Here is a 114,517-nt window from a genome sequence, read left to right as displayed (position 1 = left end):
GTTCTTTGCCTGCGCGTTGTTCGGCTTTTCGGTTGGAAATCTGATCACGCTGCCGGCGCTGATCGTGCAGCGCGAATTTGCCGCACGCTCGTTCGGGGTGCTGGTTAGCCTGATCACGGCGGCGACGCAGGTCACTTACGCTTTCGGTCCGGGCATCGTCGGCTGGCTGCGCGATCTCTCGGGCAGTTACGCCGTGCCGTTTTATGTCTGCATGGCGTTGCAGGTGGCCGCGGCAGTGTTGATCATGGTGCGGGGGCGGAAGAGCAAAGCTCTAACCTCATGGTGAGGAGGCGCGTAGCGCCGTTTCGAACTATGAGCTGCTTGGCACATCCTTCGAGACGCCGCGCGAAGGGGCGCGGCTCCTCAGGATGAGGACTGAGTTTATGTCTGCCGCTGCTTCAGCAGCTCCTCAACATCCAGCCGCCTGGTAAACATCGCAATCCCGCCATCGCCATTCCGTGGCCACTCCGCCTCCGGCCGATCCCAATACAGTTCGACGCCGTTCTGGTCGGGGTCGCGCAGATACAGCGCCTCGCTGACGCCGTGGTCGCTGGCGCCGTCAAGCTGTATGCCGGCCGAGAGCAGGCGGTGCAACGCGTCGGCCAATGCGGCGCGGGTGGGATACAGGATCGCGGTATGGAAAAGACCTGTCGTGCCGGGCGCCGGCGGCTGGCCGCCTTTGCTCTCCCAGGTGTTCAGGCCGATGTGGTGATGGTAATCGCCGGCGGCGATGAAGACAGCCTGATCGCCATAGCGCTGCTTGACCTGGAAGCCGAGCACATCGCGGTAAAAACCGAGCGCGCGATCCAGATCGGCAACCTTCAGATGAACATGCCCGATCCGCGTGCCTGCGGGGATTGGCGGGGTTGGGTCGGGCATGTGGGAGCTCCTGAGTTGCGTGATGCTCAAGACGATCTAGTCACGGGATCGAAGGATCGGTAGAGCGTCTTCGCGAAACCCATCGTTTCCGGGAATTGGATTGATGGGTCTCGCGGCGCTTTACCCATAGGGGCATCGCCTACGCAAGTTCCGAGACCAGCCCGTCTGGCAGGCCGAACTCGTAGGTGTTCAGCGTCATCGAGACCATGGTGTAGTAGCCGCACAGGCCGATGATCTCGACGAGGCCCTGGGGGCCCAGCGTCTCGGTGGCTTCGTCATAGAGCGGCTTGGACAGGCCCTGCGCCTCGTGCAGCGACCGGGCGACGTCATAGATCACCCGCGCCTTCTTCTCGCTGAAACTAGGCGTGCGACGGTTCTTGATGTCTTCGATGATGGCGGGATCGAGGCCGCCATCGAGTGCCATCTTCTTGTGCGCATACCATTCGAAATGCGCGGTCCAGTGCCGCGCGGTGACGAGGATCGCCAGCTCGGCATGCGCGGGTGTCAGCGTGGTGTCGTAGCGCAGAAACGCGCCGAGGCGGGTCGCGTGCCGGGCCATGTTCGGGCTGGCGAGCCAGGCCATCATCGGCTCCGGCGGGCGTCCGCGCTTGCTGGCGATCGACTCGTCATAGATGGACTTCTGGTCGGGAGACATTTCGCCAGGCGAAAGCCACTTGAGACGCATGTTGTTTCCTCGTGTGTTTTTGCTCGTTGTTCTCTGGCGATACACCGGAATGGCGAGCCTGACTACTTCCGCTTTGCAGCAGGCCATTGAATTCCACGAAGTGGCGAGTAAGCTTCGCCCAACAACATTGCGGATGCTCGGCATCCCGCGCACAAAATGGATGGAAACGTTGATGTCGGATCTCGATCAATTTCGCGGCGAGACGCGCGCCTGGCTCGAGGCCAATTGCCCGCCGGAGATGCGCAAGCCGATGAGCTCGGACGAGGATACGTTCTGGGGCGGTCGCAATGCGAAGTACTCATCCGAGCCGCAGCGGATCTGGTTCGAACGGATGCGCGACAAGGGCTGGACCGTGCCGCATTGGCCAAAGGAATATGGCGGCGGCGGCCTCGACGGCGAACAGACGAAGATTCTGCGCCAGGAAATGGCTGCGATCTCGGCCCGTCTGCCGCTGGTGTCGTTCGGCATTTCCATGCTCGGGCCGGCGCTGCTGAAATATGGCACCGACGCCCAGAAGCAGGAGCATCTGCCGAAGATCGCCGCGGGCCTGATCCGCTGGTGCCAGGGCTATTCCGAGCCCAATGCCGGCTCCGATCTGGCCTCGTTGCAGACCCGCGCCGAGAGCGACGGCGATGACTATCTCATCACCGGCCAGAAGATCTGGACGTCTTATGCGAACTACGCCGACTGGATCTTCTGTCTGGTACGCACTGATGCGTCCGGCAAGAAGCATGATGGCATCAGCTTCATCCTGTTCGATATGACGTCGAAGGGTGTCTCCACCAAGCCGATCCTTTTGATCTCCGGCAAGTCGCCGTTCTGCGAGACCTTCTTCGACAATGTCCGCGTGCCGAAGTCGCATGTGCTCGGCACCGTCGATCGCGGCTGGGACGTGGCAAAATACCTGTTGCAGCACGAGCGCGCGATGATCTCCGGCATGGGCGAGCGCGGTGCTGGCCGGCCGCTTGGCCAGGTCGCTGCCGACTCCATCGGGGCGGACGAACAGGGCCGCCTCGACGATGCGATGCTGCGCGGGCAGATCGCAAGTTTCGAAGTCGACGAGGCCGCATTGGCCTGTGCGGCAGAGCGCGCGGTCGATCTGGCGAAAGCCGGTCAGGCGCATCCGGCGTTTTCGTCGGCGATGAAATATTACGGCACCGAACTCAACAAGCGCCGCCATGAAATCCTGATGTCATCGGGCGGCATCGATGCACTGGAATGGGAAAGCCAGCGCTCGCAAGAAGGCGCACGTCCGCGTGCGTGGCTGCGCACCAAGGCGAATTCGATCGAAGGCGGCACCAGCGAGGTGATGCTGGGGATCGTTGCCAAACGCATTCTGGATTTGCCGGGGGCGTGAATTTCACTCTGCCCTCATCCTGAGGAGTGGCCGAAGGCCGCGTCTCGAAGGATGGTGGTGCACTCCATCTCATGGTTCGAGACGGCGCTTCGCGCCTCCTCACCATGAAGACTGAGCTAGGATCAATTTGGTCGCCAGGCCGCCTCATCATTGGATCACACCCATGCCTCTCCTCCTCAACGAAGAACAGACCATGCTGCGCGACAGCGCCCGCGGCTTTATCGGCGACAAGGCGCCGGTCAGTCATTTCCGGCAGCTGCGCGATGCCAAGGATGCGACCGGCTTCTCGCGCGACTACTGGCGCGCGTTTTCCGAGATGGGATTTGCCGGATTGCTGGTGCCGGACGCGTTCGGCGGCAGCGGGCTCGGCGCCGTCGAAGCCGGCGTGGTGATGGAGGAGATTGGCCGCACACTGATGCCGTCGCCATTCTTCTCCACGGCTGTGCTGGGCGTCTCGGCGCTGAATCGGGGCAGCGACGCGCAGAAGTCGGAATATCTGCCGAAGATCGCCAGTGGCGCGCTGCTGGCGGCGCTGGCCATCGATGAAGGCGCGAAGCATCGCCCGCTGCAAACGGCGATGAAGGCCGCGCGCTCCGGCAATGGCTTCAAGCTGAATGGCGCGAAGGCCTTTGTCGTCGATGGCCACACCGCCGATCTCCTGATCGTCGCAGCGCGCAGTGCAGGTGCGCCGGGTGAGCGGGATGGCCTCACGCTGTTTCTGGTTGATCCAAAGGCCAAGGGCATCGCGCTTGAGCGCACCGCGATGGTGGATTCGCACAATGCAGCGCGGATCACGTTCGACAATGTCGAGGTCACGGCCGACAGCGTGCTCGGCGATGTCGATCAGGGCGGGGCATTGCTGGATAGCGTGCTGAATATCGGCCGCGGTGCCGTTGCCGCCGAAATGGTCGGCCTGTCAGACGAAGTGTTCGGCCGCACCGTGACCTATCTCAAGGAGCGCAAGCAGTTCGGCAAACTGATCGGTGAATTCCAGGCGCTGCAGCATCGCGCCGCGCATCTCTATACCGAGATCGAAGTCACCCGCGCGGCCGTGCTGAAGGCGCTGCAACTGATCGACGACGGCGCATCGACGGCGCCGGCCGCTATTGCCGTCGCCAAGGCCAAGGCCGGCACCACGGCGACGCTGGCTGTGCAGGAAGGCGTGCAGATGCATGGCGGCATGGGCATGACCGACCAGTTCGACATCGGCTTCTTCATGAAGCGCGCGCGGGTCTGCCAGGAATTGCTGGGGGACAGCAATTATCACGCGGACCAGCTGGCGCGGCTGAAGAATTATTGAGGCGGGCGCTCTTAACCTCTCCCCGCGCTTTGCGGGGAGAGGTCGCCGCGTCTTCGCGGCGGGTGAGGGGCATGGCAGGCGCGCGCCTCATCGGCAGTTCATCGGATCGCTCCGATGATGGGCGCCGAAGCTTCCCGTGGAATTCTTTGCTTAGAGAGTGTGAGATTGGCGCTGGCCCTGTGCCATGCCCCTCACCCGCCCCGGCGTCGCTGTGCTCTGCCGGGTCGACCTCTCCCCGCGCAAGATGCGAGGAGAGGTTAAGTACCTACCTGATCGGCGGGGCGTACTGAATGCCGCCGGCGCTCCAGATCTGGTTCAACCCGCGCGGAATCTTCAGCTTCGAGCCTTCGCCGATATTGCGGTCATAGACTTCGCCGTAATTGCCGACATGGCGGATGATGCGGGCAGCCCAGTCCTTGGAGAGGCTGAGGTCTTCGCCATAGGCGCCTTCGGTGCCGACCAGACGCATCACGTCGGGCTTCTTGGACTTCAGGGCTTCGTCGATGTTCTTCGAGGTGATGCCGAGCTCCTCGGCATTGATCATGGCATAGAGCGTCCACTTTACGATCATCATCCAGTCGTCGTCACGCTGGCGCACCACGGGGGCCAGCGGCTCCTTGGAGATGACGTCGGGCAGGATCAAGTGATCGTCGGGCTTGCTCATGGTCAGGCGCAGCGCATAGAGCTGCGAGGCATCCGCCGTGAAGGTGTCGCACTGGCCGGAATTATAGGCCTTCAGGACTTCGTCCAGCTTTGGAAACTTCACTTCGGTATATTTGATGTTGTTGCTGCGGAAGTAGTCCGCGAGGTTCAGCACCGTCGTGGTGCCGTCCTGGACGCAGACCTTGCTGCCATCGAGTTCCAATGCGGAATCGATCTTGCGAGACTTCGGCACCATGAAGCCCTGGCCGTCATAATAGGATACGGCCGGGAAATAGAGATCGTAATTGGTTTCGCGCGACATGCTCCAGGTGGAGTTGCGCGACAGGATATCGACCTTGCGGCTCTGCAGCTCCTTGAAGCGGTCCGACGCGTCGAGCGGAACGAAGGTCACCTTCTTCGGATCGTTGAAGATCGCGGCGGCAACGGCGCGGCAGAAGTCGACATCGAAGCCGGTCCAGGTGCCCTGCGCATCCGGCGACGAGAAGCCGGGCAGGCCGGTATTGACGCCGCAGAGTACAGCATCACGTTTGACGGTGCGCTTCAGCGTCTTGGTGTCGTAGCGCTCATAGGTGATCGCAGCCGCAGCCACTGCAGTGGCAACCACCAGGCCGATGGCCAGCCCGGTCGTGAAAGTCCGCTTCATCCCCATGCGAAGTCCGCCCCGTCGTCAGAGAAAGAGATATGTCAGAGAAAAAATGGATCGAAGAGCTGCACGGTGAGGCGCAGATCAGATTTCAGGCTTCTGGCGCACGATGACCTTGGTGCCTACCGGAATCCTCTCATAGAGGTCGGCGACATCGGCATTGACCAGCCGGAAGCAGCCGGACGATACGGCGGTGCCGATGGTGTCGGGCCGGTTGGTGCCGTGGATGCGATAGACGGTGGCGCCGAGATAGAGCGCGCGGGCGCCGAGCGGATTGCCGGGGCCGCCCGCCATGAAGCGAGGAAGGTAAGGCTGGCGCGCGATCATTTCCGGCGGCGGCGTCCAGTCCGGCCATTCCGCCTTGCGCGAGATTTTCAAGAGGCCCTGCCACTGGAAGCCGTCGCGGCCGACGCCGATGCCGTAACGCAGCGCGCGACCATTGCCTTGCACCACATAGAGATGGCGCTCCGAGGTCGCGATGATGATGGTGCCCGGTGCCTCGGTGGTGCGGTACAGCACCATCTGCTTCTGGAATTCCGGTTCAAGCTGAACGGAGTCGTCGGCAATCAGCCCGGGCTCGTCGCCGACATCCGGGCGCGGTTGCTGGGCGAGGCCTTGCGTGATCGACAACATCAGGCTGGCTGCGGCGACGAGCTGAAAGCCAAGCAGGCGGCGGATGTTGATCATCGCAGGCATCTCCGGTTTCGCGTCCGATATTCTGTATCATCCCAGCCAAATCACGGGAACCATGAAATCAGCGGGCATGGCGACGGTCCGCGCGCGGACGTCGTGAGTCGCCGGCATATTTGCCGTCTGCGGGTGACGATTTGATTAAAGGTCACCGCGTCTATTTCGGTGCAATCCACAGTCGCAGCACGTAGCTGACGAGGGTCACACTGGCGACGCCGCCCAGCCACAGCGCAACAAACCACAACAGGCGCTGCATCAGCGGGCGCTTGTCTGAAGGGGCGGGTTTTTGCTGCGATGCAGGTGTCATCAGTGATAGCCCGCGCCGGCGCGAACTTTGCCGCGAAACACGTAATAGGCCCAGGCGGTGTAGCCGAGGATGATGGGAACCAGCACGGCGACACCATAGCTCATGAAATGCAGGCTGTTGTCGGGGGACGCGGCCTGCCAGATGGTGATGCTGCGCGGCACGATATAGGGCCACATGCTGATGCCCAATCCGGCATAGGACAATGCGAACAGCGCCAGCGACAGGAAGAACGGCCGGTAATCCTGTTTGGCCGCGAGGCTTCGCATCAAGAGCGCCGTGATGGCAGCAACCGCAATCGGCACCGGCGCCGTCAGGATGATGTTGGGCCAGGCGAACCAGCGCCGCGCATATTCGGCATCCAGAAATGGCGTCGCGATGCTGACGAGACCGATGGCGGCGAGCATGGCGAATAGCAGCCACCAGCTCAGCCGATAGGCCTGATCGCGCAACGCGCCTTCGGTCTTCAACACCAGCCAGGTGGCACCGAGCAGGCCGTAGCCGGCCATCAGTGCGAGGCCGGTCAGGACGCTGAACGGTGTCAGCCAGTCCCACCAGCCGCCGCCATAGTGGCGACCATTGACGACGATGCCTTGCAGGATCGCGCCGAGCGCCACGCCCTGCGCCAGTGTGGCCATCAGCGATCCGCCGGCGAAAGCGATGTCCCACAGATTGCGCTCGCGCGTGGTGCGCCAGCGGAATTCGAAAGCGACGCCGCGAAACACGAGGCCGAGCAGCATCACAATCATCGGCGTATAGAGCGCCGGCATCAGCACCGCATAGGCCAGCGGAAACGCTGCCATCAGCCCTCCGCCGCCGAGCACCAGCCAGGTCTCGTTGCCGTCCCAGACCGGGGCGACCGAGTTCATCATGACATCACGGTCTTCCTTCTTCGGGAACAGCGGAAACAGCATGCCGAGGCCGAGATCGAAGCCGTCCATCACGACATAGACGAACACGGCAAAGGCGATGATGAAGGCCCAGACGACCGCGATATCGATCATGACGCGTGCCCCGATGCGGTTGCACCCACAGCCGGGGTAATGCCCGCCGCACGACTCGGGACGTCGCCGGCCGGGCCTTGCTCATCATGATGGGGCGGCGCGGCCATGAGCCGGAGCAGATAGATCGTGCCCGCGGCGAAGACCAGGAAATAGACGATGGCGAAGGCGATCAGCGACGACGCAACGGCTGGCGCCGCCAGCGGCGAGACCGAGTCGCTGGTCCGCAGCAGGCCGAACACCGTGAACGGTTGCCGCCCCGTTTCGGTCGTCACCCAGCCGGCCAGCACGGCGATGAAGCCGGCCGGTCCCATCGCCAGCGCAAAGCTGTGAAGCAAACGCGACTCATAGAACTTGCCGCGGAAGCGCATGAAGAGGCTCAGCAGTCCCAGCCCCAGCATCAGGAATCCGATGCCGACCATGATGCGGAACGACCAGAAGGTCACCGGCACCGGCGGCCAGTTTTCGCGCGGAACAGTATCGAGCCCGGCCATCGGCGCATTGAGGTCGTGCTTCAGGATCAGCGATCCGAGCTTGGGGATCTCGATGGCGTAGTTCACTTTGCCTTCGGCCTGGCTCGGGATGCCGAACAGGATTAGCGGTGCGCCATGGGGATGGCTTTCGAAATGGCCTTCCATGGCCATGATCTTGGTTGGCTGGTGCTCGAGCGTGTTGAGGCCGTGCTGATCGCCGGCAAGAATCTGCAGCGGCGCGACCAGCGTGGCCATCCACATCGCCATGGAGAACATCACGCGCGGGCCGGGCAGGCGCGTATCCTTGAGGAGATGCCAGGCGCCGACAGCGCCCACCACGAAAGCCGTGGTGAGATAGGCTGCCAGCACCATATGCACGAGACGATAGGGGAAGGACGGATTGAAGATCACCTTCCACCAGTCGGCCGCAACGAACTGTCCGGCAGCGTTGATGCTGTAGCCGGCCGGCGTCTGCATCCAGGAATTCGCCGAGAGAATCCAGAACGCCGAAAACAACGTGCCGATCGCGACCATCAACGTAGCGAAGAAATGCAGCCTTGGACCGACGCGCTTGAGTCCGAACAGCATGACGCCGAGAAAACCTGCTTCGAGAAAGAAGGCGGTGAGGACTTCATAGGCCATCAGCGGGCCGATGATCGGTCCTGCCTTGTCGGAGAAGGCCGACCAGTTGGTACCGAACTGGTAGGACATCACGATGCCCGAGACCACGCCCATACCGAAGGCAACGGCGAAGATCTTGAGCCAGTAATTGAACAGGTTGAGGAAGACGTCGCGCCCGGTCCACAACCAGAGCGCTTCGAGCACGGCGAGATAGCTCGCTAGCCCGATCGAGAACGCGGGAAAGATGATGTGAAATGACATCGTGAACGCAAATTGCGCTCGGGCTAGTATGACAGGGTCAAAGCCTTCGAACATCTGCATCCGTCCATGTGTAGTCTGGACATGTTCTATCATGCAGAGCGCGCGGGCGAAACTGCGCGAGGTCTTTGTTAGTTGGCCGCCCGGATTCGGCAACGTCTTGAAAAGGCTGTCCATCTGCCCACATTGGCGTTCGCCGTTGGACTCGTAGACAATTTGTCCAATTTTGTCAGATGTATTGCGCAGGTCGATGCGGAAGTTCGTGCGTCCGCCGACGATGACAAAGCCGTAGCTCCAAACAGAATACGACCCGGAAGGGGGCATCCCGTCCGGGTCGCTGGAGGTGGGGAGGTTTACGCGAACTGACGTCTGGAACGTTGGAGCAAAAGGAACGCGGCAGATTACGCTGCGATACTGTCGATGCCGGCGGTCTTCAGGAGATCGGCGAGCTGCTTGCGGGCGTAGAACATGCGGGTCTTCACCGTCGACGCGGGGATACCGATCAGGCCGGCGACCTCTTCCACTGACTTCTCATGATAGTAGACGAGGTTGACGATCTCGCGATGCGCCGGCGACAGCTTGGCGACACAGGCGCGAAGAATGGCGCTGGTGCGGCTGCGATCAAGCGACGCCTCAGGTGTATCGGCCTGGTCGGCGATTTCCATGACATCGTCCTGGTCGATGTCTTCATATTTACGCTGGCGCAGCGCGGTCAGTGCCTTGAAGCGTGCGATCGACAACAGCCAGGTGGAGACCTGCGAGCGGCCTTCGAATTGGCTGGCGGTCCGCCACACGTCGAGGAATACCTGACTGACCAGATCTTCCGCCGCCGACGTGTCGCGCAGCATGCGGAGAACGAAGCGATAGACCCGCACATTGTGTCGGGCATAAAGCGTGTGCATCGCTGTGCGGTCGCCGCTGGCGATATTCTCCAGCAGCATCTCATCCGAGGTGGCGCGGGCCGTAATGATACCCTGCTGACCGGCGGCATTGAGGGCGATGACGTTCTGCATGACTAACTCCCGTAAGAGACCGCGTTGCGGCTTCGTTGGGAGGATTGTTAAGGAGCCCCGGTTTCAGGGCGTCTGCTTCAAAAGCGGAAAATGGTTTCATGGAACCGGAGAATTGTTTCATCGCAGGGTTTGCGACGAAACATTCAGAGGTGAAATGCGTGTAAATTGAATGAGATAGATTCCAAAAGGGGTGCTCAGGCCTTGTCGCCCACCGGGGAGAACAAATAGCCCCCGCCGCGAATTGTACGGATCACGGCGGGTTTCGTCGGATCGGGCTCGATCTTGCGGCGGATTCGCATGATCCGCAGGTCAACCGCCCGGTCGAAAGCCTCTGCATCGCGGGCATTGGCCAGTTCGAGCAGCCGTTCGCGCGAGAGCACGCGCTTCGGATTCGCGGCGAATACCTTGAGCAGGCCAAATTCAGAGGCTGTCAGCGGATGTTCGTTGCCTTCGTCGTCACGCAAGGCCTGCGCTTCCAGATCGAGCCATTTCGTGCCGAAGCGCACGAGATGGTCCTTGTTCTCCTTGGCAGGCGTTGCATCTGCTGCTGCGCCTTTCACCGGCGTGCTTCGGCGCAAGACCGAGCGGATGCGCGCCATCAATTCGCGGAGTTCGCAGGGCTTGGCGATGTAATCGTCGGCGCCGAGTTCGAGGCCGACGACACGGTCGATCGGGCTCGCGGTGGCAGTGAGCATGATCACCGGCACATTGATGCGGCTCTTGAGGTCGCGGATGATCGAGAGCCCGTCTTCCTCGGGCATGTTGAGGTCGAGCACCACGAGATCCGGCACCTTGGTCTCGATCTCGCTGCGCAGGCTCTTGCCGCCGTCGCACAGGGTCACGGCAAAGCCGTGCATCTTGAGATAGTCGCCCACCATCTCGCGGGCGGGTGCTTCGTCGTCGACGATGACGATATGCGGGCTCTGGCTCATGACAGGCCCTCACTGGTGGCTGGCAGCAGGATGGTGAAGGTGGCGCCCTGGCCGGGGCTATGTGCATTCACCTCGCCGCCATGCATGTCGATGATGCGTTTGACGATCGACAGGCCGAGGCCGGTTGAACTTTCACCACCGGTCGGCTTGGCTGAAAGCCGCTGGAAACGACCAAACAGGCGGTCGAGATCCTCCGGCGACAGGCCGGGACCTTCGTCGCTGATGCTGATGCGGACATAATCGGCATCGCCTGTGATGAGCAGCGCGATCTTGCCGCCGATCGGGCTGTATTTGATGGCGTTGCTGACGAGATTGTCGATCGCTTCGCGCATCCGGTCGGCATCGCACATGGTGAGATCGTGGTGATCCGGCGCCGAGACGGAGAGGTCCTGCTGCTTGTTCACCGCAGACGGCCGGTTCGCTTCAGCGACGTCCCGGACCAGCGTCGCCAGATCGACCGGCTCACGGCGGATGGTGATATCGAAGGCGTCCGCCATGGCGTCGGAGATCAGGTGATCGACCATCGAGGTCAGTCGCTTGGTGGCGTCACGAATGTGATCGACCTGCGCGGAGATGTTTTCCTTCGGCGATCCCGCGGATATCAGCTCGGTCAGCATCTCGGTGCGGCCGAGGATCACGCCGAGTGGATTCTTCAGGTCATGGGCGACGGTACCCAGAATCTCGTTCTTGAAGCCGTTGGCGCGCTGCAGCCGCAGCCACTGCGCGGAAAGCCGGCGATTGGCCTGCATCAGGGCGCGGGTACGCTGCGCCACGCGGTCTTCCAACTGCGTATTGGCCTCGTGCAGTTGCTGATAGAGGATCACGTTGTCGAAGGCGATCGACAGCCGGCTGCCGAAGATCTCAACCAGAGAACGATCTGTCTCCGACAATTGCCGCTCCGCCTGCAGCAGCACGACAACCTCACGGCCGCTGCCGGTGCGAATATAGAGCGCCGTCCGATGGTCGGCGAAGTCGTGCTTGCGGCGCTTGAAGGCATCTTCGACCATCTGGCGCAGGTCCGGATCGAGCGATTGTGCGGTGGCGGTACCCATGAAGCGGCTGTAGCAGCCTGATCCGGCGAGGACGGCATAGTCGTCGCCGACAACGCCGCCATCGCGCAGCACCAGAATGCCGGCGCAATCGACATTCAGCAGCGAGGCGATCTGCGTCAGCACGCCTTCGGCAAGCCGCTGCATCGACTTGAAATCATAGAGCGTCGAGGCGGCGTCGATGATGATTTCGAGGCCGCGCCGTGTCTGCACCATGCGTTCGAGTTGCTGATAGCTGCGCAGCGCGGCCGTCAGCGAGGTGAACAGCTTGTCGGCGGTCAGTTCGGTCTTCGCCTTGTAATCGTTGATGTCATAGTCGACGATGACGCGGCGCTCCGGCGCCTGGCCGGGCTGGCCGGTACGCAGGATGATGCGGACGGTTTCGTTGTGCAGCTCGTTGCGGATGAACTCGACCAGTTCGAGGCCGGCCGCATCCGTCTCCATGATGACGTCGAGCAGTACGGCTGCGATATCCGTATGCTCGCGCATCAGGGCCTGGCCTTCGGCAGCGGAATAGGCCGACAGGATTTCCAGCGACTGGCCGTTCAGGGTGTAATCGCTCAGCGCGAAGCGCGTGCCCTCATGCACGGCCTGGTCATCGTCGATGACCGCGATCTTCCATTTTCGGTTATTGGATTCTTCCGGGACATCACCGGAGTCTTCAATCAGGTAGAGGACATCGTCCTGGTCGGCCATTGCGTAGTCCCGTCAAATGATCCAGCGGCGCCAGTGGCGGCCCGCGGCATGATAATGCGAAATGTCGTGCCTTGTCCCAATCTTGACTCCAGCATCATCCGGCCACCCAGCTGCTGGGTCACCAGATTGTACACGATGTGGAGGCCGAGGCCGGTGCCGCCTTCGTTGCGGCGCGTGGTGAAAAACGGGTCGAAAGCCTGTCGCTGGACGTCCGGGCTCATGCCGGCGCCGTTGTCGGAGAAGCTGATCTCGATATCGTCGGTGCCGCGCGGCTTGGCGGTGATAGCGATGGCGCCGGGTTTGCCGTCCGGAAATGCGTGATTGGCCGCATTCAGGAACAGATTGGTCAGGATCTGGCCGTAGGACCCGGGATAGCCATCGATCATCAGCCCGTCCGGCACGTCGACCGTCAGTGTGATCGGAGCCTTCTTAAGGACGGGGCGCAGACTGGCGATGATCTGATCGGTGGCCTCGGACAGGCTGAACTGCCGCCGTTCGGCGTGGGAACGATCGACGGCGACCTGTTTGAAGGACTGAATAAGCTCGCCGGCGCGATGCAGGTTGGCGACCAGTTGCTGTGCCGCATCGCGTGACGTCTTGACGAATTCTTCCAGTTGCGAGCGCCGCAGCGGGGCATTGGAGCGCAGCTCGGCCTCGAACATTTCCGAGCGCCGCGCGAAGCTTGATGCCACGGTGAGGCTGATGCCGATCGGATTATTGACCTCGTGGGCCACGCCGGCGACCAGACCGCCAAGTGCGGCCAGCCGTTCGGCGTCAATCAAATTCTGCTGTGCGGCATTTAGTTCGAGCAAGGCGCTCTCGGCCTTCTCTTTCGATGCACGCAGCTCGTTCTCGGCTTCGCGCTTGGCGACGGCGTTCTCACGGAACACCTCGACTGCGCGGGCCATGGCGCCAACCTCGTCCTTGGCGGCCGTGCCTTGGACCTTGCGATCATAGTCGCCTGAGGTGATCGCCCGCATCGAGGCCATGATCTGCTGCAGCGGCAGGCGGATGCTTAGCGCGATGATGATGCCTGCGGTGATGATCAGCCCAAGAAAGGCCGCCGCGATGACCATGACATTGCGGGAGATCGCCGTCAGCGTACGGTCGAAAGTGGCCTGCGCGGACTGCTCGCGCTGGCGCATCTTGACGGACAGGCCATCGATCGCAGCAATCGTGTCGGCCTGGCTGGCATCGATCGAATTGCGCAGCAGGTCCGTGCGGCTGGAGAGTTGTTCGGACAGTTTTGCGAGCCCCTGGCGGAGGGCAACTGAGCGTCCCTTGAGCCGCTGCAACGCAATACGCTGCAGATCATTGTCGGCGAGGTCGGTCATGACCGGGATAGTACGCTCGATCGTCTCGGTGTTGCGGCGTGCATCTTCGGCCGAGGCGGATGCCAGCGACAGATAATAGGCGTTGGCGGCGACCAGCATCGCGGTGAATGCCTCACGCGACTTGCCGAGTGCCGGCCAGATCAGCGCGTCGCGCTGGCCGGTGGCGCCCTCGATGATGGAGTACAGTCCCGCCATGTCCTTGGCAGGCCCAAGCACCTGTTCTTCGTAGGTCTTGGCAATGGTGGTTTGAAGCGTCCGCAATTCACCGAAGCCGCTAAGGAAGCGCTCGGTGACGCGTTCTAGCTCGGCGACCGAGCCAGACAGCATGGGGTCGGTCGAGGCACGGGTATTCAGTGTCCCAAGCACAGCCTCGCGCAGCAGCAGGATTTCGGCGAACAGTTCGGGGCTGGGCTGATTGATATAACGATGGATCAGGTTCTGCAGCCGGCCGGTCTCGCTCTCGAGCAGGGCCAGAACCTGATCGGACTGCCGGACCTGGCGCACGTCGTCCCAGGCGGAGGACAACACCCGCGAGCCGCTCCAGATCAATCCCGCCAGGACGAGGACGACCGCCGAGTTCAGGGCTGCGATGGACAAAATGCGCCAGCGGATCGGAATCGCACGGACAGCCGCGACGAGGCCGGTCCGGCCTCGCGCCGCCAGCTCGTCCTGTCCTTCAGAAACTCCGTTGTGCGGGCTCGTCACCACAGGTGTGTCATTCGGCCTTGCGAAAGGTTCAATCGGTGAGACAGCCGTGCGTCGCAACCCGGCAATTCGTTTTTTCTAGTCTGAAAGAGTTTCGTTGAGGTTGCGAGACAGTTCAATGTAGCAAATACAGGCGGTGCTGGCTATTAACCCGCAACAACTGGTTGAACTGGCGCAGTCCCGATTGAACCGAACGCCGCGAAGTCGCAACAGAGTGCTGCGGCAGATCGTGTCCGGTGAACGCCACCGTGCGGGGCAATTTCGATCAAAACTATAATGGAATCATTATTTTATTGGGCGGCGGAAGCTTTGGCCTCCCAACAAGAATGATTAGCACAGCAGGCCGGCAGCCGACGGCGTTGTAAGGGCAGAATGAAATGAAGTTGAAGGCGGCGCTCGGATATCTCGCGCTCGTGGTGACAGTCAGCCAGACGGCGACGCCCGCACGCGCCACCGACATTCAGTGGTGGCATGCGATGTCCGGAGAACTCGGCCGGCACGTCGAAAAGCTGGCCGCGGATTTCAACGCCACACAGACGGGCTATCGCATCGTTCCGGTCTACAAGGGCAACTATACCGAAACCGTCACGGCGGCGATCTTTGCCTTCCGGTCCCGGAGCCAGCCGGCCATCGTCCAGGTCAACGAAATCGCGACGGCCACCATGATGGCCGCCAAAGGCGCAACCTATCCCGTCTACGAACTGATGCGCGACCAGGCGGAGGCGTTCAATCCGTCAGCCTATCTGCCAGCCATTACGGGCTACTACACTGACATGGCCGGCAACATGCTGTCCTTCCCGTTCAATGCGTCGACGCCGATCCTTTACTACAACAAGGATCTGTTCCGTGCCGCCGGGCTCAATCCGGACGAGCCGCCGCGGACATGGCCCGAACTCGGCGCCGCTGCCAAGCGATTGCGGACGGCAGGCGCGGTTTGCGGCTTCACCACGGCCTGGCCGTCATGGATCAATGTCGAGAACTTCTCGGCATTCCACAACATTCCGGTGGCGACCAAGTCCAACGGCCTTGGTGGATTGGACGCCGTGCTCACCTTCAACAATCCGCTGATGGTGAGGCATATTACGCAACTTGCCGAATGGCAGAAGACCAAGGTCTTCGACTACAGCGGCCGTGCGACAGCGGCTGAGCCACGCTTTCAGAAGAGCGAATGCGGGATTTTTCTGGGCTCGTCAGGCACCCGCGCCGACATTCTCGCCAATGCGAAATTCGAGGTCGGCTATGGCATGATGCCGTATTGGCCGGATGTCACGGCGGCGCCACAGAATTCGATCATCGGCGGCGCAACGCTCTGGGTGCTGCGCGATCGCCCGCGCGAAGAATATAAGGGCGTCGCGAAGTTCTTTGCGTTTCTTTCGCAGCCTGAAGTGCAGGCGACCTGGCATCAGAAGACGGGTTACCTGCCGATCACACGCGCCGCTTATGAACTCACGCGCCAGCAGGGTTTTTACGACCGCAACCCCGGCACCGTGAAATCCATCGAACAGATCACGCTCAAGGCGCCGACGGAAAATTCGAAGGGATTGCGCCTCGGCTCGTTCACGCTGATCCGCGACGCCATCGAGGATGAGTTGGAACAGGCCTTCAGCGGCAAGAAACCTGCGCAGGAGGCCCTCGATGCTGCAGCAGAGCGCGGCAACAAATTGCTGCGCCAGTTCGAACGCGCCAATCCCGTGCAGTGATATCTGCCCGGTCGCGGCGCATCATGATCTTCGTTAGTTGCTAACGAAGATCATATCTCAGTGGAACGTTGAACGCTTCCGTACCGCCGGTCTTCTCCGGCGGAAATGCCGGGAATGGTTGCGCGCGGCGAACCATGGCGAGTGTTTCGGCATCGAGCGCTTGATTTCCCGACGATCCCAGGAGGCGAGAAGACAGCACGTGACCGCTGCGATCGAGTGTAAAGGCGATCCTGACGACTGCCGTGCCTGACTGACCGGTGCGTGCACTCTGGGGAAATTGCTTGAAGCGCTGCAAGTGTGATTGAACGAGCTGATTGTAAGACGCTGACGCTGCCCTCGAGGCACCGGCGGCCGCCGCCGATGCCGCAGGCGCGATGCGTTCTGCGCGCGGTGCTGCAGTGGTCTGCGGCGCTGCCGGCGTATCGTTCGGCTTCTTCTTGACCTCGGCGCGTATCGGCTTCGGCTTGGGCTTTTCCGGTGCCGGCTTCGGCGGATCGGGAATGATCTTGGCGGGCTCGGGCGGGGGAGGCGTCGGCTCGGTCTTCTGCTCGGGCGGCGCTTCGACGACCGGCTTCTCCATCAATGGCGTCGGCGGGATCTGTTCTTCCACCTGCTTCTGCTGAACCGGTTCGGGCGTCGGCTCGGACGGCGCTTCCGCTTGCTGCATCTCGGGGCCGGGCGCGATATCCAGCGGCTGCGTTTGGGGCGCAGCGGTGGCCGGCGCCATGTCGATCATGATGGTGGGCATCGTAACGCCCGGCGGGTTTGGCTGATGGTACCACCAGATTCCTATGGCGATCAGGCCGGCATGGATCGCGACGATAGCGATCGCCGACCCGGTCCAGCGAAGACCGACGTTGTCGGTCGGCGCATGTAGCGCAAAGACGTTCATGGCGTGGAGGTTCGTCCGTCGAGGCCGACCAGCGCGATCTTGAGATAGCCTGCGTTGCGCAGCAGGTTCATCACTTCCATCAGATCGCCATAGCTCACGACCTTATCCGCGCGCAGGAAGATGCGCTCGTCCTTGTTATTCTTGGTCGCAGCATCCAGCGTGCCGCTCAGCGTATCGCGCGGGATGATGTCTTCGCCGACGGCGATCGTCAGGTCAGGCTTGACGGTGACGAAGACCGGCTTGTCAGGACGCGGTTGTGGTTCGACGGCGCTTGCCGGCAGGTCGACACCGAGATCGACCGTTGCAAGCGGCGCTGCCACCATGAAGATGATCAGCAGAACCAGCATCACGTCGATGAAAGGCGTCACATTGATTTCGTGGTTGACTTCGAGGTCGTCACCGCCGCCTGAGCGTCCACCTAATCTTGCAGCCATGGTCTATTCCGCCGCCCGCGAGATTGGCATGCCGCGACGGCCGTGATCGCGGCTCATCAGCAGCATGACCTGCGCGGAGGCATCGCCGAGCAGCGCACGGTAAGTCGTGATGTTACGAACGAGCTGGTTATAGATCACCACGGCCGGAATGGCTGCGACGAGACCAAGTGCTGTCGCGAGCAAGGCTTCGGCGATGCCCGGCGCGACGACGGCGAGGTTGGTGGTCTTGGTTTCCGAAATGCCGATGAAGGCGTTCATGATGCCCCAGACGGTTCCGAACAGGCCGACAAAGGGCGCAGTCGCACCAATCGTCGCGACGACGCCGATGCCGCGGGAGATCCGGCGCGACATTGCCTGTTCGACGCGCTCAAGCCGGAGTGCAATGCGCTCCTTAAAGCCGTCATCGAACAGTCCATGGGAGAGGGCAGTCTCGCGCACTGCCGAATGAATGAGTTGGGCCACGGGATCGCGGGCGTTGGCGCTGTCGCGCTCGACCTGGGCCAGCGTCGTGTCGCTTTCCAGTATATCGAGCCGCCGTTTGGCGGACCGTGTTTCGCGGTTGAGTTCGATGGTCTTTGCGAGCCAGACCGTCCAGGTCACTAGCGAGGCGATGGCCAGACCGATCATCACGGCCTTCACCACGATGTCGGCGTTCATGAACATGCCCCATGGGGACAGATTATGCGGCAGCAACGCTTCCGTGGTCGCGGCGACAGCAAACTGCGGAACCGCCGCCGTTCCGCTAACCGCCACCAATACAGTCGTGATGGGAGACCAGGATCTTGTCATAGGGGCTGCATTCCGTCGGTCGAAGTTTGCAATGGGAGATGATGGCGAAGAATAGCTTCGCATGTGAACGATGTCGCCCTCTGGAGGCCGAGTTGAGGCCCAAACTGGAGCGATTCCAAGGTCATTGGGCTCAAAATCTCATACTCGTGAAGAGCCGCACGCCGCGTCCGGGCTGCAACACCTCCGCCTTCTTGAAGGAGATGTGGTTGCGGACCTGTTCATCGAGCAGATTGTCTCCGGTGACGCCGAAGGTGATGTCGCGCAGGCCGCCGTCGACCTTCGCGAATGTGTGGGTATAGCTTACCTCGGCCTTCAGCAGATTGTAGCCGGCCGTCGACGTTTCATTGAGTGCAATATCGTTCTGTGTGAACGCGTGGAGCACGCCCAGGCGTGCATACCATTCGGCGCTGCGCCACCAGACGCCGCCGCCCACGCGCATCGGTGCGATGCGCGGAACATTGCTGCCATCGGCGAAGGTTGCGCGAACCACGTCGAATTGGGTGTCGATTCCGAGCATTCCGTCGCTGAGCGGAGTCACGTCGAGTTGTGCCATCAGCTCGGCGCCGCGGAAATTCGCATCGCGTTGGCCATAGGCCACTTGCAGCAGTGGGCCGGTCGCGCCGCAGCTTGCGAAAGTATCGGTGCAGAAGTTGCCGGTCACCTGCTTGAAGATGAAATCAAGATAGCGCGTGTAGTAGAGGCTGGCCTCGAAACGAAGCTGGCCGCTGCTGCGTTTCAGGCCGACTTCGACCGACTCTGCGGTTTCGATTTTCAGATCCGGATTGCCGATGACGAAAGTGCCGGATGCGCCGTCAGAGCCGCGCGAATAAAGCTCGGGCGCGGCAGGCGCGCGCTGTGCACGCTGTACGCTCAGATTGGCAACCATATCCCAGGGCAGTGATTTCAGCAGTCCGAAGCTGAAGCTCTTCGGGGTGAAATCGCGCGTCGCTGCTGTCTCGGAGAATGTGTCGGGTGGTGGCAGGAAATTGCTGGGGAAGATCGGCGCCATGCCGGAGACCGACAGGCTCTCGATACGGCCGGCCGCCTGGAATTTGAGTGTGTCCGAGAGCTGCAATTGCTCGAACACGAAGCCTGCGACTGTGTCCGTATTGGTGGGAGCGAGCAGCCCGCCGAGCAGGCCCGCGGTGCCGAGCTTGCGGTTGCTGGCCTGTACGCCCCAGCTTCCGGTCAATGCGCCGAGCGGTGTTGCGACCGCGGCGTGGTCCAGTTCGAAACGGCCTTCGATTTCCTTGTTGGTGATGGTGTTCTGCAGGCCATCGACACCATTGCTGCCGATGCCGAGCTCGCCATGCTTGTAGTCGCTGACGCCGAACGTATAGCGGATCGCGGCGATGCCGTCGGTGGGCGCGCGCCATTCGCCCTTGCTGGTCACCTTGGTCTGTTCGAGGTCGATGCGGGTTCTTGCAGCTGACTCGGCGATGCCGGGGATATGATACAGGCTAGTGATGTGCTGGATCGCGGTGCCGATATAGCCGCCATCGAAGATGTAGGAGCCGCCGACCGACTGGCCTTCCGAGCGCAGTCTCGTATTGGCCTGTACGCCGCCGCCGGGAATTCTGTAATCGCCGGCGCTGCGGCCGAAGGCATCGACGTGAATGGCGACATTGTTGCCTGACGCATCGATGCTGGCCGCGCCGTCGATGCTGCTATCCACCGAGGAGCCGCCACCCTTGATGCGCGCGCTGAAATTGTCCGGCACGAGATTTTCCGGAATGCGATTGTTGCTGGCATTGACGACGCCGCCGATGGCCTGATTGCCATAGCGCAGCGTTGCGGGACCGCGGATCACCTCGATCTTGTCGGCGGAGAGCGGATCGACCGGGACCTGATGATCCTGGCTGAAATCCGAGGCGTCCTGGCTGCCGATGCCGTTCTCCTGGATGCGGACGCGATAGTCGTCGAGGCCGCGGATATTCGGCCGGCTCGCGCCCGGCGCAAAGGTCGATGCGGCAACGCCCGGCTGGGTCGCTAGCAAGTCGGCGATGGAGGCGGAGGTGGTGCGTTGGAGGGCGTCGCCGGTCAGCAGGGTAGTGGACTGGAAGGCGTCAGCTTCCTTCTGCCGCTCGGCGCTGACCACGATTTCCGACAGCGTTTGCCCCTCCTGGGCCTTCGCCTCTCCAATCCAGATTGATGAGAGGCACGCCGCCCCCGTGATCGACGCCCACAACCTCAAACTCACGCCATTCCCCAAGGTTCTTGATCTGATGCAAATGCTAATGCGAATTATTCGCAATAAGAAGCGGGAGCCGATGTATGTCAAGCCAGAAACAGGCGATCAATGACCGAGCAACGCCTGCACATCAGTCTAAATTATGTGCATCTCAATATCTTTGTATGCAATACAGTCGGGTCTCTGGTTATGCCGGCCGCCGGGCTCGTTGCAAAATGCGAGATTTATCAGATGCCTAGGCGCGCATTAGGTGTTCGTTAAGCTCTGGCACGAAGTTTGCGATGTCTGTTCCCAAGCCGATCCACTCGCGCCCTTGGGGAGAGCCAGAATGAAGCGTCGTGATTTTCTGAAAACCGCCACAGGCGCCGCCGCTGGCGCCATGGTCTCCGGCCCGGCGATCTTTTCGTCCGCCAAGGCAGACGCCCGATCCGAAACCCTGCTGATCGTCTCCGAAAGCGGCCCCAACAACCTCGATATCCATGGCGTGGGCACCAATGTGCCCGGCTATGAAGTGTCCTGGAATTGCTACGACCGCCTGATCGGCCACGAGATGAAGGCCGGCCCCGGCGGCGTGCCCTATTACGACCGCGACAAGTTCAAGCCCGAACTCGCCGAGGACATGACCATCAGCGACATGTCGGCGACCTTCAAGCTGCGCAAGAACGCGAAGTTTCACGACGGCACGCCGGTCACGGCGAAGGACGTCAAGTGGTCGCTGGATCGTTCGGTCAGCGTCGGCGGTTTTCCGACCTTCCAGATGAGCGCCGGATCGCTGAAGAAGCCCGAGCAGTTCGTCGTTGTCGACGATCACACCGTGCGCGTCGATTTCGCCACCAAGGATCGCCTGACGATTCCGGATCTCGCGGTCATCGTGCCCTGCGTGATCAATTCCGAGCTGGTGAAGAAGAATGCCACCGAGAAGGATCCGTGGGGGCTCGAATACACCAAGATGCAGACGGCAGGTGGCGGAGCCTACAAGGTGACCAAGTGGACGGCAGGCACCGAAGTCATCCTCGAGCGCAATGATGATTGGGTCTCCGGCCCGATGCCGAAGATCAAGCGCGTGATCTGGCGCATGGTGCCGCAGGCCGGCAACCGGCGCGCGCTGCTCGAGCGCGGCGATGCCGACATGTCCTATGAACTGCCCTACAAGGATTTCCAGGAGATCAAGGCCAACGGCAAGCTTGACGTGGTGTCGCTGCCGTTCTCCAACGGCATCCAGTATATCGGCATGAATGTCACCAAGCCGCCCTTCGACAATCCGAAGGTGCGTCAGGCCGTGGCCTATGCGCTGCCCTATCAGAAGATCGTCGATGCCGTGCTGTTCGGTCTCGCCAATCCGATGTACGGCGCATCAGCCGACAAGCCCACCGAAGTCGCGTGGCCGCAGCCGCATAAATACAATACAGACATGGTAAAGGCGAAGGCGCTGCTGGCCGAGGCCGGCTATCCCAACGGCTTCGAGACCACGATCTCATTCGATCTCGGCTTTGCCGTCGTCAACGAGCCGCTGTGTGTGCTGGTGCAGGAAAGCCTCGGCCAGATCGGCATCAAGACGACCATCAACAAGATCCCCGGCGCCAATTGGCGCACCGAGCTGAACAAGAAGGAGATGCCGCTCTACACCAACGTATTCTCCGGCTGGCTCGATTACCCCGAATACTTCTTCTACTGGTGCTATCACGGCGACAATTCGGTGTTCAACACCATGAGCTACAAGTCGCCCGAGATGGACAAGTTCATCAACGGCGCGCGCACCGCCGCCGCAACCGGCGACAAGGCCGCCTATGATGCCGACGTGAAGGGTTTCGTCGATCTCGCTTTCACTGATGTGCCGCGCATCCCGCTCTATCAGCCCTATGTCAACGTGGCGATGCAGAAGAACATCTCGGGCTACCAATACTGGTTCCACCGTCGGCTCGACTATCGCGCGCTCGTGAAGGCGTGATGTGATGATCGCCGCGAAGCGCGGGCACTTTCTTCCCCTCTCCCCAACCCTCTCCCGCCTAGCGAAGCTTCGCTTCGCGTGGGGGAGAGGGAGCGCTGCGAGTTCGCGTTCGCATCCGTCGATGAACACGAGGTATGCATCATGCTCGCTTTGATCGGCAAACGACTGATGTTCGCGATCCCGAGTTTGATCGGGGTCGTGATCGTGACGTTCCTGCTGACGCGCGCGCTGCCCGGCGATCCCGCGGCTTATTTCGCGGGACCGTCGGCGGACAAGCAGGCGATCGAGGAGATCCGCAAGAAGCTCGGTCTCGACAAGCCGCTGATCGAGCAGTTCTTCCGCTATACGGCGGATCTGGCCAAGGGTGATTTCGGCAACTCGCTAACGACCGGCCAACCGGTGGCGACGGAGCTTCGCAATCGCCTGCCAGCCTCGGCGGAGCTGACGCTGCTGGGTCTGTTGGTCTCGGTCATGATCGCCATTCCGCTCGGCATTCTCGCCGCCACCCGGCCGGGCTCGTGGATCGATCAACTCTGCCGGGTGACGACGACGGCCGGCGTATCGCTGCCGGTGTTCTTCACCGGACTGGTGCTGGTCTATGTTTTCTATTTCAGGCTCGGCTGGTCGCCGGCGCCGCTCGGGCGACTGGATGTGTTCGCATCGACGCCGCCCAATGTGACCGGCTTCTATCTGATCGACAGTCTCATCGCACGTGACTGGGAGGCCTTCAGATCCGCCTTCAACCAATTGATCCTGCCGACGGCGACGCTGGCGATCTTTTCTCTGGCGCCGATCGCGCGCATGACTCGCGCATCCATGCTGGCGATCCTGTCCTCCGACTTCGTGCGCACGGCGCGCGCCAGCGGCCTGTCGCCCCGCGCGGTGATCGTCACCTATGCATTCCGCAACGCCATGCTGCCGGTGATCACGACGCTGTCGATGACCTTCTCGTTTCTGCTGGGCGCCAATGTGCTGGTCGAGAAGGTCTTTGCCTGGCCGGGCATCGGCTCTTATGCAGTGGAAGCGCTGATCTCGTCGGATTTCGCGCCGGTGCAGGGCTTCGTTCTGACGATGGCCGTCATGTATGTGCTGATCAATCTGATCATCGACATTCTCTACGGCGTGATTGATCCACGCGTGCGGCTGGAAGGGTGAGGGGGAAACCATGAGCGCTGTCACGCCTGTCGATTCCGAAACCGTTCCTGCGCCGAAGCCCGTGCCGGCAAAACGCACCTCCGGCTTCGCCGCGACGCTGCAGCACACGCGTTACATTCTTGGCGAAAACCGCGTCACGGCGTTTGCCTTCGGGCTGCTGGTGCTGATCGTGTTCGCAGCGCTGTTCGGTCCCTATGTCGTGCCTTACGACCCGCTCGCCAGCGACACCGCGCAGGCATTGAAGGCGCCATCTGCGGCGCACTGGTTCGGCACCGACCAGCTCGGCCGCGACATTTTCAGCCGCGTCATTGTCGCGACCCGGCTCGACTTCTTCATCGCGATTGCCTCGGTGGCGCTCGTCTTCGCTATGGGCGGCCTCGCCGGGATTGCCTCCGGCTATTTCGGCGGTTGGACCGATCGCATTGTCGGCCGCATCGCTGATACGATCATGGCGTTTCCGCTGTTCGTGCTGGCCATGGGTATCGTCGCAGCACTCGGTAACACCGTGCAGAACATCATCATTGCCACGGCCATTGTAAACTTCCCGCTCTATGCGCGCGTCGCGCGCGCCGAAGCCAACGTTCGCCGCGAAGCGGGCTTCGTGCAGGCGGCGCGGCTGTCGGGCAATAGCGAGATGCGCATCCTGCTGGTGCATATCCTGCCCAACATCATGCCGATCATGATCGTCCAGATGTCGCTGACCATGGGTTACGCGATTCTCAATGCCGCGGGGCTCTCTTTCATCGGTCTTGGTGTCCGCCCGCCGACCGCGGAATGGGGCATCATGGTCGCCGAAGGCGCGTCCTTCATGGTGTCCGGCGAATGGTGGATCGCACTATTTCCCGGTCTCGCGCTGATGATCGCGGTGTTCTGCTTCAACCTGCTGGGCGATGGTCTGCGCGACATCGTCGATCCGCAGCGACGCACCTGAGGGCCCGGACATGACCGCTCAACCGCTTCTCGACGTCAGCGATCTCACGGTCGAATTCGCCACACGGCGCGGCATCGTCAAGGCCGTGCAGCACGTCAATATTTCTGTGGCCAAGGGCGAGACGCTGGGCATCGTCGGCGAGTCCGGCTCGGGCAAGTCGGTGACGTCCTATGCGGTGATGCGCATTCTCGACCGCGCCGGCAAGATCGCCGAAGGCTCGGTGATGTTCTCCGGCGTCGACGTGAAGGCGGCGACCGAAAACCAGATGCGCGATCTGCGCGGCCGCGAAATCTCGATGATCTTCCAGAACCCGCGGGCGGCGCTCAACCCAATTCGCAAGGTCGGCGATCAGATCGAGGACGTGTTGCGCCAGCATGCGCAGGCCGGCAGCGCCGATCGTGCCGAGAAAGCCATCGAGGCGCTCGAGCAAGTCAAGATCGCACGCCCGCGCGAGCGTTATCACGCCTATCCGTTCGAACTCTCCGGCGGCATGTGCCAGCGCGTGGTCATCGCATTGGCGCTGGCCTGTAATCCGCAGCTCCTGATAGCTGACGAGCCGACCACCGGCCTCGATGTCACGACCCAGAAAGCCGTGATGGATCTGGTCGTCGAGCTCACCAAGAGCCGCGGCATGTCGACCATCCTGATCACTCATGATCTCGGCCTTGCCGCTGCCTATTGCGACCGTGTCGTGGTGATGGAAAAGGGCAGGGTGGTCGAGACGGCGCTGTCGGCCGATATCTTCGCCAATCCGAAGCACGCCTATACGAAGAAGCTGATGCAGGCGACGCCGCGGCTCGGTGTCTCGCTGCGTGATCTCCTGCCGGCCGAAGAACGCGCTGCAATGCCGGTGCAGCCGACGATTGCCGATAGCGCCGGCGCGCCCGCCGAGGCAAAGCCGCTGCTGGTGGTCGACAATCTCGTCAAGGAATATGCCCGTCAGGGTGCGACAGCCTCTCTGGCAAAACTGTTCTCGCGCAAGCCGCCAACCGAGCCCGATAAGTTCCGCGCAGTCGACGGGATCAGCTTTACCGTTGGTCATGGCGAGAGCGTCGGCCTTGTCGGCGAATCCGGCTGCGGCAAGTCGACGACGTCGATGATGGTGATGCGGCTGATCGACAAGACCTCGGGCCGTATCTCCTTCGATGGCGACGAGATCGGCGAGATGGCGCCGAATTCCTTTGCGCGGCTGCCGCTGCGCAAGAGCATCCAGATGGTGTTTCAGGATCCCACCGACAGCCTCAACCCGCGTTTCACGGCGGCGCGGGCCATTGCGGATCCGATCATGCAGCTTGGCGACATCAAGGGCTCTGATGCATTACGTGCAAAATGCGAGGACCTCGCGCGACAGGTGGGGCTGCCGCTCGAATTGCTCGATCGCTTTCCGCACCAGATGTCCGGCGGCCAGAAGGCGCGTGTCGGTATTGCCCGCGCCATCGCGCTGCAGCCGAAGTTGATCATCCTGGACGAGCCGACCGCCGCGCTCGACGTCTCCGTCCAGGCGGTGGTGCTGAACCTGTTGCAGGACCTGAAACAGTCGATGGGGATGAGCTATTTGTTTGTGTCGCACGATTTGAATGTGGTGCGTTTGCTGTGCGATCGTGTCATCGTGATGCGCACCGGGCGGATCGTCGAGCAGGGCCTGACAGAGACCGTGCTGGATGCGCCGCAAGATGCTTACACGAAGGAACTGTTGTCGGCGATCCCGCATCCGCCGTTGCCGGTTCATTGAGACGACAGATCGAGAGAGGGACCGTGGCCGAACCACTTGATGACTATATCGACGCCGTCGCAAAGGCGCTGGAATTGCCAATCGACGACGCGTGGAAGCCGTCCGTCCGTGCCAATCTCGCGGTGACGCTGAAAATGGCTAAAATGGTCGACGAGTTTTCGCTGCCAGATGAAATCGAACCGGCGAGCATCTATGCAGCTTGATCCCGTCATCACACCCGAAGGCGATTGGCGTCCGGCGTCCGACATCGCGCAGGCGGTTGCCGCGAAGAAGATCTCTGCGCTCGCTGTCACCGAAATAGCGCTCGCGCGGATCACACTGCACAATCCGGTCCTGAACGCATTCACCGATGTCACTGCCGATCGCGCGCGCGCGACGGCGAAGGCGCTGGATGCCGCGATTGCCGCCGGTCAAAGCGTTGGCCCGCTTGCGGGCGTGCCCTTCGCGGTGAAGAACCTGTTCGATGTCACCGGTCTGCCGACCCGCGCCGGATCGAAGATCAATCGCGATCGTCCGGCTTCAACCCGCGATGCGACGCTGGTCGAGCGCATGGAAGCCGCGGGCGCCGTCTTGGTCGGCGCGCTCAATATGGGCGAATACGCCTATGATTTTACGGGCGAGAATATTCACGACGGGTCGTCGCGGAATCCGCATGACGTGACCCGGATGACCGGCGGCTCATCGGGCGGTTCCGGCGGCGCAGTCGGCGGCAGTCTCGTGCCGATTGCCTTGGGGTCGGACACCAACGGTTCAATCCGCGTGCCGTCGTCGTTTTGCGGCATCTTCGGCTTGAAACCGACTTACGGCCGGTTGTCGCGCGCGCGCTCGTTTCCGTTTGTCGCGAGTTTCGATCATCTCGGCCCATTCGCACGATCGGTCGAGGACCTCGCGCTGTCCTACGACGCCATGCAGGGACCCGATGCCGAGGATGCCGCGTGTTCGACCCGCGCCATCGAGTCTGTGACGGCGCTGCTCGGACAGGATATCGGCTCTCTCCGCATCGCTGCGGCCGGCGGATACTTCCGCAAGAACCTGTTTCCGGAGGCCCAGGAGGCGGTTGCGCGTGTCACGAAGGCGCTCGGTGTTACACGCGATATCGAGCTGCCCGAGGTCGCCCGCGCGCGCTCGGCGGCCTATGTCATCTCGACCGTCGAGGGTGCATCGCTGCATCTGGATCGCCTGCGCACACGGCCGAATGACTTCGACCCGGCGGTGCGAGACCGCTTGCTGGCCGGCGCCATGGTGCCGGCGCCGCTGGTCGATCGCGCGCAGAAATTCCGTCGCTGGTACCGCGCCAAGGTGCTTGAACTGTTCAAGGACGTCGATGTGATCATCGCGCCGGCGACGCCTTGCATCGCGCCGAAACTGGGGCAGGCGACTTTCGTGCTCGACGGCGTAGAACTGCCCGTGCGCGCCAATATCGGCATCCACACCCAGCCGATTTCCTTCATCGGCTTGCCCGTCGTCGCCGTGCCGGTGCCGGTCGATCCGATGCCGGTCGGTGTGCAGATCATTGCGGCGCCGTGGCGGGAAGACATCGCGCTGCGCGTCGCCTATGCTTTGGAGCGGGCCGGCGTGGTTGCTGCGCCCCGCGCAAAAGGGTTCTGACATGGACATTGATCTGCCGGACGTCATCGCCGAAGTGGGCGCCGCTTTCGCACGTTATGAGAAGGCGCTGACGACCAATGACACCGCGGTGCTTGGCGAGCTGTTTCGCAACGATCCGCGGACGCTTCGCTATGGGATGGGCGAAAACCTTTACGGTTATGACGAGATCCAGGCCTTTCGCGGTGCACGCTCGCCGGTCGGATTGATGCGCCGCACTGCGCGCACGGTGATTTCCTCCTATGGCCGCGACACTGCGGTGGCCTCGACGCTATTTTATCGCGACACGGCTCCGGGTAAGGTCGGTCGACAGATGCAGACGTGGATCCGCTTTCCGGAAGGCTGGCGAATCGTGGCGGCGTCTGTCAGCCTGATCGACGAACCGCAGGGCGCCAAGGGATGAGTTTCGACGACATGCTGATCCAGCCGGGGAAGCCGCGCCGCAAGGCGGGCATCGCCGGGCCGGTCAGCCGGGTTGACCGAGCCGGCACACCCACCGGCAAGCTGACACGTGCTGAAGAGCTTCGTCTGCAACTCGCCGACGAGATCGTGCGCGGCGTACTGGCGCCCGGCACCTCGCTCGACGAAACCGATCTGGCGCAACGTTTCAATGTTTCGCGTACGCCGGTCCGCGAAGCGCTGCGTCAGCTCACGGCCAGCGGCCTCGTGGACTCGCGCGCGCATCGCGGCGCCGTCGTGGCGCAGCCATCCGTCGATCGCCTCACCGGGATGTTCGAGGCTATGGCGGAGCTCGAAGCGATATGTGCCGGTCTCGCCGCCGAACGGATGCCGGCCGTACAGCGTCACGCGCTGGAGGCCATCCACGAAGAGTTGCGGGTGCTGAGCTATGACGGCAATCCGGATCGCTTCCACGAAGTGAACGAGCGTTTTCACAACGCGATCTATGCCGGTTCGCAGAACGAATATATCGCCGAGATCACGCTCGCGACCCGGGTGCGCGTGCAACCGTTCCGGCGCGCGCAGTTTCGCAATCTCGGCCGTCTCGCCAAGTCGCAGGCCGAGCATGACCGCGTCGTCGTCGCCATCATGCGCGGCGATCGCAACGGCGCCGCCGCGGCGATGCGCGCCCATATCGAACTGGTGCGCGGCGAATACGAGCATTACGCCGTTTCGCTCTAGGTCCCAATTCCCCTGCATAAAATGGGAACCAACGCGTTCTTCGTGGGTTGTTTTACGGAGAATGTAACCCTCTGGCGCTGAATGACCCGTCACCGCAAGGTTTCGGGCTTTTCGCGTTGATGTCGATTTTTCGCTTGTCCATGGGGGTAGCAAACAAATGCTCAGGAGCAAGGCGGCATGGCTTATCTGAGCAGCGCGGATATCGCGGCTTCGCCGATGCCGAGCCAGACGTCAGCTTCCGACTCGGATCGTATCATCGAAACCGATATTCCCGCGCGTCTGGATGCGCTGCGCTGGAGTGGCTTTCACACACGGGTTGTTCTGGCGCTCGGTATTACATGGATACTCGACGGCCTTGAGGTGACCCTGGCGGGGGCGCTATCCGGCGCGCTGAAGGAAGATCCGGCGTTGAAGTTTTCGAACCTCGATGTCGGCTTTGCCAACAGCGCTTATCTTGCAGGCGCTGTGATCGGCGCGCTGGGCTTCGGCTGGCTGACGGACCGCATCGGTCGGAAGAAGCTGTTCTTCATTACGCTTGCGCTTTATCTCACGGCGACTGCCGCCACTGCGCTGTCATGGAATCTTGCCAGCTATGCCCTGTTTCGATTCCTGACGGGCGCCGGCATTGGCGGGGAATATACCGCGATCAATTCGACGATTCAGGAGCTTGTCCCGGCGCGTTATCGCGGCTGGACCGATCTGGTGATCAACGGCAGCTTCTGGCTGGGAGCGGCTATGGGCGCCGTTTGTGCCATTGTCCTGCTGGACCCCGCAGTGATTTCGCAAGCCTATGGCTGGCGGCTGGCCTATTTCACCGGTGCTATTCTGGGTCTCATCGTGCTGTTCATGCGGATGTGGATTCCGGAAAGCCCGCGATGGCTGATGATCCATGGTCAGCCGCAGCGCGCCGAAGAGATCGTGGCTGAGATCGAAATCTCCGCGCATCAGAAGGCCAAGCCGTCGGTTCTGGCCGCGCTGCCGAAGATCAGGCTGACGATGCGCGATCATACGCCGCTGAAGGAAGTCGCGCAGACACTGTTCGTGCTGTATCGGCAGCGGTCGCTGGTCGGACTCGTGCTGATGGCGTCGCAGGCGTTTTTCTACAACGCGATCTTCTTCACCTATGCGCTGGTACTGACGGATTTCTTCGGTATCCCGTCCAACCATGTCGGCTGGTATATCCTGCCGTTTGCCGCAGGCAATTTTCTTGGACCGCTGCTGCTCGGCCGGCTGTTCGATACACTCGGGCGTCGCGTCATGATTGCGGTGACCTACGGCATGTCGAGCATCTTGCTTGCGATCTCCGGCTATCTGTTCTCGATCGATGTGTTGAGTGCACAGACCCAGACCATCGCCTGGATGATCATCTTCTTCTTTGCGTCGCCGGCGGCGAGTGCGGCCTATCTCACCGTCAGTGAGACGTTCCCGATCGAGGTGCGCGCATTGGCGATCGCTGTCTTCTACGCGATCGGCACCGGGATCGGCGGCGTTGCCGGCCCGGCGCTGTTTGGCGTGCTGATCGATACCGGGTCGCGCAATAGCGTGTTTGCCGGCTACCTGTTTGGCGCTGTTCTGATGATCGTGGCTGCGATTGTCGGCTGGCGCTATGCCGTCGCGGCGGAACGCCAGCCGCTTGAATCAGTTGCACGGCCGCTGGCCGTGGTGGAGTAACTTAATGAACATGTCTCAGAAAATTATCGAAATTCATGTCGACGATGCGCCGCACTCCGAAGAGGTACTGTATCCGGGTGCGGAATTGCCGCGGCTTAGCGAATGTGCGCTGCTGCTCGATATCGACGGTACGCTGCTCGATCTGGCGCCGACGCCGCGTGAAGTATGGGTGCCGCCGGATCTGGCGACGTCCATGGGCAAGCTGCTGCAGCGCACGAATGGCGCTATGGCGCTCGTTTCGGGCCGCTCGATCAACGATATCGATCTGATCTTTGCGCCGATGCAGTTTCCTGCCGTCGGCGGTCATGGCGCCGAAATGCGATTGTCAGGCGACAATGAATCGGTAGCGTCAGGCGCGCCGCCGATGGACAAGGAATTAAAGCGTCGCCTTGCTGCCATTGCGAAGTTGAGCCCGGGCATTCTGCTCGAGGACAAGGGCTATGCGCTCGCGCTGCATTATCGCCTCGCGCCGCATGCGGAGAAGGCGATCTATGATGCGGTCTCCGCGATCCGTGCCGATCTGCCGAATGCGCCGATCGAAGTGCTGCCCGGCAAGGCTGTCTGCGAGATCAAGCCGGCTGGTGTGACCAAGGCGACGGGCGTGATCGAATTGATGACGCATGAGCCGTTCAGCGGGCGCCGTCCGATCTTCATCGGCGATGATGTCACCGATGAATCGGTATTTGCGATCATGCCCGGCATGAATGGTCTCGCATTCTCCGTCGGTCGCCGTGCGCAAGGCGTATCGGGTCACTTCGACGAGCCGCGCGATGTGCGCGCATGGCTCGCGCGCTTGCTGATCGACGATGCGGCGAAATCGAAGTGATTCAGCTCATGTCTTGATACCGATGCAGATGGAACTCACTGAAAGGTGAGTTCCATCGTCGCGTGCCCGAATTTGGTTTCAATTGGGTCGAATGGTGACGAGGAACCATATTGATGAACGGACGTTTATCAATGTGTGCAATCAGGAGGGGACCCTGTGAATCTCGTCGTAGTCTCAAACCGAGTATCGCGCGCTTCGGCGAATGAGCCGATGACCGGCGGTCTGGCAGCAGCCTTGCTGCCCGTGGTGGAGAAATCTGGCGCGATTTGGGTGGGTTCCAGCGGCCGCGTGCGTGATGGCGCGCAGAAGGAACCGTTTGCCGAAATCGAGGCGCTTGGTGCCGGTGCGCTGGCAATGCTCGATCTGCCTGCCGCGCATTACGGTGGCTATTACGAAGGCTTCGCCAATTCGGCGCTTTGGCCTGCACTGCATTCCCGTACCGACCTGATTTGCACGTCGCACGATGATTATCAGTCGTATCGCGAAGTGAATTCGTTCTTCGCGCGCGCGCTGCTGCGGTTCCGCAAGCCCGATACCGCGTTCTGGATTCAGGATTACCATTTCCTTGCGCTCGGCGCAGAATTGCGCGCGCTTGGCGTGACGCATCCGCTCGGCTTTTTCCTGCATACGCCGTGGCCGGCACGCGATATTTTTGGCGGCGTACCGCATCATCGCGAACTGGTCGAGGCAATGCTCGCTTACGATCTGATCGGCTTCCAGACCGAAGGTGATCGCGACAACTTCCTGTCTTATGTCGATGGCGAGCTCGGCCTGGACACGACGGGTGGTGTGGTGATGTCGCGGTACGGCGTGTCGCGCTGTGCGGTATTTCCGATCGGCATCGATCCCGCGAAGTTTGCTGCGCATGCCGCCAAGGCGGCGTCGCATCCAGATGTGTCGCGGCTGCGCCGCAGCCTGAACGGCGAGAAACTCGCGATCGGCGTCGATCGCGTCGATTACTCCAAGGGCCTCGTCAATCGTCTCGATGCATTCGATCGCATGCTGACGCGGCAGCCGCAGCTCAAGCGCTCGGTCTCGTTGTTGCAGATCGCGACGCTGTCGCGCGGCACGATCGAGGCCTATGGCGATCTGCAGAACCAGCTTGCGAAGCTGGTGAGCGATATTAACGGGCGTCACGGCGAAGTTGACTGGACGCCGATCCGCTATCTCAACAAGGGCTTCAGCCAGACCGTGCTCGCTGGCCTCTATCGCACCGCGCAGGTCGGCCTGGTGACGCCGCTGCATGACGGCATGAATCTGGTCGCCAAGGAATATGTCGCTGCGCAGAACCCGGTCGATCCCGGTGTGCTGGTGCTGTCGAAATATGCCGGCGCCGCCAACGAGCTCGATACGGCCCTGCTGGTCAATCCGCATGATGTGGACGGCATGGCGCGCACCATCGCGACCGCATTTTCGATGCCGTTGCTGGAGCGCCGCATGCGCTGGGAAGCCATGATGGCGAAGCTGCGCGCCGGCACCATTCAGGACTGGTTCGCCGATTTCGTCGAGGCGCTTCAGCAGGCCCATGTCGCCAATGACAAGACGCCGGTGGAAACGCTGCCGGTTGAGCCGGCCGTACTCTGGCCGGTCCAATCGCTGGGTGCTGGGGTCGGTAGCCGGTTCCACTGAGCCGCGGCGCCAGCCAGGCGAAATGGGGGGGGCCGCGGCGCGCTGGCGCGGGGATTGCTGTGCCGACGCATCGCAAGCCGATTCGCCGTTCGCCAGGGCGAGCAGGTGGCGCCAAGGCTCATCCGAATTCCCTATATCCTTCAATAATTTGAGAAAAACCGCCGGGCCGGGCCGGCGGTCCCTTGCAAATCTCGCTCCGGCCCGTCATGAGAAGGCGCGCCGGAGAGATGGCCGAGTGGCTTAAGGCGCACGCTTGGAAAGCGTGTGTGCGGGAAACCGTACCGTGGGTTCGAATCCCACTCTCTCCGCCAGCACCCCCTCCTAACCATCTGATCCATTTGCAAGCCGGCCGTCGTCCTTCCGCGCCCCGCGCGCGGTAACAGGATGACGTCTGCCTCGATGGCTGGGTTTTTAGCGAGCCTGTTAGGCAGGCTGGATTGGAAAAGGAATCTCTCGCTCTGGGAGACGGACCTTCCAGAGTGGCGCAAAGTCTGGCAAGGCCAAAATGGCCTAATACGTCAGGCTCGTTGGCTTGATTTGAGCCTGAATCATTGGGTAGCCTTTTTGCGTCGTGTCCGGGGCATCAATTGCGTAGATCTCGAATTGTGATCGCTGCTGCGTCTGTCGGAGCCCTCGCTGCGGCTTTGATGCTATGCGCGTATGTTCGAGAGCCTCAGAATGTACTGAGCTTCTTTAAGGCCAAAAATCCAAGTAGTCCCCAGCTCGGCGACGCCTCGTTCGTTCAGCGTTTTCCGCAAGCATTTGATTTTGAAGTGTCGGCTTCTAATGTCGAATTAGAAGTTCAGCGGGCTAAGTTGCAGCTCGCGCAAGCAATGCGATCGCAGCCAGTACTTCCCGCCGACAGCTCGCTCGGAATCTCGGCGGTGAATGGAAAAGTGCCGCTACCGAGAGTCCGACCGTCAGCGGCCAATTTGATTGCTGTGTCTCTGCCCGATCAAGCGTCAACACCGTCTGATCCTTTGTCCAACGTAAGCGCAGCACTTAAAAAAGTCTTTGCGATGCTACAGCCGTCTGAAACTGTTTTGGCATCTGCGTCACCCGAGGGCGGAATCTCCGGCGACGGAAAGGACAGTGCACCTCCAACGTTGGCGGAAACGCGGACGGCGCTTTACGACATTTCCGCGCGCATCGTTTACATGCCTGACGGAACGCGGCTCGAGGCTCACTCCGGACTTGGCGAACTGATGGACGATCCAACGCAAGTCCACGTCCATGATCGAGGTGCGACGCCACCGCAGATATATGAGCTGAGCAAGCGAGAGAAGCCGTTTCACGGCGTTGAAGCATTGAGAATGAAGCCGGTGGGTCAAGGTGATCTGTTTGGCCGCGCCGGATTGCTTACGCACAGCTACCTGATGGGACCAAAGGGAGATTCGAACGGTTGCGTATCGTTCAAGGACTACGCAACGTTCTTGCAGGCCTACAAAGCAGGCGCCGTGAAGCGATTGATCGTCGTACCGAGCCTGGCGGATCCGACTGTCATGGTGGCACAGAAAACGTCGATGTAGTCGTGTCTGTGAATACTCAGATATCGCACCGGCTTAAGATTGATCTTCAGAACTAATTTTCGCCCAGATTTAGATTGGTAGTAGGCCAACGCCGAATCGGGGGATTCGCATATGACACCCAGTGACTACGCGCGAATGGCGAAAAGTTGCGCTGAGAGAGCTGACGCCTTGGAGCCCGGCCCGAAGAGAGACGAGTTGCTTAAGAAAGCACAACAGTTCCGTTTTTACGCGAAGGTCGAAAATTGGGTGGCATCACCGGGGCTGCAACCTCCGGATTGAATCTTGCGCATTCAAAGCGGCAAACGACGCAGTGCCTGGAAGACGGGACGCAGATAGTCCAGCATCTTTGGCGGGTTCTCCGTCATCGGAAAATGCCCGAGCTCCGGCATCTCGGTCACCACGGCACCCTCGATCCATTCGGCAAGCGCGTAGGCATCGCTCACGGTGGCAGAGAAGTCGTAGTGACCGATCAGGAGATGGACGGGGATCTTGTGGCCGTCGATGAGCTTGGCGGTCTGTTCGCCGTCGAACTCGTCCGAATAGAAAGCCAGATCGCCGTCATAGATGCCCGGCGCACCCTGCGAATAGATCCAGGCAGCGCGTCGGCGATCCTCAGTGGGGCTGGACGGGCTCATCAATCCGCGCACATAGGCTGCCGAATGCCAGCCGCCATTGACGCCTGCATGCGTGAGATAGTCGTTACGACGGCCGCGTGGGCGCAAGGGCGCTTCGAGCGCGATCACGGCTTTCACGAGATCAGGTCGCTCTGCGGCGAGCGCCATGGCGATGCCGGCGCCCATTGAGCAGCCCATCACCACAACGGGTTCGCCGATCGCCTGTTCGATGAAGCTCGCGCACCAGTCCAGATAGGTTGGCTGATCGAGCTGATAGATGCTGCCGTCCCAACCGATAGGTGGCATGGAGCGGCCATGATGCGGCATGTCGAAGCCGATCAGGCGCCAGTCGCGCCCGAGTTCGGGATCGCACATCACGCCGTGAAACTGCCGCGTATCCGCTCCGGCCGTGTGGAGGCACAGCACTGGCCTGCCGGTGCCCGTGGCCTCTGAATAGATTTCGGCAATCTGCCCGCCGGCGCTGTGCACGCGGTGATAGCGGCCCTCAAGGCGCGTGAGATCGACTTCGACCGCATGCGCGGCCGGCACCGTCAGATTCGCAAACACGGCTTCTAGAAATGCGCGGGCCTGCGCAATGACCAGCGCATCGCCGCTCACGGTGAAGCTGGTGTTGCGCAGCTGGATCGATGAAAATGAATGATAGGTCGGCGGCGGGCAGGGCGCCAGCACCTTCAGCCATGCTGTGGCTGGTCCAGATAGCGCGATATCCGGCGCATTGCTGGGTATGCTGACAACCGGCTGGTTGTTGCGACAAGCGATCGCGACGGCGGCCTCATCGATCCCAAACTGAATTTCAAGATCCAGTCCGCGCGCAAAAGACTGCACCTCCGGCGCGGCAATCGCGACCGCAAGTCGATTGCGAAGCTCGTCGATCAGGCCTATGCCCAACGTTACCTACTTCCTGGCAGTGAGATAGCGGCCAATCTCGACATGGTCGGCCGACGGTCCGAGTTTCTCCAGTGCAGCATCCCACAATGCAGCGACTTCGTCTGCCAGCGGCGCGCTGACGCCGATCTGGTGTGCGAGCTCGTCGGCGGTGCGGATATCTTTCGCCATCAAGGCCAGCCCAAATCCCGATGTGTATTTCTCGGGAATGATGAACTGCTTGAGCTTGTTTTCGGTCGAATTGTTGCGCCCGGTGGAGGCATTCAACACGTCGACGAGGACATTCGGATCGATGCCGAACTTTCCACCGATGGCAACGGCTTCGGCGGCAGCGGCGAGGCCTGCTGCCGAGACGTAGTTGTTCAGCGCCTTGGCGGCGTGACCGGAGCCGAGTGGTCCGGTGCGGAACACCGACTTGCTCATGGTATTCAACACGGGATCGGCGCGATCGATGGTCTTGCCGTCGCCGCCGGCCATGATCGCCAGCGTGCCGTCGATGGCGCGCTTCACGCCGCCCGATACCGGCGCGTCGATGAAAGCGAGACCCGCTGCGATCAGTTCTTCGCCGAGCGCGCGCGTGCCCATCGGAGCGGAGGAGCTCATGTCGATCACCACGGTGCCCGGTACGAGCTTCGTCTTGAAGCCTTCGACGGCGGCGCGCACGATCTTGCCATCCGGCAGCAGCGTAATGACGGCGGCTGCGTCCTTCACGGCTTCATCGACGGTCGCCGCCGACGTCCCACCAGCCTCGGCATGTTTGGCGCGCGCTTCGGCGAATGTATCGAAGCCAACCACCTGATAGCCCGCGCGCGCAATGCATGCGGCCATGGGGCGTCCCATATTGCCGAGGCCGATGACGGCGATCTTGGCGGGCGGATTGATGGTGGCTGAATTCGACACGGGCGTTCCTCTTCAAGTTCTTATTTTATTCGATATCTGGCGCGGCAGGTGATCGCGCTGGTCAGGGATTATCGCGCCGCAACGCTTCCAGCGCTATCGCGGCGGCATTCTTGATGTGCTGGACGCAAGCCTGCTCGGCGCCATCTTCGTCGCCGGCCTCGATCGCCACAAGGATGGTCTCGATTTCGGCAAGACTGCGGCCGATGCGATTGGACTGGGTCATCGATGTCATGCGCAGTACCGTGACGCGGTTCAGCAGCATCTTCAGAAAGCGTTCGACGAAAACATTGCCGCAGCCTTCGAGCAGCGCAGCATAGAATTCAGTCTTGGCGGCCAACAGGTCGCTGCGGTCTTCCTGACCGGCAACGGCGCCCATCTGGACGAACTGTTTGCGTAGCCGTCCGATAATCTCCGGATCGCGCAGCCGCGCACATTCACGGCCGGCATAACCCTCCAGCAGCGCGCGCAGATCGTAGAGCTGCTCGGCTTCCTCGACGCTGATGGTGCTGACGATCGGGCCGCGATGCGGGATCGTGGTGACAAGGCCCTCTGCCTCCAGTTGTCGGAGCGCCTCGCGGATCGAGGTGCGGCCGACGCCGACCTGCTCGCAAAGCTCGCGCTCGATCAGCCGCTGGCCAGGCTTGAACAGCCCGCTACCGATTGCAGAGCGTAGTCGATTTTCAACCAACAGTCGCAGGCTGGTCGATTCCCGCGAGACATTCAGTTCCGATTCGATCTTTGCCATGCGTCAAGTTGACCGCCGATCAGACAATCTGTCAAGCAGCTTGACCGCTCGTCTGTTTTATGTCGAATTGGCGATGAAGCCGCAAAGGCCGTTCTGCATTCGGAGAAAACGCCCATGTCCAAGACAACCTCCCATCGTGGTGGCCTGAGCCGACGTTCGCTGCTCACCGGAACCGCGTCTCTGCTGGCCAGCCCGATGGTGCTGTCGCCCGCCCGTGCGCAGGCGAAGCCGGTCAATATCGGCGTGATCATGCCGCTGTCGGGCGCCAATGCGCAGTTCGGCATCAATTCGCGCAACGGCATCGAGCTGGTCGCCGACGAGATCAACGCAGCCGGCGGCATCAAGGCGCTCGGCGGTGCCAAGATCAATTTGATCGTGGCGGACGCGACCTCGACACCGACCACCGCGGGCACCGTTGCGCAGCGCCTCATCACCCAGAACGAAGTGACGGCGATCCTCGGCGCATTCGCGTCGTCGCTGACCATCGCGATTTCGGAAGTTACAGAGCGCCGCGACATTCCGCTGCTCACCATGTCCTTCGCCGACCAGATCACCGGTCGCGGCTTCAAGAACATCTTCCAGATCGTCGCCAAGGCCTCCGCACTCGGAAAAGCACAGCTCGACTATACGCTGGCGATTGCGCAGGCATCCGGCGCCAAGATCGACAAGATCGCGATCATGTATGAAGACACCGCTTATGGCACTGCGCAGGCGGCCGGCCTTCGTGCCGCTGCCAAGGCAGCCAATATCGACATAGCGATGGACGATGCCTATCCGCTGGGGATCACCGACACCACGCCGTTGATCAACAAGCTGCGTGCGTCCGGTGCCCAGGCCGTCTTCCCGGTGTCCTATCTCAATGACAGCCTGCTGCTGATCCGCACAATGCGCCAGCAGCGCATCACGATCCCGGCCATCGGTGGTGCTGCCGGTTATGTCATTCCGGATTTCGAGAAGGGTCTCGGCGAATTCGCGGAGAACGTGCTCTCGATCGCGCCAGCCAACTACGATCTCGCGCCGGATCTCACCGAGCGTTTCCGCAAGCGCTTCGGTTACTTCATGGTGCATGAGGCGCTGGAACATGCCGTCGCGCTCGACGTGCTGGTGCAGGCGATCGAGAAGGCGAAGTCGGCCAAGGCCGAGGATGTCACCATGGCGCTGCGCGGTGCGAAGTTCACCGGTGGCTGGACCAAGGCGATGACCGGCGGCGCCGTCGAATTCGACAGCACCGGCCTCAATACCCTGTCCGTTCCCGTCATGGCGCAATGGCGCAACAAGGAGCTCGTCACGGTCTGGCCGAAGGACGTCGCCAAGGGCACCGCGGTCTGGAAGTCCTGACGAACTGAAGAAAGATCGCAGTGTCATTTCTACAAGCAATAATCGACGGGCTGCTGGTGGGTGGCGTCTACGCCGTCATCTCCATCGGCCTGACGCTGGTCTATGGCGTGATGGGCATCGTGAATTTCGCGCAGGCGGAATTCCTGATGATCGGCATGTTCGTGTCGTGGTTCGCTTGGGCTTATCTCGGCCTTGATCCGGTGCTGGCTGCGCCGCTGTCCTTTGCGGTGGCATTCGGCATTGGCTGGCTGGTGCAGGGGCAGTTGATCGCACGCGTGCTGAAGGCGCCCTCGGTGGCGCAGATCTTCCTCACCGTCGGACTCTTGATCGTCATCGAGAACGGATCGCTGTTGCTGTTCGGCTCGCAGTTTCGTTCGGTGACCACGTCCTATCAGACCATGTCGCTGTCGCTCGGCGCGCTGTTCATCAGCGTGCCGTATCTGATCGCGTTCGGCATGTCGCTGGCCTGCGGCGTGGCCCTGTGGTGGTTCATGCGCACGAGCTGGTTCGGCCGCGCCATGCGCGCGACGGCGCAGAACCCGATGGCTGCGCAATTGATGGGGATCGATACAGCATTGATGTACAAGATCGCATTCGCGCTCGGCGTCGGCCTCACGGCCTTCGGCGGCGCGGTGATCCTGCCTTATGTCACTGTATTCCCCGGGGTCGGTGGCCAGTTCGTCGTGTTGATGTTCACCGTCGTTGTCCTCGGCGGTCTCGGCAGCGTTGCGGGTGCGGTCGTCGGTGGGCTCGCGGTGGGCGTCATTCAGGCATTGTCCTCGCTGTTCTTTCCGATCCAGTTGCAGAACCTCATTCTGTTCATCGTCTTTATTTTCGTGCTCGCGGTGAGGCCGCAAGGCCTCGTAGGAGCATCCCGATGAAACGCTGGATCGCAATTCTGGCTGTGATCGCCATTGCGGCTGTGTTGCCGCTGCTGCTCAGCCCGACCGGATACTGGATCCGCGTGCTCACCTTCACGCTGCTGTTCGCGGCGATGGCGCAGGTCTGGAATATCATCGGTGGCCTGGCCAATCAGACATCGCTCGGCCACGCCGCCTTCTTCGGCATCGGCGCCTATACGTCCACCATCCTGGTGCTGAAATTCGGCATCAGCCCGTGGATCGGCATGTTCGCCGGTGGCTTTCTCGGCGGCGTCGCGGCACTGATCATTGCCGTTCCGACCATGCGACTGCAGGGGCATTACTTTGCTCTGGCAACACTGGCGTTCGGCGAAGTGATGCGCGTCATCGCCAATGTCTGGACGTCGCTCACCGGCGGTCCTGTCGGTCTGTCGGTGCCGTTCGTGCCGCCCAGCATTGCGGCCTATTCGTTCAAGCAGCTGTTGCCGCATGCCTATATCGCGCTCATCGCCTTGATCATCGTGACCTTCATTTTTGAGGCGATCCGGCGCAGTGCCATGGGCTATCGGCTACGCGCCATCAAGGAAAATCCGGCCGCGGCGGAAGTGATCGGCATCGACACCACCAAGGTGAAGCTGCAGACCGCTGTGATCTCCGGCGTGCTGATGGCCATGCTGGGCACGCTCTATGCGCAGGTCGCCGTGTTCTTCGATCCGGATACGGTGTTCAGCGCAGCCTCCATCTCCATTCGCGTCGCACTGATCGCCATTCTCGGCGGTGTCGGTACGGCGATTGGTCCGATCCTCGGCGCATTGTTCATCATCCCCGTGGAAGAACTGATGAACGATCTGTTCTCGTCGGGCGCGGCGGGCCTGTCGCAACTGATCTTCGGCGTCATCCTGATCGCCGTCATTCTGTGGCGTCCACGTGGCTTCATCACGGTGTTTGACTCGCTGATGGCACGCTTCTCGAAGAAGGCACGCTCATGACCATTCTCGATGTGCGTGGCATCTCGCGTCGCTTCGGCGGGCTTCAGGCGCTGTCAGACGTGACGTTCTCGGTGCCGAAAGGCCAGATCGTCGGCCTGATCGGCCCGAATGGCGCCGGCAAGACGACGTTCTTCAGTACACTGGTCGGCCTCATTCGCCCGGACAGTGGCTCGATTCAGCTCGACGGTACCAGTGTGGTCGGCCAGAAGCCGCACAAGGTCGCGGCGCTTGGCATGACCAAGACGTTCCAGAACGTGGCGCTGTTCGCCGAAAGTTCGGTGCTCGACAACGTGCTCACCGCGGGCCTGTTGCGTCATGACGTGGAGACCGCGCGCAAGGAGGCGTTGATCTGCCTCGACCGCGTCGGGCTCAAATCCGTTGCCCACAAGCTTGCGGGCAATCTCTCGTTCCCCGAGCGCGCGCGTGTCGAACTGGCACGCGCATTGTGTACCGGCCCGAAGGTGCTGCTGCTCGATGAGGTGATGGCCGCGCTCAACCCGGTCGAGATGCAGGAGATCATGGACCTGATCCGCTCGCTGCGCGACGACGGCATCACGCTGCTGGTCGTCGAGCATCACATGCGCGCGATCATGACGATCTGCGATCGCATCCTGGTGCTGAATTTCGGGCGTCTTCTGGCCGATGGCACGCCGGAGCAGGTGGCGAACGATCCGGTGGTGGTGGAAGCCTATCTCGGCCGTTCGATGGAGACCCACAAATGAATGCGTCTCAGCCATTGCTCGAGATCAAGGGCCTCAATGCCGGTTATGGCGAGATCGAAGTCTTGCACGGCATCGATCTGCAGATGTTCGAGGGCGAGTTCGTCTGCATCATCGGCGCCAATACCGCCGGCAAGAGCACGATCCTGCGCGCGATCTCGCGCCTGGTGCCGCATGTCACCGGCACGTTGCGGTTTGCAGGCAATGATCTGTCGAACCGCGCCTCGCATGATATCCCCACGCTGGGCATCGCGCATGTTCCCGAAGGGCGTCATGTGTTTACGGATATGATGGTGGAAGAAAACCTCATGCTCGGTGCCTTCACCGCACGGCATGCCAAGGATCTGTCGTCGCGCATGGAAGGCATCTTCGAACTGTTCCCGCGTCTGCGCGAGCGGCGCGGTCAACTGGCAGGCACGCTCTCGGGCGGCGAGCAGCAGATGGTCGCTGTCGGGCGTGCGTTGATGCTGCAGCCGAAGCTGTTGCTGCTGGACGAACCGAGCCACGGTCTGGCGCCGAAGGTCGTCGAAGAAATGCACGATGCCTTCACCAAGATCCACAGCCGCGGAACGTCGATCCTGCTGGTCGAGCAGAATGTCGGGCTGGCGCTCGATGTTGCGACACGCGGTTATGTGCTGGAAAGCGGTCGCATCGCCCTGCAGGGCACGTCTGCAGAATTGAATGAAAATCCTGCCGTTCGCGCGGCCTATCTCGGCATATGATCGAGTCAGACGGGCGAACGACGTCGAATCCCGGCAATCGCAAATGGAAGGAATAAACATGAGCTACGATCAGAAGATCACCCTCGGCGGAATGTTCGACATCGGTCTAGCCGCACGGCGCGAAGTGCTCGGCGCTGCCTATGTCGACAAGTCGATGCAGTCGACCAATGACTTCATGATGTCGTTCCAGCACATCACCACCGAATGGTGCTGGGGCTATGCGTGGAATCGTCCCGGCCTCGATCGCAAGACCCGCAGCATGCTGAACCTCGCAATGCTGACGGCCCTGAACCGCGCGCCGGAAATCAAGCTGCATACCCGCGGTGCGATCACCAATGGCGTCACTGTCGACGAGATCAAGGAGGTGCTGCTGCACGCCACGGTCTATTGCGGCATCCCGGCCGGCCTCGATGCCTTCAAAGCCGCCAACGAAGTGCTCAAGGAAATGGGTAAGGTGGAGTAAGCCGCCGGCCTAACAACGACACCTCAAACGCAAATTCAACTGTCCGCTTGATCTGCGCAAGATCAGGCGGACTTCGTTATTCGCGGCGATGATACGCACAAGAGCAATTGGCGCAGATATCTACGCCGGACGCTTCTGTTGCACCCATGCCAGTCCCGCAAACTCAGGCAGCGGGCTTGGATGCCGTGGTCGTGGATGCCGCTGGTGCTGCCTGAGCCTGGGGCTCGGTTGTGGCCTTGGCGAGCGCGTTCCTGAGCGCCTGCTCCTTGGCATCGTCCAGGGACGTCTTCAGCACAGTGCCGCCGGCGTCCTGGATTTCCTTGAGCACCTTGTCTGCAGTGATGCTCTTGATGAGAACGAACAGCGCCGCATTTCCCGGCTGAAGATTTGCCGATAGCTCCTTCATGAAGTCGTCATTGATGCCGTAATCCGTCAGTGCGCCGCCCAATGCACCGGATGCGGCGCCCAGTGCCACGCCCAGAAGGGGATTCAGGAACAGTACGCCGATCAATAATCCCCAGAAGCTGCCGGAGGCCGCACCGGCCATGGTGGTATTCATCAACTGGTTCAGCTTGACCGGACCGGCTTCCGTTTTCACCGCGATAACGGCATCGCTGATCGTGATCAGATATTCCTTCTGCAGCTTGAACAGACGCTGCCGCACCTCTTCGGCTTTTGCCTCGGATGGATAGATGATCGCAACGAGATCTGACATTTCTATTCCTCCTGACTGAGAGATTTCTATGGTGCCACGTGGCCTTCGTCGTTGATGGTTCCTTCTGCCGCTATGCTGCCTTGGTTCTCAGTTGCCATGCGTAAGCGAGCCACGCCAGACCGTGGGAGATCATGTCGACGGCCAGCAGAGAGCCGAGGACCCACAGGCCCGTCCTGGGAAAACCTGTCAGAATAACCAGACCTGCCAGAACGCCGAATAGTCCTGAAGCCAGCATGATCCAGCCTCCTTTGCTCCAGCGGCTAAATCCAAGCAGCACGCGAATGACGCCGGAAACCAGCAGCAATATACCGAGGACATAGGTGAGGATGATCGCGCTGGCGACGGGCTGCTGCACCAGAACGATGCCGAATGCGACGTAGAGAATGGCGAGCAGGATCTGCCACAGAAATCCTCCCCATCCCTTGGTCCAGAACGCATGGATCATTTCGAACACGCCAGCGGCAATGGCCGTCCAGCCGATGAACAGCGTGCTGATGACAGTGGCGAGAACGACGTCGCCGAGGATCAGGAGCCCGGCCAAAATCAGAACGATGCCAAGCAGTACGCATATCCAGAACGGCGGTGAAGACAAGCCGCTGACGCTTACCGAGGAACTATTGCCATACGTCGTCATCTTGTCCTCCCGCTCCTGCGCTGCTTTTGCGCTATGATTTGAGGCCGCTCGTGTCACCGCATGCGCTTCATGCCATCAGCGCCAAGCGCAGACGCGGCGACCATGGCGCCACCAACACACACGGCGACGACGTCGCCACGATCGATGCGGGTGGTGAAGGACCCTGCGTGGCGGCCGGCCCGCCACAACCACCTGGGCGTTTTCGGTGAGGGGCTCCAACTTGTTGGCAAGGTCTTTCTGCAGCGGGATTGGCGCGGCCTTGGCAGTCGTCAGAAAGACGCTCGTGCCAAGGCCCGTGGCGACCGCGCTGAACAGAAGGCCCTGCAAGAGGTTTCGCCGATCCATCGCTTCCATAGAACTTCTCCTTTCAAGAATAGAAAAGGAACGTCAGGGATATAAGGAGGAACCGGAACTGCACGGCAGAGCCGATAATCGTAGCGACTCCGAATGGCGACGGCATCGCAAGATCAACGGTGAGGCGCGGACGTGCATGGGCCCGCAAATGGCGGCCGCGAATGATAGTTCACCCATGAAAGCTGTTGTGAAGTGGCGACGGGTTTCAGGCGCCAGCCCTTGAACAGTCTCCGACCAGATCGATTGCCCAGTCGGGACATCAGGCCGTTCAGCCTGTGTTGCGATCGATTGCGAGTCCATGGGACTCCGTTCCGGCTTTTTATCAGCCTGATTTTTGATATCGCACGGGGCGAATGGATATTACCAAAGGCGCGGTCCGTCAATCAGAACGGGAAGATGCGCTCGATATGGGTATGCCTCGCTGTCTCAATTTTGAGAAGTCTTGAACCGCCTAATTAGATCTGCATGCCGCAACATGTTCGAGAAATTGAGTGATATTTTCAGTGACCTGTCTCTATTTGCCGCGCTCATCTCTCGCCATACTTCGGTAATTACATCATACGAGCGGTGATGTTGCATCGGGTCAAACCCTGACGCGCGCGGATGTCGTCGAAGATGTGATAGCGTCACTCTGGTGACAGGAACATGCCTGTTCACAAGAGGCGATGCCATGAAGAGAGGGGATGCGGGAGACGACGAGCCAACGAAGGAGTGGAACAGGGAAACGATCGACCCGCGCCGGGGCGATATCGAGGACGATGCCGCCAGCCCTGAACAGCGAACCCTGCTCTCAATGGCCGGGAGCCTGCTTGTTGAAGTCAGTCTGCCAAAGCTCCTGTTTGCCTGGACAGTATCGTTGTTATTGCCGGCGGTGTCGTTGGGTCTCGCGGCATTGGTTGCTTCTGCGTGGCTCTCAACTCTGTCGGACAAGGTTCTCGTATTGACGGAGATCGGTGCGTTCCTGGTGGCGATCGGAATCGTCGCGCTGGGGTGGATCGGCTGGAAGCCTCTGTTTCGGTTCGCCGAGACCAACTTCTGGTCTCTTAACGCGCTTGCCATCCAGCCCGGATATGTCTTCGGCCGCGAAGGCTTGCAGCATCTGACGGAGAAGGTGCTGGGAAGACATCTGACCGTGCATGGAAGGGCGCGGCTCCGCGCGGTGAATTCGGCCGCGGCAGGAATCGCCATCTCCATCTGCGCTGTAGCGGTTGCGATGTGGGCGTGGCCAGCCTCGCGCTGGACAGGAAGCCTCGAAGATCTTGGTGTTCCTCATCGTTTGATCATTCCGACGCTGGCAAATGCCGCAGTCCTGATATGCGGCTACCTTGCCGGCGCATCGCTTGTCTGGGGCCTGGCCGATGCCCGTATGGCGCAGCCGGTGGATCTTGTCGCGTTCGATGCAGCGCCGGCACACACGAGGATCTGGCGCGTGGCTCATTTGTCGGATCTCCATGTGGTCGGCGAACGATACGGTTTCCGCATTGAAAGCGGGCGCGCCGGGCCGCAGGGGAATGAGCGTCTTGAGCAAGTGCTGGCGCGGCTGGCCGCCATTCACGCCGTTGATCCTCTCGACCATGTACTGATCAGCGGCGACATGACCGATGCCGGACGGGCGACCGAATGGGCGGAGTTTCTGGACGTCCTGTCGCACTATCCGGATCTCGTGGCGCGCACCTTCGTGCTGCCCGGAAATCACGACATCAACATCGTGGACCGGGCGAATCCGGCGCGACTGGATCTCCCGTTCAGTCCGGGCAAACGGTTGCGACAGGTCCGCACGCTTTCGGCCATCGCTGCCATTCAGGGCGATCGTGCTTTTGTTGTGAAAGACGCGAAAGGTCATACAACGACACTTAACGACGCGTTGGCGCCGTATCGCCGTCAGATGGCCGACTTCGCGGATCTCGGTGGTCTGCAGCGTGCAGCCCGGTTACGTGGGGTCTTCGATGACTTGTATCCGATGGTGGTTCCGCCTCTGGAGGAGAATGGACTCGGCATAGCGCTACTCAATTCCAATGCTGAAACACATTTCTCCTTCACCAATGCACTTGGCCTCGTCTCGATCGAGCAGACCCGCCGGCTGGAGGCCGTTATCGCTCAGTTCCCGAAAGCGCGTTGGATAATCGGATTGCACCATCACCTGATGGAGTATCCGATGCCAGTGACTGCGTTCGCTGAACGCATCGGCACGGCTGTGATCAACGGCAGCTGGTTTGTACGTCGGCTGAAGGCCTTTGCCGATCGGGCCGTCGTCATGCACGGGCATCGCCATATCGACTGGATCGGCACCTTTGGTTCGTTGAAGGTCATTTCGGCTCCGTCACCGGTCATGGCCGCTGCTGATGTGGCCTGCACGCGCTTCTATATTCACAGGCTTGCGGCCGGGCCGGGTGAGCAGCTTTGCTTGCTTGAGGCGGAGCGGATCGATGTGCTGGCGGGCGCGAGTGACCGAGCGGATGCGGCGGAGGATGCGACCGCCAGATCATCGATCGCGTAATGCTATCACTCGCAATCGTCGGCAGAAATGGCTCGACCAGGAAAGCGCGCCGAGCCGCATCGCGTCGTAACTATTCGAATCGAAATCGAGTCAGCTTGTGAGTTGTGCCTGACGTGGCGATCTTGCGGCGCTGAATAGCCACTGCCATATTCTCGCGCAGAAAGTGGAGGCTCCCATGATCAAGAAGGCCCCGCTTGGACTTTTCGGCGCATCCCTTTTGCTCTGCGTTTCATCGCTGCCGGCTTTCTCTGCCGCATTCAGGGCAGGAACGCTGACATGTATGAGCAATCCCCGGATTGGCCTAATTATTGGTTCACGCCAGACACTGCGATGCGTGTTCAGGATACGAAATGCGTCACGGCAGTACATCTATGAGGGAACGGTGCGCCGCATCGGCCTGGATCTCGGGGTGACTCCGTCGAGCGCGCTGGTCTGGCGGGTCTTCGCCCGGAACTCACAGGTCGGTCGGGGTACGCTCCGTGGAAATTACGTCGGAGCGAGTGGGAGTGTTGCGTTTGGCCCGGGTCTGGGCGCGAATGTTCTGATCGGGGGATCTCGCAGGACCGTGATGCTCCAGCCACTGTCGCTAGAGCGCCAGATCGGCGTGAGCCTTGCCGCGGGCATAGCGACGCTGACGTTACGCTAGCGTCACTGAACTGATTTTTGTTGCCGGCGCAGCCGCAATTGTCGCTCGCTCGGAGGTCGCGGCATGGCGTGCAAGCGTGGTCGCCCTCTGCGGTGCAGTGTCTGTCCTTGAGGTTGTCGCCGTTGTTCTATGTTGAGCGGGGACGCTGGTGTCTTCAGGCGGTTGGTGCGGACATCGTCCCGAATTGCTTCAGAATCCAGTCTTTGACCGCGCTCGACGGAGTCGCGAGGGTCTGCAGTCGCGGAGAACGCAGCGCACAAGAAAATAAGTCCCGAACCTGCTGCAGCAATAAAGCGCTTCATGACATCTCCCAACAAGGATCGCTCCCACGGAAACTCTTAAATGAAAAAGCTGCGCATCTCCATGCGCCTAACGCAGCCTCCTGGTTTGTCAGATCCGCTAATCGTCGCTTAGCCCAAGGCGCCGGCGAGCTGCTTCGATGTCCGATGTATCTTCGTCCGATGTGTCTTCGTGACCGGCAACCGGATCGCCCCGCGAGGCGGGCCGTGAAGACGCCGTTCGCTCAGATCGACGCGTATCCGTCCGGAGCGACCAGAAAGCCATGGCAAGGCCGATTACGAAGACCACAACCAGAATCAGAAAGAGCGCCGATTGCTTGATCCAGGAGATCGCGGGAACTGCCAGTGCCATCGAGAGGCCGAGAAAGCCCATTTGCAGCGACATAAGGTTCAGCCCGGCGAGAAAAGTGCCAAGCGCCAGCAACATCAAAAGCACGAGACTCGTCGCAGGCGCAGGCAGAAGCTGTTGAACGCCCGCCAGCAGCATGATGTTCATCGTAACAAGAACCGCGATCCAGTGAAGCGCTTGCGTCCATACCAGTCGAACCCGAGCCTGCCTGTCGTCGAGCTCGGTCCATTCAGTCACGACGCATACGACACCAATTGCGAGGGCGAGGAACTCCCAATAGCCAATGAGCGGTTTGCCTGAAAAATTCGTATAGGCCACGCCCGCGATTGCGAGCGCGAGGATCGCGAGAAAGGGGAGCTGCCTGAGGACGATACTTCTCGTTCTGAAGCGAATGTCCTCAGTATCCCGGCTCGGCGGCAGGTCCAGTTCACTCATCGGCGATCCAGTCGTAATTCTGTCCGCTGTCGCGAATTCCGAAACGGCGCTGCCTCCTTCAAAAAGCTAGCCTAAGCTTCTGTGAGGCCGATGCGATATCGGATGATCACCTTAGGGGACCTAGGGGATTTCCCGATGAGTTCGCAGGTGCCAATTCGTTTCCCGCCTGGGTGAGGCGTCGCTGGACGCAACAAACGCGGCGAAATCGGCGTTCCCTAATCTGGATCTGCATCTCGCCCTAGGGGAAACACCTGATTGTACTGGTGGCAGCGTCAATGATCTGCTGGGATTTCTCGGCTCGTCGGACGGTCCCTGCGACGGCCGCGCCAGCACGCTGTGTTGCTCGAAGACGATCGAGAAAGGCTATGAGAAACCGTTCGACCGAAGGGGCACAAGTCGGGCGAATAGAAATGAAGCTTCGCAAGGTATCGCAGCTCTTCGATACGCTCGATCCGTCTCCGTTCCGCGAGACCGATCTCGCGCTACAGGCTGAGGATTATATCGTTGATCGAGTGCTGGAGTTTTCCGACCGTGTCCCAATTGAAATCGTCATCTATCTGCCGCCTGACGAACTGCGGAAAACGAACGTATCCGATATCGCTGCCGCCGTCAGATACTACTTTGGCCTTCGAAGTCAGGCCGTCTCGCGTGAACTGAGCGAGTTATTCAAGACCGGCCGGCTGTCACTCGTCGTCGGAATGGTGATCCTTTTCATTTGCCTCTTGCTCGGCTGGGTCTTCGCTCAGCGAATGACGGAGGGACCATTTTCAAGGGTTCTGTCAGAGAGCTTTCTTATTCTGGGCTGGGTTGCGATCTGGAAGCCTTCGGAAATCTTTCTTTACGCCTGGCCACCCGTTGCAGCTCGCAGAAAACTCTTTGACCGGCTTTCCAGGGCGGCTGTTCTGCTCGATGAGGACGACACCGTGTTGTCGACTGCAGAAGGTGAAAACGGATAGCCGGAACGATCTCGGAGGGACCCGGAAACGGTGCCCTCCTATTGCTGCGCCAATACCGGTCCTTCTTCATTCGACCGCTCATCGTCGAGCGTCAGGTTCAATAGAAAAATGGGAACATCATCCAATTCATCCGATCAGAAGCTCTCGCGCGGCGCGTTGATTGCGCTCGTGGTCGGCTCGATGGTCGGCTCCGGGATCTTTGCATTACCATCGGCATTCGGTCGCGCTACGGGCGGTCTCGGCGCCCTGATTGCCTGGTGCATCGCCGGCACCGGAATGCTGATGCTCGCTTTCGTCTTTCAGACGCTGTCCCGGCGTCGGCCCGATCTCGATACGGGCATTTTCGCCTATGCTGAAGCTGGCTTCGGCGACTATGCCGGCTTTGCATCTGCGGCCGGTTACTGGATCGGATGCTGCCTTGCCGATGTTGCGTGTCTTGTGCTGATCAAAGCGACATTGGGACAGTTCTTTCCGGTGTTTGGCGACGGCACCACACCCGTTGCGATCGCGGCCGCATCGTTGCTGCTCTGGAGCGTTCATATCCTCATCCTCCGGGGCATCAAGGAAGCTGCCGCACTCAATACGATTGCGACATTCGCGAAGATGATACCGATACTCCTTTTCATCATCGTTGCCACTTTTGCGTTCAAGGCTGACGTCTTCGCGGATAATTTCTGGGGTGGTGAGGAGCCGAGCTTTTCCAGTGTGTCGAACCAGGTTCGCAACACGATGCTTGTCACCGTATTCGTGTTCGTGGGGATCGAAGGAGCAAGCGTCTACTCGCGCTACGCAAAGGACCGCAACGATGTCGGGATCGCGACGGTTCTGGGTTTTCTCGGTGTGCTCGCTTTGCTTGTCCTGGTCACCATGCTGTCCTATGGAATTCTGCTCCGCCCAGAGCTAAGCGCGCTCGCGACGCCGTCGATGGCGGGCGTATTGGAAGCGATCGTGGGACCCTGGGGCAAGGTATTCATCAGCATCGGCCTGCTGATCTCCGTGCTTGGAAATTATCTGTCCTGGTCATTGCTCGCCGCCGAGGTTCTCCATTCCGCAGCCGTCAGCGGCACGATGCCGCGCTTCCTCACGCGCGAGAACGTCAATAAAGTACCCGCAGGGGCGCTGTGGCTTACCAACTGCCTGATTCAGCTGTTCCTGCTCGTTACTTATTTTGCCGAGTATGCCTTTACGTTGGCATTGAAGATGACGAGTTCAATGACGCTCATTCCCTATCTGTTTGTCGCGGCATACGGACTTAAGCTCGCATGGACCGGGGAAACATATCGGACAGAGCCGCGTAGCCGCGCCATCGACTGGGTGCGCGGTGCGCTTGCCACGATCTACGCGGCTGTGATGATTTACGCAGGCGGTCCCACCTTCCTGCTGCTTTCGGCGCTTCTCTATGCGCCGGTCACGATCCTGTTTGTGATCGCGCGGCGGGAGCAGAAAGCAACGGTCTTTGCGTCTGCCGAGGGGATCCTGTTCGGAGCGATCCTCGTGGCAGCTGCCGCTGGCCTCTACAATCTTGCGATGGGCAATATTTCAATCTAGTCGGAGTTTCCCGCGCCTACCTAAGGTCAGGACCGTCGTTCAGGTTATCTCCCAGGCAGTCCTCCACATAGAGTCGAAGAACGGCGACGCGCCCGATCGCGAATAGCGGCATCGCAAGCGCAATTCCCAGCACGCCGAACAGAGAGCCGAGCAGGACGATGGCGACCAGCGTCCATGCGGGGGGCAGTTCCACCGCGCGCCGCTGAATGAGCGGGCCGATCACATAGCCCTCGATGGATTGAATAACGGTGTAGATCCCGATGGCCCAGATCACCATCGAGGGACCAAGCGGCATTGCGACCAATCCCACGGGGATACTGGCCAATATCGGGCCGAGATAAGGCACGAAGTTCGACAGACCGGCCTGCAGGCCGAGCAGAAAGGCGCTTGGAAGGCCGAGCAAATAGAGCGCCAGCCACACGCAGGCGGTCATCAGGACGATCCGGATCAGTTGCCCCATGAGCCATGAGCGCAGCACGGCGCCCATTTCATCCAGAACAGAGCGCATGCGCTCACGCGAGGAGGGTTTGACCAGCAATACGACGCCGTCGCGATAGGCCTGCGGATCGAGTGAAAAGAGAAGGCCGAGAAATATGATGACGAGCGTATTGGCAAGAAAACTCGAGGCGGTCCCGACGGCCGATTGCGCGTGGCCAAAGAGCTTGTCGTGATCGGGAAACCAGCGGGAGAAGTCGCGCCCTCCGTCCGGGCCGAACAGATCCACGCCAAAAGCCAGCAGGCGTTGTTGCAGGACATCCAGTTGTGCGTCCATGACGCGCATCAGGATCCGGGCCTGCTCGGGGATTTTTCCAATGCCCCATATTGTGCCCAGCACGACCACTGCAGTCAGGATGACGATCACGATGGCTAGCCGCCACGCGCGCCCGATCGGAATGTATCGACCAAGCGACCGAGCGCAGGCATCGAGAAGTGATGCAAGCAGGATCGCCGCAAATATGATGAGAAGGCTGGACGATGCGCGCCAGGCGAGGAAGATGCCGCTGGCAACACCCAGAATAACGAGTGCTCCACCGAGGGTCAGCCGCCGGCCGGCATTCGCGCCTGCCGTCGGAAGATCCTGACTTCGAACGTCCTTGGCTAGGATGGCTTGATCCACTCTCGGCTCAGGCATGGTCCCCCACATTTCCTATGGCAGCTAGGGTCCAATCAGTTTCATGCGAATTGCATACCGGACCAGTTCGGCAGTGGAGGAAACTCCAAGTTTGCGCATGGCGGATGCGCGGTGGGCCTCGACAGTTTTCACGCTGAGATTCAGTACCGTGCCGACGGACTTGTTGGTGTGTCCTTCGGCGATCAGCTGGACAACGTTCTGCTCGCGTAACGACAGCAGGACTTTCGATTTGTCCTTCTTGCTGGCCAGGTAGTCGTGAAGCAATTTTTCCACGACCACACCGGTGAAGTAAGGCCGGTGATTGAGTAATGCGTCGATCGCTGCAATGAGATGATGTCGCGCATCTGACTTTAACAAGAAGCCTCGTACCCCTGCCAGGAGGGATTCGGTGAGGATTTCATTGCTTTCATGCATTGTCAGGATGAGCACCTCCGTCCGGGGGTAATGCAACTTGATCTGACGGCTCACCTCCAGACCATTCAGGACGGGCATGGAATAGTCGACAATTGCTATATCGGGCTTCAACTCCCTGATCATGGCGACCGCAGCCCTGCCATCGCTCGCTTCTCCGCTCACAGCCCAGTCCGCACGGCTTTCGACGATCGCGCGCAATCCGGATCGCACGACTTCATGATCGTCTGCAATCAAGATCTGCTTCACAGTGCCGTTCCCATTCGTTGGAACCACTGGCCATATCCAATTGACGAAAGCAGCTCGCTAGAACGACCGCCTCGAAATGATATGCGTCACGGCTGCCAAATCCGTGAAGGCCGTCGACCATTTTTGCGCAATCACGCTTCTACTAGATTGTTTCGTACGGCGTACCGAACCAGACCTGCAGTCGATTTTACGTTAAGCTTGCGCATCGCCGCAGCTCGGTGGGTTTCGGTCGTTTTGATACTCAAATTCAAGGTCTCGCTTACACGCTTGTTGCTGTAACCCTCGGCAACCAGTTTAACGATTGTCTTCTCTCGCGGCGAAAGCGATCGGCTTGTGCCAATATTTCCGTCGGATGATCCGACCATTGTGTCGCAAGTCTCGCCGGCATGAAACGATCTGTGATGCATCAGTGATTCAACGGCCGCCAGGAGCATTTTGTTGGCATCGGATTTTCGCAGGAATGCGCGAACGCCAACTTGAGATGCCTGTAGCTCGAGCGCGATCGAGTCGTGCATCGTGAAGATGAGCACCTCTGTTGCGAGTTTGCACTCCTTCATCCGCCTCGCAACTTCGAGGCCGGTCATGAATGGCATCGAGTAATCAACGATAGCGACATCCGGCTGCTTCTCGATGGCGCAAGCAACGGCTTCTTTACCATCGCGAGCCTCGCCAACGACCTCCCATCCGGGACGTCGTTCCAGAATTGCACGAATTCCAGCTCGCACCGCGTCATGATCATCGGCTATCATAATCTGCTTCATGGTCCTCGGTACTCCGATGTCATTTCCTTACGGGCGGCAAAATACTTTCATCGAGAAGATCCAGCCCTTGGAGTTCGTTGCCCTCGCTGAGCGTCAAATTGCTGCATCCGTTAGCTGACCTTTAGCCATGCGACGGTCGGATCTTCGCCGATCCTCGGCCGCCCTGGTGGATATCTGCTGGTTTGTTTCCTTTGCGCGAGATGGCTCGTGGAATAGTCGCGTACACTGTGGTCCCGCTCCATGCCGCTGTGGATGACGAGTGGATCTCAAATGTGCCTCCCATCTGATCCAGTCTCGCTCTCATGGCCGGAATTCCAACACCAAGCGGCACTGCTTTATGGCGATCTCTCGCCTGAGAAATCGGCATTCCGCAGCCATTATCGCTAATCCGAAGCGTGACGTTGGTGTCTGTGGCCTTGATCGAGATAGTCACCTGCGTCGCTTTCGCGTGCCTGAAGACGTTCGCGAGCGCTTCCTGGACAACTCTCAGCAATGAGCGTTGCGTTTCGTTAGGCAATGCGTCGACCGCAGCATCGATCTTGAGACGCGTTTCCAGCGATGTCCGCGATGAAAGCCCCACCACAAACTCCTCGATCGCCGACTTCAATCCGCCGTCGAGCAAATTCTGGGGATGCAGGAGGTAGGTGAAAGCCCTGATTTCCCTAAGAGCCTCACAGATCGACGCGTCGATCTCATCACAAATTTTTATGGCGCTGCCGATACCAGCAACGGCGCACCTCATTCGCATCATATTCAAACTTGCGGCCAGCAGATGCTGGCAAGTCGAATCGTGAAGGTCTGATGCAATCCGCTGCTGCATATCCTCCTGAAGCGCTAAGAGCTGCTTACCAGGGCCTGATTTGCCAAGTTTCAATTTTGTTCGTGCACTAGCGGTGCCGTTGAAAGTGTCGTGAACCACGATCTTTTCCCGAACGTGAATTCGACACGATTCGTCTACGTGAGCCTTGTGGGCCATCATGTAGTCCGATGCTTCTTGGATCGAGTGGCGAGTAACCACTAAGGTTAAATGCCATCGTTCTCTTGCGCGAAGTTATCCTTACTAAATACCCTTGATTGAATCGGCGTCAAGTAAGATGTCGCCAGATCGTCCGATGTGCGACTGACTGTACTCAGTCTCAAAATATATGAAGTAACAATAGAAGTAATTTCAGTTAATTGCCGCGTTTGCTTTGCACAAGGAACCTTGTCGTCTTCAACAGGGCGCATGAATCCCGCTGCGGTTTGAAAGTTTCAGCACGGCGCCAGAGAATCGTTGGTGCGATCAGTAGTTTCCCCGATACCGGGTAGATATCCGCAACTCCAGAATACTTCGAGTCATAGAAGAATTGGCGGGCAAGCGATCACGCAGGCAGAAGCCAGCTACCTGCTTTTGCGAGGTGGTCGCGAATCTGGTGTGCAATTTTGCTCAACGAGGGTTTCTTCATGCCTGCGTATGCGCGTCATGCCTACCTATGTCGAATTACACGATATCGAACGATTATAATTATTCTAACAATTGTCCCGGCGTTTCTGCTGACGGCGTGCGGCAGAGAGTCTGCTGAGACTGCTCCTGTCGTGCGGCCCGTGCGTACGGTCACTGTTGCGAAGAGCATTGCGGGCGCGCCGCTTTCATTCACCGGCCGTATCGAAGCGGAAGACGAGGTGGCGCTGGCATTTCGTATCTCGGGTCGGCTGATCGAGAATAACGGGAAAACCGGAGATCGGGTGCAGCCCGGTCAGGTCATCGCGCGGCTTGAATCCCAGAATGAGTTGAACACGTTGCGCCAGGCTCAGGCGGCTGTCGCGGCCGCGCAGGGGCAACTGACCCAGGCACGCAATCATTTCGATCGCCAGCAGACGCTGCTTGCACAGGGCTGGACCACCCGCGTCAACTACGACCAGGCAACGCAGGCGCAACAAACCGCTCAATCGCAGGTCGATGCCGCCGAGGCCCAGCTCAAGACGGCACATGATCTGGTGAGCTTTACCGAGCTGAAGGTGGACGCACCGGGCGTCATAACCGCTGTCGGACCTGGCGCTGGAGAAGTTATCCAGGCCGGGCAAATGATTCTCAGGCTGGCGCGGCAAGATGGCCGCGATGCAGTCTTTGACGTACCGGCTCAATTTTTCCGATCGGCACCGAGCGATCCGCAAATAGCCGTCAGCCTGACGGACGATCCCGCGGTGACGGCTCACGGTCGTGTCCGTGAGGTCGGCGCCCAGGCCGATCCCGTCACGCGCACCTTTGAAATCAAGGTTGGCCTGACGGATCCGCCGCCGGCCATGCGGCTTGGCGCGACCGTCGTGGGGCGCATGGAAATGGATGCCGTCCCCATGATCGAGATCCCGGCATCGGCATTGACGAGGGCCAATCAACAGCCCGCAGTCTGGATTGTCGATCCCGCGAGTCGCACGGTTTCTATCCGAAACGTGGACGTCTTGCGCTTCGAGCAAGCGCAGGTCGTGGTGTCTCAGGGACTCGACACGGGGGAGGTCATCGTGACCGCGGGTGTGCAGGCGCTGCACCCCGGCCAGAAAATACGTCTTCTTGGGTCAGAGCAATGACCGGCTTCAACCTCTCGGAATGGGCACTTAAGCACCGTTCCCTGGTGGTTTATGTCATGATTGTTGCCGTTATCTTCGGTGTCCTGTCCTACTTCCGCCTCGGTCGCAGCGAGGACCCGTCATTCATCATCAAGACGATGATCGTTCAGGCGGCATGGCCCGGAGCAACGGTTGAGGAGACCGTCAAACAGGTCACCGAGCGCCTCGAGCGCAAGCTGCAGGAAACACCGCATCTGGACTTCCTGCGCAGTTTCACGCGGGCAGGCGTCACCACGATCTTCGTCAACCTGCAGGGGAACGCGAACGCCAAACAAGTCTCCGACACCTGGTATCAGGTCCGCAAGAACATTGGTGACATCCGCCATACGCTGCCGGCAGGGGTGGTCGGACCCGGGTTTAACGATGATTTCGGCGATACGTTCGGAATTATCTATGGCTTCACGAGCGACGGTTTCACGCACCGCGCGCTTCGCGACTATGTGGAAGACATCCGCTCGAAGCTTCTTCTAGTCCCCGACGTATCGAAGATCGAGTTGCTGGGAGCTCAGGACGAGCGGATCTTCGTTGAATTTTCGATGAAGGAACTGGCAAGCCTTGGCATCGACCGCACCGCACTGCTGTCCGCTCTCCAGACGCAAAATATCATAAGGCCGGCTGGCACGATTCAAACGGGCGACGAGACGTTATCGCTTCGGGTGTCCGGCGCATTTCAGTCCGAGCAGGATGTTGCTGACATCAACTTCGTTGCTGGCGGGCGCATGATCCGCCTGAGTGACATCGCCCGGATTACGCGCGGCTATTCCGATCCGCCGCAGCCCTTGTTTCGCGTTAATGGCGAACCAGCCATCGGCCTGGCCATCTCGATGCGTGACGGCGGAGACATTCTCGCGCTCGGCAAGAGTCTCAAGCGGGCGATGGCTGCGATCACGGCGGATCTTCCGATTGGCATCGAACCGAAGCTCATCGCCGACCAAGCTGTCACGGTCGAGAGCGCCATCTCCGAATTCATGATGTCACTGCTGCAGGCAATTGCCATCATTCTCGTGGTGAGTTTTATCAGCCTCGGTGTGCGCCCGGGCCTGATCATTGCGCTGTCCATACCGCTGACACTCGCCATCGTGTTCCCGATCATGAAGCTTGCGGGAATCGACATGCAGCGCATATCGCTCGGCGCACTCATTATCGCGCTCGCGCTCCTCGTCGATGATGCAATGACCACCACGGATGCCACCCTGAATCGCCTGGCCGCAGGCGACGACAAGGTTCAGGCCGCCAGCTTTGCCTTTCGCACCTACGCGTTCGCTATGCTGGCAGGAACACTGGTGACCATCGCGGGCTTCGTGCCCGTCGGCTTTGCCGCGAGTTCTGCAGGAGAATACACGTTCTCCCTCTTTGCCGTTGTCAGTATCGCCCTGATCGTCTCCTGGTTCGTTGCCGTGATCTTCGCTCCGCTGATGGGCGTTGTCATCCTCAAGCCGCCGACGGAACGCAAGACAGACGCCCCCGGCAGAGTTTTCAGGTGGTATCGCGGCTTCCTGATATTCGCCATGCGGTCGAAATGGCTGACCATCGCGCTCTCGCTGGTGCTTTTCGTCGGCTCGTTTCTTCTTCTCCCGTTCATCCCTCGGCAATTCTTTCCGTCGTCTGATCGTCCGGAGTTGCTCGTCGATGTCAGTCTGCCGCAAAACGCATCCATTTATGCCAGCCAGACAGCGGCACAGAGATTCGATGCTGCCCTGAAGGGCGACCCGGACGTTGCGCGCTGGAGCACTTATGTGGGCCGCGGTGCTATCCGGTTCTACCTTCCGCTCAATGTTCAGCTGCCAAATGATTTCTTTACCCAGTCAGTGGTCGTCGCAAAGGATGTCGCAGCGCGTGAACGTATCCGCGCAAAGCTGGAGACGCTTCTGGCAAATGATTTTCCCAATGCGATTACACGGGTCTCGCCTCTTGAGCTTGGGCCGCCGGTCGGCTGGCCCGTCCAATATCGCGTCAGTGGTCCTGACGCAGGCACGGTGCGCGAAATTGCGTTCAAGCTTGCGCAAGTCATCGCCGCCAATCCCAAGGCGAATGGCGTCAATTTCGACTGGATCGAGCCGGCAAGGCAGGTGCGTATTCGGGTCAATCAGGACAAGGCCCGGTTGCTCGGGCTGAGTTCTCAAACCCTGGCAGGCGTGCTGAACACGGTCATATCAGGCACCACGGTCACGCAGGTTCGCGATGATATCTATTTGATCGATGTCGTTGCGCGCGCGGTCGATGACCAGCGCGTCTCGTTGCCCAACTTGCGCAATTTGCAAGTTCCGCTGCCAGGCGGGCAGACGGTTTCGCTCAGCCAGTTTGCAGCTTTCGAATACGAGCAGGAATATCCCCTGATCTGGCGGCGCGACCGTGTCCCGACCCTGACGGTGCAGACGGATATCACCGCCGGTGCAATTCCGGAATCCGTCGTCAGCTCGCTCACGCCGGCCGTTGCCGCGTTGTCGAAGACCATTCCAGCATCCTACAGGATCGTTGTTGGGGGCACGGTCGAAGAAAGTCAGAAATCGCAAGCGTCGGTCATCGCCGTTGTGCCGGTGATGCTACTGATCATGTTTACGGTCCTCATGATCCAGCTCCAGAGCTTTCAGCGGCTGTTTCTCGTCCTGAGCGTGGCGCCCCTTGGGCTCATCGGTGTGGTCGCCGCCCTTCTGCTGTCAGGCCGACCGCTCGGCTTCGTTGCAATTCTGGGCATTCTCGCACTGCTCGGCATGATCACGAAAAATGCGGTGATCCTGATCGGTCAGATCGACGCCGAACGCGATGAAGGGAAAAGCGTGTGGGACGCCGCGTTGGATGCTTCGAGCTCTCGTTTTCGCCCGATCATGCTGACGGCCGTGTCGACCGTGCTCGGCATGATACCGATCGCCCCAACGGTGTTCTGGGGACCGATGGCTTTTGCGATCATGGGTGGGCTGTTGGTTGCGACGGTTCTCACTCTGATCTTTCTGCCCACATTGTATGTGGCATGGTTCGGGGGAAAAGAGAGGGCGCCGGAGCCGCTCCGATCAGCGCAAGCATAGTCAGATCGTATCCGTTTCACGCCGGACGCTTCGGCACTTAGGGTAACTCCCCGTCTTCAACCTAGGGCATCACCCGATATCGTGGTGCATCCCGAATGTGCTCTTCTTTCCAATAGTTAGTGTTGGAAAGGGGCGCCCGGTGCAGGACCTGATGTTGTTTACATCTGCCCGCGCCTTGCGTGCACCGGCGTGGCTCCTGCGGCCACCGTATGAGGCTGCGCAACACAATCGGTGCGCACGCTCTTCGCGGTCAATCATTCCTCAATCCCGTCGCCGCGTCTTGCAGACCCCGGTCGCAGGTGGTCGCCTGCATGTCCCATTTGCTGCAGCCCGACCGCTTCTGCACATGGGAGTGCTTTGGCCATGAGCAGTGCAGGTGACCAGAAATTGCCGCTTTGGACGCTCACGGCCATGGTGGTTGGCGGCATGGTCGGCGCTGGCGTGTTTTCGATACCGCGTAACTTTGCTCAGGCCACCGGCATCTATGGAGCGCTGATCGCGTGGGCCGTCGCCGGTGCCGGCATGCTGATGCTGGGATTTGTGTTTCAGACGCTGGCCAACCGCAAGCCGGATCTCGATGCGGGCGTCTACGCCTATGCGCGGGAGGGGTTCGGGCCCTATGTCGGCTTCTTCTCCGCCTTTGGCTACTGGGCCAGTGCTTGCGTCGGCAACGTATCCTACTGGATTTTGATCAAGTCGACGCTCGGCGCGTTGTTCCCCGCACTCGGTCAGGGCAACACGGTCACTGCCATCGCACTATCGTCGGTAGGTGTCTGGGCGTTCCATTTCCTTGTGCTGCGCGGCGTCAAGGAAGCGGCAGCGATCAACAAGATCGTGACGATTGCCAAACTCATTCCGCTGCTGTTGTTCGTCGTCCTGTCGATCTTCTTCTTCAAACCGGATGTGTTCGTCGGAAACCTCTGGGGCGGTGCAAGCGGGGACTACGGAAATCTCTTCGCGCAGATCAAGGCGACGATGCTGGTAACGGTCTTCGTGTTTCTTGGTATCGAAGGCGCCAGCAACTACTCCCGCTTCGCGCAACGGCGCGAGGACGTCGGTATTGCGACTGTGACGGGTTTTCTGGCCGTGTTGGCCTTGTTCGCGTCGGTGTCCATCCTTGCATACGGCATCCTCCCCCGCGAAGAACTGGCGCAACTGCGTCAACCCTCGGTTGGCGGCGTGCTCGAAGCGGCCGTTGGTCATTGGGGTGCCATCTTCATCGGCATCGGCGTGATTATCTCGGTGCTGGGGGCCTATCTTGCCTGGACCCTGATGGCCGCCGAAGTGCTGTCGGTTGCGGCGAAGAGGCAAGACATGCCGGCCTTCCTGGCTCGTGAAAACGCAAATCAGGTCCCGTCAATGGCGCTCCTGATGAGCACGTTGCTGGTCCAGGCCGTGCTCATCGCGACGTTGTTTTCCGACGATGCCTTCACCTTCGCTCTTTCGCTGTGCAGCCACCTGTCGCTGATTCCGTATTTCCTCTCGGCGGCGTTCGCGTTGATGCTGGTCTACCGCAAGGAAACTTACGAGACCGATCCGAGCGATCTTCGTAAGGACACGATCATTGCAGTCCTGGCGACGGCCTACACGATCTTCCTTCTGTTCGCCGGCGGTATGAAATTTCTGCTGCTTGGCTTCATCATCTACGCGCCCGGCACAATACTTTATTTCATCACACGGAGGGAGCTCAACAAGCAGCTTTTCACTCCGGCAGAATGGGTCCTGTTCGGCGTCGCTGTCGTCGGATGCGTAGTCGGCATCCACGGTCTCGCCACCGGCTATATCAGCATCTAGGAAATCGATGGGAGTTCATGATGGCCAGCGCAAAAAAAGTCCCGTTTGGTGTGCACTCTGAAGTTGGCCAGCTGCGCAAGGTCCTGGTCTGTGCCCCGGGTCTTGCCCATACACGCTTGACCCCGTCCAACTGCGATCAGTTGCTGTTTGACGACGTGCTCTGGGTCGATAATGCGAAGCGCGACCACTTCGATTTCGTCACCAAAATGCGGGACCGCGGCGTCGATGTCGTTGAGATGCATAACCTGCTCGCCGAGACGCTGGCAGTCCCGGAGGGCAAGGCCTGGATCCTCGACAATCAGGTCGTGCCGAACCAGGTTGGCCTTGGCTTCATCGACGAGCTCAAAAGCTACCTGTCCGGGCTGGAAAACCGAAAACTCGCGGAAACGCTGATCGGTGGCCTCTCGACCCATGACTTTCCCGAAGCACATGGCGGCGCGGCACTCAGGATGGTGAAGGAGGCCGCGGGGGCGACTGAATATCTTCTGCCGCCGCTGCCGAACACGCTCTATACGCGCGATACGACCTGCTGGATCTATGGCGGTGTCACCCTCAACGCGCTGTATTGGCCTGCGCGACATGAGGAAACGATCCTCACCACAGCGATCTACAAGTTTCATCCCGATTTCGCCGGCAACGTCAATGTCTGGTGGGGCGACCCGACAGAGGACCATGGACTGGCCACGCTGGAAGGCGGCGATGTGATGCCCATCGGCAAGGGGGTCGTGCTGATCGGCATGAGCGAACGCACCTCACGCCAGGCGATCAGCCAACTTGCCGCGACCCTCTTTAAAAAGAAGGCCGCGGAGCGCGTCATCGTTGCGGCAATGCCCAAGATCCGCGCGGCGATGCATCTCGATACTGTCTTCACATTCGCCGACCGCGACTGCGTGCTGCTCGCGCCTGACTTCATGAACCAGACACGTACCTATTCCTATCGTCCGAGCGATCATCCGAGCGGTGTCGAGTTGCATGCCGAGAAGAAGTCGTTTGTCGGCGTTGTAGAGGAAGCATTGGGCCTCAAGAAGCTCCGCGTGGTCGAAGCCGGTGGCAGTGACTACCAGCGGGAACGGACCCAGTGGGACAGTGGCGCCAACCTCGTTTGCGCATCGCCAGGTGTCGTCTACGCCTACGACCGCAACACTTACACCAACACGTTGCTCCGCAAGGAAGGCATCGAGGTGATTACGATCGTCGGCGCCGAACTCGGTCGCGGCCGTGGCGGCGGTCACTGTATGACCTGTCCGATCATCCGCGATGCCGTGGACTACTAGCGCTATCGGTCATTCTTCGCTCGGGGGAGCGAGATCATGGGACTGTTACCATCGAAGCCAACACCATCGACCGACGGAGAGTAATTGTCTGGGGAGTGTGCAATGCGTGGATCCGGAATTGTCCTGGCAGCAACAAGCTTCCTTTATGCCAGCTGGGCATTGGCTGCCGACATAGATCTGACCGAGCTCAGAAAGGTCGAATACACGTCGATGAGCCCGACATGGAGCGTTGTTGGATCCCTATCGCCCACCTACACGGCCAATGCCCTGTTTTCGCGCGACGACCGACGCGGGGATTTTTACTATGAGCCCGATGTGAGCTTGCGGCTGGACGGCAAACTTGCGCCGGATCTGTCCTACCGTATTTTTGCACGTGCTCAGTTTGAGGCATTTTCCAGGGAGCATGACGGCAATGCCGCCATCGCGCGTCTGGGCGCGCGGCTGACGAAGAATCTGTATGGCTGGAGAATAAGCGCCACCTACGAAAACAGATATGACTACGACGGCGTGTTTCGCGATCTCGCCTTCACCTCCCACGACGTCACCGGCGCTATCGCGCGTGATTTCAGCTTCGACAATGTCACGCTCTCGCCGCTCCTCCAGCTCACTTATCGTTTCTCCGATCTCGCCGAGGCCAGGCGCTGGCGTGCCGATGCGCTGCTTGGCATCGAGGTCGAGCTGAATTCGAAATGGTCGATCGTCAGCACGCCTTTCATCGAAGCGTTCTGGTTTACAGACGGCTTGAACCGCGACCGGCAGGACCAGATCTATTCGGCGTCTCTCGGCCTGAAATACAACATCGCCAGCAACGTATCGCTCACCACGAACGTCATCTACGAGGCGCGAAACTCAAACGTGGCGCTGCGTCACTATAGAGACTGGCTGATCGGCCCACGGCTCGACTTCGCGTTTTAGCGATCAGGACACAAGAGGCGGTCATGCGGAATTCGATTGTGGCGGCAGGTACCGCTATTCTCTTCATCTGTACGGCATTCGCCGCCAGCGCGGAGCCACGCGATTCCGTCGAGCGTGGCGACCGGATGGACCGGGATGCCTTGCGGGACGACGTGCGCATCGATCGTCTGAAGATTCCGCAGCACCCGATCGTCGTCGAGGAGCCCCAGCAGCCCGTTTACAATACGAAGAGCAAGCAGAAATCAAAGCGGAGTACGGACAACAGTCGTTAGGGTGGCTTCAATGAATTTGATCAAGGCCGGCAATATTGGTGAGGCGAGTCCGGCGAGGTGGTCGGATGCCATCGGCAGTGCTGTGATCCGCGCTATCGGTTTCTTCGGCTTCTGGCTGGCGCTGACGCGCGGCGATCCCGGCGATTGGGGCCCCGGTCTGATTGCAGCTGCCGCAGCGACCTGGGCGAGCCTCAAGCTGCTTCCTGTCGAACAGTGGGGCTTTCGCCCGATCAAGTTTGCCGGATTCGTCCTGCACTTTTTCTATCAGTCGATTGTCGCGGGAGCGGACGTTGCGCTGCGGGCGCTTCACCCACGACTGCCGCTGCAGCCGGGCTTTATCACCTATCAGGCGCAGCAGCCGCCGGGCAGGAAGCGAAATACGTTTTGCGCGATCATGAGCCTGATGCCGGGTACGCTTCCGTGCGGAACGTCGAATGACGGCAGTCTGGCCATTCATTGTCTCGATGTGACGCAGCCCGTCGTCGAACAATTGTCGATGGAGGAAACCCTGTGCATGGGGGCGCTCGGAGGCGCAAGATCCGATGCCTAGCCTGCTGTTGGGTGCTTCGGTCTTTGTGCTGCTGACGGTGGCGCTGGGCCTGTTCGCCATTCTTCGGCGATCGGCCGATGTGGACCGCCTGATGGCCGTCCAACTGCTGGGCACGGGAGGAGTCGCCATCCTCCTTCTGCTCGCAGTCGCAACCGAGACGCCGCCTGTCATGGATGTTGGTGTGATGCTCGCGCTGTTCGCAGCATTTGCGGCCGTCGCATTCGTCAGAGACGCGTCCGGCGCGTCATCCGAAGCCAAAGGGGAGTGAGGGGCGCATGAGCCTCGTCATGGATATCCTGACCATTTGCGCGGTCTCCGCAGGAGCGCTGTTCTTCCTTGCGGGCACGGTGGGTCTGTTGCGTTTCCCGGATACGCTGACGCGTCTGCACGCCCTGACCAAGGTTGACAATCTCGGTCTTGGCCTGATCGTTCTGGGCTTGCTGCCGCAGACGAGCAGCCTGCTGTTCGCGGTCAAATTGGTGATCGTCTGGCTGCTGGTCCAGCTGTCCGGGGCGGTCGTCACCCAACTGATCGCCGGTGCGGTACGCCACCACGGAGCGGACGGATGAGCATTGCCTCCGTCTTCGATGTCGCTCTCGTTGCGCTGATCCTGACGATCGGTGCTTCAGCCATCCTTGTGCGCACTGCGTTCGCCGCAGTTGTCATGTTCGTCGTCTATGGGCTGCTTCTGTCCATGGCATGGGTCCGGCTCCACGCTGTCGATGTGGCTCTGACAGAGGCGGCGATCGGCGGCGGCATGACCGGCCTGTTGCTGCTCGGCGCCGTTGCGCGTTCCCGCTCCGTGAATGTCGACAGTGTAAGGGTTGGTTATCCGCTGTGGCTTGCCGCAGGTGCATTGTGTGCGCTGGTCGCGGCGGGTCTTGCCGTTGCCATCTTCTATCCGCCGGAGGCTATTCCGACACTCGCGCCCACCGTGATGGTAAACCTGCCGCCGAGTGGTCTCGGCAACCCTGTCGCCGGCGTGCTGTTCGTGTTCCGCGCGCTCGACACGCTGCTCGAAAAGGTGGTCCTGCTGCTCGCTTTGCTCGGGGTCTGGTCGCTGGCGCCAGATCATGCCTGGGGTGGAATGCCCGGCTTGCAGGTTTACGCAAAGCCCGATCCCACGCTGATCTTTCTGGCTCAGCTTCTGCCGCCGGTGGGAATCGTGTTCGGAATCTATATGTGCTGGGTCGGAGCGAAAGACCCTGGCGGCGCCTTTCAGGGCGGCACGGTGCTGGCTGCGATGTGGCTCCTTGTCATTGTCGCGGGATTGCAAAAAGCTCCTGCGATCGGTCGGCTCTGGCTACGTGTTCTGCTCGTCACCGGACCGGTGCTGTTCCTTGCCATTGGCCTTGCTGGATGGGTATTTGCCGACGCTTTTCTGGCTTACCCGGCAGGCTACGCCAAACCGCTGATTGTCGCCGTGGAAGCCGCTCTCACGCTGTCGATCGCTGTGGCGCTTGGCATGCTGGCCGCAGGACCGCCGGTACGGGCGCAGCAGCAATGAACGCGGCAACGCTGTTCGGCTTGTGTGGCGCAGCGCTGGTGGGCATCGGACTGTACGGGCTCATCACGAATCCCGAGCCGCTACGCAAGATCCTTGCATTCAATTTGCTCGGGAGCGGTGTGTTTCTGCTGTTCGGTGTGATCGCCAGGCGGGGGGCAGCGGCCGGGCTCGGCGGTGACCCGGTCCCCCAGGCGATGGTGATCACCGCGATTGTCGTCGCGTTCGCGGCGACGGCCATGGCTATCGCGCTGGTGCAGCGTCTTGGGGATGAGACCGCCCGCGCCTCGATCGGTTCCGACAGTTCTGAAACCGGCGAGGAAAAATCCTGATGCCGGCTGCAACGGCGCTTGGGGCGACAACTGCCGACGGGGCGCTTCTTGTTCTGGCCATCGTATTGCCGGTTGTCGGCATCCTGCTGTCGTTTGTCCTTGGCGGGCGGCACGCCGAAAGAATTGCCGCGTTTCTGTTGCCCGCCGGTCTCGGCGTGGCATGCATTGTCTTCCTGAAAGTATGGCAAAGCGAAACGTCGCTTAGCTACATTGTGGGTAATTGGCAGCCACCGCTCGGCATCACGCTGCGCGCCGACGGACTTTCAGTCGCGATGATGGTGGCAATGGCCATCGTGATCTGCCTCATCGGCGTGTTCGCGCATGCGAATTTCGGCAGTCGTGGAGCATCCGTCGAAACCCGCGCACCTCTGGTGTTCTGGGTCATGCTCATGGCGATCTCGGGCGCGATGAACATGATCTTTCTCGGCGGCGATCTGTTCACACTCTACGTTGCGCTCGAGCTGCTGACCTTCGCTGCGGTGCCGCTGGTCTGTCTCGATGGCCGCGCAGAGACCTTGCAGGCGGCATTGCGCTATCTGCTCTTCGCGCTGCTGGGCTCGATCCTCTATCTGGTCGGAACGGCCTTGCTGTATGGCAGCTACGGGACCCTCGACATCGTCCTGATGTCGCAACGCGTGCAGATTGAGCCGGCGACGCTCGCTGCTGCCACGCTGATGACGGTGGGGCTGTTCGCCAAGACCGCGCTCTTTCCACTGCATCTCTGGCTTCCCCCGGCGCATGCCGGCGCACCGGCGGCAGCCAGCGCGGTTCTGTCAGCGGTCGTGGTGAAGGGATCATTCTTTCTGGTCGTGCGGCTCTGGTTCGACGCCATGCCGGGTCTGCTGAACGTAGCCGGCGGTCAACTCCTTGGGGCGCTGGGGGCGTCGGCGATCATATGCGGCAATGTCGTTGCGCTACGCCAGCGACGGCTCAAATTGCTGATCGCCTATTCGACGGTCGCGCAGATCGGCTATCTGTTCCTGATGTTTCCGCTCGCTGCCGACCCGTTGCATCTCCAGTATGGCGATGCCCTGACGGGAGGCATGCTCCAGGCCATCTCGCACGCCACCGCCAAGGCAGCCATGTTCATGGCTGCCGGACTTGTCTATGCCGCGCTTGGACATGACCAGATTTCGGAGCTTGGCGGGATCGCACGTGCGCTTCCCATGACGATGTTCGCCTTCGGCCTTGGTGGCCTATGCCTCATCGGCTTGCCGCCAACGGGTGGCTTTCTGGCAAAGTGGCTGTTGCTGGAGGCGACGATTGCAACGGCACAATGGTGGTGGGCAATCGTGATCATCGCAGGCGGGCTGCTCACGAGCGCATATATCTTCATCGTGCTGTCGCGGGCGATGGGCCCACCAAGCGCGCCGCTGACATTGCACACCGCGGTGCCGAAGTATCAGGAAGTGGCGGCGCTGGGGCTGGCATTGCTCTCGGTTCTGCTGGGGCTCGTGGCGCTCGGTCCGATCGATGTATTGCAAGTTGGTCGTCCGGAGGCGCCGATGGCTTGGCAGCGATGATAGAGGCCTATCCCTTGCTGGCTTTCGCCTTGCTCTTTCCGCTCGGGATGCTGCTGGCTTGCCTCTGGCCAATGGCATTACTGCGAATGCCTTCGTATCTGGCGTTTGCTCCGATTCCTGCATTTGTGGCCGTGCTCCTTGTCTCCGACGATTCCCCGCTTGTCGTCGGCCCCGCCCGTCTGCATTTGACTTTCGCTCTTGATCTCCCCGGGGCGCTGCTGCTCGGCGTTGCTGCGCTGCTGTGGATCACGGCCGGGGCCTACGCATCGCCCTATCTGCAGGGCAGGCCGAACCGCGGGCGGTTCGCCGTGTGCTGGCTCACCGCACTGACGGGGTGCATCGGTGTCTTTCTCGCTGCCGACATGGTAGGTTTCTATTTGTTTTTGGCGATGCTGACGCTTGGCGCCTGTGGCCTCATCATCCAGCATGAAACGGCCGATGCGTGGCGGGCCGGGGCACTCTATATCGGCCTTGGATTGCTGGCGGAGACATTGCTGCTCATCGCCTTCGTGCTGCTCGCGATGAATATTCCCGGCGATGGGCTGCTGATCGGCGATGCCGCTGCCGCACTCCCGACGTCGCCGCACCGCGACCTGATCATCGGCCTGTTGATCGCAGGCTTTGGCATGAAGGCTGCCTTGTTCCATTCCACGTCTGGATGCCACGGGCCTATGCAGCAGCGCCGGCGCCGGCGGCCGCAGTGCTGAGTGGTGCAGCCGTCAAGGCAAGCATCCTCGGAATGATCCGCTTTCTCCCCCTCGATACAGCATTGCCCTATGCAGGAACATTACTCGCAGCCGCCGGCTTGTTCGCGGCGCTCTACGGCGTAGTCATTGGAATGACGCAACGCAGGCCCAAGGTTGTGCTGGCCTATTCCAGCGTCAGCCAGATGGGATTCATCGTGGCCGTCATTGGCATGGGCATGATCGCCGGAGATGGCCGCGCTGCACTGGCGGCGATCTTCTATTCTGCGAACCACGTTCTGGTCAAAGGTGCGCTGTTTCTCTCCGTCGGTGTGATCGCCGCGACCGGTCGCCGATATCTGCTGCCCATCCTTCTCCCTGTGGCGATCATCGCAGTCGGCCTTGGCGGCCTTCCGCTGACGGGCGGTGCGCTGGCAAAAATCGTGGTCGATGGACCGCTCGGAGACGGGGCCGCCAACACGGTTGCAACGCTGTCCGCTGTCGGCACGACGCTGCTCATGCTGCAGTTCGTCCGAGGCCTGGTGACGACGGTGTCGACAGATCAGGAGGCGACAGCGGCGCCGAGCTTGTTCTGGCCATGGCTGTCGACCGCCGTAGCGTCGCTCATCGTACCGTGGGCGCTATTCCTCGCGGTCCCCGAAGGAATGTTGCCCAATCCTTTGGCGCCCGAACTGCTATGGAAAGCCCTGCTTCCAGTTTTGTTGGGGGCCATACTGGCCGCAGTGCTGTGGCGCTGGGTGCGACGGCTGCCCCATATTCCCGAGGGGGATATCGTCGTGGTTCTGGACAGGTGTGTGAAAATCGCTCCAGCCTGGGGCAGGACCATCGAGCAAGCGGAAGGCACGCTTCGCCAATGGCATGTGGCTGGAATTTCACTGCTCGCACTAACGCTGGCTCTTGGCGCCGCACTGTTGGCCCAGTGATCATGCCGAAGATCGACATCTCTATGGAGGCGATGATCGCGTCGTCAGGCTGACACCGTCGCCAAGTTCCTTATGCGAGCGACGACGTGCTGTCGAAGTTCGACACGCTGCCGGGACGATACACCCAGAAGGTCTGCCGCACGCCAGATCAGATTCTCTTCAAATTCGTTGACCCGCTGATCCGCGTAGACGGTCTCCCACATCAGTTGAACGATCCGTCGACGTCCATCGTCATCGAGCAACTCGTTGAGTTGCCGGGTAAAGCGATAAAGATCGACCGCGCTACGGGCGACTGCATCTGCATCAACGAGAAGCTGAGCCGTAGCCGTGTCATCGAGCCCATAATGCGATTTGAAAATAGCGTGCAATCTGGCGCGCCTGATATTCGATAGCTCGCTATGGACGGTGGCAACGCGGATGATCAATCCCGCGGTCACGATGAGAAGTTCTCTCTGCTCGAGGTTTTTCCGTTGATTGGCGTCTTCCATCGCACGCGAGATGAACGCCTTGATTGATCCAAACATCACCCGACCATTCTCTTCAGAGACAACGACAACTGCGCTCTTGCGGCCGGCATCCGGGCCCGCGATATCTGGGAAGTTTCAGGAGCGGTCGCCTGAGCTGAAGATGGCGTTTGTCCATCGGCGCCGCCACTTTCTTACCGAATTTTAAAGTTTCCGGATTCGGCTAAAAGCGAGGCAAGGCAGCCGCCATTGTGGCGCTCTGGTCCCAGCGCATGACCCGGATCTTCCCTGGAGGCCGCGCGCTCAGCGTGCCTGAATCCAGGTCATTGTTCCCCGGCAATCCGGGTACTCACCATGACCTGTTCAGGGTTTTTCCCGATTAACTATTACGGGCTGACGGCTAGCCTCGTGCGGCAGATGCCTGGCTATTTTTGTCGCGGCTCCGAGAGGGAAGCAGATGTTCAGCATTCGCATATTGACCGTGGCATGTGCCTTCCTGATCCCGCAGATGCTATCCGCACCGGCTCACGCGCAACAGCTTTTCCGCGTCGGCGGACTGACATGCAGCACCGGTCCGAGAGTCGGGCTGGTTCTAGGCTCACGCCAGGAGATGCAATGTGTCTTCCTGTCGACCGTGGCTGCACGGCAATACAGCTACAGAGGCACGATCAGGCGGGTTGGCCTCGATGTTGGTGTCACGCGCGGGGGAACGCTGTTCTGGGGCGTCTTTGCGCGCAACAGTAATATCGGCCGCGGTACGTTGAGAGGCAGCTATGTCGGGGCAAGCGGAAATGTTGCCATCGGCCTGGGTCTTGGCGCCAATGTCCTCGTCGGCGGATCACGCCGTACGATCACGCTGCAGCCGCTCTCTGTCGAGGGCCAGATCGGATTGAATCTGGCACTGGGCATATCCAATCTCATTCTTCGATAGTCGGTATTTATCGTTGGCGGGCGGGTCGGGCGGTCTGTGCGGGGGTGAGAATGCTCTCACCGATCCGGCCGACCATATAGGGGAAGAACGGGTTCGATGACGCCCGCATCAGCGAGTCGAGGCTGGCGATCAGCACATTGCGTTCGCCGCGAGGCGCCAGGGTGCCGAGGTTCTCGCCAAAATCCTCGGACTTGTCCGGCTCCGCCCCATAGAGAGAATCGCTGACCGGAAATGGCAGCGCCACATGCGACAGCGAATAGAAGCCCCGTGGATAGTTCAGGCCGAGCGGGCGGGAATGCTCGTCGACAGTGCCGGCCTCGGTCACACGCTCGATCACATCGTCATTATTGTCACCGGAATTGGTAATGACGGCGAGGCGGTAGCGCCGCGGGCCGGCAGGTACAATGCGTGCCAGCGCGGTATCGGTGCTGGTGCGGAGCAGCGGGCCGAATCGGGCGGTGCGGTTGACGTCGAACAGAACGAGTTCGCTCCCATTGGCCGGCAGATGGGCATAGAGATCGGAGACGATGGCCCGCGTGCTGACGGTGAAATCCATCAGCGACTGGAATGTCAGAATGGGTGGAAACTGACCAAGTCTTCCTTCGCTCGCATAGCGCGCGAGCCTCCGTTGCAGAGCCCTGGTCAGAAGATGCGATTGACGCGCACCGTTCACCGGGAATGAATTGTACTTGAAGGGATTGAACTCCGGAACGACATCGAGCCAAGCGGCCTTGGCGAAGGCGGGCAGAATTGCCGGAAATCCCGCAAGGCCAGCAAACCGTGCAAAACTCGTGATGCCGACCATCGGCGAGATCAGTATCAGGCGGTCGGGTCGTGACAGTTTTTCGTCGTCGATGGCATCCAGCGCATACATGATGGCCAGCGCGCCGCCATTGGAAAATCCAACCAGATGCAGCGGCACAGGCGAATCCATATGCTTCTTGACTTCCCGCACCGCGAGCCGCGTTGCAGCCAACCAGTCTTCCCACGCGATATCGGTCAGCGCAGCCGGAACCGTGCCATGCGCCGGCAGCCTTGGGACGATCGCCAGGAAGCCCTGATCGCGGTAGAAGCGCGCAATATGGCGCTGGCTATAGGGAGAATCCGTCAGGCCATGAAGAAGCACGACCGCCCCGACCGGCTTCTCCTTCGGCTCCAGCACAAAGGAGCGGTTGAAATCCTGCACGAAATGCGGGGGATAGACCGGGCTGCCTTCGAAATACCGATTGGGTGGCACACGTTCTGTCGCATCGAGCTTCTGCGATACCTCGCGCTGGACTTCGTCGAAAAGCTCGGCCTCGGCCGCCATATATTGCGCCCAGTCGGCAGTATCTAGCTTGCTCGCATGGAGCTCATGCGGAACGTAGGTATGCCATGTCTCGAGTGGCAGTCCGCGCTGCGAATCGTAGATGCGGACAGCGAAGATCGTCATCAGCGCGATGCCGAAAAACGCCATCAGGATCTTTGCAAATCTGAAGATTCTGGCCCGCACGACCGAACCCCGTAAATGACGACGTGGTGCAGGATAGCCCGGAAATTTGAAGCGCGACGGGAGATATAGGGGAAAGCACCTGAGCGGGTATCGGGCTTTACCCTGATACGCTGTAACTTCTTCGACGACGAGCCGATCCGCCTATGCGACGGCAGCCATATACGAGGCCGTCAGTTGGCTCGGCATCTGAAGATCCGGTTGCCGCTCTCGTCGAGAACGAACACCAGATGGGACCTGCAAAGCGCGCCGGCCTTGCTCAATTCCGTAGCAAGGGCGCGCGCCTGCGTGATCGCAAGCTTCGGATTTGAAAGGCGGCTTCCGACCTCATCGGGAAAAACTTTCGGCCCGTCCAGGATATGGAAGAAGTATCGCATCGCGCTCCAATAATTCGGAAGAGCCGCGTGTCCCAGTGAATAATTAGTAAGGCGCTGACACATGCGATGGCGCGTCATGTGCACCGACCAAGGGTTTTCCCCGATAGCCATGGTTCTGGATGTGCATTTCAAATCGGAACGCGTGCGGGGGCCACAGCATCAATTGTCAGGGAGTTACGCATGCGAAGGATCTCAGCCTTGCTCGTTCTACTCGCGCTGTCTGCAGTGGTTCCGCTGGCGGATGTGCTTGCCCAAAGCGCAGCAGGACGCGGCGCTGTGTCCGGTGCCATCATTGGCGGCGCCGTCGGCGGCCGACGCGGTGCGGCTATTGGTGCTGCCACCGGAGCGGCCGTGGGGAGTCACAGGCGGCATTGGCATAACCGGTATTACTGGCGCCATGGTCGTTGCTGGGTCCGCACATCGAGCGGAAGATCCCACCCGGTATCGCATCGCTATTGCAGGTGAGCGATACGATTGCGCCGCTGCGGCTGCGATAGCGCATCACGATCTTTCGCTGTGATCGCAGGGGTGATTCCGCGGCTCGGATCAGGTCAACACCCGATATCGTGATGCAATCGCATCATCCATTATTCCGACGATTGAAAAGGAGGATGCGATGCAGAACCTGAAGAAGCGTTTCTTATTGTCCCTGCTTGTTTCCACGATCGTGGCGAGCGCGAGCATGGTATTCGTCACCACGCAGAGCGAAGCCAAGGGGAGGGCGTGGTGCGCCAAATCACAGTCGCGGGGCACCGATTGTAGTTATGACACGATCGACCAATGCCGTGCAGCGGTTAGCGGAACAGGTGCCTCCTGTCGCAAGCGCGTCCGCTGAGGCGTTGTGTCGTTTTTGAATCGGCAGCCGTCGCCATGTCATCTGGCGACGGTACCTTTATGCGCAGACGAAGCGGCGGCCTTTCGGCAAAGGCCTTCGTTAAACAGACCTTTGCTCCGATACGACTGAACAGCGGGCATAGACCGCATATCGCTGCGTTTTGCGCTCTCTTTATTCCGCCGCGACTGCGACCTGACCCAGCCTGTCGAACACGACGTCACCGCCCAGAATGGTGAGGTCGCAGCGGGTATCCTTTTCGACTTCCTCGGGCGGGCAGGTGAAGACGTCGTGGCTGAGCACGGCGATATCCGCGAGCTGGCCCGGCACCAGACGGCCCATGCGATCTTCGGCGAATTGCGTATAGGCACCGAAATAGGTGTAGGCGTGGATCGCTTCCGCCATCGACAGCTTCTGTCCTTCGCCGAGCACCGTGTGGCGATTGGACATGCGCGTCGTCATCGTGAACAGGTTCTTGAACGGGTCGGTGGTGGAGACCGGCGCGTCCGAACTCGCTGCGGGATGCAGGCCGGCGTCGAACCATTTGCGCATGGGATAGGCAACATCGGTGCGCGCCTGGCCGAGATTGGTGATGTAGAGATCGCCGAATTCATACATGAAGACCGGCTGCGGCACTGGATCGATGCCCGCAGCTGCCATGCGTGCGATCTGGCTGTCGCTCAGGAAGCCGCAATGTTCGATGCGATGGCGGCGACCGAGGATGGGGTTCTCCGCCGTACCCGCTTTCTCGATACCTGACAGCACCTGTTCGATGGCGGCATCGCCGATGGCGTGGATGGCGAGCTGGTAGCCGAGGCTGTGATAATGCGCGAGATAGTCGTGCATTTCCTTGTCGGTGTAGCAGAAGATGCCGCGGTTGTCGGGATCGCCGACGAGATAGGGCTCCGACATCGCAGCGGTGAGGCCGCCGGCGCTGCCGTCGCCGAACACTTTCATCGCGCCATAGCGCAGCATGCCGACCTCGCGGCCGAAGCGATAACTGGCGGCATGCGCCTGATCGCCGATGCCGTCGGTGTTGCCATAGATACAGACCCAGGTGCGGATCGGCAGCGTATTCGATTTCGCAAGATGCTCGTAGGCATCGATCTCATCCATGCCCGCGGTCATTCCGACCGCGGCATCCATCACGCTGGTGAAGCCTTGCTCGAGCATGAATCGGCTGGCGCGGTCGATCGCATCGCGCAGGCGTTCGGCGCTGGGCTTCGGCGCGGCGTCGACGATCAGACGTAGCGCGCGTTCGGCGAGCAGGCCGGTAAGTTTGTTGTCGCGGCGCTCGATCATGCCGCCGTCAGGCTGCGGCGTGTTGTGGCCGATGCCGGCTGCGCGCATCGCCTGCGTGTTGATTACGGCGACATGGCCGCAGGTCCGCTTGAGATAGACCGGATTGTTCGGCGCAACCTGATCGAGCTCTTCCGCGGTGGGGTGACGCTTTTCCGCGAGCTCGTAATGGTCATAGCCGCGGCCATTGATCCATTCGCCGGGCTTGGCCGTCTTGGCCTTCTCGGCGACGCGGCGCAGGATTTCGCCGATCGAGTTGGCGCCGGTCTCCGGCCGCAGATTGATCTCGGTCATGGTCAGGCCGAGCGGCAGCAGATGCATATGCGCATCGTTCAGGCCCGGGATGGCGGTGCGGCCGGCGAGTTCGATGATGCGCGTATCAGGCCCGGCAAGCTCGGCGATTGTCTCGGCCGAACCGGTCGCCAGCACGCGTCCCGATGCGATCGCGATGGCTTCGACAAAGCCCTCGTTGAGACCACAGAACACGCGTCCTCCGGTCAGGATGAGGCTCGGCTTTTCCATCTTAAGTCTACCTTTTATTCACGGGATCGAGTGTAGCGACGGGTACGCCAAAATTATTCAGCGGAGCAAGATCGCAGATTGTGCAGTGTAAGCCTGCAGACGGGGCAGCGTGCCGCATATCGCACTTTATGTTGGAGTTTTTCTCGCAGGTCAGGAATTAGACACCTGCCATGCGCGTCACGCAGCGACATTTGCGTGAGGCGCGCGTCGGTGTAGGATTCGCCTGATGTCTGGAGCCGGTATGATGACGACCAATACTCAAGCTGCAACCCGTGCGACGGCCGAAATCCCGAGCATCCCCTGCGACGCCGAGGGTCCCGTGTTTCGCGAGCCGTGGGAGGCCCAGGCCTTTGCCATGGCCGTGACGCTGCATGAGGGCGGCGTGTTCACCTGGACGGAATGGGCTGCGGCGCTGGCTGCCGAGATCAAGCGCGCCCAGGCGGGTGGCGATGCCGACACCGGCGAGACCTATTACCGGCACTGGCTGGCGACGCTGGAAAAACTGATCGCCGAAAAGGGTGTGACGACGGCGGATGCGCTGCATCGCTATCGCGATGCCTGGGACCACGCCGCCGATCGCACGCCGCATGGCCAGCCGATCGAACTGACCCCGGCGGATTTCGATCGCCACGCGTAGAGCTGCGGCGCACGCCTCTCTCCGCCGTCATGGCCGGGTTTGTCCCGGCCATCCACGTTTTTGACAGAAGTGAAGTGAGGCGTGGATGCCCGGGACAAGCCCGGGCATGACGAGTTCTTATTGAAGCGTCATCCCTCACGGTGCGCAGCGCGCACCACCGACCCCCTGTTTGGCATCTCCCGCGATCGTCCGGGCAATTCGATGATCCCTTCGTTGACGCTGGCCCCCGTGGCTGTCCGGCGTCGTCGGAGAAAAACATGCTCGATACAACAAGAACGACCGGCGATCTGCAGGCGCTCGACGGCGCGCATCACGTCCATTCCTTCACCGATCCGGCTCTGATCACCGGTGGCAAGACCCGTGTGGTTGTGCGCGGCGAGGGCTGCCAGATCTGGGATAGCGACGGTCGCCGCTTTCTCGACGGCATGGCCGGGCTGTGGTGCGTCAATATCGGCTATGGCCGGCAGGAACTGGTCGACGCTGCCGCGCGGCAGATGACGGAGCTGCCGTTCTACAGCAATCATTTCCAGTCCACGACGCCGGCGATGACCGAACTGGCGCACAAGCTCTCGCAGCTCACGCCTGATGGCCTCGACCATTTCCTCTTCACTTCGTCCGGCTCCGAGGCCAACGACACCATCGTGCGCATGGTGCGCTATTTCTGGAAGCTGCAGGGCAAGGATACCAAGCGCACTTTCATCAGCCGCACCATGGCCTATCACGGCAGCACGCTGGCAGCCGTGAGCCTGTGCGGAATGCCGCATATGCATGCCATGGACGGCGGCACGCTGCCCGGCTTCGCGCATATCCAGCATCCGCACTGGTACATGTTCGGCGGCGAGCTGACCAAGGAGGAATTCGGGCTGCAGGCCGCGCAGGCGCTGGAGCGGAAAATCCTCGAACTCGGACCGGAGAATGTTGCGGCATTCATCGGCGAGCCCGTGCAGGGCGCCGGCGGCGTGATCGATCCGCCCTCGACCTACTGGCCGGAAATCCAGCGCATCTGCCGCAAATACGATGTGCTGCTGATTGCGGATGAAGTGATCTGCGGTTTCGGCCGCACCGGCGAATGGTTCGGCGCGCAAACTTACGGCGTCACGCCGGACCTGATGACGCTGGCCAAGGGCCTGTCCTCCGGCTATCTACCGATCGCCGCGGTGGCGATGAACAAGCGGGTGTTCGAGACCATCGGCGCCGGCGGGTTGCTCGCCCACGGCTATACCTATTCGGGCCATCCCGTCGCCTGCGCGGTGGCGCTCGCCAACATCGACATCATTGAACGCGAAGGCCTGGTCGACCGCGTTCGTAACGACATCGGCCCCTATCTGCATCAGGCGCTGGCGCAATTCGAACAGCATCCGGTCGTGGGCGAGGTGCGCGGCATAGGCACGCTGGCGGCGCTGCAACTGGTCAAGGGCAAGGACACGCGTGAGATCTTCACGGTCGAGGACGGCGCCGGGGTCTTCTGCCGCGAGGCCTCTTATAATCAGGGCCTGATCGTCCGCGCCGTCGGCCAGTCCATCGTGCTCAGCCCGTCGCTGGTCATCACTCATGCCGAGATCGACGAGATCATTGTCAAGCTCAAGCGCGCGCTCGACGAGACGGCCCGGCATTTCGGATTGTAAATACTCGGTATCATGATTTGGAGAGCCGCATGAGGATGAGATCTGCTTTCGCCGCTATTGTCGCGGCCGTCGCATTCGCAGGAAGCGCTATCGCCGAGGAGCCGATCCGCGGCGGCACCATGCGCATCGTCATGACCGCCGATATCCGCACCCTCGACGCCTCGCGCAGCGACAATCTCACCGATCACGTCCTCAACCATATCTATGAGCAGCTTGTCGCGCACAGGAACGACATGACCATCGGTCCCGCAGCAGCCGAGAGCTGGACCGTGTCGCCGGACGGCAAGACCTACAGTTTCAAGCTGCGCGACGGCATGACCTATCACAACGGCGACAGGGTGAAGGCTGCCGACGTCAAATGGCTGTGGGATCGCCGCATGGCCGCGCCGAAGTCCGGCGCACCATGGGTCTGCGCCGCGAGCTTCGACGGGTCGCGCGGCATGAAGGTCGAGTCGGTGGAAGCACCGGACGATGGCACGGTTGTCTTCACCCTCGATAAGCCGAACACGCTGTTTCTGATCCGGCTTGCCGATATCGTCTGCAACTTCTGGATCGCCAGCCCGAAGAATGTCGACGCTGACGGCAACTGGATCGCGGGGGCGGCGATCGGTTCCGGCTCGTTCAAGCTGAAGGAATGGCGCAAGGAGCAATATGTCTCGCTGGAGCGGTTCGCGGACTATGTCCCGTCGAAGCAGAAACGCGACGGTTTCGGCGGCGATCGGACCAGTTATTTCGACGAGGTGCGTTTCGTCGTCATCCCCGACAAGACCGCGGCGGAAACTGCGCTGCTCGCCGGACAGGTCGATATCGTTACCTATCTGCAGGTCTCGCGCATCGAGGAAATGAGAAAGCGCGGCGCCGTCGTGAAGACCGCGCCGGGCCTGTCACTGTCGGCGATCCTGATCCAGACCACTGACCCCTTGATGTCGAACGTCAAGATCCGCCGGGCGCTGGCACATGCGATCGACTTCAAGGAGATGGCCGAGACCAAGTTGATGGGGCTCACCGAATTCAATCCGTCGGGCGTTGCGGAATCCTCTGCCTATTTCGACAAGTCGTTCCGGGCCTGGCCGAAATACGATCCTGAAGCCGCGAAAAAGCTCTTGAAGGAAGCCGGCTACAAGGGCGAGTCGATCAAGATGCAGACCAACAAGCGCTATATCGGCATGTATGAGAATGCCGTGGTGGTGCAGGCCATGCTCAACGCCGCCGGTTTCAACGTGCAGCTCGACGTGATCGACTGGGCGGCGCAGCTCGAGAACTGGATGAGCGGCAAGTTCCAGCTGCAGTCCTTCGGCTATTCCTCCCGCGCCGACCCGATGCTGATGTATGGCACCATCATCGGCAACAAGGCCAAGGCGCCCACGTCGCAATGGGACGATGCGGACGCGCAGGCACTGTATCTCAAGGCACTGACTGCGGCGGGTTTCGATGAGCGCAAGGCGATCCTCAAGCAGCTCCATGCCAAAATGGCGGAGGAAGTGCCGATCCTTGGCCTCTATTACTATCCCGTAATCGAGGCGGTCTCGCCGAAGCTCGTGAATTACGAGTCGTGGCCGCTCGAAAAACCGCGCGCCTGGGGTGTGTGGAAGAAGCCGTAACTGCCCGCAGCGTTACGGCAGACTTGAAGACCCGGGGTCGGCGACGGCTCCGGGTTTTTTCGTGAGGGGATAGTTTCGCATGGGCTTGGAGATGATGCGCACGCACCGACCTCTCCCCACGTCATTGCCGGGCTTGACCCGGCAATCTATCTTTCAGGCGACGAGAGTGGCGTGTGGGGCAAAGATGGATACGCGGGTTGTCTAGCGAAGCTCGCTTCGCGCTGCCCGCGTATGAGGGCCGGAGAAATCGGCGCTAGACGACTGTTGCGGCCACCGCTCCCTCAAATCTCCGGTCCAGCAGCATCGCCGCATTCAGCAGCCGCTTCGTATAGTCATGCTGCGGCTGATCGAAGATGTCGTCCCGGCTGCCGACCTCGACAATCTTTCCGTTCTGCATCACCGCGACGCGGTCGGCGACCTGCTCGACGGCGCCGAGATCGTGCGAGACGAACAGGCAGGCGAAACCGTAGCGGTCCTGCAGATCGCGGATCAGCTTCAGGATCTGCTTCTGCACGGTCATGTCGAGTGCCGACACCGGCTCGTCGGCGACAACGAATGCGGGCCGCCTTGCGATGGCGCGGGCGATGGCCACGCGCTGGCGCTGGCCGCCGGAGAGCTGATGCGGCAGTCGGCGCAGGAAGTCCTGGGACAGGCCCACTTCATCGAGCACCTCGCGTACGCGGGCATCGCGCGCGTTGCCATCCATCGTGGTGTCGAGGCGCAGTGGTTCGCCGACGATGTCGCCGATGCGTTGGCGCGGATCGAGCGAGGAATACGGATCCTGAAAGATGATCTGCATTTCCTCGCGCTGCAGCCGCGCCGCGCGGCCGCGCCAGGTCATGATCTGCCCGCCGCGGAAGGCGATACTGCCGGAGGTCGGCGTGATCAGGCCGACGGTGGCGCGGCCAAGCGTGGTCTTGCCGGAGCCTGAGCCGCCGACCAGTGCCAGCGTCTCGCCCTCGCCGATGGCGAGATCGACGCCATCGACGGCGCGCTTGGCCTCCGTGCGGCCGAACAGGCGCGGGCGTCCCGCATAGTCGATCACCACGTCGCGCAATTCGACCAGCGGCTTGACCGTGCGGGCGCTGCGCAATCCGCCGGCGCTTCGCCGCGGCAGTGCATCGACCAGCCGTTTGGTATAGTCGTGCTGCGGCGACGACAGCACATCGATGCTGCGGCCCTGCTCGACAATCCGGCCTTTCAGCATCACCGCCACGTCGCGCACGTAATGCGAGACCATGCCGAGGTCGTGGCTGATGAGCAGCACCGCCGTGCCGTTCTCCTGCGTCAGTTCCACCATCAGGTCGAGCACGTCGCGCTGCACCAGCGTGTCGAGCGCCGTGGTCGGCTCGTCTGCGATCAGCAGGTCCGGCTTCAGCAGCATCACCGAGGCCAGCATGATGCGCTGGCGCATGCCGCCGGAAAATTCATGCGGATAGGCGTCGAGGCAGTGAACGGGATTGGGGATGCTGACGCGCTTCAGCATCGTGAGGCAGCGCTCGCGGATCTCGCCGCGCGACAGCCGGCGATGATGCAGTTTGAGACCTTCCGCCATCTGCTGGCCGATGGTCATTGACGGATTGAGCGACACCATCGGCTCCTGGAACACCATCCCGATATGGGCGCCGCGGATTTTGCGCAGCGCCGGCGGCGCGATGCCGACCAGTTCGGTGTGGCGGAACCTGATGCTGCTGCCGGGTGCGGCGATCAGCGGCGTCGGCAGCAGGCCGAGCACGGCGCGCGCGGCCATGGTTTTGCCGGAGCCGGACTCGCCGACCAGCGCCAGCATGCTACCGGGCATGATGGAGAAGCTGGCATCGTCGACGAGCTTGTTGCCGTCGGGGCCGACGGTAACCGTCAGATGCTCGGCGGCGATGACGGGCTGCGATGGATCGTGTGTCATCGTCATCGCATCAGGCCTGCATCTTCGGGTCGAGCCAGTCGCGCAGCGCGTCGCCCAGCATGTTGATGCCGAGCAGCGTCAGCGAGATGCACAGGCCCGGCAAAATGAGCAAATACGGCGCCTGCGTGATGAAAGGCCGGCCCGAGGCCAGCATGTTGCCCCAGCTCGGCGCCGGCGGTGGCACGCCGAGGCCGAGAAAGCTCAGCGCGCTCTCCGACAGGATGACCCAGCCGAACATCGTGGTGGCCAGCACCGTGATCGGCGCCATGCAGTTCGGCAGCACATGGCGCACCATGGTCACGAGTTCCGAATTGCCCATCACCCGCGATGCCTCGATATATTCGCGTTCGCGCACCGACAGCACGCTGGCGCGTGCGACGCGCACCACGGCGGGCATATAGGCGACGCTGAGCGCCAGGATCAGCGCCTCGCGGCTGGCGCCGGAGATCGCCATGATGAACAGCGCCAGCAGCAGGCCGGGAAAGGCCAGCAGCGAGTCGTTGAGGATCATGAGTATCCTGTCGGTCCAGCCGCGCAGGAAGCCGGCGACGATGCCGAACAACAGGCCGAGTGAGACGGCGATGGCAACGGTGGCGAGCGCGATCCAGCCGGTGGTGCGTGCGCCATAGATCAGGCGGCTCAGCACGTCACGGCCGAATTCGTCGGCGCCGAACAGATGCGATGCGGAAGGTGCTTTCAGCACCGCGCGCAGGTTGAGCTTGAGCGGATCATAGGGCGCCAGCATGGGGCCGAAGATCGCGAGCAGGGTCAGCAGCAGCACGAGGCCGCCACCGATCAGGAGATTGGCGCGGCCGCGCGCGAGGCGGGGGAAGTAGCGCGTCATTGGGCGATCTTGGGGTCAAACAGCGGATACAGCATGTCGACGATCAGATTGACGATGACATAGATGACGCTGATGAACAGGATGCAGCCCTGCACCACCGGATAGTCGCGGGCATAGATCGCCTCGACCAGCAGGCGGCCGAGGCCGGGAATGGTGAATACCGTCTCGGTGATGGCGATGCCGCCGAGTAATCCGCCGAGGATCAGGCCGATCAATGTCCAGGTGGGCGCAAAGGCGTTGCGGAAGGCATGGCGCCACATCACCTCGGATTCCGACAGGCCCTTGGCGCGGGCATGGGTGATATATTCGAGCCGCGACACCTCAATGGTGGAGGCGCGCGCCATGCGCACGATCGGGCCGAGTTCGACCATGATCAGCGTGAGCACCGGCATGAAGATGAACAGCACACCCTGACGGAAGTTCTCGCTCAGCGACACGTAGCCGATGACGGGAAACCATTCGAGCCACATGCCGAATACCAAGAGGATCATCAGGCCGAGCCAGAAGCTCGGGATCGACAACAAGAGCGTTGAGAGTGCCACCGTGCCGTAGTCGGCGAAGGTGCCCTGCCGCCAAGCCGCGAACATGCCGGCCGGTACCGCGATGAGCGCGGCAAACGCCACGGCTGTAACGACGATGGTCGCGGACACCGCGAAGCGATCGAGCATCAGCGGCAGCACGTGTTCGCCTGATGAGATCGACTTGCCAAAGTCGCCGGAAAAAATATGACCGAGCCAGGTCAGATATTGCGACGGCAGCGCGCCGGACAAGCCCATCTCCCGGCGCAGCGCCTCGACCTGTTCGGGCGTCGCGAGATCGCCGAGCATGACGGAAGCAGGATCGCCGGGGATCAGCCGCATGGCAAAAAAGATCGCCGCCGATACGATGATCAGTGTCGGCACCGCCTGCAGCAGACGTCCGAGCAGGAAGCAGCCCATCACGCTGCCTTTCGGTTATCGTGTGAGCGCATCGCGGATCGCATGCGCGGCGGCGACGGCCTCGCGGGCGCGGGGCACGCTGGTGACCTCGGGCCAGGTCGAGAGCTTGACGAAAGCAAATTCGGATTCCGGATCGATATAGATCAATTGCCCGAAGATGCCGCGTGCCAGCATGGCGCGCCCCCGGGGATCCTCGATCCACCATTTGTTGTGATAGGCGCCCTCCGGCAGCGTCTCGCGGAAGAAGCCCTGGAACAGTTCGGTGTTGCCGTTGTTGCGGGTGTCGTCGATCCACGCTTTCGGGATCACCTGACGATCGCTGGACCGCCCGCCATTGATGATCATCTGCGCGAAGCGGCCATAGTCGCGCAGGCTTGCACAGAAGCCGCCATCGGCCAGCGCGAAGCCGCCGTGGTCGACAGTGAAATAGCCGTCCTCCTGCGCGCCCATCGGCGCCCACAATTCGCGGCTGACCAATTCGGAGAGCGACGTTGCGGTGGCACGTTCGAGGATGAAGCCGAGCACGTCGGTCTCGATGGAGCGATACTGGAACAGGGCGCCGTGCGGACGGTCCTGTTCGGTCAGCGTCAGGATCAGCTCCCACATGGTGCGCGGGTAGTCCGGCTGATCGTTGACGCGCCAGCCGCAGGCATAGCCGAGCTTGACCATATGCGAGCCGGGCGTGGTGTAGGATTCGTCGAACACGACACCGGTTGTCATGTCGAGCACGTGCTGCACGGTCGCGCCGCTATAGGCGGTGCGCGCTAGCTCCGGCAGATACTGCGTCACCGGCGCCTTGGGATCGAGCACGCCGCGGTCAGTGAGAATGCCGGTCACCATGCCGACCATCGATTTCGCCATCGACATCGACAGGTGCTGGCTGTGCGGCTTCATGCCGTTGAAATAGCGCTCATAGACGATGGCGCCGCGATGCAGCACCAGCATGCCATCGGTGGCGTTGTCTGCGAGGAAGCGGTCGAAACTCAACTCGCGGCCATCGAAGGTAAACGCGACATCGTCCAGCGCCTGAAAATTCTTGAGCATCGGCATGACCGGGCCCGGGCCGCGCCAGACCTGCGCGGTCGGCGTCATCTCGCGGATGTGCTGGAAGGTCCAGCGATGCATCGGCGCGCGGCTCCAGCCGGAGCGTGGCAGCAGGGGGCCGCCGGGATCGAGCGGGTCGCGGTAGGGTGGCCGTTGAAACAGGTCGGTCAGCGTCGTCATCCCCATGCAGCGGCCGCCGCGCAGCGCGCGATGAGCCATCGTTAGACCTCACGAGGGTAACGCCATCAAGATGGCTCGGAAGATGCCAATGAGGGGCATGGTGGTGCACCGGGCGCACCGTGCTAGACTGCCATCTTGCCGCAGCCTTGCCGACTTGCCTCTGCGCATACCGGCATGTCTCTTGCTTCGCTGAATGTTTGTCTCACTGGCACGATCCGCCTGGCGGTCGTGCCGCCAACCGAATGTGGATGGATGATGAAGCCGGTCTCCGGTCCAGGCCCCAATCCTGTCGTGATGGACGATAGCGGCGCCGCGCCGGCCCCCGCGCTGAACCCGCCGTCGCGCAAGTCGATCCCGCCTTTCGAGGCGCTGCGTGCCTTCGATGCGGTGGCACGGCTCGGCGGCGTGCGCCGCGCGGCGCAGAGCCTCGGGCGTGATCACGCGGTGATCAGCCGGCATCTGCGCACGCTGGAATCATGGACTGGCACCCAGTTGATCGACCGGACCTCATCGAGCATCTCGCTGACCGATGACGGCGTGCGTTATCACCGGCATATTGCGGCGGCGATGGATGCCATCGCCGATGCCACCATCGACCTGATGCGGCGCGGTGACAATCATCGTCTGCTGATCTGGTGCGCGCCGGGCTTCGCGCTGCACTGGATGTCGCGCAAGATCGGATTGTTCGAGAAGGCCAATCGCGACGTCGATATCGAGCTACGCCCCACCGATCGCCGGCCGGATTTCGCCTCGCACGAGACGGATATCGATATCCGCTTCGAGTCGGTCTATGGCAATCCGCTGCAGCTCGCCCCCGGCCTGCGCTGCATCGAGGCGGCGCAGGTGCCGATCGTCGCGGTGGCGAGCCCGGCCTACCTGGCCTCAATGCCAGCGATCGAGACGCCGCGCGATCTGCTCAGCCAGCGCCTGCTGCATGAAGAGGATTTCGACAGCTGGGCGCACTGGCTGGCGGCGCACGGTATCTATGACGAGCTCGACCTCGGCGGTCCTCGCCTGTGGCAGGGCCACATGACGCTGGACGCTGCGATCCATGGCCGCGGCGTCGCGCTGTCCAACCATATGGTGGTTGCGCATGAGCTGGAATCCGGTCGCCTCGTCGAGATCGGAAAAGGCAATGCGAGCTTTCAGCCTTATTCCGACGGCATCTATTACTTCATCACCCGCGCCGACCGCTGGGATGCGCCGCTGATCCGCCGCTATCGCAACTGGTTGATCGAGGCCATCGCGCAAGACTGGCCCGAGCTGAGCGTCGCGGCGCAGGCGAAGCGGAGCAGGGTGGGGTAGAACAAGCGAGCGGCTTCCTAACCTCTCCCCGCTTGCGGGGAGAGGTTAGGAAGCCAGCGCCTCACTTCAGCGCCTTCACCACCGCATTGAAGAAATCATTGTCCAGAATAGGCGCATTCATCGTGGTTGGCTTCGAGCGCGCGCTCAGCACGACGCAGATCACGCGCTGTTTTGGATTGATGTACAGCATCTGGCCGAAAATGCCGCGCGCGACGAAGGCGCCGTCATCGAGCGTGCCGTCGGGCGCCGGCACGATCCACCACATATAGCCGTAATCGACGCGCTGGCCGTTGATCTCACGCGCGGCGCCGGCCGCACGCATCCAGCCTTCCGGTAGCACGCACTCTCCATCGATCACACCGTCGTCGAGAATGAACCGGCCGAACCGGGCATAGTCGCGCAGGGTGGCAAACATCCCGCTGCCGGCGACTTCCAGCCCGCCCGGTGCTTCCAGCCACCAGGCGCCATCGGCCTCCATGCCTAGTCTGGACCAGATCTTCTCGGAGAGATAATCGCTCAGCCATTTGCCGGTGGCGGCTTTCACCAGCGCGCCGACAACATGGGTATCGCCGGTCGAATAGGTCCATTGCGTGCCGGGCGCGGCGGCGCGCGGGCGCTCGGCCATATAGCGCATGACGGCGCCGGGCTCCTGCCCGACCTGCAATGCGAGCATCTTGCGGCGCTCGGAATTCGCATCGGTCTGGTCGTCGCACCAGCGCAGGCCCGACGTCATCTGCATCAGCGTCTTCACGCTGACGCCCTCATAGGCGGTGCCGGAAAATTCGGGAAGATATTTGGTCAGCGGGTCGTCGACGCTCTGGATATAGCCGTCCTGGATGGCCGCGCCCACCAGCGTGGTGCTGAAGGATTTCGCCATCGACATCGATAGCCAGCGCGTGGCGGCGTTGATGCCGAGGTCATAATGTTCGAGCAGCACTTCGTCGTCCTTCATCACCAGAAGTCCGGCGACGCGGTTGCGCGAGACATAGTCATAGATGTCGAAGGTGCCGGCGGTGGAGACGATCGGAAAGTCCGGCAGCGCGCGCTTGCCGTAAGTCAGCGGCCGCACCGGCGCGCCAGCCTTGATGGTGCGCGTCGCGAAATTCATCTCGGGCGTGACGAAGGTCCGCAGATGATCGATGGGCATCGATCGGCCGGCATAGGAATTGATGATCGCGTCGGTTGCAGTCTGGTTTGCGGTTTTGGGGCTCGTCGCGGAAGCCTGACGAATGGTGCTGTTGGCTTCGCCTGCACCCGGCGCCACATCTGTCACAGTCAAAGGTCTGTCCTGCATCTTCGGGCGCGTCGATGCGCTCAAGGATTTACTATGGCAGCGCAGAAGGACTGTCGAGGGTGCCAAGGCTGAAACGCGCGGTGCGCCGGAATCACCGGCGCGTACCGCTTATCCTGGGATCAGCGGCACATCACGCTGATTGAGGTCAAACCGGTCCGGTGTCCTGATGCGACAATCAGCGAACCGCCGTCGTGTTCGAACTGGTGAGCGCGGTCGGCTGACCGGCCTTGATGACGCGGGCCGTCTGGGTGCCGTCGCTGGTGCCCGTGCGGGCGGCAATGCCGAAACCTGCAACCGCGATGCCGGCAACCAGGGCGACAACGACGATCTTCAGATGCGTGCTGCGGTCTGCGCTGTGGATCGAGTGGTTCATGGCGGCCTCCTGCCGTCTACGCGGCTACTTGTTGCATGGAGGTGTAGTCCCGGCCGGTTTCCAGCCGATGGCGTCCGTGTAGAAAATTGTTTCGTGGAAGCGGAGATTTGTTTCGTCGCGTAGCCGGATACTTACGAATGCAGCGGTTTTGGCGCCTTTGGCGGTATTTACGTCATACGTATTGTTCGATGCCGAGGGATGGCCACAAAGTCCGAAGCGTCTGGCCCCACGCTGTCATTCCGGGGCGTGCGTCGCCGGCGAAGCGGCAGAGCGCGAACCCGGAATCCCGAAGTGTTCAGCGCAAAACATGTCGGGATTCCGGGTTCGTGATACGCCGCCTTCGGCGTCTCCTCGCGCCCCGGAATGACGGGTGTGTGGCCGGGCGGCGCGTAAACATTTTTTCCTATTCTTTTTGACAGCATCCCTATAAGGATTATTATCTTTTCCGTCCGGCCCCGATGAGAGGGGCGAGCGCGATCGTCACGTTCGCGGGGCAGGATGCGGTGGACGCCGGAGATGCGGCGTCACGCGGTTTGGGGGTGACGTCTGTCTTCGGGTAGGACGGATCTGCGCCAGCACTGCCACTGGCAAGGAGACGGCCGGCCTTGGGATGGAAAGACGCTCTGGACAGTGTGACGGACGACCAAGTCAAAACGTGTCCGGCTTACTCGCTTGAGGCTCCCTTCCCATCGCCTTGGGACTTTAATTCGGTGATCGGATCGTTCGCTGAGGCAAAGTGCAAGCAACCGAAAAAACACCGCAGGCGGAACGTCGGGCAATCGCTCGGCGCCTCCGAAAGTCCTGATGCACTCTAGATTGCGGAAGACCGCATCGCATCAGGCCCAAGGGTGCATCGGGCACCCGGCGTTCCGCACGCGCTCTTTTCGGAGAGGCTCGAAGGAATGCGCACAACTCGGACGCTTCGGCGGCGCGAGAATGCGAGCGTGTGTTTCCACGTCACCGAAGCAGGTACCGCCACCCCACTCGATTTAGGTAAGCACTCCTGCTTGTTATTGCGGAGGACGGACCTCAAAACTCCTCCTCGAAGGGCTCATGGGCAGACGAGGATCACATGATCATCAAGCCCAGCGCATCGTGGCACACCCGCTCGACCCTCAGCAGGTTGGCGCACATTCTCGAACGGACCGGACTCGCTTTGGTTGGGGCTGCCTGCGGGCTGTTCGTTGCCGAGGTCGGCCGCTTCATCGAGGTCATCGGTTCGGGTGAAGTCGTGTTCGCCATGATCATTTATGGGGCTACCGGCTTCTATCTCGGGATCGATCTGCCCCAGGTTCCTGCCGATTACCGCATGCATTTGCCGCTATGGCGTGGGCTGGGCAACAGTGCGGATATGGTGGAGCTGCTCACTGCGGCCGGTACCTTCATCACATCGGTGACGGCGATCACGTCAGTCTCCAGTATCATTCTGGGTGAAACCGTGCGCCCCAGGACGGCTGGCATCATCTGTTTGAGCTGGGCAATCGGCGCCACCATGCAGATCGCTGCCGGTATCATCGCGCGAATAGAGTTAGGCCGTGCCGTGAAAATGGCGAAGCTCGCGCTCTTCTCGCGGTGAAAGGTCAGGACAATCCCGGCTGACGGAGGTCGAACATGCCGCTCTATATGTATCAGGCTGCCTACACGCCGGAATCATGGGCCGCGCAAATGAAGAATCCGCAGAACCGCGTTGAATCCGTTGGACGGCAGACGACGGAGGCCGTCGGAGGAACATTGATCGGAGGTTGGTATTGCCTGGGCGAATATGACGTGATGCTGATCGCCGATGTTCCGGATATCGAGAGCATGGCGGCCATCGCCGTCGCGATTGCAGCGGGCGGCGCCATCAAGTCCAGCCAGACGACTGCATTGATGACTGGGGCCGAACTTGTGGCGGCCCTGAAGAAGTCGGAGTCCGTCATCAAGGGTTACAAGCCCGCCCGATAGACATCGGTGGCTTCGATCGCCCGCTATCGTCCCGGCGTCGCATTCACCAAAGCGAGGATCTCCGCGCCGTAATGCTCCAGCTTCTTGTCGCCGATCCCCGGGATTTCGCGGAGCTGGTCGAGCGTGGTGGGATGTTCGCTGGCGATGCCATCGATGGTGGCGTCGTGTAGCACGACATAGGCCGGGACGTTGCGCTTCTTCGCGACTTCGGAACGCCAGGCGCGCAGCACGGCGAGCAGATCGGGATTGGCGTTGTCGCTGCGCGGTGCCGCGAGATCGCCGCGGCGGGATTTGCTGCGCGGGGCGCGGCCGGTGCCGCCGGTCTCCTCGCGAAACATCAACTCGATCTCGCCCTTCAGCACACCGCGCGCTTCTTCGGTGAGCTTCAGCGCATTGAACGCGTCCGCATCCGCATAGAGAAAGCCGCGCGCCACCAGTTGCCGCATCACGGCGCGCCATTGTTTCTCGGTGAGTTCGCCGCCGATGCCGAACACCGACAGCTTGTCATGGCCGAATTGCTTGACCTTGTCGGTGAGGCGACCGATCAGCACGTCGACCAGATGCATGGCGCCGAATTTCTGTCCGGTGCGATAGGCACAGGACAGCAGCTTCTGCGCGGCGACGCTGCCGTTCCAGACTTTCGGCGGCGAGAGGCAATTGTCGCAATTGCCGCAGCGCGTGCCGGTCGCCTCTTCGCCGAAATAACCCAGCAGTCGGGTGCGGCGGCAATCGACTGTTTCGGCGAGGCCGACCAGCGCATCGAGCTTGCCGATGGAGACGCGCTTGAAAGTCTCCGAACCCGTGGACTCGTCGATCATGCGGCGCTGCTGCACGATGTCGGAGAGGCCATAGGCCATCCACGCATTCGACGGCTTGCCGTCGCGGCCGGCGCGGCCGGTCTCCTGATAATAGGCCTCGATGCTCTTCGGCAGATCGAGATGGCACACGAAGCGCACATCGGGCTTGTCGATGCCCATGCCGAAGGCGACGGTGGCGACGATCACCACGCCGTCTTCATTGATGAAGCGATCCTGATTGGTCTCACGCAGGCGCGCGTCGAGCCCGGCGTGATAGGGCAGCGCGAGGATTCCGGCCTTGTTCAATGCGGCTGCGGTGTCCTCGACCTTGGCACGCGACAGGCAATAGACCACGCCGGCCTCGCCGGAATGCCGGTCGCTGATGAAAGCCTGCAACTGCTTCTGTGCGTTGGTCTTGTCGACGATCTCGTATTTGATGTTCGGCCGGTCGAAGCTCGCCACGAAATTCGGTGCGTCTTCCAGGCGGAGGCGTTGCACGATCTCCTGCCGGGTCAGATCGTCGGCGGTTGCCGTCAGGGCAATGCGCGGAATGTTCGGGAACCGTTCGGCGATGACCGAGAGGCCGATATATTCGGGCCGGAAATCGTGGCCCCATTGCGCGACGCAATGCGCTTCATCGATGGCGAACAGGGCGATCTTGGCGCGGCCGAGCATCGACAGGCACCGCGGCGTGACCAGACGTTCAGGGGCGACGTAGAGAAGGTCCAGTTCTCCGGCGAGCAATTGCCGCTCGACCTCGTTGGCTTCGTCCCAAGACAGGGTGGAATTCAGCACCGCCGCCTTGACGCCCGCCTCAAGCAGGCCCGCGACCTGATCGCGCATCAGCGCAATCAAGGGCGACACGACGATACCGCAGCCCGGGCGCAGCAAGGATGGCAACTGGTAACACAGCGACTTGCCGCCGCCGGTCGGCATCAGCACCAGGCAATTGCCGCCATCGGTCACGTGGCGAACGATATCTTCCTGTGCACCGCGAAAACCCGGCAGGCCGAACACCGAATGCAGCACGGACAATGCGTCCGAGGTCTGGAACACGTCTGGCTGATTTTTCGATTGACGCGAGGCGCCGGCGGGAACGGACATGGCGCAGGTCTATTCCTGATTCGAGGGTCGCGTATATCCCGGGAAACGCGTCGTTCCCCCAGGAGAACGCGTCATTCCCGAGAGAATGCTTCATTCTCTATGGCATCGCGACGTTTCGCCTTGATCGCGCCGCTTTACCCCTGTCGATGATCCGTTCTAAGAGAATGAGTGCGCGACCGCGCCAGCGTCGCTGCAACCGGGCAAAAAGAAAAGCCGTATGCCATTCATTTTGCGAATCTTTTCTTGGCTTCTGACCCGTCGCCGCGGACCCAAGATCCGCTGGCACGCGGCCAATGAGAATGCCGCGCGAAAAGTGCGCCGGAAATTCAAAAAGGGGCCAAAGTCCGCGATCCTGTCCCATGTCATAGCGCATCGGCCGTCTGTGACGCTGGTGGGGCGGCTGCCCGCGGTCGAAATCTGGAACCTGTCAGATCCGAAGCGTGTCGCGCTGCTCTATCTGCAGCATGGCCGCCGGTTGCGGCTGCCAGCGCCAAAGGCGTTGATGGACGATGCAGTGAAGCGGGCCCGCGCCGCGGAATAGTGGACGTGGTCCACGCGGGGCCACTTGTGCCGTGTGGCGTCATGGGCTTGACGGGCCAGTTCCGAGCGGGGATGGTCACGCCCGGGTCACTCCGTTCCACACTCAATGAAAGACTTCTGCATGATCAAGCGTCTCGGTCCCGGCAAGCGTCTCAGCCAGGCTTCCATCCATGGCAACACCGTCTATCTGGCCGGCCAGGTGCCCGATGAATATTCGGGCGACGTCAAGACGCAGACCAAGCAGGTGCTCGACAAGATCGATGCGCTCCTCAAGGAAGCCGGCACCGACAAGAACAACATCCTCAGCGCCACCGTCTGGCTGCCGAATATCAATGACCGCGATGCCATGAATACGGTGTGGGATGCTTGGGTGCCCGACGTTGGCCCGGCACGCGCCTGCGTCGAGTCGAAGCTCGCCGACCCCGCCATCAAGGTCGAAATCGCCGTCATCGCAGCGATTCCGTAAATCATGTCACCCGTTGCCATTGCGGTCGCCCCCAACGGCGGCCGCAAGGTCAAGGCCGACCATCCCGCCGTGCCGCTGACGCCGGCGGAGTTGGCGGTGACGGCCGCGCATTGCCTCGAGGCAGGCGCGGCGATGATCCATGCCCATGTGCGCAATGCCGACGGCAGTCACCTGCTCGATGCGGCGGCCTATCGGGACGCCATCGCGACGATCCGCAGTGCAGTGGGCGACAGGCTCGTCATCCAGATCACCTCCGAGGCGCTCGGCAAATACACACCAGCGCAGCAGCGCGCGGCGGTGCAGGCGGTGAAGCCGGAAGCGGCATCGCTGGCGCTGCGCGAACTGGTGCCCGATGCCAGCGAGGAGCAGGCCTTCGCCGATCTGCTCGGCTGGATGAAGCGCGAGCGCGTGACGCCGCAGATCATTCTCTACGATGCGCAGGATGCCATCAGGCTGGCCGAGTTTCGCAAGCGCGGGCTAGTGCCGTTCGAGAAGCTGCCGGTGCTGTTCGTGCTCGGCCGTTATACGGCGGGGCAGACGTCGCACCCGGCCGATCTGCTGCCGTTCGTCGCGCCCGGTGCGCCAACATTCGAACACTGGAGTGTCTGCGCCTTCGGTGCGCAGGAGACGGCCTGCGTCACTGCTGGCGCATTGCTGGGCGGTCATATTCGCGTCGGCTTCGAGAACAACGAATTGCTGCCGGATGGCTGCCGCGCCAAAGGCAATCAGGATCTGGTTGCGGCGGCGCGCCGCGCGATCGAGGCGGTTGGACTGAAGGCGGCGACGGCGGATGAGCTCAGGGCCGCGACCGCGGAGCTTCCCTAATCTCTCCCCGCGCAGTGCGGGGAGAAGGAGCGCGTCGCCGGCGCCAGGATTACTCACTCAAACCACGGCCATTCCGCGCCGCCGTCATGCGTCACGGCGCCGCCGGGGGCCTGTCCGACGAGCTTGGCATATTTCGCCAGTGCACCGGCGCGGTGACGCGGTGGGCGCTGCGTCCATGCCGCTCTGCGCGCGGCGAATTCCGTCTCATCGATTATCAGATCCAGCCGCCGCGCCGCCGCGTCGATGCGGATCTTGTCACCATCGCGCACCAGCGCGAGTGGGCCGCCGATATAGGCTTCCGGCGAGACATAGCCGATGCACATGCCGCGGGTCGCGCCGGAGAAGCGACCGTCGGTGATCAGGGCGACCTTCTCGCCCATGCCCTGGCCGTAGATGAGCGCGGTGACCCCGAGCATCTCGCGCATGCCGGGTCCGCCGACCGGACCCTCGTTGCGGATGATCAGCACATCGCCTTCCTTGTAGCTGCGGTCCTTCACCGCGGCGACGCAGCTTTCTTCGTCCTCGAACACGCGCGCCGTGCCTTCGAACACTGTCTTCTTCAGACCGGCGACCTTGATCACTGCGCCATCGGGCGAGAGATTGCCCTTCAGCACCGCGACGCCGCCATCGGGCATGATCGGCTTTGCTGAGGAGTAGATGATCTCGCCATCGGCCTTGTTGGCGTTGCCGTATTCCTCGGCAATGGTCCGTCCGGTGATGGTGATGCAGGAGCCGTCGATATGGCCGCTCTCGACCAGTGCACGAATGACGACCGCCGTGCCGCCGATATCGTAGACATCCTTGGCCACATATTTGCCGCCCGGCCGCAGATTGCCGATCAGCGGCGTGCGCGCGAACACCTCGCCGACATCGTCGATGGTAAATTTGATGCCGGCCTCGTTGGCGATGGCCGGCAGATGCAGCGCGGCATTGGTCGAGCCGCCGGTGGCGGCGACGATGGCGGCGCCGTTCTCTAGGGATTTGCGCGTGACGATGTCGCGCGGCAGCGGGCCATCGTTGCGCAGCATGTCCATGACCAGACGTCCGGCGCGCCGGGCGAACTGCGCGCGTTCGGCATAGACGCCGGGGATCATCGAGACATTGGGCATGGTGATCCCCAGCGCCTCGGAGACCATCGCCATCGTATTGGCGGTGAACTGGCCGGCGCAGGCGCCGATGGTCGGCAGACACGCCCGTTCGATGGCGTCCAGCTCCTGCTTGTCGATGTCGCCGGTCATGAAGGCGCCGACGGCCTCATAGGAATCCAGCGCGGTCAGCGTCTTGCCCTTGTGCAGTCCCGGCAGCGAACTGCCGCCATAGATGAAGATCGACGGCACGTTGCAGCGGACCATGCCCATGATGACGCCGGGCAACGTCTTGTCGCAGCCGCCGAAGCCGATCAGTGCGTCGTAAGCGAGGCCGTGCATCACGGCTTCGATGGAGTCGGCGATGATCTCGCGCGACAGCAGCGAGAACTTCATGCCCTCATGGTTCATGCTGATGGCATCGGAGACCGAGACGGTCGAGAATTCGCGCGGCGTACCGCCGGCTTCGGAAATACCGGTCTTGGCGGCGTCGACCTGAAAGTCATGGGTCATGTTGCAGGGCGTCTGCTCGCCCTTCATCGACACCACGCCGATCATGGGTTTTGCGATCGCTTCGTCATCAAGGCCCATGGCGCGCATGAAGGCGCGGTGCGGGGCACGGTCGAGGCCGTCGGTGGTGACGCGGGATCGCAACTTCTTCATGGGAATCTGTCCGTTTCTTGGTCTTGTCGTCCAATGCAGTGAGGCCACGCCGTGGGGCGTGGCCTCAGGACATCATATAGTGAGATATCGCGTCTTGCTCTACTGGATCGGCGCGACGATGGTCGGGTGCTTGAACTGCATCGCGTCCATCTTCGGCAGCATGCCGGCCTCGGTGTAGATATCGAGCATCTTCTGCATGGCCGGGAAGTTCGGTGCTGCGCCCGGGTCGCGGGCGAAGTCGTTCTCCTTCAGCAGATAGGTTTCCAGTACCGGGATCGGCGCCTTCATGACTTCGTTGACGACCTTCAGCGTCTCTTCGCGGTTGGCCAGCGCCTTCTTCATGCCAAGGGTGATGTCGGCGACATAGGCCTTGGCGAGTTCGGGGTTCTTGTCGACGAAATCGGCGCGGCAGGCTTCAAGGATATGCACGATGTTGGGCATCGCCTCGTTCAGCGAGAACAGCTTGCGCGTGCCGCCCTTGGCTTCCATCCGCGCGGCAAATGGCTGGTTCATGTTGATGGCGTCGACGCGGCCCTGGCGCAGTGCATCCTCGGAAGCTGCGAAGCCGATCTCGATCAGCTTGACGTCCTTCTCGGGATCGACGCCGGCGCCCTTCAGCAGCATCTTGAACGGACCATAGGTGCCGCCGCCGATGACGGAAATGCCGACATTCTTGCCCTTGAGATCGGCGATGGTCTTGATCGGCGAGTCATCCTTCACGGCCCAGTAGACCGAGAAGCTGCCGGGCTTTTCCGACACGTGCTGCGCGACGATATAGGCCTTGAGGTTGCCGCCGTTGACGCCGTTGGCGAGCGACAGCACGCCCTGGGTGGCGCAATCCAGCGCGCCGGCGGCGAGCGCCTGCGTCATCGGCGAGGTGCCCTGAAACTGGGTCCATTCGATATTGTAGGTCTTGCCGAGATTGGTGAATTCGGTCGGGCGCTTCATCATCCAGTATTTGGATTCTTCGGCTGGAATGGTCCAGCCGACCTTGATGGTCGGAATCGTCTGCGCCTGCGCCGCACCCGACACCGCTCCCGCCGCGAGAGCCGCCGCCATCAGCCACTTAGAAGAACCCAGCTTCATGCCCGCTCACTCCGTTTGATGATGGCCAGACCCGGCCAAAAGAAAAGCCCCACTGTCTTGAAGCCTTTCATGCTTCAAATATTCTGGCAAGCGAGGTCCGTGCCCAACATTCATTCGTGCTGTGGCGCAACAATTGGCAGTTACGCAGGCGTTGATATCATCGTTGCTGCGGCTGCGGACGCAGCGTAGATAGCTCGCAGATGCGAGCAGCGTGGCTCGGCGGCAGAAGGACAACGGCGTCAAAATGGTGGATTCAGCGGGCGGCAAAGAGAAGCTCGGTTACCTTGGCCTCGGCCTGATGGGACTGCCGATGACCAAACGGTTGCTGGGCGCCGGTTACGATGTGGCCGTCTGGAATCGCTCGCCCGGCAAGGCCAATGCGCTGCTTGAGGCCGGTGCGAAAGCCGCTGCCAGCCCGCGCGATGTCGTCGCGCATGCCAGCATCATCTTCATGTGCCTCACCGATGCATCGGCGGTCGAAGATGTCGTGTTCGGCGACAACGGCCTGTCCGGCACCGATGGCAAGGGCAAGCTGGTCGTCGATTTCTCCTCGATCCATCCGGATAAGACGAAGTCCATCGCGGCGCGGCTGAAGGCGGCGAACGGCATGGGCTGGATTGATGCGCCGGTGTCAGGCGGCACCAAGGGCGCGGAGGAGGCCACGCTTGCGATCATGGCCGGCGGCGAGGCCGCCGATGTCGAACGTATCAGGCCCTATATTCTGGCGATGGCGCGTAACTTCACGCATATGGGGCCGACCGGCGCCGGGCAGATGACCAAACTCTGCAACCAGGTGATCGTCGGCTGCGCCATGGCGGTGCTGGCGGAAGCAACGCGGCTCGCCGTGAATGCCGGCATCGACGCCAAGCGTCTGCCGGAAGCGCTCGCGGGCGGCTTTGCAGATTCGATCCCGCTACAACTGTTCGTGCCGCGCATGGCGCAGGGCATTCATTCGCCGCCGCTTGGCCACATCCACACGATGCTGAAGGACCTCGATACGGTCGTCGCCGTGGCGCAGGACACATCGACGCCGGTGCCGATGGCGGCGCTCGCAGCGCAGATCTTCCGCATGGGCAAGGCGGTGCGCGGCGCCGATGCCGACGCGCTGGAGATCTACACGTTGTCGGCACCCAAAGAGTGAAGATCAAGGAATGAAGGTTCTGGTGATTGGCGCGGCCGGCATGATCGGCCGCAAGCTGTGTGAGCGGCTGCTGAAGGACGGTCATGTCGGCGGTGGGGAAATCGGCGATCTTGCGATGGCCGATGCGATCCCCAGCGATCTGGTCGGCGCGCGCAGCATCATGGTCGATCTCGCAAAACCGGATGCGCCCGCAGCCCTGCTGGCGTCAAAGCCCGACCTGATCTTCCATCTTGCTGCGGTCGTCTCCGGCGAAGCCGAGCAGAATTTCGACAAAGGCTACGCAGTCAATCTCGACGGCACGCGCAATCTGTTCGAGGCGATCCGCGCGTTGGGGGGTGGTTATCGCCCTCGCATCGTCTACACCTCGTCAATCGCGACCTTCGGCGCGCCCTATAACGGGCCGATCGCCGAAGATTTTTTTCATACGCCGCTGTCGAGCTACGGGACGCAGAAGGCGATTTGTGAATTGCTGCTGGCGGATTATACGCGGCGCGGCTTCTTCGACGGCATCGGCATTCGCCTGCCGAATATCTGCGTACGGCCGGGCAAGCCCAATGCGGCAGCGTCGGGTTTCTTCTCCAATATCATTCGCGAGCCGCTGGCCGGGCGTGAGGCGGTGCTGCCGGTAACCGACGATGTAGGTCAGACTCATGCCAGTCCGCGCGCAACGACGGAATTCCTGCTTCATGGTGCGACGCTCGACAGCGCCAAGCTCGGCGCACGCCGCACGGTGATGATGCCCGGCGTGCGGGCATCGGTCGCCGACATGATCGCGGCACTCCGCCGTGTGGGAGGTGACAGTGTTGTGACACGCATCAAGCATGTGCCAGATCCCGCCACGATGGCGATGGTTGCCGGATGGCCCACGACGTTCGATACCACACGTGCGCTGGCGCTGGGTTTCCAGGCGGAACTGGACTTCGATTCCATCATTCATGCTCATATCGAGGATGACCTCGATGGCGTCTTTGTGCGTTAGCGGTTAAGGACAATCATGGCGCGCGATATCATCATGGCGGCGGGAGGCATTGTCGTGCAGCGGGGCGAGACGCCGCTGTTTGCCGTGGTCTGCCTGCGCAAGCGCGGCGACTGGGTGCTTCCGAAAGGCAAGCTCGACAATGGCGAGACGCCGCGTGATGCGGCCGAGCGCGAGGTACTGGAAGAGACCGGCCATGCCGCGTCGGTGCATGACTATCTCGGCGCGCTGGCCTATCCGCTCGGCGAACGGACCAAGGTCGTGCATTTCTGGCATATGGAGGCCGCGCCCGCGCCGTCACGCAAGCTGATGAAGGATATCAGCGAAGTCGCGTGGCTGCCCTTCGACGCCGCCCTGGCGCGGCTGACGCGCAGCCATGAACATGCGTTCCTCGCGCAGGTCGGGCCCATGGCGCTGGCGGCAGCAAGGGCAGCGCCGGTCGTGGATGGCGAGCCGGTGCGGCCAATTGCCGTGGGGCCTATCGCCGTGCGACGTGACACGGGGTTCTTCGCGAAGATCCGGAACTGGTTGAACGGGTAAGTTCTCTCGTTGCAGCGATGGCTGAAGCGGCGGGCTCAGTGCGTGTTGGTCGCATCATCGAAGCGCAGCACATTGCCGAACGGGTCGGTGATCTTTGGGCCCCTATCGGTCGGACTCGGGCGCGCGAAGCGGGCCTGCTTGTCATGCAGCTCCTTTGCGAAAGCCGCGATATTGCTGCCGCGGATATAGACCACGCTACCCGGCGTGCCGTCGCCATAGTGTTCGCTGAGATGCAGCTTCACGCCGCCGCGCGACACCTGCATGTAGAGCGGGGAGTCCGGCTCGTAACGATGTTCCCAGTCGATCGCAAAGCCGAGGAAGTCGACATAGAACTCCTTCGCTTTAGCAATGTCATAGATGCGCAGAACCGGAATTGCCGGTTCGAAAGTGACGTCGGTCATCGCTGTCTCCCGCTCGTGGCGTAGGGGAGATTATCGCAGCGAAGTCGTCATTGACTAGATCGTGCGGCTAGGCGCCGCGCATGATCACGCCGTACCAGCCGAGACCCTTATAAGTCTCGTAGCCGGGCGTGGCATGAAAGGCGACGAGGCCGCCGGAACGGTCATGATAGAAGCCACTGCGGCGGCCGTTCAAGGCCAGTGGGATGCGTTCGGTGAGCAGGCCCTGGCCGTCGGACGAGGCGATGACGCGCAGGTTCGAATCCACCAGCAGTACGCGCGTCTTGTCGTCGTCGACGCGAACGCCCTCGACGATGGCGCGCGCCTGGGCTTCCCAGTCGAAATGAATCGCGAGCACGCCGATGGCGCGGCCATTGGCCTTGCCGCCTTCGCGCACGCTGGCGCAATAGGTCGCGACCTGCGCATTGTTCAGGAGCGGCTGGCGCTCGACGTCACCCGCGGTGTAGTCGTCGCCGGAGCGCAGCGTACGGGCATCGCGAAACCAGGCGGTGCCGGCGATGTTCTGGCCCGTCACATTGAAACGATCGCCACGGCCGCTGGCGATGACATTACCTTGCATGTCGCACAGCCAGAGATCGAGATAGACGGTGTAGGCGCCGAGGATCACGGCAAGTCGCTCGGAGACATGAGCGACGGTGGCATCGCTCGGTGCGGCTGCGCAATCGACGACGGCCGAGTCGGTCGCCCACCAGCGGACGTCGCAGGTACGCTCATAGAGATTGCGGTCGATCAGTTCGATGGCATTCAGCGACAGGTCGACCATGCGTTCGCCGCGCGAGCGCTCGGTCATCTTCTCGATCGACGCCATCAGGCTGCCGGTGCGGGCTGTGAGCTGGGATTCCAGATCGCGCGCGATGGTCTCGACCTGCTGGCCGACATTGCGCACTTCCTGCGCGACGACGGCGAAGCCCGCGCCCTGCGCGCCGGCGCGCGAGCTTTCGATCAGCGCGTTCAGCGCCAGCATCTTCATCTGGTTGGTGATGTGCTGGATCGACCTGGTCTTCTCGCAGGCGATCTCGTTGACCTCGGCGGTCAACCGCCCGATCAGCGCGGAGATATCGGAGCTATCGTCGTTCTCTTCGGTTGCATTGGCATGCGCAGAGTGACTGCTGCGGTTCATTGCCAAGACCATCGTCGTATCCCCGTTGACAGCAATCAGTTACCTCCCGGTTATTGCCCGGTCATGGTTAATCGTGGCTTAATTTTCCGTGTGCCGGGTTCCGCCGACTTGCACGAATAAGCGGCAGGAGTGCGCAACAGGCACTATCTCATTGTGTCTGGTCATGCGCGGCCGCATCCGCAGGACGTTCGATGCCCCCTAACGGTACAAATTAGGGCGTCATTAGTGATGCTTATGCACGCCCGCCCGATTACTCTGACGAACAACGCGATATCAACCACGTTCGTGCAGGCTCAAGGCTTCATAGGCCGAGCCATTGTGATGAGCGTTCTCGAAGACCTGACCGGTACGACCACGTCGGAACTGTCCGACGAATTGATCTTCCAGATCGCCTCGGCGTCCAGCCCCGAGCAGCGCAAATACGCGGCTGACCTGTTCCGGTATTTCGCCAAACAGCTCGAATTCGAATCTTATCGGCGCGGGCAGCAGAGCATGGCCGTTCCACAGCTTCCGTCGCCGGCCATGATTATCGACGCGACGCCCGAACAGGACGAAGCGCCCACGATCCAGCCGTCGGATGACCCTGGCGATGACCCGTCCGTCGGTCTGATCCCGCCGGTGAGCTGGCAGGATTGACGGCGGCGCGACAGTTTTACGTCAGATCCGTTGCTTCCTACCGATTGGCTTAACCATTCGCAGGCCAAATGAGTCGCGAGTGATTCGAGCGTTGCAATCGTGAAGAGCGGGCGTGCCAGTGAGTGTAGTTATCCCTTTCCCCATGCGTGTAGCGGCCCCCCAGGCCGATGAGTGTGAAATCGATCTGCTGAGCGCCGTCGATCTGGCGATCCGCGATCTCCGCGAAATCTCCCAGACCGCGAACGACATCGCGCAGGCGCGTGCGCGTGAATGCCTGGCCATGCTGGAAAGCGCCTATCACGGTGCGCTGCAGGGCTGACGCGTTCTGAGTACGCCGACAGGAGATCAGCGATGCTGTTTCTGGTGATCTCGAATCCGCGCGCAGATCGTCCGTCCGACATGGCGGCCGCGCGTCAGAGCTTCTGGCCGTGGATGGCTGGGTATCAGGCGTCGGGTGTCTGCCAGCACATCTATCCGCGCGTCGGCCGCGGCGTGGTCGCGGTGTTCAAGGTCGATGGCAATGAAGTGCTGCATCGCATCCTGAACGAATGGGCCGATATCATCCCGGCTCAGTTCGAGGTCTATCCGCTGGTCGATCTCGATGCGACCACGGCTCTGCTCGCATCGCAGGTCGCTGCTTCAAAGTAGCGTCGCGAGTTTCAGTTCCCGATCAGCCTTTTCGCGCGGAAACCATCGGTTCGCACCATGGACTCGGCAAATCCGCGTCGCTATATGCGTGATCTCTCCCTTACCAGTATCGGGCACTTTTCATGACGACCACTGACACCGCTGCACCCGTTTCCCAGCCGTTCCAGGCCGAAGTCGCCGAATTGCTGAACCTGATGGTTCACTCGGTCTATTCCGAGACCGACATTTTTCTGCGCGAACTGGTCTCCAATGCGTCCGACGCTTGCGACAAGCTGCGCTATGAGGCGATCGCCAATCCGCAGCTGATCCCCGACGGCCAGTCGCCCAACATCACCATCATTCCGGACAAGGCGGCCGGTACGCTGTCGATCGTCGATACCGGCATCGGCATGGATCGCCAGGAACTGATCGACAACCTAGGGACCATCGCGAGATCCGGGACCAAGTCGTTTCTGTCGCGGCTGACCGAGGCCAAGGACGGCTCGAATCTGATCGGCCAGTTCGGCGTCGGCTTCTATGCGGCCTTCATGGTGGCCGAGAAGATCGTCGTCACCAGCCACCGCGCCGGCACCCACGACGCCTTCACCTGGACCTCGACTGGCGGCGCCGGTTTCGAGATCGGCCAGGTCAGTGACGGCATGAGCGTGCCGACCGGCACCTCCATTGTGCTGCATCTGAAAGAAGACGCGAAGAAATATCTCGAAACTTACGAGATCGAGCGCATTGTCGGCGCCTATTCGGACAACATCCAGTTTCCGATCATGCTCAAGGACGGCGATGCCGAGTCGCGCCAGATCAATTCGGCCAGCGCGCTGTGGCAGCGCTCCAAGTCCGAACTGACGCCGGAGGATTACAGCGCGGCTTACAAGTCTATCGCGCATGCCTATGACGAACCGGCGATGACGCTGCATTACCGTGCCGAGGGCCGCTATTCCTATGCGGTGCTGCTGTTCGCGCCATCGCAGAAGCCGTTCGACCTGTTTGAGCCGAACCGCAAGGGCCATGTGAAGCTCTATGTGCGTCGCGTCTTCATCACCAATGATGCGGACCTGTTGCCGTCCTATCTGCGCTTCATCCGCGGCGTCATCGATGCCGAGGATCTGCCGCTGAACCTCTCCCGGGAGATGTTGCAGAACAATCCGCAGCTCGCGCAAATCAGGAAGGCCGTGGCGACCCGCGTGATCGGCGAGCTGGAGACGCTGAGCGAGAAGGATGCCGAGACCTTCACCAAGATCTGGGACGCCTTCGGCCCGGTGATCAAGGAAGGCATCTATGAGGATTTCGAGCGTCGCGAGAAGCTGCTGGCGCTGTCGCGTTTCACCACGACCTCGGGCGAGAAGCGCTCGCTGAAAGACTATGTCGCTGACCTGAAGCCGAACCAGACCGAGATCTATTATCTCGCGGGCGACAGTCTCGATCGTCTCAAGTCGAATCCGAAGCTGGAAGCCGCCAAGTCGCGCGGAATCGAGGTGCTGCTGTTGACCGACGCGGTCGATGCGTTCTGGTCGTCGGCGCCGCTGGATTTCGACGGCAAGCCGCTGAAGTCGCTGAGCCAGGGCGAGGTCAATCTCGATCTGATCCCGCGCATTGATGAAGATGCGACCAAGGACGAGCCGAAGACCGAGACCGATGAGGCGGCGACCATCGCCGTCATCAAGGATGCGCTCGGCGAGCGCGTTTCGGACGTGAAGGCCTCGACGCGTCTGACCACGTCGGCGTCGTGTCTAGTCGCCGGCGGCGCCGGTCCGGATCGCGAGCTCGAGCGCATGCTGGCGATGCAGAATCGCGGCAGCGTCACCAAGCCGATCCTCGAGATCAATCTGCGCCATCCGCTGGTGGCGAAGATCGCCGATGCCGACAAGGCGGCGGGCGGCGAAGCGTCCGACATCGCGTTCCTGCTGCTCGAGCAGGCGCAGATCCTCGACGGCGAATTGCCAGAAGATCCGGCCGCGTTTGCGAGCCGTCTCAACCGGTTGGTGCTGCGCGGTTTGTGATCGCCGACCGTTCACGGCGCGGGGCATTCGTCCCCGCGCTTTTGATGCCAAGGAACTCCACTCATGAGCACTGTCTTCGAGAAACTCATCGCGAAATACGCCGAGCGCGGCGATTTCGAGCGCCTGCAGGGTTATCGGGACGATCGTCTGGCCATCCTGAAGAGCATTCAGGATGGGACATACGAGAAGATGCACCTGATCTCCGACACCGATCCTGTCTCGATGGTCGCGGAGATCGAGCGGGAACTCGCCTGTATCGACGCAGCGTTGAAGAAGCGGATGCAGTGACCGCGCGCGTGCGTTGCAGCAATCGTCGTTGGGAGTGATCTTGAACTAACGCAAAGCTGATCTGCACATTTCGGCTAAGTCGAAAGATTATCTGGTTCGTCCCGAGCTTCTCACATAGCGTGCGCCCAAATTGAAAACCTGGGAGGCATTTATGAAATTCGGACTGTTGTCGACGGCTGCGCTGTGCGGTCTTTTCCTGGCCGCGCCGGCCTCGGCGCAAGGCGTCAAGATCGGCATTCTCAACGATCAGTCCGGTGTCTATGCCGATTACGGCGGAAAGTATTCGGTCGAAGCCGCCAAGATGGCGATCGAGGATTTCGGCGGCGAGGTGCTCGGCAAGAAGATCGAACTGGTCACCGCGGATCACCAGAACAAGCCTGACCTCGCCGTCTCGATCGCGCGGCGCTGGTATGACGTCGAAGGCGTCGACATGATCACTGAATTGACCACCTCGTCGGTGGCGCTCGCGGTTCAGGAGCTCTCCAATCAGGAGAAGAAGATCGACATCGTGGTCGGCGCGGCCTCGTCGCGCGTCACCGGCGATGCCTGCACGCCCTATGGCTTCCACTGGTCGTTCGATACACGCGCCTTGGGTGTTGGCACCGGCGGCGCGCTGACCGAAGCTGGTGGCGACACCTGGTTCTTCCTCACGGCGGACTATGCCTTCGGCTATTCGCTGGAGAAGGACACCGGCGACATCGTGAAGGCAAAGGGCGGCAAGGTGCTCGGCGCCGTTCGCCATCCGCTGAACTCGTCTGACTTCTCGTCGTTCCTGCTGCAGGCTCAGGCGTCCAAGGCCAAGGTCATCGGCCTTGCCAATGCCGGCCTCGACACCACCAACGCCGTGAAGCAGGCGGCTGAATTCGGCATCGTCGCCGGCGGCCAGAAGCTCGCGGGCCTCCTGCTCACGCTCGCCGAAGTGAACGGCCTCGGCCTGCAAGCTGCCCAGGGTCTGGTGCTGACGGAATCTTTCTATTGGGATCGCGACGACAAGTCGCGTGAGTTCGCCGATCGCTTCTTCAAGCGCACCCAGCGCATGCCGAACATGATCCAGGCCGGCACCTATTCGTCGACGCTGTCTTATCTGAAGGCAGTCAAGGCGGCAGGCACCAAGGACTCCGAAGCTGTCGCGAAGAAGCTGAAGGAACTTCCGGTCGATGACGCCTTCGCCCAGGGCGGCAAGGTGCTCGCCAATGGCCGCATGGTGAAGGACCTCTATCTGTTCGAGGTCAAGAAGCCGTCGGAATCGAAGAAGCCATGGGATTACTACAAGCAGCTCGCCGTGGTGCCCGGCGACAAGGCCTATCCGACCGCGGCCGAGAGCGGCTGCCCGCTGACGAAGTAAAATCGAAGCGCTGATCTTCCTTAACCTCTCCCCGCATTGCGGGGAGAGGTCGGGGCCGGCGCGAAGCGACGGCTCCGGGTGAGGGGCGAGGTATGGCGGAAAATACAAGCTCTTATTCGCGGGTCGGATGGTGCGATCCGAGGGTGTGGTAAGTGGGGCAAGCTCAATGCCATGCCCCTCACCCGAAATACTCGCTCCGCTCGCATTTCGACCTCTCCCCGCGCAGAGCGGGGAGAGGTTAAGAAGATAACCCCCTAATATCCCGTCATCTCAAGATAACCCACGCCGCTGTGGCTGCCGGTGAAGCTCACCGGCCCTTCCCAATATGGGAAGCTCGTCGTCATCCAGCTCCTGGCATTCAGCGGCGAGGTCGTGATCTGCAATCCGCGCGATGCGATCGATACCTTCCATGACGTCGGGATCCTGCGGCCGGCGATCTCCGTCATGACTGTCGGCGTCATATCTATGGCGCCTGGGGCAAGCTGTTCGGATTTTCCGTCCGCGGTGATCCAGTTGCCGGCAAAATAATGCGCGCCATCTTTCTGCCTGAGACGAAACAGCATCAGCTTTGCATTATCGGGCAGATGCAGCGAGAACCAGTCCCAGCCGGTCTGGTCGGAAGCCAGCGGCTGGCTCGAATATTCCCTGTCCATCCAGGCGCGGCCAGTGACGGCGATCTCCTTGCCGTCGATGGTCAGCGCACCCGATGCGGTGAAATAGGGCTGGCTGTAGTAATACGACGCCTGGCCGCGTTCGGATTTGCGGCTGAGACCATTTTCGCCCTGCAGCACGAGTGGCTGCTTTGCATTGAGCCGTAGCCGGTAGCTGAAATCCGCTGACGATGCCGACACGTCGAGCGGCGCAACCGACCTGTCGTCGAAGTTCTCAAGCCCGCGCATTTCCCACGCATCGATCCATGCACGGAACGGTGTTGTCGTGACACCGGCCTGACCGACGCCGCCGCGGGCAAAACTCTCAGCTGCATGATGCGCGGTCGCCGATGTCACCGCCGCATGGCCCATCCAGATCTGCGGCGTTGCCCAGCCGTCGCCTTGCGCGCCCACCGCCATTGCCTGGCGAAACAGTGTCCACTGCGCGCCGTAAGCATTGCCGTTCGTGTCAGTGAGATTGGCGGTGAGGTACCACCATTCGATACGGTAATCCGGATGCGGGCCGTGGTCGGCCGGAAAGGTGAGGGGACGGCCCGGAACGACAGTCGCAAAACCTTCGGCGTCGCGGCCGAGGCCGGCAAAGCCCTGGGCGAATGTGCGTGAACCGCCGAGCCCGAGCAGCGCGATGCCGCCGATCAAACTGCGACGCGTAACGAGGCTAGCGCTCATTGGCGAATACCTTCACCAGTGTGGCCGGCTGCATGCGCAGCAGTTTCAGGATCGGTAGCAAGGCTGCGAGCAGCGAGGCCAGCATGGCGACGCCGAGCAACTGGATCAGTTGCAGCGGAAACACATGGAACGGCAGGCGCCAGCCAAAGGCCTTCACATTGACGATGGCGATCAGACACCACGCCACCAGCAGGCCGAGCGGCAGCGCCAGTAGTGAGGTGATCAAGGCGACCGACAGCGTCTTCAACAACTCGATGCCGGCAAGGCGGCGACGCGTGACGCCAATGGCCCAGAGCGGCGCCAGTTGGGGCAGGCGCGAATTGCTCAGTGTGAGCAGGCTGGTGAGGAGCGCGACGCCGGCGACGCCGAGCGTGAAGGCATTGAGCGCTGCGGTGACCGCGAAAGTGCGGTTGAAGATTGCAAGCGATTCCGTTTTCACCGTCGTCTGATCGGCGAGGTTGCGGCCGTCGAGACCGAAGCGCGCGCGGATGGCGTCGATCAGCGCGGGCACATCCGCAGGTGCGACGCGCAGGCCCATGCGGGTCTGCGAAATATCAGGGAAATGTTTGACCAGTGCATCAATGTTGACGCCGATCTGGCTTTTGGGATTGCCGTAATCCGCATATACCGCAACGACGTCCATCGGCCATGTACCGGTCGGCGTCGGCACGTCCAGACGGTCGCCGAGTTTGAGCTTCATGCGCAGCGAGAGTTGTTCGCTGATGAGCGCGCCGTCGCCGCTGCGCACGCGATCCCATGCGTCGCTGGTTGAATCCAGCAGCGGCCATTGATCGCGATAGGTGGCGTGATCGGCGAAGCCGAGCAACTCGATCGGCGCACCATTGAACTGCACGTCGGTGCGGCTGCCCGGCAGAACTGCCTGCACATCGGGGCGCGTCTTCAGCCAGGTCTTGATCTCGCTCGCCTGCTTCTCGCTCGCCGCGTTCAGATAGATCTCGGACGCCAGCCGCCCGTCGAGCCATCCCGTAAAGGTCCGGCTGAAACTCTCCACCATGGTGCCGACGCCGACATTGACGGCGAGCGCCAGCAGCAGCGCCATCAGCGCCAGCGACAGGCCGGAGAGTTGCAGCCGGCTGTCGGCCCAGAACCATGTGACGAGTGGCCGTCGCGTGCTGCGTTCACCGCCGGCAAGGACGATACCGAGGATGACCGGCAATGCGAGCGCTGCGCCGAGCAGCAATGCGGCAAGCACGAAGAAGCCAGCGATCAGGGAATCGCCAAACCAGAGCGCAAGTCCGGCAGCGATGAACACGAGCAATGCGCCCGCGCCTTGCAGCCGCAGCCAGCGATGCTGTGCCTGTTGCCAGGCATAAGGCTGTGCGGTGGCGAGCAAGGGGAGATGGACAGCTTTCAGCAGGCTCGATGTCGCCGCCAGCAGCGCGCCGACGATGGAAATCGCGAGACCAGCGAACCACCATTCGGGCTTCAGTGTCAGTTGCCCCGGGATCTGCGCACCATAGAGTCCGCGCAGGCTGGCCGCAATATCGGGCAGCAGCGATGCTGCGATGAAGTATCCGCAGACGAGACCGATGGCGCCGGCGATCAGCGCGATGCTGACAAGCTCCAGCACCAGCACGCTGTTGAGCTGCCGCGCCGAGACGCCGCAGGCACGCAGCGTGCGCAGCATCGGCAGGCGCCGTTCGAAGCCGAGGCCGATGGCCGAATTGACGATGAACAGCCCGACGAAGAAGGATAGCAGGCCGAAGGCGGTGAGATTGAGATGGAAACTGTCGGTAAGACGTTCGAGGTCGGTCTCCGCATCGGGCTGCACCAGTCGCAACTGATCGCCGGCGACGCTGCCGAGCGACGCGCGGGGACCCTTGGCGCTGCCGATCAGCAGGCGCGAAATCTGGTCCGGCAACTTCAGCAGTTTCTGGGCGATGCCGATATCGACCACCAGGACGCCGGGCGCGAGTTGCGGCTGCAGTTTCAGCGGCGGCAGCAGGGCTCCGTCATTGAGCGCAGGCGTCGCACCCTTAGTAAGACCGAGGCTCGCCAGTGTTTCCGGCGCAATCAGCGCCTGACCGGGCGGCGTGAGAAACGCCTGTGCGCCGGTCTTGCCGATATCCGCCGCGGCGCTGGCTTCAACAGGCATGGTCACCGGCTCAATGCCGAGCAGGCGCACCGAGCGGCCGCCGATTTGCACGCGGCCTTCGACGACGGGCGAGACCGGCCAACCGGCGCGGCGGAGATCGACAAAGAGCTGTTGCGAAAACGCGCCGCCATTGGTTGCGACCAGCATCGGCGTGCGCGTTCCGCCGAAGGCCGCGGCGGCGCGGTCATAGCTGGTGCGCGCCTGCTGGTTGAGCGCCTGCACGCCGCTCCATAACGCGGTCGCGGCGATCAGGCCGATCAGGAGTGTCGCGAACTGCATCGGATGCCGGCGCCAGTGGCTGAGTAGCACCGCAAGGATCCAGAGCGCGCGTCTCACGCGATCAATCCGGCATGAAGGTGGATGCGGCGATCCAGCGTGGCCGCGAGACGCTCGCTATGGGTCACCATCAGGAAACCGCAGCCGGTGCGGGTGACGAGATCGCGCGCCAGTTTCAGCACCTCGTCGGCAGTGTCTTCGTCGAGATTGCCGGTGGGTTCGTCGGCGAGCAGCAGCAGCGGTTTCGAGGCCAGCGCACGACCGATGGCGACGCGTTGCTGCTGGCCGCCGGAGAGTTGTTCGGGATAGCGCTTGAGCAGCGCGCCGAGGCCGAGGCGTTCAGTGAGCTCGTTTTGCCAGGCTGCGTCATGCTTGCCGGAGATGCGCGATTGAAACGCCAGATTGTCTGCCACCGACAGCGACGGGATCAGGTTGAACTGCTGGAACACGAGGCCGAGCCGGTCGCGGCGCAGCGCGGCGCGGGCGGAATCTTGGAGCCCGGTGACGATGATATCGCCGAGTTGGATCTCGCCGCTGTCGGCTTCATCGAGGCCGGCGATCAGATGCAGCAGCGTGCTCTTGCCGCTGCCGGATTCGCCGGTCAGCGCCACGCTCTCGCCTGCGGCAACGCTGAGATCGACGCCGCGCAGAACGGCGACCTGTTCCTGGGCTGAGCGATAGGATTTGGTGAGGTGGCGAACCGTGAGCATGCGGCGGAGACTATAACAGAACCGCTCCCCGCCGTCCCCACGCAGGCGGGGACGACAACCCGTTATCGCTTGCGCTCCGACACCAGCGCCAGCAGTACCGTTGCCGCCATGAAACAGGCGGAGGCGCCGAACACCCAGTGCGGCAAGGCGTGGTCCATGAACCAGCCGAACAGGATGGGGCTGATGATGCCGCCGAAATTGAAGCCGGTGGAGACGATGCCGAAGGCGCGGCCGGCAGCGCCGGGAGGGGCCGCCTCGCGCACCAGCATGTCGCGCGACGGCGTCAGCACGCCGCCGAGGAAGCCCGCGGTGGTCATGGCCGCGACGATCACCGGCGTCGGCAGCGTGAACACCGCGATGGCACAGATGATGGCGGCATTGATCGTGAAACACACCGCGGCGACGCGGCTATGGTGTCTGGTCCGATCGGCCAGCCAGCCGCCGGCAAGCACGCCGACGGCGCTGGCCGCGAGGAAAGCGGTGAGGGCGATATTCGCCGATGACAGCGATGTGCCGTAGCCGTTCATCAGCGCCACGATGCCGAAGCTGTTGATGCCATTCTGCGACAGCGAGAGCAGTGTGAAGAACAGCGTCAGCATCAGGATCGCCGGGGTCATCATGCTGACCTTGGGCGTCTCCGCATTTTTGGCGTCATCGCCATCAGCCATCGCGCCGGCATCGGGAATGCCGACCACGATCAGCATCAGTGCGATCGCCACGCCGATGGCGCCCGCGACGATCAGCGCGCCCTGGCCACCGATACCGACCAGCAGTGCCGCCATCAAGGGAGGCGCGACCGCGCCGCCGACGAAGCCTGCGAATGTATGAATCGAGAATGCGCGGCCCATCTTCGACTCGTCCATATGCGCGGCGAGGATGGCGTAGTCGGCCGGGTGATAGACGCTGTTGGCTAGGCCAAGCAGCGCGGCGCAGATAATCAGCGCGGGGTAGCTCAGCAACAGGCCGAGCGCGATCAGCGCACAGCCGCCGAGCATGACGCCGAGGATCAGGATTTTGCGCGCACCGATGCGGTCGACGAGATAGCCGATCGGCGCCTGGGTGAGGCCGGAGACGACAGCGAACGTAGTGAGCGCGAAGCCGAGTTCGATATAGCCGACGCCGAGCCGTTCCTTCAGGAACGGGAACAGCATTGGCAGTACGAAGATGTGGAAGTGACTGACCCAATGCGCAGTGGAAATCGCCGTCAGCGTGCGCGTCGCCGAAGGGATGTGGTCGCGCGCGGCGAGATGCGAGGTCGAGGCCGGAATATCGACCATATGCGTTTCCACCCAAGGCGGCTGACGGCCGCTTTTTGCAGCCTCGAAAAGGTGCGCTATGCCTACGTTCTCAGCAGGTTGATGTCTATCAGCGCTGCGACATGCAGGTGTTGCGGCCCGTGCAGGGCAGCAGTGGGAAACGCGACCACGGCCCGGGAATGCGACATGATTGAGCATGATGACGAACAGCCCGAATTTTAAGCCGCTGCGGATACTGCTGTCGGAAGGCACCAGCACCTCCGCGCGAGAGGCTGTCACCGTGCTCGGCCTCGCCGGCCATGTGGTGGATGTCTGCGATCCCGCCGCTGCCGGGCTGGCGCGGTTCTCGCGATTTGTCCGCATATATCGCCGCTGCCCGGGAATGCGGGAAAATCCCCTGGGCTTCCTGCGGTTCATCGAAGGCCTGCTGGCGACTGGCGACTATGACGTGCTGCTGCCGATCCACGAACAGGGCTTCCTGTTCGCGAAAGTGCAGGAGCGGCTGAGGCCGCTGGCCGGCCTGGCCTTGCCGTCCTTCGCGAGCTACCGGGCGGCGCATAGTAAGGCCGGTTTCAGCCGTATGCTGAGCGAGCTTGGATTGCCACAACCCGAGACGCAGATCGTCGCAAGCGCCGATACGCTTCGTACCGATCTCCGCTTTCCCTGCGTGATCAAGACCGCCATCGGCACCGCGAGCCGCGGCGTCTGGATGGTGCGCAATGATGCTGACCTCGCGCTGGCAATGAGAGAGCTTGAGGTCGGCAACGGCCTTGCCGGCGAGGTGCTGGTGCAGGCCCACGCCGCGGGCGCGACCGAGAAGGCGCAGGGCGTGTTCTGCCGCGGCGAGCTGGTCGGCTTTCACGCCACTCGTCAGATCATGGAGGGCGCCGGCGGCGGCGATGCCATCAAGCGCAGCGCGCGGCGCGACCGTGTGCGCGACGATCTCGCGGCTATCGGCAGGCATCTCGCCTGGCACGGCGCGCTGTCGATCGACTTGATCATGCCGGATGACGGCACCGGGCCATATTATATCGACTGCAATCCGCGGCTGGTGGAGCCGATGGCCGCCTGGCTCGCCGGCGTCGATCTGGTCGATCTGCTGCTGCGCGTTTCCCTGGGCGAGACGCCGGATGTCGCACCGACGACACGAGAGGGCGTGGTCACGCATCAGGCCATGCAAGTGCTGCTCGGCAGTGCGCAGCGCGGTGGCGACAGGCGAGATCTGCTACGCATTTGCCGCGATATCTGGTGTCGCCATGGCGACTATGCCGGCAGCACCGAAGAGCTCACGCCCGTGCGCATCGACTGGCTCAGCGTAGTGCCGCTGATGATGACTGCGCTGTTGCTGCTGGTGTCGCCGAAGCTGTCGCTTGTGCTGGCGAAACGCGGCTGGGGTGCGCATCTGCTCGATGCCGGGACGGTTGCGGCCATCGAAAGCGAGATGTTTTAGTTTCATCCGGCCGCGTTAGAGTTGAATAGTTGCGACAGACGCGGCCGGCTCCCTCTCCCCGCTCTGTGCGGGGAGAGGGGTGGGGTGAGGGGCGTGGCACCTCAGCCACTGCCATCTCCGCTTCTTCGATTCGATAGGTCTTGCTAGGCGGCAGCTGCAGTGCGCCGCCCCTCACCCGGATCACGCGCGATGCGCGCGACCCGACCTCTCCCCGCGCAAGATGCGGGGAGAGGTAAGAGGCGATTGATGTGTATCAATGTGTGCCGCGCTGATCCGGTTATCCAAAAGTGCCCCGCACTTCCGCGAGGCCAACGAAACCCGGGGAGCGCATGACAAAGCTGATGGCTGCATCGTCGTTCGCTGCGCCTTGTGCGAATGCGGCTGCGCAGCCGGGCGGCTTCCTGTCTCATCTGGGCGCCGCCGATCTGCGCCAGTTGATGACCCTGGGCGAGCGGGTGCCCTATACTTCGCAGGATGTCCTGTTCACGCAGGGGGCGCCAGCGGGCAAATGCTTCAGCGTGGTCGAGGGTGTGGTCGGCATCTACAGGACCGAATGCGATAATCGTCGCCAGATCATAAGCTTTGCGCTGCCGGGCGACGTCCTCGAGATCGCAACGCAGGGGCATCATGAAGTGTCCGCCGCTGCAATCGGTCCTGCAGTGGTCTGGGAAATCCCGCGTGAAAAGTTCGCGCAATTCGCCAGTCACCGGCCCTATGTGCTGAACGAGATCGTCGCGCTGATGGCGACCGAGATCGCCGACGCGCATGACAAGATGTTTTCGCTGGGCCGCCGTGCAGCGGAAGAGAAGCTTATCGTGTTCCTGACGTACTGGCGCGACCGGCTGGTACGGCTCGGCCGCGACGTCGATCCGCTTCCGGTGCCGATGAGTCGACGCGATATCGCCGATCATCTCGGCCTCACCGTCGAGACCGTGTGCCGGACGCTGGCCAAGCTCGAACGCCGCGGCACGATCGAGATTCTGCCTGGCCGCATCCGGCTGTTGGACACCGAATCCGTCGCGGCTCCCGCTCTCGCCTGACGCCTCGCGCAGCCAGCAAGCGAGCTTCCCCCAACTTTGATTTCAATCAATTCACTGAGCGCGCCGCCGTGATTGATGGGTGCGTGCTCGGGAAAGAATCATCATGACGAACCAGACTGACAGCGTGAAGTGGATGACGATCGGCGAGGCCGGTCTGACCGTGATCCTCGCGGCCACCGTATTTCTCTCCATCATCGCAGCGGCCAAGGCGGAAGATGCGGCCTATGCCTTTCACGTGACGCTGGCCGGCTTCGCCAGCCTGGCCTCCGTGTTCGTCATCCTCAATCGCTATTTCGAGCGCGGCGCATTGCCACCGCAGGAGATCGACGGGCGGCCGAATTATAATTTCGGGCCGATCAAGTTTGCCGCTGTTGCCTCGGTATTCTGGGGCATCGCCGGCTTCACGGTGGGACTGCTGATCGCCATGCAGTTGGCGTGGCCGGACCTGAACTTCAATCTGCCCTGGACCAGCTTCGGCCGGCTGCGGCCGCTGCATACGTCGGCGGTGGTGTTTGCCTTCGGCGGCAACGTGCTGATCGCGACCTCGTTCTTCGTGGTGCAGAAGACCTGCCGTACCAGGCTCGCCGGCGATCTTGCGCCGTGGTTCGTGGTGCTCGGCTATAATTTCTTCATCGTCATTGCCGGCACCGGCTATTTGCTCGGCGTCACGCAGTCCAAGGAATATGCCGAACCGGAATGGTATGCCGATCTCTGGCTGACCATCGTCTGGGTGACTTATCTGCTGGTGTTCCTGATGACGCTCGTGAAGCGTAAGGAACCGCATATCTTCGTCGCCAACTGGTTCTATCTCGCCTTCATCATCACCATCGCGGTGCTGCATCTCGGCAATAACCCTGCGCTGCCCGTCTCGGTCTTCGGCTCCAAGTCCTATGTCGCCTGGGCCGGTGTGCAGGATGCTATGTTCCAGTGGTGGTACGGCCACAACGCGGTGGGCTTCTTCCTCACCGCCGGCTTCCTCGCCATCATGTATTACTTCATTCCGAAGCGCGCCGAGCGACCGGTCTATTCCTATCGGCTATCGATCGTGCACTTCTGGGCGATCATCTTCCTCTACATCTGGGCGGGTCCGCATCACCTGCACTATTCGGCACTGCCCGACTGGACGCAGACGCTCGGCATGACCTTCTCCATCATGCTGTGGATGCCCTCCTGGGGCGGCATGATCAACGGCCTCATGACGCTGTCCGGCGCATGGGACAAGCTGCGCACAGATCCGGTGTTGCGCATGCTGGTGGTGTCGGTGGCGTTCTACGGCATGGCGACCTTCGAGGGTCCGCTGATGTCCATCAAGGTGGTCAATTCGCTCAGCCACTATACCGATTGGACTATCGGTCACGTGCATTCCGGTGCGCTTGGCTGGGTCGGCTTCGTCTCCTTTGGCGCGCTCTACTGCCTGGTGCCGTGGCTGTGGAATCGCAAGCAGCTCTACAGCCTGAAGCTGGTCGAGTGGCACTTCTGGATCGCGACGCTCGGCATCGTTCTGTACATCTCGGCGATGTGGGTGTCGGGCATCCTGCAGGGTCTGATGTGGCGCGCCTACACGTCGCTGGGCTTCCTCGAATATTCCTTCATCGAAAGCGTCGAAGCGATGCACCCGT

107 protein-coding genes and 1 tRNA gene (2 of these 108 only partly in view) are annotated in these 114,517 nt (G+C 61.5%); 64 read left to right on the top strand and 44 right to left on the bottom strand.

Annotated features, from left to right (window positions below; translation table 11 throughout):
- Positions 1-286, top strand: the end of a protein-coding gene (locus tag AB7828_RS19695; protein WP_441230960.1) for an MFS transporter. It extends 980 nt beyond the left edge of the window; the window shows 286 of its 1,266 coding nt (coding positions 981-1,266); the start codon falls outside the window, past its left edge; it ends in the stop codon at positions 284-286.
- Between the two features lie 95 nt (positions 287-381).
- Here the strand turns inward: AB7828_RS19695 and AB7828_RS19690 are convergent, their stop codons facing one another.
- Positions 382-879, bottom strand: coding sequence for a VOC family protein (locus AB7828_RS19690; RefSeq protein WP_441230959.1), 498 nt, complete (start codon positions 877-879; stop codon positions 382-384).
- Between the two features lie 139 nt (positions 880-1,018).
- Positions 1,019-1,564, bottom strand: a complete 546-nt coding sequence (locus AB7828_RS19685; protein ID WP_441230958.1) for a carboxymuconolactone decarboxylase family protein — start codon at positions 1,562-1,564, stop codon at positions 1,019-1,021.
- A gap of 172 nt (positions 1,565-1,736) precedes the next feature.
- On the opposite strand from AB7828_RS19685, the gene AB7828_RS19680 reads away from it, so the two are divergent.
- Both AB7828_RS19680 and AB7828_RS19675 read left to right on the top strand, forming a co-directional pair.
- The gene (locus tag AB7828_RS19680; protein WP_441230957.1) at positions 1,737-2,921 is read left to right on the top strand and encodes an acyl-CoA dehydrogenase family protein; all 1,185 of its coding nucleotides are present in this window, start codon (positions 1,737-1,739) and stop codon (positions 2,919-2,921) included.
- Between the two features lie 163 nt (positions 2,922-3,084).
- A complete protein-coding gene (locus AB7828_RS19675) occupies positions 3,085-4,221 on the top strand; it encodes an acyl-CoA dehydrogenase family protein (protein WP_441230956.1) in 1,137 nt (378 codons plus the stop codon).
- A 265-nt stretch (positions 4,222-4,486) separates the two neighbouring features.
- On the opposite strand, the gene AB7828_RS19670 is transcribed toward AB7828_RS19675, so the two are convergent.
- The 9 genes from AB7828_RS19670 to AB7828_RS19630 all read right to left on the bottom strand — a co-directional run bounded on the left by AB7828_RS19670 (position 4,487) and on the right by AB7828_RS19630 (position 14,561).
- Positions 4,487-5,527 carry an amino acid ABC transporter substrate-binding protein gene (locus tag AB7828_RS19670; protein WP_086936948.1) on the bottom strand — a complete coding sequence of 347 codons (1,041 nt, stop codon included), beginning with the start codon at positions 5,525-5,527 and terminating at the stop codon, positions 4,487-4,489.
- An 84-nt stretch (positions 5,528-5,611) separates the two neighbouring features.
- Positions 5,612-6,214, bottom strand: a complete 603-nt coding sequence (locus tag AB7828_RS19665; RefSeq protein ID WP_089263709.1) for a L,D-transpeptidase — start codon at positions 6,212-6,214, stop codon at positions 5,612-5,614.
- Between the two features lie 160 nt (positions 6,215-6,374).
- Complete coding sequence (locus tag AB7828_RS19660; protein ID WP_309942049.1) at positions 6,375-6,524, bottom strand: DUF2474 domain-containing protein; 150 nt, start codon at positions 6,522-6,524, stop codon at positions 6,375-6,377.
- Entirely contained in the window at positions 6,524-7,525 is a 1,002-nt protein-coding gene (gene cydB, locus AB7828_RS19655; RefSeq protein ID WP_089263497.1) for a cytochrome d ubiquinol oxidase subunit II, read from the bottom strand. The genes AB7828_RS19660 and cydB overlap by 1 nt, the downstream gene beginning before the upstream one ends.
- On the bottom strand, positions 7,522-8,931 hold the full coding sequence (locus tag AB7828_RS19650) for a cytochrome ubiquinol oxidase subunit I (RefSeq protein ID WP_439074354.1): 1,410 nt from the start codon (positions 8,929-8,931) through the stop codon (positions 7,522-7,524). Before AB7828_RS19650 ends, cydB begins: the two co-directional genes overlap by 4 nt.
- 344 nt (positions 8,932-9,275) lie before the next feature.
- Complete coding sequence (locus AB7828_RS19645; RefSeq protein ID WP_093757615.1) at positions 9,276-9,887, bottom strand: sigma-70 family RNA polymerase sigma factor; 612 nt, start codon at positions 9,885-9,887, stop codon at positions 9,276-9,278.
- 194 nt (positions 9,888-10,081) lie between these two features.
- Positions 10,082-10,819, bottom strand: a complete 738-nt coding sequence (locus AB7828_RS19640; RefSeq protein WP_231078808.1) for a response regulator — start codon at positions 10,817-10,819, stop codon at positions 10,082-10,084.
- Entirely contained in the window at positions 10,816-12,564 is a 1,749-nt protein-coding gene (locus AB7828_RS19635) for an ATP-binding response regulator (protein WP_175369165.1), read from the bottom strand. Before AB7828_RS19635 ends, AB7828_RS19640 begins: the two co-directional genes overlap by 4 nt.
- Entirely contained in the window at positions 12,534-14,561 is a 2,028-nt protein-coding gene (locus tag AB7828_RS19630) for a sensor histidine kinase (protein ID WP_231081267.1), read from the bottom strand. Before AB7828_RS19630 ends, AB7828_RS19635 begins: the two co-directional genes overlap by 31 nt.
- Before the next feature lie 419 nt (positions 14,562-14,980).
- On the opposite strand from AB7828_RS19630, the gene ugpB reads away from it, so the two are divergent.
- Positions 14,981-16,303: a sn-glycerol-3-phosphate ABC transporter substrate-binding protein UgpB gene (ugpB, locus tag AB7828_RS19625; RefSeq protein WP_441230955.1), complete on the top strand. Its 1,323-nt coding sequence runs from the start codon at positions 14,981-14,983 to the stop codon at positions 16,301-16,303.
- A 40-nt stretch (positions 16,304-16,343) separates the two neighbouring features.
- Here ugpB and AB7828_RS19620 read toward each other — a convergent pair whose 3' ends face one another.
- The 4 genes from AB7828_RS19620 to AB7828_RS19605 all read right to left on the bottom strand — a co-directional run bounded on the left by AB7828_RS19620 (position 16,344) and on the right by AB7828_RS19605 (position 20,618).
- A complete protein-coding gene (locus tag AB7828_RS19620; protein ID WP_441230954.1) occupies positions 16,344-17,195 on the bottom strand; it encodes an energy transducer TonB family protein in 852 nt (283 codons plus the stop codon).
- Positions 17,192-17,629, bottom strand: coding sequence for a TonB system transport protein ExbD (exbD, locus tag AB7828_RS19615; protein ID WP_116659928.1), 438 nt, complete (start codon positions 17,627-17,629; stop codon positions 17,192-17,194). Before exbD ends, AB7828_RS19620 begins: the two co-directional genes overlap by 4 nt.
- A gap of 3 nt (positions 17,630-17,632) precedes the next feature.
- On the bottom strand, positions 17,633-18,418 hold the full coding sequence (exbB, locus tag AB7828_RS19610; RefSeq protein WP_320445881.1) for a tonB-system energizer ExbB: 786 nt from the start codon (positions 18,416-18,418) through the stop codon (positions 17,633-17,635).
- Between the two features lie 130 nt (positions 18,419-18,548).
- Positions 18,549-20,618 (bottom strand): TonB-dependent receptor, encoded by a 2,070-nt coding sequence (locus AB7828_RS19605; RefSeq protein WP_441230953.1) that lies wholly within the window; start codon positions 20,616-20,618, stop codon positions 18,549-18,551.
- A gap of 319 nt (positions 20,619-20,937) precedes the next feature.
- Between AB7828_RS19605 and AB7828_RS19600 the strand changes: the two genes are divergently transcribed.
- The 13 genes from AB7828_RS19600 to AB7828_RS19540 all read left to right on the top strand — a co-directional run bounded on the left by AB7828_RS19600 (position 20,938) and on the right by AB7828_RS19540 (position 34,775).
- A complete protein-coding gene (locus AB7828_RS19600) occupies positions 20,938-22,557 on the top strand; it encodes an ABC transporter substrate-binding protein (RefSeq protein WP_441230952.1) in 1,620 nt (539 codons plus the stop codon).
- A gap of 141 nt (positions 22,558-22,698) precedes the next feature.
- On the top strand, positions 22,699-23,712 hold the full coding sequence (locus tag AB7828_RS19595; RefSeq protein WP_441230951.1) for an ABC transporter permease: 1,014 nt from the start codon (positions 22,699-22,701) through the stop codon (positions 23,710-23,712).
- 10 nt (positions 23,713-23,722) lie between these two features.
- Complete coding sequence (locus tag AB7828_RS19590) at positions 23,723-24,643, top strand: ABC transporter permease (protein ID WP_441230950.1); 921 nt, start codon at positions 23,723-23,725, stop codon at positions 24,641-24,643.
- Between the two features lie 10 nt (positions 24,644-24,653).
- Complete coding sequence (locus tag AB7828_RS19585; RefSeq protein WP_441230949.1) at positions 24,654-26,375, top strand: dipeptide ABC transporter ATP-binding protein; 1,722 nt, start codon at positions 24,654-24,656, stop codon at positions 26,373-26,375.
- A gap of 23 nt (positions 26,376-26,398) precedes the next feature.
- Positions 26,399-26,578 carry a DUF4089 domain-containing protein gene (locus AB7828_RS19580; protein WP_441230948.1) on the top strand — a complete coding sequence of 60 codons (180 nt, stop codon included), beginning with the start codon at positions 26,399-26,401 and terminating at the stop codon, positions 26,576-26,578.
- A complete protein-coding gene (locus AB7828_RS19575) occupies positions 26,568-27,983 on the top strand; it encodes an AtzE family amidohydrolase (protein WP_441230947.1) in 1,416 nt (471 codons plus the stop codon). The genes AB7828_RS19580 and AB7828_RS19575 overlap by 11 nt, the downstream gene beginning before the upstream one ends.
- A gap of 1 nt (position 27,984) precedes the next feature.
- Entirely contained in the window at positions 27,985-28,383 is a 399-nt protein-coding gene (gene hpxZ, locus AB7828_RS19570) for an oxalurate catabolism protein HpxZ (protein ID WP_315839685.1), read from the top strand.
- A gap of 11 nt (positions 28,384-28,394) precedes the next feature.
- Positions 28,395-29,120, top strand: a complete 726-nt coding sequence (locus AB7828_RS19565; protein WP_441232277.1) for a GntR family transcriptional regulator — start codon at positions 28,395-28,397, stop codon at positions 29,118-29,120.
- 216 nt (positions 29,121-29,336) lie between these two features.
- Positions 29,337-30,791 carry an MFS transporter gene (locus tag AB7828_RS19560; protein WP_441232276.1) on the top strand — a complete coding sequence of 485 codons (1,455 nt, stop codon included), beginning with the start codon at positions 29,337-29,339 and terminating at the stop codon, positions 30,789-30,791.
- A 10-nt stretch (positions 30,792-30,801) separates the two neighbouring features.
- Entirely contained in the window at positions 30,802-31,617 is an 816-nt protein-coding gene (gene otsB, locus AB7828_RS19555; RefSeq protein WP_093758174.1) for a trehalose-phosphatase, read from the top strand.
- Between the two features lie 156 nt (positions 31,618-31,773).
- Complete coding sequence (locus AB7828_RS19550; RefSeq protein ID WP_170849615.1) at positions 31,774-33,246, top strand: trehalose-6-phosphate synthase; 1,473 nt, start codon at positions 31,774-31,776, stop codon at positions 33,244-33,246.
- Between the two features lie 221 nt (positions 33,247-33,467).
- A tRNA-Ser gene (locus tag AB7828_RS19545) sits at positions 33,468-33,557 on the top strand.
- A 294-nt stretch (positions 33,558-33,851) separates the two neighbouring features.
- Entirely contained in the window at positions 33,852-34,775 is a 924-nt protein-coding gene (locus tag AB7828_RS19540; protein WP_309942082.1) for a DUF2778 domain-containing protein, read from the top strand.
- Positions 34,776-35,065: 290 nt separating this feature from the next.
- On the opposite strand, the gene AB7828_RS19535 is transcribed toward AB7828_RS19540, so the two are convergent.
- The 3 genes from AB7828_RS19535 to AB7828_RS19525 all read right to left on the bottom strand — a co-directional run bounded on the left by AB7828_RS19535 (position 35,066) and on the right by AB7828_RS19525 (position 37,940).
- Positions 35,066-36,298, bottom strand: a complete 1,233-nt coding sequence (locus tag AB7828_RS19535; RefSeq protein ID WP_441230946.1) for an alpha/beta fold hydrolase — start codon at positions 36,296-36,298, stop codon at positions 35,066-35,068.
- A 6-nt stretch (positions 36,299-36,304) separates the two neighbouring features.
- Positions 36,305-37,195 carry an NAD(P)-dependent oxidoreductase gene (locus AB7828_RS19530; RefSeq protein ID WP_441230945.1) on the bottom strand — a complete coding sequence of 297 codons (891 nt, stop codon included), beginning with the start codon at positions 37,193-37,195 and terminating at the stop codon, positions 36,305-36,307.
- A gap of 61 nt (positions 37,196-37,256) precedes the next feature.
- The gene (locus AB7828_RS19525) at positions 37,257-37,940 is read right to left on the bottom strand and encodes a GntR family transcriptional regulator (RefSeq protein ID WP_441230944.1); all 684 of its coding nucleotides are present in this window, start codon (positions 37,938-37,940) and stop codon (positions 37,257-37,259) included.
- A 114-nt stretch (positions 37,941-38,054) separates the two neighbouring features.
- On the opposite strand from AB7828_RS19525, the gene AB7828_RS19520 reads away from it, so the two are divergent.
- Genes AB7828_RS19520 through AB7828_RS19495 form a run of 6 tightly spaced genes read left to right on the top strand, consistent with a single transcriptional unit; the run spans position 38,055 to position 43,031 of the window.
- Positions 38,055-39,278, top strand: coding sequence for an ABC transporter substrate-binding protein (locus tag AB7828_RS19520; protein ID WP_441230943.1), 1,224 nt, complete (start codon positions 38,055-38,057; stop codon positions 39,276-39,278).
- Positions 39,279-39,298: 20 nt separating this feature from the next.
- Positions 39,299-40,159 (top strand): branched-chain amino acid ABC transporter permease, encoded by an 861-nt coding sequence (locus AB7828_RS19515; protein ID WP_441230942.1) that lies wholly within the window; start codon positions 39,299-39,301, stop codon positions 40,157-40,159.
- A complete protein-coding gene (locus AB7828_RS19510) occupies positions 40,156-41,127 on the top strand; it encodes a branched-chain amino acid ABC transporter permease (protein ID WP_441230941.1) in 972 nt (323 codons plus the stop codon). Before AB7828_RS19515 ends, AB7828_RS19510 begins: the two co-directional genes overlap by 4 nt.
- On the top strand, positions 41,124-41,849 hold the full coding sequence (locus AB7828_RS19505) for an ABC transporter ATP-binding protein (RefSeq protein WP_441230940.1): 726 nt from the start codon (positions 41,124-41,126) through the stop codon (positions 41,847-41,849). The genes AB7828_RS19510 and AB7828_RS19505 overlap by 4 nt, the downstream gene beginning before the upstream one ends.
- Complete coding sequence (locus AB7828_RS19500) at positions 41,846-42,568, top strand: ABC transporter ATP-binding protein (RefSeq protein WP_441230939.1); 723 nt, start codon at positions 41,846-41,848, stop codon at positions 42,566-42,568. The genes AB7828_RS19505 and AB7828_RS19500 overlap by 4 nt, the downstream gene beginning before the upstream one ends.
- A 58-nt stretch (positions 42,569-42,626) precedes the next feature.
- Positions 42,627-43,031, top strand: a complete 405-nt coding sequence (locus AB7828_RS19495) for a carboxymuconolactone decarboxylase family protein (RefSeq protein ID WP_175500506.1) — start codon at positions 42,627-42,629, stop codon at positions 43,029-43,031.
- Positions 43,032-43,194: 163 nt separating this feature from the next.
- Here AB7828_RS19495 and AB7828_RS19490 read toward each other — a convergent pair whose 3' ends face one another.
- Both AB7828_RS19490 and AB7828_RS19485 read right to left on the bottom strand, forming a co-directional pair.
- Positions 43,195-43,746, bottom strand: coding sequence for a DUF1269 domain-containing protein (locus tag AB7828_RS19490; protein ID WP_089263522.1), 552 nt, complete (start codon positions 43,744-43,746; stop codon positions 43,195-43,197).
- Positions 43,747-43,816: 70 nt separating this feature from the next.
- Positions 43,817-44,380: an HdeD family acid-resistance protein gene (locus tag AB7828_RS19485; protein ID WP_231078824.1), complete on the bottom strand. Its 564-nt coding sequence runs from the start codon at positions 44,378-44,380 to the stop codon at positions 43,817-43,819.
- Positions 44,381-45,404: 1,024 nt separating this feature from the next.
- Between AB7828_RS19485 and AB7828_RS19480 the strand changes: the two genes are divergently transcribed.
- Both AB7828_RS19480 and AB7828_RS19475 read left to right on the top strand, forming a co-directional pair.
- Positions 45,405-47,231 carry a metallophosphoesterase family protein gene (locus tag AB7828_RS19480; protein WP_441230938.1) on the top strand — a complete coding sequence of 609 codons (1,827 nt, stop codon included), beginning with the start codon at positions 45,405-45,407 and terminating at the stop codon, positions 47,229-47,231.
- Positions 47,232-47,406: 175 nt separating this feature from the next.
- Positions 47,407-47,877, top strand: coding sequence for a DUF992 domain-containing protein (locus AB7828_RS19475; RefSeq protein ID WP_441230937.1), 471 nt, complete (start codon positions 47,407-47,409; stop codon positions 47,875-47,877).
- A gap of 399 nt (positions 47,878-48,276) precedes the next feature.
- Here AB7828_RS19475 and AB7828_RS19470 read toward each other — a convergent pair whose 3' ends face one another.
- Positions 48,277-48,960, bottom strand: a complete 684-nt coding sequence (locus tag AB7828_RS19470; protein WP_441230936.1) for a hypothetical protein — start codon at positions 48,958-48,960, stop codon at positions 48,277-48,279.
- A gap of 410 nt (positions 48,961-49,370) precedes the next feature.
- On the opposite strand from AB7828_RS19470, the gene AB7828_RS19465 reads away from it, so the two are divergent.
- Complete coding sequence (locus AB7828_RS19465; protein WP_441230935.1) at positions 49,371-49,916, top strand: hypothetical protein; 546 nt, start codon at positions 49,371-49,373, stop codon at positions 49,914-49,916.
- A gap of 108 nt (positions 49,917-50,024) precedes the next feature.
- Positions 50,025-51,464, top strand: coding sequence for a basic amino acid/polyamine antiporter (locus AB7828_RS19460; protein ID WP_441230934.1), 1,440 nt, complete (start codon positions 50,025-50,027; stop codon positions 51,462-51,464).
- Between the two features lie 16 nt (positions 51,465-51,480).
- Here the strand turns inward: AB7828_RS19460 and AB7828_RS19455 are convergent, their stop codons facing one another.
- The 4 genes from AB7828_RS19455 to AB7828_RS19440 all read right to left on the bottom strand — a co-directional run bounded on the left by AB7828_RS19455 (position 51,481) and on the right by AB7828_RS19440 (position 54,936).
- Positions 51,481-52,608, bottom strand: coding sequence for an AI-2E family transporter (locus AB7828_RS19455; protein ID WP_244528055.1), 1,128 nt, complete (start codon positions 52,606-52,608; stop codon positions 51,481-51,483).
- Positions 52,609-52,620: 12 nt separating this feature from the next.
- Positions 52,621-53,256 carry a response regulator transcription factor gene (locus AB7828_RS19450; RefSeq protein ID WP_093757590.1) on the bottom strand — a complete coding sequence of 212 codons (636 nt, stop codon included), beginning with the start codon at positions 53,254-53,256 and terminating at the stop codon, positions 52,621-52,623.
- 131 nt (positions 53,257-53,387) lie between these two features.
- On the bottom strand, positions 53,388-54,017 hold the full coding sequence (locus AB7828_RS19445; protein ID WP_441230933.1) for a response regulator transcription factor: 630 nt from the start codon (positions 54,015-54,017) through the stop codon (positions 53,388-53,390).
- Between the two features lie 121 nt (positions 54,018-54,138).
- Complete coding sequence (locus AB7828_RS19440; RefSeq protein WP_441230932.1) at positions 54,139-54,936, bottom strand: sensor histidine kinase; 798 nt, start codon at positions 54,934-54,936, stop codon at positions 54,139-54,141.
- A gap of 524 nt (positions 54,937-55,460) precedes the next feature.
- Between AB7828_RS19440 and AB7828_RS19435 the strand changes: the two genes are divergently transcribed.
- The 14 genes from AB7828_RS19435 (at position 55,461) to AB7828_RS19370 (ending at position 69,435) form a co-directional block, all read left to right on the top strand.
- Positions 55,461-56,582, top strand: coding sequence for an efflux RND transporter periplasmic adaptor subunit (locus AB7828_RS19435; RefSeq protein ID WP_441230931.1), 1,122 nt, complete (start codon positions 55,461-55,463; stop codon positions 56,580-56,582).
- Positions 56,579-59,644, top strand: a complete 3,066-nt coding sequence (locus AB7828_RS19430) for an efflux RND transporter permease subunit (protein WP_441230930.1) — start codon at positions 56,579-56,581, stop codon at positions 59,642-59,644. The genes AB7828_RS19435 and AB7828_RS19430 overlap by 4 nt, the downstream gene beginning before the upstream one ends.
- Before the next feature lie 363 nt (positions 59,645-60,007).
- Positions 60,008-61,438 (top strand): basic amino acid/polyamine antiporter, encoded by a 1,431-nt coding sequence (locus AB7828_RS19425; RefSeq protein ID WP_089263534.1) that lies wholly within the window; start codon positions 60,008-60,010, stop codon positions 61,436-61,438.
- A 20-nt stretch (positions 61,439-61,458) separates the two neighbouring features.
- Positions 61,459-62,712 (top strand): arginine deiminase, encoded by a 1,254-nt coding sequence (gene arcA / locus AB7828_RS19420; protein WP_068730411.1) that lies wholly within the window; start codon positions 61,459-61,461, stop codon positions 62,710-62,712.
- Between the two features lie 102 nt (positions 62,713-62,814).
- Positions 62,815-63,627, top strand: a complete 813-nt coding sequence (locus tag AB7828_RS19415) for an outer membrane beta-barrel protein (protein WP_441230929.1) — start codon at positions 62,815-62,817, stop codon at positions 63,625-63,627.
- A gap of 23 nt (positions 63,628-63,650) precedes the next feature.
- On the top strand, positions 63,651-63,899 hold the full coding sequence (locus AB7828_RS19410) for a hypothetical protein (RefSeq protein WP_093757583.1): 249 nt from the start codon (positions 63,651-63,653) through the stop codon (positions 63,897-63,899).
- A 10-nt stretch (positions 63,900-63,909) separates the two neighbouring features.
- A complete protein-coding gene (locus tag AB7828_RS19405; protein WP_093757582.1) occupies positions 63,910-64,449 on the top strand; it encodes a Na+/H+ antiporter subunit E in 540 nt (179 codons plus the stop codon).
- On the top strand, positions 64,442-64,717 hold the full coding sequence (locus tag AB7828_RS19400; protein WP_093757581.1) for a monovalent cation/H+ antiporter complex subunit F: 276 nt from the start codon (positions 64,442-64,444) through the stop codon (positions 64,715-64,717). The genes AB7828_RS19405 and AB7828_RS19400 overlap by 8 nt, the downstream gene beginning before the upstream one ends.
- A 7-nt stretch (positions 64,718-64,724) precedes the next feature.
- Positions 64,725-65,018, top strand: coding sequence for a monovalent cation/H(+) antiporter subunit G (locus AB7828_RS19395; protein WP_093757580.1), 294 nt, complete (start codon positions 64,725-64,727; stop codon positions 65,016-65,018).
- On the top strand, positions 65,015-65,956 hold the full coding sequence (locus tag AB7828_RS19390) for an MnhB domain-containing protein (RefSeq protein WP_441230928.1): 942 nt from the start codon (positions 65,015-65,017) through the stop codon (positions 65,954-65,956). The genes AB7828_RS19395 and AB7828_RS19390 overlap by 4 nt, the downstream gene beginning before the upstream one ends.
- The gene (locus tag AB7828_RS19385; protein WP_320445846.1) at positions 65,953-66,285 is read left to right on the top strand and encodes an NADH-quinone oxidoreductase subunit K; all 333 of its coding nucleotides are present in this window, start codon (positions 65,953-65,955) and stop codon (positions 66,283-66,285) included. Before AB7828_RS19390 ends, AB7828_RS19385 begins: the two co-directional genes overlap by 4 nt.
- Positions 66,285-67,808 carry a complex I subunit 5 family protein gene (locus AB7828_RS19380; RefSeq protein ID WP_441230927.1) on the top strand — a complete coding sequence of 508 codons (1,524 nt, stop codon included), beginning with the start codon at positions 66,285-66,287 and terminating at the stop codon, positions 67,806-67,808. Before AB7828_RS19385 ends, AB7828_RS19380 begins: the two co-directional genes overlap by 1 nt.
- A gap of 14 nt (positions 67,809-67,822) precedes the next feature.
- Complete coding sequence (locus AB7828_RS19375; protein WP_441230926.1) at positions 67,823-68,515, top strand: hypothetical protein; 693 nt, start codon at positions 67,823-67,825, stop codon at positions 68,513-68,515.
- Entirely contained in the window at positions 68,467-69,435 is a 969-nt protein-coding gene (locus tag AB7828_RS19370; protein ID WP_441230925.1) for a proton-conducting transporter transmembrane domain-containing protein, read from the top strand. Before AB7828_RS19375 ends, AB7828_RS19370 begins: the two co-directional genes overlap by 49 nt.
- 44 nt (positions 69,436-69,479) lie before the next feature.
- On the opposite strand, the gene AB7828_RS19365 is transcribed toward AB7828_RS19370, so the two are convergent.
- Entirely contained in the window at positions 69,480-69,959 is a 480-nt protein-coding gene (locus tag AB7828_RS19365) for a TerB family tellurite resistance protein (protein WP_441230924.1), read from the bottom strand.
- A gap of 397 nt (positions 69,960-70,356) precedes the next feature.
- Between AB7828_RS19365 and AB7828_RS19360 the strand changes: the two genes are divergently transcribed.
- Complete coding sequence (locus AB7828_RS19360; RefSeq protein WP_441230923.1) at positions 70,357-70,830, top strand: DUF992 domain-containing protein; 474 nt, start codon at positions 70,357-70,359, stop codon at positions 70,828-70,830.
- Between the two features lie 7 nt (positions 70,831-70,837).
- Here AB7828_RS19360 and AB7828_RS19355 read toward each other — a convergent pair whose 3' ends face one another.
- A complete protein-coding gene (locus AB7828_RS19355) occupies positions 70,838-72,286 on the bottom strand; it encodes an alpha/beta hydrolase (RefSeq protein WP_441232275.1) in 1,449 nt (482 codons plus the stop codon).
- 206 nt (positions 72,287-72,492) lie between these two features.
- On the bottom strand, positions 72,493-72,696 hold the full coding sequence (locus tag AB7828_RS19350) for a DUF6894 family protein (RefSeq protein ID WP_441232274.1): 204 nt from the start codon (positions 72,694-72,696) through the stop codon (positions 72,493-72,495).
- A 616-nt stretch (positions 72,697-73,312) separates the two neighbouring features.
- Here AB7828_RS19350 and AB7828_RS19345 point away from each other — a divergent pair.
- Positions 73,313-73,531, top strand: coding sequence for a DUF3551 domain-containing protein (locus AB7828_RS19345; RefSeq protein ID WP_089263548.1), 219 nt, complete (start codon positions 73,313-73,315; stop codon positions 73,529-73,531).
- 171 nt (positions 73,532-73,702) lie between these two features.
- On the opposite strand, the gene AB7828_RS19340 is transcribed toward AB7828_RS19345, so the two are convergent.
- The gene (locus AB7828_RS19340) at positions 73,703-75,349 is read right to left on the bottom strand and encodes an amidohydrolase (protein ID WP_441230922.1); all 1,647 of its coding nucleotides are present in this window, start codon (positions 75,347-75,349) and stop codon (positions 73,703-73,705) included.
- 241 nt (positions 75,350-75,590) lie between these two features.
- Between AB7828_RS19340 and AB7828_RS19335 the strand changes: the two genes are divergently transcribed.
- From AB7828_RS19335 to AB7828_RS19325, 3 genes are all read left to right on the top strand, one after another.
- On the top strand, positions 75,591-75,986 hold the full coding sequence (locus AB7828_RS19335; RefSeq protein WP_441232273.1) for a nitrile hydratase accessory protein: 396 nt from the start codon (positions 75,591-75,593) through the stop codon (positions 75,984-75,986).
- A gap of 257 nt (positions 75,987-76,243) precedes the next feature.
- Positions 76,244-77,611, top strand: a complete 1,368-nt coding sequence (locus AB7828_RS19330; RefSeq protein ID WP_441230921.1) for an aspartate aminotransferase family protein — start codon at positions 76,244-76,246, stop codon at positions 77,609-77,611.
- Positions 77,612-77,640: 29 nt separating this feature from the next.
- Entirely contained in the window at positions 77,641-79,212 is a 1,572-nt protein-coding gene (locus tag AB7828_RS19325) for an ABC transporter substrate-binding protein (protein ID WP_441230920.1), read from the top strand.
- A 253-nt stretch (positions 79,213-79,465) separates the two neighbouring features.
- On the opposite strand, the gene AB7828_RS19320 is transcribed toward AB7828_RS19325, so the two are convergent.
- The 4 genes from AB7828_RS19320 to AB7828_RS19305 are packed head-to-tail and all read right to left on the bottom strand — an operon-like array spanning position 79,466 to position 84,160.
- Positions 79,466-81,115, bottom strand: a complete 1,650-nt coding sequence (locus AB7828_RS19320; protein WP_441232272.1) for a dipeptide ABC transporter ATP-binding protein — start codon at positions 81,113-81,115, stop codon at positions 79,466-79,468.
- A gap of 10 nt (positions 81,116-81,125) precedes the next feature.
- On the bottom strand, positions 81,126-81,959 hold the full coding sequence (locus tag AB7828_RS19315; RefSeq protein WP_089263556.1) for an ABC transporter permease: 834 nt from the start codon (positions 81,957-81,959) through the stop codon (positions 81,126-81,128).
- Positions 81,956-82,897: an ABC transporter permease gene (locus AB7828_RS19310; protein ID WP_441232271.1), complete on the bottom strand. Its 942-nt coding sequence runs from the start codon at positions 82,895-82,897 to the stop codon at positions 81,956-81,958. Before AB7828_RS19310 ends, AB7828_RS19315 begins: the two co-directional genes overlap by 4 nt.
- A gap of 15 nt (positions 82,898-82,912) precedes the next feature.
- Positions 82,913-84,160: a serine hydrolase domain-containing protein gene (locus tag AB7828_RS19305; protein WP_441230919.1), complete on the bottom strand. Its 1,248-nt coding sequence runs from the start codon at positions 84,158-84,160 to the stop codon at positions 82,913-82,915.
- A 135-nt stretch (positions 84,161-84,295) separates the two neighbouring features.
- Here AB7828_RS19305 and AB7828_RS19300 point away from each other — a divergent pair, with 135 nt between their 5' ends.
- Positions 84,296-85,426, top strand: a complete 1,131-nt coding sequence (locus AB7828_RS19300; protein WP_441230918.1) for a LysR substrate-binding domain-containing protein — start codon at positions 84,296-84,298, stop codon at positions 85,424-85,426.
- Between the two features lie 61 nt (positions 85,427-85,487).
- On the opposite strand, the gene AB7828_RS19295 is transcribed toward AB7828_RS19300, so the two are convergent.
- Positions 85,488-86,699 carry a serine hydrolase domain-containing protein gene (locus AB7828_RS19295; protein ID WP_441232270.1) on the bottom strand — a complete coding sequence of 404 codons (1,212 nt, stop codon included), beginning with the start codon at positions 86,697-86,699 and terminating at the stop codon, positions 85,488-85,490.
- 196 nt (positions 86,700-86,895) lie between these two features.
- A complete protein-coding gene (locus AB7828_RS19290) occupies positions 86,896-87,093 on the bottom strand; it encodes a hypothetical protein (RefSeq protein WP_089263559.1) in 198 nt (65 codons plus the stop codon).
- Positions 87,094-88,165: 1,072 nt separating this feature from the next.
- Between AB7828_RS19290 and AB7828_RS19285 the strand changes: the two genes are divergently transcribed.
- A complete protein-coding gene (locus AB7828_RS19285) occupies positions 88,166-88,669 on the top strand; it encodes a hypothetical protein (protein WP_210269244.1) in 504 nt (167 codons plus the stop codon).
- 35 nt (positions 88,670-88,704) lie between these two features.
- Positions 88,705-89,037: a GYD domain-containing protein gene (locus AB7828_RS19280; protein WP_116659949.1), complete on the top strand. Its 333-nt coding sequence runs from the start codon at positions 88,705-88,707 to the stop codon at positions 89,035-89,037.
- 23 nt (positions 89,038-89,060) lie between these two features.
- Here AB7828_RS19280 and recQ read toward each other — a convergent pair whose 3' ends face one another.
- On the bottom strand, positions 89,061-90,938 hold the full coding sequence (gene recQ / locus AB7828_RS19275) for a DNA helicase RecQ (protein ID WP_441230917.1): 1,878 nt from the start codon (positions 90,936-90,938) through the stop codon (positions 89,061-89,063).
- A gap of 217 nt (positions 90,939-91,155) precedes the next feature.
- Between recQ and AB7828_RS19270 the strand changes: the two genes are divergently transcribed.
- From AB7828_RS19270 to AB7828_RS19260, 3 genes are all read left to right on the top strand, one after another.
- Positions 91,156-91,479 (top strand): hypothetical protein, encoded by a 324-nt coding sequence (locus AB7828_RS19270; RefSeq protein WP_441230916.1) that lies wholly within the window; start codon positions 91,156-91,158, stop codon positions 91,477-91,479.
- Between the two features lie 120 nt (positions 91,480-91,599).
- Positions 91,600-91,944, top strand: coding sequence for a RidA family protein (locus AB7828_RS19265; RefSeq protein ID WP_089267869.1), 345 nt, complete (start codon positions 91,600-91,602; stop codon positions 91,942-91,944).
- Positions 91,945-91,947: 3 nt separating this feature from the next.
- Positions 91,948-92,769 carry a 3-keto-5-aminohexanoate cleavage protein gene (locus AB7828_RS19260; protein WP_441230915.1) on the top strand — a complete coding sequence of 274 codons (822 nt, stop codon included), beginning with the start codon at positions 91,948-91,950 and terminating at the stop codon, positions 92,767-92,769.
- A gap of 53 nt (positions 92,770-92,822) precedes the next feature.
- Here AB7828_RS19260 and ilvD read toward each other — a convergent pair whose 3' ends face one another.
- Both ilvD and AB7828_RS19250 read right to left on the bottom strand, forming a co-directional pair.
- Positions 92,823-94,517: a dihydroxy-acid dehydratase gene (ilvD, locus tag AB7828_RS19255; RefSeq protein WP_441230914.1), complete on the bottom strand. Its 1,695-nt coding sequence runs from the start codon at positions 94,515-94,517 to the stop codon at positions 92,823-92,825.
- A 99-nt stretch (positions 94,518-94,616) separates the two neighbouring features.
- Positions 94,617-95,576: an ABC transporter substrate-binding protein gene (locus AB7828_RS19250; RefSeq protein ID WP_441232269.1), complete on the bottom strand. Its 960-nt coding sequence runs from the start codon at positions 95,574-95,576 to the stop codon at positions 94,617-94,619.
- Between the two features lie 271 nt (positions 95,577-95,847).
- Between AB7828_RS19250 and AB7828_RS19245 the strand changes: the two genes are divergently transcribed.
- Genes AB7828_RS19245 through AB7828_RS19235 form a run of 3 tightly spaced genes read left to right on the top strand, consistent with a single transcriptional unit; the run spans position 95,848 to position 98,260 of the window.
- Complete coding sequence (locus tag AB7828_RS19245; RefSeq protein ID WP_441230913.1) at positions 95,848-96,744, top strand: NAD(P)-dependent oxidoreductase; 897 nt, start codon at positions 95,848-95,850, stop codon at positions 96,742-96,744.
- A 10-nt stretch (positions 96,745-96,754) separates the two neighbouring features.
- A complete protein-coding gene (gene denD / locus AB7828_RS19240) occupies positions 96,755-97,723 on the top strand; it encodes a D-erythronate dehydrogenase (RefSeq protein WP_441230912.1) in 969 nt (322 codons plus the stop codon).
- 15 nt (positions 97,724-97,738) lie between these two features.
- Entirely contained in the window at positions 97,739-98,260 is a 522-nt protein-coding gene (locus AB7828_RS19235; protein WP_441230911.1) for an NUDIX hydrolase, read from the top strand.
- Positions 98,261-98,295: 35 nt separating this feature from the next.
- Here the strand turns inward: AB7828_RS19235 and AB7828_RS19230 are convergent, their stop codons facing one another.
- Positions 98,296-98,661, bottom strand: coding sequence for a glyoxalase superfamily protein (locus AB7828_RS19230; protein ID WP_093757560.1), 366 nt, complete (start codon positions 98,659-98,661; stop codon positions 98,296-98,298).
- 67 nt (positions 98,662-98,728) lie between these two features.
- Complete coding sequence (locus AB7828_RS19225) at positions 98,729-99,799, bottom strand: methyl-accepting chemotaxis protein (RefSeq protein ID WP_244528141.1); 1,071 nt, start codon at positions 99,797-99,799, stop codon at positions 98,729-98,731.
- A gap of 321 nt (positions 99,800-100,120) precedes the next feature.
- Here AB7828_RS19225 and AB7828_RS19220 point away from each other — a divergent pair, with 321 nt between their 5' ends.
- The 6 genes from AB7828_RS19220 (at position 100,121) to AB7828_RS19195 (ending at position 104,710) form a co-directional block, all read left to right on the top strand.
- Positions 100,121-100,435: a hypothetical protein gene (locus tag AB7828_RS19220; protein WP_441230910.1), complete on the top strand. Its 315-nt coding sequence runs from the start codon at positions 100,121-100,123 to the stop codon at positions 100,433-100,435.
- Positions 100,436-100,577: 142 nt separating this feature from the next.
- Entirely contained in the window at positions 100,578-100,754 is a 177-nt protein-coding gene (locus AB7828_RS19215; protein WP_210269243.1) for a hypothetical protein, read from the top strand.
- A gap of 32 nt (positions 100,755-100,786) precedes the next feature.
- On the top strand, positions 100,787-101,083 hold the full coding sequence (locus tag AB7828_RS19210) for a DUF3303 family protein (protein WP_093757559.1): 297 nt from the start codon (positions 100,787-100,789) through the stop codon (positions 101,081-101,083).
- A 122-nt stretch (positions 101,084-101,205) separates the two neighbouring features.
- Positions 101,206-103,077: a molecular chaperone HtpG gene (htpG, locus tag AB7828_RS19205; RefSeq protein WP_441230909.1), complete on the top strand. Its 1,872-nt coding sequence runs from the start codon at positions 101,206-101,208 to the stop codon at positions 103,075-103,077.
- 63 nt (positions 103,078-103,140) lie between these two features.
- Complete coding sequence (locus AB7828_RS19200; RefSeq protein ID WP_089267813.1) at positions 103,141-103,365, top strand: hypothetical protein; 225 nt, start codon at positions 103,141-103,143, stop codon at positions 103,363-103,365.
- A gap of 151 nt (positions 103,366-103,516) precedes the next feature.
- A complete protein-coding gene (locus AB7828_RS19195; protein ID WP_089267812.1) occupies positions 103,517-104,710 on the top strand; it encodes an ABC transporter substrate-binding protein in 1,194 nt (397 codons plus the stop codon).
- A 254-nt stretch (positions 104,711-104,964) separates the two neighbouring features.
- Here AB7828_RS19195 and AB7828_RS19190 read toward each other — a convergent pair whose 3' ends face one another.
- The 4 genes from AB7828_RS19190 to AB7828_RS19175 all read right to left on the bottom strand — a co-directional run bounded on the left by AB7828_RS19190 (position 104,965) and on the right by AB7828_RS19175 (position 110,429).
- On the bottom strand, positions 104,965-106,050 hold the full coding sequence (locus tag AB7828_RS19190) for a lipocalin-like domain-containing protein (RefSeq protein ID WP_441230908.1): 1,086 nt from the start codon (positions 106,048-106,050) through the stop codon (positions 104,965-104,967).
- Positions 106,040-108,502 (bottom strand): FtsX-like permease family protein, encoded by a 2,463-nt coding sequence (locus tag AB7828_RS19185; protein WP_441230907.1) that lies wholly within the window; start codon positions 108,500-108,502, stop codon positions 106,040-106,042. Before AB7828_RS19185 ends, AB7828_RS19190 begins: the two co-directional genes overlap by 11 nt.
- Positions 108,499-109,152, bottom strand: a complete 654-nt coding sequence (locus AB7828_RS19180) for an ABC transporter ATP-binding protein (protein ID WP_441230906.1) — start codon at positions 109,150-109,152, stop codon at positions 108,499-108,501. The genes AB7828_RS19185 and AB7828_RS19180 overlap by 4 nt, the downstream gene beginning before the upstream one ends.
- A gap of 62 nt (positions 109,153-109,214) precedes the next feature.
- Complete coding sequence (locus AB7828_RS19175; RefSeq protein ID WP_441230905.1) at positions 109,215-110,429, bottom strand: MFS transporter; 1,215 nt, start codon at positions 110,427-110,429, stop codon at positions 109,215-109,217.
- A 175-nt stretch (positions 110,430-110,604) separates the two neighbouring features.
- On the opposite strand from AB7828_RS19175, the gene AB7828_RS19170 reads away from it, so the two are divergent.
- From AB7828_RS19170 to ccoN, 3 genes are all read left to right on the top strand, one after another.
- Positions 110,605-111,858: an ATP-grasp domain-containing protein gene (locus tag AB7828_RS19170; RefSeq protein WP_441230904.1), complete on the top strand. Its 1,254-nt coding sequence runs from the start codon at positions 110,605-110,607 to the stop codon at positions 111,856-111,858.
- 329 nt (positions 111,859-112,187) lie between these two features.
- Positions 112,188-112,898 (top strand): Crp/Fnr family transcriptional regulator, encoded by a 711-nt coding sequence (locus AB7828_RS19165; RefSeq protein WP_309942235.1) that lies wholly within the window; start codon positions 112,188-112,190, stop codon positions 112,896-112,898.
- A gap of 133 nt (positions 112,899-113,031) precedes the next feature.
- A protein-coding gene (ccoN, locus tag AB7828_RS19160) for a cytochrome-c oxidase, cbb3-type subunit I (protein ID WP_089267867.1) crosses the window boundary here: on the top strand, positions 113,032-114,517 show its 5' portion. It continues 146 nt past the right edge of the window; only the first 1,486 of its 1,632 coding nucleotides appear in the window; its start codon is at positions 113,032-113,034; its stop codon lies beyond the right edge, outside the window.

Source organism: Tardiphaga sp. 215_C5_N2_1 (assembly GCF_052076055.1).
Classification (GTDB): Bacteria; Pseudomonadota; Alphaproteobacteria; order Rhizobiales; family Xanthobacteraceae; genus Tardiphaga; species Tardiphaga robiniae.
The sequence above is the reverse complement of the archived record's forward strand: the minus strand, read 5'-3'. Positions and strand labels throughout refer to the sequence as shown.

Coding starts and splice junctions, on each gene's coding strand:
- AB7828_RS19455 (WP_244528055.1), bottom strand. CDS start 52,608: ATGTGGGGGACCATGCCTGAGCCGAGAGTGGATCAAGCCATCCTAGCC.
- AB7828_RS19280 (WP_116659949.1), top strand. CDS start 88,705: ATGCCGCTCTATATGTATCAGGCTGCCTACACGCCGGAATCATGGGCC.
- AB7828_RS19195 (WP_089267812.1), top strand. CDS start 103,517: ATGAAATTCGGACTGTTGTCGACGGCTGCGCTGTGCGGTCTTTTCCTG.
- AB7828_RS19485 (WP_231078824.1), bottom strand. CDS start 44,380: ATGACGACGTATGGCAATAGTTCCTCGGTAAGCGTCAGCGGCTTGTCT.
- AB7828_RS19525 (WP_441230944.1), bottom strand. CDS start 37,940: ATGGCAAAGATCGAATCGGAACTGAATGTCTCGCGGGAATCGACCAGC.
- AB7828_RS19385 (WP_320445846.1), top strand. CDS start 65,953: ATGAACGCGGCAACGCTGTTCGGCTTGTGTGGCGCAGCGCTGGTGGGC.
- AB7828_RS19285 (WP_210269244.1), top strand. CDS start 88,166: ATGATCATCAAGCCCAGCGCATCGTGGCACACCCGCTCGACCCTCAGC.
- AB7828_RS19405 (WP_093757582.1), top strand. CDS start 63,910: ATGAATTTGATCAAGGCCGGCAATATTGGTGAGGCGAGTCCGGCGAGG.
- AB7828_RS19300 (WP_441230918.1), top strand. CDS start 84,296: ATGTCTCTTGCTTCGCTGAATGTTTGTCTCACTGGCACGATCCGCCTG.
- AB7828_RS19690 (WP_441230959.1), bottom strand. CDS start 879: ATGCCCGACCCAACCCCGCCAATCCCCGCAGGCACGCGGATCGGGCAT.
- AB7828_RS19305 (WP_441230919.1), bottom strand. CDS start 84,160: ATGGCTCATCGCGCGCTGCGCGGCGGCCGCTGCATGGGGATGACGACG.
- AB7828_RS19325 (WP_441230920.1), top strand. CDS start 77,641: ATGAGGATGAGATCTGCTTTCGCCGCTATTGTCGCGGCCGTCGCATTC.
- cydB (WP_089263497.1), bottom strand. CDS start 7,525: ATGATCGATATCGCGGTCGTCTGGGCCTTCATCATCGCCTTTGCCGTG.
- AB7828_RS19680 (WP_441230957.1), top strand. CDS start 1,737: ATGTCGGATCTCGATCAATTTCGCGGCGAGACGCGCGCCTGGCTCGAG.
- hpxZ (WP_315839685.1), top strand. CDS start 27,985: ATGGACATTGATCTGCCGGACGTCATCGCCGAAGTGGGCGCCGCTTTC.
- AB7828_RS19370 (WP_441230925.1), top strand. CDS start 68,467: ATGCCACGGGCCTATGCAGCAGCGCCGGCGCCGGCGGCCGCAGTGCTG.
- AB7828_RS19200 (WP_089267813.1), top strand. CDS start 103,141: ATGAGCACTGTCTTCGAGAAACTCATCGCGAAATACGCCGAGCGCGGC.
- AB7828_RS19470 (WP_441230936.1), bottom strand. CDS start 48,960: ATGAGTGAACTGGACCTGCCGCCGAGCCGGGATACTGAGGACATTCGC.
- denD (WP_441230912.1), top strand. CDS start 96,755: ATGAAGGTTCTGGTGATTGGCGCGGCCGGCATGATCGGCCGCAAGCTG.
- AB7828_RS19355 (WP_441232275.1), bottom strand. CDS start 72,286: ATGGCGTTTTTCGGCATCGCGCTGATGACGATCTTCGCTGTCCGCATC.
- AB7828_RS19290 (WP_089263559.1), bottom strand. CDS start 87,093: ATGAACCACTCGATCCACAGCGCAGACCGCAGCACGCATCTGAAGATC.
- otsB (WP_093758174.1), top strand. CDS start 30,802: ATGTCTCAGAAAATTATCGAAATTCATGTCGACGATGCGCCGCACTCC.
- AB7828_RS19175 (WP_441230905.1), bottom strand. CDS start 110,429: ATGGTCGATATTCCGGCCTCGACCTCGCATCTCGCCGCGCGCGACCAC.
- AB7828_RS19635 (WP_175369165.1), bottom strand. CDS start 12,564: ATGGCCGACCAGGACGATGTCCTCTACCTGATTGAAGACTCCGGTGAT.
- AB7828_RS19650 (WP_439074354.1), bottom strand. CDS start 8,931: ATGTTCGAAGGCTTTGACCCTGTCATACTAGCCCGAGCGCAATTTGCG.
- AB7828_RS19660 (WP_309942049.1), bottom strand. CDS start 6,524: ATGACACCTGCATCGCAGCAAAAACCCGCCCCTTCAGACAAGCGCCCG.
- AB7828_RS19500 (WP_441230939.1), top strand. CDS start 41,846: ATGAATGCGTCTCAGCCATTGCTCGAGATCAAGGGCCTCAATGCCGGT.
- ugpB (WP_441230955.1), top strand. CDS start 14,981: ATGAAGTTGAAGGCGGCGCTCGGATATCTCGCGCTCGTGGTGACAGTC.
- AB7828_RS19565 (WP_441232277.1), top strand. CDS start 28,395: ATGCTGATCCAGCCGGGGAAGCCGCGCCGCAAGGCGGGCATCGCCGGG.
- AB7828_RS19320 (WP_441232272.1), bottom strand. CDS start 81,115: ATGACACACGATCCATCGCAGCCCGTCATCGCCGCCGAGCATCTGACG.
- AB7828_RS19180 (WP_441230906.1), bottom strand. CDS start 109,152: ATGCTCACGGTTCGCCACCTCACCAAATCCTATCGCTCAGCCCAGGAA.
- AB7828_RS19225 (WP_244528141.1), bottom strand. CDS start 99,799: ATGAACCGCAGCAGTCACTCTGCGCATGCCAATGCAACCGAAGAGAAC.
- AB7828_RS19495 (WP_175500506.1), top strand. CDS start 42,627: ATGAGCTACGATCAGAAGATCACCCTCGGCGGAATGTTCGACATCGGT.
- AB7828_RS19250 (WP_441232269.1), bottom strand. CDS start 95,576: ATGGCGGCGGCTCTCGCGGCGGGAGCGGTGTCGGGTGCGGCGCAGGCG.
- AB7828_RS19270 (WP_441230916.1), top strand. CDS start 91,156: ATGCCATTCATTTTGCGAATCTTTTCTTGGCTTCTGACCCGTCGCCGC.
- AB7828_RS19430 (WP_441230930.1), top strand. CDS start 56,579: ATGACCGGCTTCAACCTCTCGGAATGGGCACTTAAGCACCGTTCCCTG.
- AB7828_RS19475 (WP_441230937.1), top strand. CDS start 47,407: ATGATCAAGAAGGCCCCGCTTGGACTTTTCGGCGCATCCCTTTTGCTC.
- AB7828_RS19505 (WP_441230940.1), top strand. CDS start 41,124: ATGACCATTCTCGATGTGCGTGGCATCTCGCGTCGCTTCGGCGGGCTT.
- AB7828_RS19590 (WP_441230950.1), top strand. CDS start 23,723: ATGAGCGCTGTCACGCCTGTCGATTCCGAAACCGTTCCTGCGCCGAAG.
- AB7828_RS19585 (WP_441230949.1), top strand. CDS start 24,654: ATGACCGCTCAACCGCTTCTCGACGTCAGCGATCTCACGGTCGAATTC.
- AB7828_RS19415 (WP_441230929.1), top strand. CDS start 62,815: ATGCGTGGATCCGGAATTGTCCTGGCAGCAACAAGCTTCCTTTATGCC.
- AB7828_RS19685 (WP_441230958.1), bottom strand. CDS start 1,564: ATGCGTCTCAAGTGGCTTTCGCCTGGCGAAATGTCTCCCGACCAGAAG.
- AB7828_RS19215 (WP_210269243.1), top strand. CDS start 100,578: ATGCGTGTAGCGGCCCCCCAGGCCGATGAGTGTGAAATCGATCTGCTG.
- AB7828_RS19310 (WP_441232271.1), bottom strand. CDS start 82,897: ATGGGCTGCTTCCTGCTCGGACGTCTGCTGCAGGCGGTGCCGACACTG.
- AB7828_RS19190 (WP_441230908.1), bottom strand. CDS start 106,050: ATGAGCGCTAGCCTCGTTACGCGTCGCAGTTTGATCGGCGGCATCGCG.
- AB7828_RS19425 (WP_089263534.1), top strand. CDS start 60,008: ATGAGCAGTGCAGGTGACCAGAAATTGCCGCTTTGGACGCTCACGGCC.
- AB7828_RS19435 (WP_441230931.1), top strand. CDS start 55,461: ATGCCTGCGTATGCGCGTCATGCCTACCTATGTCGAATTACACGATAT.
- AB7828_RS19335 (WP_441232273.1), top strand. CDS start 75,591: ATGATGACGACCAATACTCAAGCTGCAACCCGTGCGACGGCCGAAATC.
- AB7828_RS19230 (WP_093757560.1), bottom strand. CDS start 98,661: ATGACCGACGTCACTTTCGAACCGGCAATTCCGGTTCTGCGCATCTAT.
- AB7828_RS19220 (WP_441230910.1), top strand. CDS start 100,121: ATGAGCGTTCTCGAAGACCTGACCGGTACGACCACGTCGGAACTGTCC.
- AB7828_RS19445 (WP_441230933.1), bottom strand. CDS start 54,017: ATGAAGCAGATTATGATAGCCGATGATCATGACGCGGTGCGAGCTGGA.
- AB7828_RS19510 (WP_441230941.1), top strand. CDS start 40,156: ATGAAACGCTGGATCGCAATTCTGGCTGTGATCGCCATTGCGGCTGTG.
- AB7828_RS19330 (WP_441230921.1), top strand. CDS start 76,244: ATGCTCGATACAACAAGAACGACCGGCGATCTGCAGGCGCTCGACGGC.
- AB7828_RS19675 (WP_441230956.1), top strand. CDS start 3,085: ATGCCTCTCCTCCTCAACGAAGAACAGACCATGCTGCGCGACAGCGCC.
- AB7828_RS19465 (WP_441230935.1), top strand. CDS start 49,371: ATGAAGCTTCGCAAGGTATCGCAGCTCTTCGATACGCTCGATCCGTCT.
- recQ (WP_441230917.1), bottom strand. CDS start 90,938: ATGTCCGTTCCCGCCGGCGCCTCGCGTCAATCGAAAAATCAGCCAGAC.
- AB7828_RS19365 (WP_441230924.1), bottom strand. CDS start 69,959: ATGTTTGGATCAATCAAGGCGTTCATCTCGCGTGCGATGGAAGACGCC.
- AB7828_RS19460 (WP_441230934.1), top strand. CDS start 50,025: ATGGGAACATCATCCAATTCATCCGATCAGAAGCTCTCGCGCGGCGCG.
- AB7828_RS19360 (WP_441230923.1), top strand. CDS start 70,357: ATGTTCAGCATTCGCATATTGACCGTGGCATGTGCCTTCCTGATCCCG.
- htpG (WP_441230909.1), top strand. CDS start 101,206: ATGACGACCACTGACACCGCTGCACCCGTTTCCCAGCCGTTCCAGGCC.
- AB7828_RS19340 (WP_441230922.1), bottom strand. CDS start 75,349: ATGGAAAAGCCGAGCCTCATCCTGACCGGAGGACGCGTGTTCTGTGGT.
- AB7828_RS19165 (WP_309942235.1), top strand. CDS start 112,188: ATGACAAAGCTGATGGCTGCATCGTCGTTCGCTGCGCCTTGTGCGAAT.
- AB7828_RS19380 (WP_441230927.1), top strand. CDS start 66,285: ATGCCGGCTGCAACGGCGCTTGGGGCGACAACTGCCGACGGGGCGCTT.
- AB7828_RS19600 (WP_441230952.1), top strand. CDS start 20,938: ATGAAGCGTCGTGATTTTCTGAAAACCGCCACAGGCGCCGCCGCTGGC.
- AB7828_RS19560 (WP_441232276.1), top strand. CDS start 29,337: ATGCCGAGCCAGACGTCAGCTTCCGACTCGGATCGTATCATCGAAACC.
- AB7828_RS19575 (WP_441230947.1), top strand. CDS start 26,568: ATGCAGCTTGATCCCGTCATCACACCCGAAGGCGATTGGCGTCCGGCG.
- AB7828_RS19645 (WP_093757615.1), bottom strand. CDS start 9,887: ATGCAGAACGTCATCGCCCTCAATGCCGCCGGTCAGCAGGGTATCATT.
- AB7828_RS19345 (WP_089263548.1), top strand. CDS start 73,313: ATGCAGAACCTGAAGAAGCGTTTCTTATTGTCCCTGCTTGTTTCCACG.
- AB7828_RS19595 (WP_441230951.1), top strand. CDS start 22,699: ATGCTCGCTTTGATCGGCAAACGACTGATGTTCGCGATCCCGAGTTTG.
- AB7828_RS19235 (WP_441230911.1), top strand. CDS start 97,739: ATGGCGCGCGATATCATCATGGCGGCGGGAGGCATTGTCGTGCAGCGG.
- AB7828_RS19520 (WP_441230943.1), top strand. CDS start 38,055: ATGTCCAAGACAACCTCCCATCGTGGTGGCCTGAGCCGACGTTCGCTG.
- AB7828_RS19490 (WP_089263522.1), bottom strand. CDS start 43,746: ATGTCAGATCTCGTTGCGATCATCTATCCATCCGAGGCAAAAGCCGAA.
- AB7828_RS19410 (WP_093757583.1), top strand. CDS start 63,651: ATGCGGAATTCGATTGTGGCGGCAGGTACCGCTATTCTCTTCATCTGT.
- AB7828_RS19670 (WP_086936948.1), bottom strand. CDS start 5,527: ATGAAGCGGACTTTCACGACCGGGCTGGCCATCGGCCTGGTGGTTGCC.
- AB7828_RS19665 (WP_089263709.1), bottom strand. CDS start 6,214: ATGATCAACATCCGCCGCCTGCTTGGCTTTCAGCTCGTCGCCGCAGCC.
- AB7828_RS19170 (WP_441230904.1), top strand. CDS start 110,605: ATGATGACGAACAGCCCGAATTTTAAGCCGCTGCGGATACTGCTGTCG.
- AB7828_RS19390 (WP_441230928.1), top strand. CDS start 65,015: ATGAGCATTGCCTCCGTCTTCGATGTCGCTCTCGTTGCGCTGATCCTG.
- arcA (WP_068730411.1), top strand. CDS start 61,459: ATGGCCAGCGCAAAAAAAGTCCCGTTTGGTGTGCACTCTGAAGTTGGC.
- AB7828_RS19210 (WP_093757559.1), top strand. CDS start 100,787: ATGCTGTTTCTGGTGATCTCGAATCCGCGCGCAGATCGTCCGTCCGAC.
- AB7828_RS19640 (WP_231078808.1), bottom strand. CDS start 10,819: ATGAGCCAGAGCCCGCATATCGTCATCGTCGACGACGAAGCACCCGCC.
- AB7828_RS19395 (WP_093757580.1), top strand. CDS start 64,725: ATGAGCCTCGTCATGGATATCCTGACCATTTGCGCGGTCTCCGCAGGA.
- AB7828_RS19620 (WP_441230954.1), bottom strand. CDS start 17,195: ATGAACGTCTTTGCGCTACATGCGCCGACCGACAACGTCGGTCTTCGC.
- AB7828_RS19480 (WP_441230938.1), top strand. CDS start 45,405: ATGAAGAGAGGGGATGCGGGAGACGACGAGCCAACGAAGGAGTGGAAC.
- AB7828_RS19400 (WP_093757581.1), top strand. CDS start 64,442: ATGCCTAGCCTGCTGTTGGGTGCTTCGGTCTTTGTGCTGCTGACGGTG.
- exbB (WP_320445881.1), bottom strand. CDS start 18,418: ATGACAAGATCCTGGTCTCCCATCACGACTGTATTGGTGGCGGTTAGC.
- AB7828_RS19265 (WP_089267869.1), top strand. CDS start 91,600: ATGATCAAGCGTCTCGGTCCCGGCAAGCGTCTCAGCCAGGCTTCCATC.
- AB7828_RS19315 (WP_089263556.1), bottom strand. CDS start 81,959: ATGACGCGCTACTTCCCCCGCCTCGCGCGCGGCCGCGCCAATCTCCTG.
- ilvD (WP_441230914.1), bottom strand. CDS start 94,517: ATGAAGAAGTTGCGATCCCGCGTCACCACCGACGGCCTCGACCGTGCC.
- exbD (WP_116659928.1), bottom strand. CDS start 17,629: ATGGCTGCAAGATTAGGTGGACGCTCAGGCGGCGGTGACGACCTCGAA.
- AB7828_RS19245 (WP_441230913.1), top strand. CDS start 95,848: ATGGTGGATTCAGCGGGCGGCAAAGAGAAGCTCGGTTACCTTGGCCTC.
- AB7828_RS19350 (WP_441232274.1), bottom strand. CDS start 72,696: ATGCGATACTTCTTCCATATCCTGGACGGGCCGAAAGTTTTTCCCGAT.
- AB7828_RS19260 (WP_441230915.1), top strand. CDS start 91,948: ATGTCACCCGTTGCCATTGCGGTCGCCCCCAACGGCGGCCGCAAGGTC.